The organism is Cupriavidus nantongensis (assembly GCF_041726985.1).
Classification (GTDB): Bacteria; Pseudomonadota; Gammaproteobacteria; order Burkholderiales; family Burkholderiaceae; genus Cupriavidus; species Cupriavidus nantongensis_A.
The window spans coordinates 798878-914220 of sequence record NZ_CP168302.1 but is presented as its reverse complement, the minus strand read 5'-3'; the positions used below and the strand labels follow the sequence as shown (position 1 = coordinate 914220).

Below are 115343 nucleotides of genomic sequence, written 5' to 3'. Positions count from 1 at the left end.
CGCGCCCACCGTGGTGATGGGAGAGACCGCCGCCGCTTCCTCCTCGGTGTCGCCGGCCTCGCGCGCGGTGGAGCGCAGCCGGTAGCGCGAGATCAGGTATTGCGCCACCGGTCCGCCGATGATGCCGCCGACGATCAGGCCGACCGTGGCCACCGTCATCGACAAATCCATCACCGCCTGCAGGTTGTTGACCTCGGCAAAGCGCTCGGCATAGGCGGCGCCGGTGCCGTGCCCGCCCACCAGCGTGATGGAGCCGCTCACCAGGCCGAAGATCGGATGCAGGTCCAGCACCCGCGCCATGGCCACGCCCACCACGTTCTGCACCACGATATAAGGCAGCAGGATGACCAGGAAGATCACCAGCGCCTTGCCGCCGCGCCGGAGCATGCGCAGGTCGGCGCAGAGGCCGACGCCGCCGAAGAACATCAGCAGCAGCACCGGCTTCATGCCGGGATCGATCACCACGCGGAAGTTCACCGCCGCCATCGCCGTCGACGCGACGATTGCGAACAGCAGGCCACCGGTGACGGGATCGGGAATGTTGTAGCGCGACAGCATGCCGACGCTGCGGTTGACCAGCGTACCGATCAGCAGCACCACCACGGCGGTCAGCAATGAGGCCAGCAGGTCAAGGTTCATCGGGGGCGTCCTGACGCGTAGCATGCATCACTACGGGTTGTAGTCGGACACCGGGGAGAAGGCAAGGAATGGATGGGCTGCGCCGGGTGCTGGAGCCGCTGGCAGACGCCCTGGAACTTTCCAACTCCCGATTGCGTGCTCCCTCTCCCGCAAGCGGGAGAGGGGAAAGCAAACCAACGGGCGGCGTAGCATCAACCATCAACGCGCCCGCAACGCCTCCACAATATTCATCCGCGCGGCCCGCACCGCCGGCAGGAATCCCCCCACCAGCCCCATCGCCATCGAGAACGCCAGCGTCTGCAGCGCAATCGCCGGCGTCAGGATAAAGCGGAACGACAGGTCGGCGAAGGTCTGGAAGTTGGTGGTCGAGAACGAGGCGAACTGCATCAGCGCTGCGCACGCCAGGCCCGCGGCGCCGCCGACCAGCCCCAGCAGCGCCGCTTCGGCCAGGAACGCGGCCAGCACGCTGGCGCGCTGGAAGCCGAGCGCGCGCAGCGTGCCGATCTCCGCGACGCGGTTGGCCACCGACGCATACATGGTGATCATGGCGCCGATCATCGCCGCGATCGAGAAAATGGTCGACAGCGTAAAGCCCAGGATATTGATAAAGCCGGACAGGGCCTTGGACTGGTCGCTGTAGAACGCTTGCTCGCGCTTGGCCTCGTCGGCCAGGCGCGGATCGACGTCGAGATCGGCACGGAAGCGCTCGAACAGCGCGGAATCGGCCAGCCTGACCACCATCGACGAATACGCATTGCGCCGGAACGATTGCATCAATTGGTCGACGTCGCCCCAGATCTCGGAGTCAAAGCCGCTGCCGCCGGCGTCGAAGTGTCCCACCACGGTCCAGTCGCGCTGCGCAAAGCGCAGGTGCTCGCCGATCTGCACGCCGGCAAAGCCGCCGGCGATGCTGCTGCCGACGATGATCTCGGACGAGCCCGGCCGGAACATGCGCCCGGCCACCAGCCGCACCTGCGGGCGCAGGTCCATGCCGGGCGGCGAGATGCCGCGGATCACCACGTTGGACGGCTGGCCGGTGCTGGCCTTGGTCAGCGAGATCAGCACCACGGCCTCGCGCGACGCCAGCGGCCGGCCGGCGCCGCTCATGGCCACGGCCGGGTGCATCTCGATGATGCTGGCCTGGTCGCGGTTGACCGCGCTCTGGATCTCGGTCTCGGCGCCCTTGCGGATCACCACCACGTTGTCGTGCTCGCCGGTGGTGACCAGCGTTTTCTTCAGGCCCGCGTCGAGCATCAGCATGGTGGCGAAGACGAACACCACCAGCCCCAGGCCGGCCGCGGTCAGCGCGGTGGTCAGGCGCCGGGCCCAGAGATTGCGCGCGATATACGAAAGCGGGATCGCCATGGCAGTCTCCGTCGCGCTAGCCGATGGCGCGCAGGCCCTCGACGATGCGCACGCGCGCAGCCTGCACCGCGGGCACGATGCCGGCAAAGACCCCGACCGCCAGCGCGCACGCCGCCTGCAGCTGCATGGTCTGCGGCGACACGGTGAACACCGGGAACACGCCGCCCACCGCCTGCTTGAAGGCAGTGGCCACCGGCGGCGTGGCCAGCATGCCGAGCGCGCCGCCGGCCACGCACAGCGCCAGCGATTCGCCGAACACCAGCAGCGCCAGGAAGCCGGGGCCGAAGCCGAGTGCCTTGAGCGTGGCGTATTCCACGGTACGCTCGCGCGCGCTCATCGCCATGGCGTTGGCCATTACCGCCATGATGATCACGATCACCACGTACGACACCACGCGGATCGCCGCGATGATCTGGTTCGACATCGCGACAAAGCCCAGCTGGAAGGCCTGCTCTGTTTCGGTCAGGGTTTCGGCCAGCGAATTGCGGAACACGCCGTCGACCTGGCGCGAGATCGCAGCGGTGTTGTCGGGATTGCCGACGCCCAATATATAGACGCCGACCTGGTCGGCCTGGCGCGGGGTGCGCTTGCGCACGGTCTCGTTCAGGTATTCCCAGTGGAACACCATCTGGCGCGTGATGGTGCTCTCGTCGCGCCCGTCCATGATGCCGCGCACCACGAATTCCCAGGTGCCGGGGTAGATGGTGCCCTTGATGGGGATCACGTCGCCGACCTTGAAGCCGAACTGGTCGGCCAGCTGGCGTCCCACCAGTGCGCCCTTGCGATCGCGCTGGTAGTCGGCGCGCTGCGCGTCGGGCACGATGAATTCGGGGTAGAGGTCGAGGTAGTTGTCGGAGACCGCGAACTGCGCGAAGAAGTTCTTCGGATCGCGATAGACCCCGCCGAACCAGTTGGACCGCGCCACCATGGTCACGCCGTCGATGCCCTTGATGCGGCTTTCATAGCTGAGCGGCAGCGGGAACACCAGCGAGATCGCATTGCGCGTGACCAGCCGCGCGCTGGAGGCGGCCGAGGCGCCGGCATACCAGGCATCGATCACGGTCTGCAGCAGCCCGAACGCCAGCACCGCGATCACCAGCCCGAACACCGTCAGCGTGGTGCGCAGCTTGTGCCGCAGCGCATTGCGGGCGATCAGCTTGAGCGCGTACATGGTGAATGGAGGCTACGCCGGCTCGCCACGGATCAGCTCCCCCTTCTCCAGGTGAACCAGCGACCCGGCCGCGGCGGCAGCGTGCGCGTCGTGCGTGACCATGATGATGGTCTTGCCGGCATCGGCGTTGAGCCGCTGCAGCATCGCCAGGATCTCGGCCGCCGAGGTGCGGTCGAGGTCGCCGGTGGGCTCGTCGGCGACGATCAGCGCGGGGTCGGTGATCAACGCGCGCGCGATCGCCACGCGCTGCTGCTGGCCGCCGGACAGCTCCGACGGATAGTGGCTCATGCGGTCGGCCAGGTTGACCATGTCCAGCACCAGTTCCACGCGCGCGCGCCGCTCCGCGCGCGGCAGGCGCGTCAGCATCAGCGGCAGCTCGACGTTCTCGAACGCGGTCAGCACCGGCATCAGGTTGTAGAACTGGAAGATAAAGCCGACATTGGCGGCGCGCCAGTCGGCCAGCGCTGCTTCCGGCAACTGCGTGATGTCCAGCCCGGCAACGCGCAGCGTGCCGCGGTCGGGCCGGTCGATGCCGGCAATCAGGTTTAGCAGCGTGCTCTTGCCCGAGCCCGAGGGGCCCATCAGCGCGACGAAATCGCCTTCGCCGATCGCGAGCGAGATGTCGGTCAGCACCGGCACGATCTGCACGCCGCGCCGGTACGACTTGGCGACGTGGTCGATCTGCACCAGCGGCGCGGCGCCCATGCGGCCCTCGCTCATGGCTTGGCCGTGGTCACCCGGCTGCCGTCGCCGATCTGGTCGCCGGGCGACAGCACCACCACGTCGCCGGGCTTGACGCCCTGCACGGCCACCAGTTCGCCCAGCTTGTCGCCGGTCTTGACCGTCATCTCGTGCGCCTTGCCGTCCCGGACCACGTAGACCACCTGGCGGCCGTCGCGCGTGGCGATCGCGGCCGGCTGCACCGCGACCACCGGCTGGCGGTCCTGCGCGGTGGCCGCGCGCGACAGGAAGGCGATCTTGGCGCTCATGTCCGGCAGCACGCGTGCATCGCGATCGACAAAGCGCACCTTGACCAGCACCGTGGCCTTGGAGCGGTCCACCGTCGGCACGATGCGCGAGACCTGCCCGGCCAGGCGCAGGCCGGGCAGGGCGTCGAGCAGCAGCTCGCAGGGCTGGTCGACGCGGATCCGGGCGATATTCGATTCGGCGACATCGGCTTCGACCTCCAGCGTCTCCATGTCGGCGATGGTGACGATCGCACCCTTGGTGTCGGCCGCGGCCGAGAAGGGCGTGATGTTGTCGCCCACGTTGGCATGCTTGACCAGCACCACGCCGTCGAACGGCGCGCGCACCACGGTCTGCTCGACCGCCACCTCGGCCGCGCGCGCATTGGCCTGTGCCGACACCACCGACGCGCGCGAGCTGTTCACCGACGCCCGCGCCTTGTCGAAGCGCGCCACGTCGGCGTCGTACTGGGTGCGCGAGATCGCATTCGGCACGATCAGCACCTTGGAGCGGCGCAGGTTTACCTCGGCGTCCTTCAGCTCGGCCTGCTGCAGCGCCAGGTTGGCCTGTGCCACCTGCACCTGCGCCTGCGCCTGCGCGAACGACGCGGCCACGTCCTTGCTTTCCAGCCGCGCGATGACCTCGTCCTTCTTCACGCGCGAGCCTTCGAGCACGCCCAGCCATTCCAGCCGGCCCTGCGCCTTCGACGCGACCGCCGCCTTGCGCTGCGGCACGACGTAGCCGGTGGCGTTCAGCATCGTGAAATTCTGCGTGGGGTAGGCGGAGGTAACGGTGGCGGTCTGCACCGGCCGCGGGCCGGCCAGCCGGATGGCAATGCCGGCCAGCGCCAGCAGCACCACCGCGACGGCCGCGTAGCGCAACCACCGGCGCCGCGGACGGATACGGACGCCGGCCGCGGCGGCTTGCCGGTCAATCTTGAGCCTGGACAGGTCGTGGTCAGCCACTGCGCGCTTCCTCTCGCTGGAATGGGCGGGGCTGTCAGTATAGCGGTGATGGAGAAGGCTTTCGTCGCTTGCGAGGCTAGTAAGCGACCTCTGGTTTGTTCCCTCTCCCGCAAGCGGGCGAGAGGAGCAAACCGGCAGCTCAATCGAGGTACGCAGCTAATGCTCGCCTTCCACCGCCAGCTTCAGCTTGCCCAGCGCAAACTCCCATTGCCGCCCGATCGCTTCCAGCGACCGGCGCGCGGCATCGAGCTGGCCGGGCTCGAACTGCCACAGGCGCTCGCGGCCGGCGCGGCTGTCGTGGACCAGCCCGGCCTGCGCCAGCACCTGCAGGTGCTTGGTCACCGCCTGCCGCGTCATCGCGCTGCCAGCAGTCAGCTGCGCAATCGACATCGCGCCACCCGCGCACAGCGCCGCCACCAGCCGCAGCCGGGTTTCGTCGCCGAGCGCGGCAAACACCGCGGCCGACCGCCGCAGATCCGGCGCGTCCGGCAGTGCCTCAGGCAGCGCCGGCGACATGCTGGCGGATATTGTTGACCTGCTCGTCCCAGCCGCCGCTGTTGATGCGGAAGGCTTCCTGGCGGCGTTCGGGCGGGATCCGGTCAAAGCCGGACTCGACCACGGTCAGCATGGTCCCGCCTTCCACCTCGCGCAGCGTGAATTCCACCAGCGTGGCCGGCTCGTCCGAGTAATCGCGCCCCCGCTCCAGCGGCGCCGGATGCCAGCGCCACGACAGCAGCCGTTGCGGCTCCATGCGTTCGACGTGAACGTCGAACTTCAGATATTCGTAACCCGGATAGGTGATGCTGCCCACCACGCGCTCGCCCGGGGCGAAGGTCGCGCCGTCAAAGCGCACGCCGAACCAGCTGCCGAAGGTATCGGCATCGGTCAGCGCATGCCAGACGCGCGCGATGGGGGCTTCGATCAGGATGCTGCGTTCGATGCGGTCGGTGTCGGAAGGCATGGGCGGTCTCCTGGGGTGGATAGATATGCAACTATATGGTTGCATATTAGGAGACGCGGCAGATTACCGCAACCGATGGCACAGAAATTTGTAGCGGCGCTCCGTCCGCGCGCGAGGTTTCACCGCAACTGGCGATAAACCTCGCGCCCCGCCTGCTATACCCCCCGCCACACCGGCTTGCGCTTCTCCACGAACGCCTTCAGGCCCTCCTTGCGATCCTCGGATTCGATCGCGACGGCGGCAATGGGCATCTGTTTCTCCCAGGCTTCTTCATCCGTCCAGTTGGCGGACTGGAAGATGATTTCCTTGGCCGCCGCGAGACCCGTCGGCCCGTTCGCCATCAGCTTTTGTGCCAGGGCCAGCGCCTCGTCGAGTGCCTGCCCGGGCTCAACCACGCGGTTCACCAGCCCCAGTGGTGCGAAGAAGGAGGGATCCTTCAGCTCGCCCGTCAGCGCGAGCTCCATGGCGATGTGGTACGGGATGCGCCGCGGCAGCCGGAACAGCCCGCCGCCGATCGCGGCAAGGTTGTGGCGCACTTCAGGCAGGCCCATGCGCGCGTTCTTCGCCGCGACGATCAGGTCGCACGACAGGCACAGTTCGAGCCCGCCGCCGACCGCCACGCCTTCGACCGCCGCGATCAATGGCTTGCGTGCGGGCCGCTTGAACACGCCAAAGCCGCCGCGCGGCGGGCGTTCGCGCAGCTCGCCGCGCGCCGCCGCTTTCAGGTCAGCGCCGGCGGAGAAGTCGCCGCCGGCGCCGGTGACGATGCCGAGGAACAGGCTGGGATCGTTGTCCAGCTGGTCCATGGCCGCGTTCATCTGCAGCGCGGTCTGCCCGTCGCAGGCGTTCTTCACCTCCGGGCGATTGATGGTGATGACCAGCACATGGCCATGGCGCTCGGTCAGGACGCGCTGCACAGAGTTGTCCGTACGGGTATCTGACATGGCGTCTCCTTACAGGGCGAACGAGAAGCCGCCATTGACCGGATAGGTCTGGCCGGTGATCCAGCTGCTGGCGTCCGAGGCGAGGAAGGTCACCATGTTGGCGACATCGTTGGGTCGGCCCGGACGGCGGATCACGTATTTCTCCATGATCTTCTTGGTGCGCTCCGGGTCGGCTTGCAGCCGTGCTTCGATGGCCGGGGTTACGGTGGCCGAGATGGCGACGCAGTTGGCGGTGACGTGGTGGCGGCCCATGGCGCGCGCCACGCCGCGCATGAAGCCGGCCGCGCCGGCCTTGGCGCCCGAGTACACCTCGAGATTGGTTTCGCCCATGCGGCCCGCGTCGGAGATGATGGTGATGATGCGGCCCGACTGGCGCGCGATCATGTCCGGGATCGCGGCGGCGGTGCAGTGGATCACGCCGTAGAAGTTGACGCCGATAAAGCTGTTCCATGCATCGGGGCCGGTCTCCCAGAACGGCTTGCGCGCATCGGCGCTGGGCGTGGCGCCGGCATTGCCGGCATTGTTGACCAGCACGTCGACACGGCCATAGGCCTCGCGTGCCGTGGCGAACATCGCCTGCACGCTTTCATGGCTGGTCACGTCCGCCTGCACGGCGATGGCGCGGCCACCGGCGGCGCGCACCTCCTCGGCTACCGCTTCGGCGCGGTCGAGGAAATAGTCGTTGACCACCACGCCTTCGGCATCGTGGGCGGCGGCATGCAGCGCGATCTGGCGGCCCACGCCTTGCCCGGCGCCGGTCACCAGCATCACGCGTTCGCTGAGGCTGAGCAGGTTGTTCATACGTTTTTCTCCTTGTCTTTCCAGAAGGGCGCGCGCAGGTCGCGCTTGAGCAGCTTGCCAACGGTATTGCGCGGCAATTCGTCGACGATGCGGATGTTGCGCGGGCGCTTGTACGAAGCGAGCTGGCCGACGCAGTGTTCGAGCAGTGCGGGTTCGTCCACGCTCAGCCCGGGCTTGATCTCGCAGAACGCCATCACGCTCTCGCCGAACTCTTCGTCGGGGATGCCGATGACGGCGGCATCGGCGACGGCGGGGTGGGTTTGCAGAGCCGCCTCGATTTCCGCCGGATAGATGTTCACGCCGCCGGAAATGATCATGTCCTTGGCGCGGTCGCTGATGTAGAGGAAGCCCTCGTCGTCGAGCTGCCCCACGTCGCCGGTGCGGAAGAAGCCGCGTTCATCACGGGTGTCGGTGCCGAGCGCCGGGGCGTTCAGGTAATTGCGAATCACTACCGGGGTCCACGCCCAGATCTCGCCTGACTGGCCGACCGGCAGCACCTGGCCGTTGGCATCGCGGATCTCGATGCGCACGTGGCGGTAGGGGCGGCCGCTGGAGCCGGGCTTGCGCCGCTGGTCGCCGGCCATCATGCGGCTGACCATGCCGGTCTCGGTCGAGCCATAGCCTTCGTAGAGGCAGTCGCCGAGATGCGTGATGATCCATTGCTTGAGCGCATCCGACACCGGTGCCGCGCCGACCGTGATCGACTGCAGCGATGACAGGTCGTGCTGGGCCACGGTGCCGGGCGGCAGCGCGGCGAGCCGCTTGAACATGGTCGGCACGCCGGTCCAGTGGCTGACGCGGTAGCGCTGGATCGCGTCGAGCACCGCGAGCGGGTCGTAGCGCCGGATCATCACGGTGAGCGCGCCGGCCTTCTGCGCCGCCCAGACCTGCGAGGGACCGGAGCCGTGGTGCACCGGCATGGTCAGCAAAAAGCAGGCATCGGGCGAGGTGGTGCGATGGGCGCCGACATCGGCCAGGTATTCAGTGACGATCGGATCCGACATGTCGGCGCTGCCGCGCATCAGCACGCCCTTGGGGAGGCCGGTGGTGCCGGAGGTGTAGATGATCAGGCCTGGCTGGCCCGCTGAAAACCGCGCCGGGGCAGGGGCGGCGACGAGATCGGCGTAATGGTCGAAGCCGGCCGCGGCCGTGTCCAGCGACACCGCGGCCTTCAGCGGCTGGCCGTCGAAGGCCGGCAGCAGCGCGGCCGGGTCGGCGTCGTCGCAAACGATAGCGTTGGCGAGGCTGTTGTTGAGGACATAGCGCACCTCGGCGGGCGTGAGACGCCAGTTCATGCCCAGCAGCGAACAGCCGAGCTTGCCGCACGCCGCGGCGATGGCCATCCACTCCAGCCGGATCTGGGTGCGGACCACGACGATGTCGCCGCGGCCCAGCCCGCGCGCGGCCAGCGCGTGGGCGAGCCGGTTGGCCTGGTCGTCGAGCGCGGACCAGCTCAGCTCGCGCTCGCCTTCGATGGCGGCGAGCGCGTCGGGCCGCGCACGCGCCCAGTGCTCGACGGTGCCGGGCTGCGGCGCCTGCACGGTCTCTGCAGAAACTTGCATGTTGTCTCCTTGGGTCCTGGCGGGTCAGGACAGCAGGTGGCGGGCCAGCACGCGGTACTTGTGCAGTTCGGTCGGCCCTTCGTAGATGCGCGCCAGGCGCTGGTGGTCGTACCAATGCGCCAGCGGGTTATCGAGCGCGCAGCCGGCGGCGCCGTAGAGCTGGATGGCGCGGTCAATGACGCGATGGACCATCTCGGTGCAGGTCATCTTGACCATGCCGGCTTCGACGCGGGTGTCCTCGCCGGCGTCGTGCCGCTCGGCGCTGCGGTAGACCAGCAGGCGGTTCTGCTGGATTTCGACCCACGAATCGACGATGGCCGACTGCGTCGCCTGCAGCGCGGCCAGCGGTTCGCCGAAGACTTTGCGCTCCTTGCTGTAGGCAATCATCATCTCGAGACAGCGCTGCGCGATGCCGAGCGCGCGCGCGGCCACGTCGAAGCGCGCCGCCGAAAGTGCCTGCTGCGCCTGGCGAAAGCCGCCGCCCTCGCTGCTCACCAGCGCATGCGCCGGCACCCGGCAATCGTCGAAGATCAGCTCGTGCGTGACGAAGCCGCCGAGCATGGGAATCTCGCGCCGGATCATGCCGGGGTTGCCGGTCTCCACCGCGAACATCGAGATGCCGCCGGCGCGCTTTTCCTTGTCGGTGCGCGCCACCACGAAGACCACGTCGGCGTCGGCGACGTTGCTGATAAACACCTTGGTGCCGTTGAGCACCCAGCCGTCACCGTCGCGGCGGGCGAAGGTCTGGATGGCGCCGGCCGGGTCGGCGCCGCCGCCGGGCTCGGTCTGGGCAAAGGCCAGCACCTTGGTGTCGTTGAGGAAGGGCTCCAGGTAGCGTTCGCGCTGTGCGCCCTGCAGGCCGTACAGGTTGGGCAGGGCCCGGCCGCCGAAGCGCAGCGGCGTCAGGCAGCGGAAATTCTCTTCGGTGATGGCCAGCAGCGTGACCAGCGGCAACCCGGCGCCACCCAAGTCTTGCGGCACGCCAAGCCGCCACAGTCCGGCCTCCCGGGCCGCGCGCCGCCCCGGCGCGTAATCGGCGCGCGTGAGTTTTTCGCCCCGGAGGACGCGCGCCTCCAGTGGCATCTGGAAATCATCGACCAGCCGCCGGACCAGCTCCCGGATGGCGCGCGTCTCCTCGCTGAATGCATACATCGTGGTTTGCTCCTTATTGGACGGCGTGCTGATATCCCAGCGCGCTAACTTATTAGATAGTGGACTAAGAAATTATGTAAACATTGGGATAAACCCTAGTTGTCGCTAAAAAGAAGGGCCCTGGGTAGGGAAATACCCGCGAATCGATGTGTTTCCTTGATTGGATACTTGCAACGAATCTAATAAGTTACGAGACTAAGCAGACGCCATCACTTTCCACCACGGATGACCGTTCCATGCCCGACCTGCTGAAACCCCAGCTCTATGCCCTGTCGCCTGACGGCGAGCCCGTGCTGCACGGCGCCCGCTGCCGTTGCGGCCATGTGTTCTTTCCCATGCAGGCCTACGGCTGCGAGGCCTGTGGCGCGACCGGCGCTGCGCTGACCCCCACGCTGCTGTCGGGCCGCGGCCGGCTGGTGGCCTCGGCGCGGGTCATGCTGCATGCGCGCAAGGACCGCGAGCCCCCGTTCACGGTGGTCACCGTCAGGCTCGACGACGGCCCGGTGCTGCGCACCTTGCTCGACGGCAACCCCGACGTGCCGCTGCGCGCGGGGCAGCCGCTGTACGCCACGCTTACCGCGGTTGCCGGCCCCGATGGCGCCGCGCTCGACCTGCGCTTCACCACGCAGCGCTGATTTCCGCCTGGCTGTCCCGATTCCGAGATCCCAAGTATCCGAATGCCAATGCAACGCACCCTCAACGACATGCGCCCGGTCTACGTGATCGGCGCCGGCTGGCACCGTTACCAGCCGCTCAGTGAAGACAGCTACGCCACGCTCGGACTCGCCGCCGTGCGCGGCGCGCTGGCCGACGCCGACATCGAATGGCCGGCGGTGGAATCCGCCTATTTCGCCAAGGCGCTGCTGCCGATGGCGCCCGGCCGGCCGATGCTGCGCCACCTCGGCGCCACCGGCATTCCGGTGATGCACGTCGAAAACGCCTCGGCCTCGGGCTCGGCGGCGTTCCGCCAGGCGTGCATGGAAGTGGCCAGCGGCCTGTGCGAGGTGGCGCTCGCCGTCGGGGTCGACAAGCCCGCGCCGGTGACGCGCGGAGAATCGGCCATGGGCATTCCGCAACTGGCCGAGGACGCCATCGTTCCTTTTACGCACTTCGCCCTGCTGGCCGACCAGTACGCCCAGCGCCACGGCGCGGACCAGCAGGACTTCGCCCGCGTCGCCGTGAAGAACCATGGCAACGGCGCGCGCAATCCCAACGCTCATCGCCAGCAGCCCCGTACGCTGGAAGAGGTGCTGGGCGGCCGCCCGGTATCCGGCAGCCTGACCACGCTGCAGTGCTGCCCGGTGGGCGAGGGCGCGGCGGCGGTGATCGTCGCCTCCGAAGCGGCTATCCGCCGCCTCGGCGTGGACGGCGGCAAGCCGGTGCGGGTGACGGCATCCGCGGCGCGCAGCCAGCGGCTGTATGAGGACGCCACCCGTTTCGACGCCAACCTGACCGAGGAAACCACGCGGCTTGCCCTGCAGCAGGCGGGGCTGCGCCCGGAACAGATCGATGTGCTCGAACTGCACGACGCCTTCACCGTGGAAGAAGTCGAATACGTCGAGGCCATGGGCTTGTGCGGTCCCGGCCGCGCCGTGCCGCTGCTCAGGGAAGGCGCGTGGGACATCGGCGGCCGCTGCGCGGTGAATCCGTCGGGCGGCCTGATCGCCATGGGCCACCCCATCGGCCCGACCGGCATCGGCCAGATCGGTGAGATCGCGCTGCAGCTGCGCGGCGAGGCCGGTGCACGCCAGCATTCCGGCGCGCGCGTGGGCCTGGCGCACATGGTGGGCGTGGGCGCGGTGTGCTACGTGCACACGCTGCAACGCGATTGAACAGGAGCCAGCGACGTAACAGGGCACATCGAGGGACGGCAAGCCGCGCGCCGACGCGGCACCGGGCAACGGCGGGCACAGACCCGCCGGCTTACAACAGAGGAGACGACATGCGTTGGATAAGATGCGCGCGCGGGGCACAGGCGCGTGCCGGCATCGCGCTGATGGCGGCGTTTGCCGGACTGGCAACGGCGCTGGCCGCGGAAAGCCCCGTCCCGCGCCGCGGCGGCACGCTGACCGTCGGGCTGGCGCAGGACCCGGCCGTGGTCGACCCGATCCGTACCGGCACCTTCACCGAGCGGCAGTTGTCGACGCCGGTCTATGAGTCGCTGTTCGACATCGACACCCAGGGCCGGGCCGTGCCGTGGCTGGCAGAGCGCTACACCGTGTCGTCCGACGGCCTGCGCTACCGCATCCACCTGCGCCAGGGCATCCGTTTCCACGACGGCACGCCGTTCGACGCCGACGCGGTGGTGGCGAACCTGCAGCGCACGCGCAATCCCGCCAACCGCTGCCGCTGCCTGAGCAGCATGCGCGAGATCCGCGAGGTGCGCGCGCTCGACCCGTCGACCGTGGAAATCGTGCTGAGCGAGCCCAATGCCGCGCTCCCGACGGTGCTGGCCGATGCCCCGGGCATCATGGTCTCGCCCAAGGCCTTCAGGGCCGACCCGGCCGGCATCGGCACGCGCCCGGTCGGCACCGGCCCGTTCCGCTTTGTCGAATGGGTGCGCAACAGCCGCTTCGTGGTGGCGCGCAATCCGGACTACTGGCGCGCTGGCGAGCCTTATCTCGATCGTGTCGTGTTCCGCGGCATGCAGAACCCCGAGACGCGGGAATCGGCGTTCCTGTCGGGACAGACCGACATGATCCTGCAGCCCACCACGCGCTTCATCTACACCATCCGCGCCGACAAGCGCGTGGCGCTGTACTACCCCGATGGCTTCGGCACCGAGGGCATCTACTTCAACTTCAACCAGGCGCCGCTGGACGACCTGCGCGTGCGCAAGGCCGTGGCCCACGCCATCGACCGCCCGCTGCTGGCGCGCACGCTCGGATTCGGCGTGCCGACCCTGGCCTACAGCCCCTTCGGCAAGGGCGTGCCCGGCATCACCCAGCCCACCGAGGTCTACCCGAAGTACGACCTGGCGCGGGCCCGGGCGCTGCTGGCCGACTACGGCAAGCCGGTGTCGTTCACGCTGCAGTTCAACAACAGTCCCGACACCCGCAATCTGGCGCAGGCGCTGCAGCAGATGTGGGAGGAGGCCGGCATCAAGGTCGAGCTGGTGCCGTTCGACCAGAACCGGCTGGTGCAGAACATGACCTCGCATCAGTTCGAGGCGAGCATCTTCCGCTTCACCGGCCGGGCCGACCCGCATTCCAACGCCTTTATCTTCTTCCACTCGCGCTTCGCGCCGGTCAAGCCCAGCAGCAACTACGGCGGCTATCGCAACGCCCGCGTCGACCGCCTGCTGGAGGACGGCATGCGCACCAGCGACCCGGCGCGCCGCGCCGCGATCTACAGCGACTTTGCGCGCGTGCTGGCCACCGAGGTCATGCCCTATGCCTTTCTTTACAACGTGAGCGACACCATCGCCGCGCGCAAGACCGTGCGCGGCATCACCGTGGTGCCGGACGGCCTGGTGCGCTTCGGCGGCATCTGGCGCGAAGCGGGAGGCCAATCGCGATGAAACTCAAACGCTTGCTGACCGGCGCGCTGACGGTGGCCGCCACCCTGGTTGCCGTCTCCATGGTGAGCTTCCTGCTGGTGGCGCTGCTGCCGGGCGATATCGCCCTGATCATCCTCGGCGACGCCGCCACGCCCGAGCGCGTTGCCGCGCTGCGGCTGGAGCTGGGGCTGGACCGGCCGCTGCCGTTGCGCTACCTGAGCTGGCTGTGGGACGTGCTGCACGGCGACCTCGGCCACGCCATCCATTCCGGCGAGGCCACGCTCGACGTCATCCTGTCGCGCCTGCCGGTGACGATCGAGCTGGTGCTGCTGACGCAGGTGGTCGCGCTCGGGCTGGCGGTGCCGCTGGGCATCCTCAGCGCCTACCGGCGCGGCAGCAAGCTGGACCACGGCGTGCTGGCGGGCTGCCTGGCGCTGTTGTCGACGCCGGCCTTCGTGCTGGCGCTGGGGCTGGTCTACGTGCTGGCGCTGCGGCTGCAATGGCTGCCGGCGACGGGCTACGTGAGCCTGTCGGAAAGCATCACCGGCAACCTCGAGAGCATGGTGATGCCGGTGCTGTCGCTGGCCCTGATCGAAGTGCCGGTCTACCTGCGCCTGCTGCGCAGTGAGATGGTCGGCACGCTGCAGCAGAACTACATCGCGCTGGCGCGCGGCATGGGGCTGCCGACCTGGCGCATCCTGTTTGAGAACGCACTGCGGCCGTCGTCGCTCAACCTGATCACCGTGGTCGGCGTGAACATGGGCCGGCTGATGGGCGGCGCCATCGTCATCGAGACGCTGTTCGCGCTGCCGGGCGTGGGGCAGTTGCTGGTGGAATCGATCTACCAGCAGGAGTACCTGATGACGCAGGGCATCGTGCTCTTCGTCGCGATCCTGTTTATTCTCGTCAACCTGCTGACGGACCTGGCCTACGCGCTGGTCGATCCCCGTCTGCTGCGCGATGCCGAAGGCTGACCATGCGACTATCCTCGAAGTTCTACCTGTTCTCGGTGGCCTGGCTGGTGCTGGTGGCCGGCGCCACGCTGCTGGCCGACTGGCTGCCGCTGCGCGACCCGATGCGCCTGCACCTGTCCGACATGCTGGCCCCGCCCGACGCCACCCGTTGGTTCGGCGCCGACTCGCTCGGCCGCGACGTGCTGGCGCGCACGCTGTACGGCTTCCGCGTCACCGCCGTGGTGAGCCTGGGCTCGGTGACGCTGGCGCTGCTGATCGGCGGCACGCTGGGCGTGTGCGCGGGCTATTTCCGCGGCTGGGTCGAGCGCGCCATCCTGATGCTGTCGAACGTGATGCTGGCGTTTCCGCCGCTGGTGCTGGTAATCGCCATGGTGGCCTATCCCGGGCCGCCGCTGCTGAAGGTGGTGGTGGCGCTTGGCATCGTGTTCGTGCCGGCGGTGATCCGCATCGCCCGCGCCAATACGCTGCGGCTGGGCGAGCAGCAGTTCGTCACCGCCGCGCGCGCGGCCGGCATGGGGCACGCCCGGCTGATCGTGCGAGAGCTGCTGCCCAACCTGGTCCCGGCGCTGCTGGCCTACAGCCTGCTGCTGGTCGCCATCGGCGCGCTGGCCGAGGCCGCGCTCAGCTTTCTCGGGCTGGGCGTGCCGCCGCCGGCGCCGTCGCTGGGCTCGATGATGGCGAGCGAGCAGTCGCGCGTGGTGGAGGGCCCGCATGCGGTCTTCTTCCCGGCCGGCATGCTGTTCCTGACGATTTTCGCGCTCAACCAGGTGGGCGAAGAACTCCAGCGCCGTCTCGACGGCAGGGCGAGGGCCGCATGATGACATCCGCTGCATCTCACTCCCCATCCGCCGGCCAGCCGCTGCTCGCGGTCAGCGACCTCAGGACGGAATTCGTGCTGCCGCAAGGCGTGCTGCGCGCCGTCGATGGGGTCTCGTTCAAGCTGGAGGCCGGCAAGACGCTCGGCGTGGTCGGCGAATCGGGGTCGGGCAAGTCGGTGCTGGCGCGCAGCCTGATCGGCCTGCTGCCCGCGGGCGTGGCCCGCACCCCCGCCGGGCGCATCGATTTCAAGGGGCGCGACCTGCGCCAGCTCGGCGAGCGCGACATGCGCGGCGTGCGCGGCAAGGAGATCGCCATGATCTTCCAGGATCCGCTCACCTCGCTCAATCCGGTGCTGACCATCGGCCGCCAGCTCGAGCAGGTGCTGCGCCAGCACACCGACCTGTCGGCGCGCGCCGCGCGCGAGCGGGCGGTGGAGCTGCTGGCCGACGTCGGCATCGCCGATCCGCGCCAGCGTGTCGGCGAGTACGCGCACCGGCTGTCGGGCGGCATGCGCCAGCGCGTGGTGATCGCGATCGCGCTGGCCTGCACGCCGCGCCTGCTGATCGCGGACGAGCCGACCACGGCGCTCGACGTCACCGTGCAGGCGCAGATCCTGGACCTGCTGCGCCGCCTGCAGGAGCGCCACGCCATGGCGATGCTGCTGATCACGCACAACTTTGGCGTGGTCGCCGAAATGTGCGACGACGTCGCTGTGATGTACGCCGGCCGCATGGTGGAGCAGGGCCGCGTTGCCAATGTGCTGGAGCGCCCGCGAATGCGCTATACGCACGCGCTGCTGCAGTCGGTACCGCGCGCCGACGCCGAACCGCATGCGCGCCTGCCGGCCATCCCGGGCCAGCCGCCCGACCTGACCGCGCCGCCGGCCGGCTGCCGCTTTGCGCCGCGCTGCGCGGCCCGGGCCGGGCAATGCGACAGCGCCGCCCCGGCCGCCATGCCCGCCGGCGGTGACCACTTCTATGCCTGTTGGCATCCTGTGCAGGAGAACCTGACGTGACCGCCCGACTTCCTACCCCGGTGCAGGACACCGCCACGCTGCTGCGCGCCCGCAACCTGGTGCAGACCTACCATGCCAGGGGCGGCCGGCGCGTGCAGGCGCTCTCGGACGTCTCCTTCGACTTGCGCCGCGGCGAAACGCTAGGCGTGGTGGGCGAGTCTGGCTCGGGCAAGTCGACCCTGGCGCGGGCGCTGATGGCATTGCCGGCGCCGCAGTCCGGCTCCGTCGATTTCGACGGCGTGCCGCTGGCCCAGGCACGCGGTGCCGCCTTGCGTGCGCTGCGGCGGCGCATGCAGATGGTGTTCCAGGACCCGATGTCCTCGCTCAACCCCGGCCAGCGCATCCTCGACATCGTGCAGATGCCGCTGGTGGTGGCGGGCGAGGGCGGCGCCGCCGAGCGCCGCGCCCGCGCCGCGCAGGCGCTGGCGGACGTGGGGCTGGACGCCGGCGTGGTCGGCAAGCGCCGGCCGTGGGAGCTGTCGGGCGGCCAGTGCCAGCGCGTCAGCATCGCCCGCGCGCTGGTGCTGCGCCCGCAGCTGCTGGTATGCGACGAACCGGTCTCGGCGCTCGATGTCTCGGTCCAGGCACAGGTGCTGAACCTGCTGGAAGACGCCAAGGCCGCCCATGGCCTGACCCTGCTGTTTATCTCGCATGACCTGGGCGTGGTGCGCAGCGTCAGCGACCGGGTCATGGTGATGTATCTTGGCAAGGTGTGCGAACTGGCGCCGGCGGGCTCGCTTTACCGCGCGCCGCGCCATCCGTACACTGCCACGCTGCTGGCCTCGGTGCCGTCGCCGGACCCTGCCCGGCGCCTGCTGCGGCCGGCGCTGGCCCACGGCGAGACGCCGTCGCCGCTGGACGTGCCGTCCGGCTGTCGCTTCCGCACACGCTGCGCCCGCGCCAGCGAGCGCTGCGCGCGCGAAGCCCCCGCGCTGCAGGCGTGCGCGGACGCGCCCGGGCACGCCGTTGCCTGTCATCACCCGCTGCCGTTGTCATGACCCCGGGCAGCGCCGCAAGTCATTCAGAGAGTCGCCATGAGTTTGCAGTCCGAGTCCGCCGCACCCGCCGCCGATGCCGAAAGCAAGACCAACGCCGAGCTGCGCGAGGCCGCCATCAGCCGGATGATCAACGTCGCGATCCAGCTGATCGCCAGGAATGGCGCGTCGCGGCTGTCGCTGGTCGATGTGGGTCGCGAGGCCGGCTACAGCCACTCGCTGCCCAACTACTACTTCAAGAGCAAGACCCGGCTGCTGCTGCAGGTCTACCAGTTCATCGTCGATCGATTCCGGCGCCGCTTCGCGCAGTGGTCGCGCGAGCACAGTCCGGTCCGCGTGCGGCCGGGGCTGACCAACCTCGAGGCCACCGTGCGCGCCTATGTCGGCATGGCTGGCGCGGACCCGGTGCCTTCGCGCGCGCTGCACATCCTGTGGGGAGAATCGTTCTCGTCGATGCCAGAGCTGCAGCAGATGGCGCGGCCCATCAATGCCGAGAGCGTCGCGGCGTTCGCCGCGCAGGTGCGCATCGGCATCGCCCGCGGCGAGATCGCCAGCGACGTCGATCCGGAGATGTTCGGCCTGATCCTGCTGGGCACGCTGCGCGGCGTGACGGCGCAGTCGCTGATCGACCCCGAACACGTCGACCTGCCCGCGCTGGGCGAAATGCTGATCCGCATCTTCCGGCAGGGCATCGCCGCGCCGGCGGCGCCTGCCGGCGCCGAGGGTGCCGACGCCGCTGCCCCGGCGGCTCCGGATGCTGCCGCACCGGCACCGATGCCACCCGACTGAATCTTCAGGAATCCCTCGCCATGACCTTGCCCGCCTCGCTCTCAGGCCGCCTGCGGCTGCCCCTGATCGCCGCGCCGATGCTGCGCGTTTCCGGTCCCGACCTGGTCTCTGCCGCCTGCCGCAGCGGCGTGATCGGCTCCTTCCCCACCGTCAACGCGCGCTCGGCCGAGGAACTGGATGCATGGCTGACACGGGTCGCCGCGGACTGCGCCGCAGCCGATGGCCCGACCGCCCCGGCCTGCCCCAACCTGATCATGCGGCGCAGGCCGGAGATGCTGGCCGAGGACGTGGCGGTCCTGGTCAGGCACAAGGTCGAGATGGTGATCGCCAGCGTCGGCTCGCCGGCCGCGGTGGTCAGGCCGCTGCATGATGTCGGCTGCATGGTGCTGGCGGATGTAGCCACGCTGCGCCATGCCGAGAAGGCGCTGCAGGCGGGTGCCGACGGGCTGGTGCTGCTGACCGCCGGCGCCGGCGGCCAGACCGGCTGGCTCAATACCTTTGCCTTCGTGCGCGCGGTGCGCCAGATGTTCGACGGCCCGCTGGTGCTGTCCGGCGGCATTTCCGACGGTGCGGCGCTGTGGGCGGCGCGCGTGCTAGGCTGCGACCTTGGCTGCATGGGCACACGCTTTATCGCCACGCCCGAGAGCATGGCCAGCGATGCGTATCGCCAGATGCTGGTCGACAGTTCGCTCGACGACGTCATGCTGACGCAGGCCTTCACCGGCCTGGACACCAACATGCTGCGCCCGTCAGTCGTTGCCGCCGGCCTCGATCCCAAGGCCCTGGCGGGCCCCATCACGCCGCAGCGGGCCGCGGAGCTGTACAGCGAGCACCACAACGGCGGGCGCGCGCCGCGCCGCTGGGTCGATGTCTGGAGCGCGGGCCATTCGGTGTCGGGCGTCGACGCGGTCCGGGACGTGGCCGGGCTGGTGGACCAGTTGTCGGCCCAGTACAAGGCCGCGCAGCACGACACCACCGGCCTGCTGGCCGCGGCCTGACGCCATGGACACCCGCGTAACCGGCCCGGTGCCGGACCCCGTGCTCCAGACCCGGCTGACCAAGCTGCTCGGGATCCGCTATCCCATCCTGCTTGGCGGCATGCATCATCTCGGCACCTCGGGCGTGGTGGCCGCCGTGGTCAATGCCGGCGCCATGGGTTTCATCACGGCGCGTTCGTTCGAATCGCTGGACGACTACCGCGCTGACCTGCGCCGCTGCCGCGCGCTGACCGGCGGGCGCCCGTTCGGCGTCAACCTGACGATCTCCCGGCGCGAGGGCTTCAACCGGCTGGTGCCGGACTGGATCCGCATCGCCTTCGAAGAGGGCGTGCGCCTGTTCGAGAGCGCCGGCAGTTCGCCCGAGGCGCTGGTCGGCCCCATCCATGACCGCGGCGGCATCCTGGTGCACAAGTGCCCGAGCGTGCGCCACGCGGTGACGGCGCAGCGGCTGGGCGTCGACGCGGTGGCGCTGGTCGGGCTGGAGGAGGGCGGCCATCCGGGCGCCAACCAGCTGTCGGCCTTCGTCAATGGCGCCTTTGCGCTGGAGCGGCTGGAGCTGCCGCTGGTGATCGGCGGCGGCATCGGCAGCGGCAGGCAGATCGCGGCCGCGCTGGCCTTGGGGGCCGACGGCGTGGTGATGGGGAGCCGCTTCATGGTCGCCAGCGAAATCGCCGCGCACGATGCGCTGAAGCAGCGCATCGTCGCGTCGGACGAGCATTGCTCGACCACCATCCTCGACAGCCTGGGCGATACCTGGCGCGTGCTCGCCAATGACAGCGCGCGCGCGGTGCAGCGCCTCGAGGCACAAGGGGCGCGCAGCCACGCGGCCTTCGGCGACCTGATCCTGTCGTCGCGCACACGGCAGCGCGTCTATGTGGACGGCGAGGTCGAGGCGGGCATCGTGTCGCTCGGTCCGGCAGGTGGTTTCGCGGATGCGATCGAACCCGCCGGGCGGATCGTGGCCCGGCTGGTTGCGGATGCGCGCGTGGCGTGCGACGCGCTGGCCAGCCGCAGGGCTGCTTTGCCGGCGTGAGCCGCCGGTTGCGTCACAGGTCAAGCACCAGCCGCTGGCCCCTGCAACGCGACACGCACAGCATCATGGTCTTCTGCGCCGCCTTCTCGGCGTCGGACAGGTACTGGTCGCGGTGGTCGGCCTCGCCCTCGACGATGGCGGTCTCGCACGAGCCGCAGATGCCCTCGCGGCACATGCAGTCCACCTTGATCCCGGCTTTCTCGATCGCGCGCAGCAGCGATTCGTCGGCGCCGACCTGCAGCGTCATGCCGCTCTTTTGCAGCACGGCCTCGAAGGCGCCGCCGGTGGCGTCGACTTCGTTGCGGAACTGCTCGAAGTGGATGCGCGCGGCGTCCCAGCCGGCGGCGCGCGCGGCGTTGACCACGGCGTCGTTGAGCGGGGCCGGGCCGCATACGTAGACGTGGGTGCCGGCAGGCTGCGCGGCGATCAGCGCAGCGATGTCGAGCAGGGTGCCGTGGTCGCTCTCGTACAGGTGCAGCTGGCCGGGCCGCAGCATGGCGGGCAGCACATCGAGGAAGGCGGCGGACTGCGTGTTGCGGAAGCAGTAATGCATCTCGAAGGCGGCGCCGCGCGCGGCCAGCGCCTGGATATGCGTCATGAACGGCGTGATGCCGATGCCGCCGGCGATCAGCAGGTGGCGGCCGGCGCCGTGGTCCAGGCTGAACAGGTTGCCGGGCGCGCCGATGTGGAGCTCATCGCCTTCGCGCACCTGTTCGTGCATGTAGCGCGAGCCGCCGCGCGAGGCCTCTTCCAGCCGCACGGCGATCTGGTAGTGGCCGGGCTGGCCTAGCGTGCTGGTCAGCGAGTAGGCGTTGCGCAGGCGGCCGCCGTCCATGTGGACGACGACATGGCTGCCGCTGTCGAAGGCCGGCAGCGCGGCGCCGTCGCAGGGTTGCAGGGTGAAGCGCTTGATGCCGGCGGCCAGCGGCTCAACGCGGCCGACGCGTACGCGGAGCGTGTCAGTCATGGCGGTACCTCGGAATTCAGGGATTGCGGGAAACGCGGGGAATACAGGGAATGCAAGAGGGAAGGTGGACCGGCATGGCGCCGGCCCGCCCGGGGCGTCAGGTAATGACCGTCAGCCTGGCGGCAATCCATACCACCAGCCCGCCGACCACCAGCGCCACATAGGGCAGCACGCCGGCGCGCGCGTTGGGCAGTTCCATGTCGCGGCGCATCGACTCGGGAAAGCGGCCCTTGTCCTGGATGTAATGGCGGTAGATGAACACCGGCACGATCAGCAGCGCGGCGATCAGGCCGTTGCGCAGCGTGTGTTCGCCCTGGAAGTTTGCGCCGGCGCCGACAAAGGCCAGGTCGAAGAAGCCCAGGAACGCGCCGAGCGCCAGCAGCCAGTTCTTGCACTTGTACGGCCGCGGCCAGTCGGGGCGGTCCATGCGGTGGATCCAGCCCGACTGCAGGTTCAGGAACACGAAGATCATGTAGCAGACGTTGCTGATCGACAGCACTGCCATGTAGTTCGACATCAGCAGCAGGAACAGGTTGAACAGCAGATCCGTCCACATCGCGCGCGTGGGCGAGCCGTGCTCGTTCACGTGCGACAGGTAGCGCGGCAGCCAGCCGTCGACCGAGGCCTGGTACAGCGTGCGCGACGAACCCATCATCGAGGTCATCACGATCAGCAGGATCGCCAGCACCAGCATCACCACGATCACGTTGAATACCACCGCACCGCCGCCGACGAACCGGGCCATCGCCGCGCCCACGCCGGAGCCGTCGACGATGTCCGGCGCCAGCATGCCCTGCAGCCCGAGCGAGCCCTGGAAGGCGATCGGCACCGCGATGAACATGAACAGGCACAGCACGCCGGACCAGAAGATGGCCTTGAAGGTGTCCTTCTGCGGGTCCTTGAACTCGCGGGTGTAGCAGACCGCGGTCTCGAAGCCGAAGGTCGACCAGCACGCCAGGAACATCGCGCCCATCGCCGTGCTGATGCCCGCGGCGTTCCAGCCGCCCAGCACCGAGGCGCCGGAGGCGTCGTGCGTCAGCGGCAGCAGCGGGAAGAAGCTGGTCGAGGGCATGTCGCCGGTGAACAGCGGCACCAGCGCGATCACCACCAGCGGCGTCAGCGAGGCGATGCCCAGGATGCGCTGCGTGGTCGCCGCCGCGGAGGCGCCGCTGTGCTGCAGCTTGAAGGTGATCAGCAGGAACGCGGTGGCGAGCAGGAAGGTGGAATTCACCCGCAGCGTCAGGCCCTTGCTGACAAAACCCAGGTCGACCAGCGTCAGCTGCCAGGTGTTGATCACCGAATCGGGCGGGAACAGCGCGCTGAGCATATAGCCGGCCGCCAGGCTGGTGCCGAGCGCCAGCATCGGCGACCACGCCACCCAGTTGCACCAGACCGAGACCGGTGCGACGAACTTGCTGTAGCGGACCCAACCCATCGCGCCGTACACCGACGCGCCGCCTGACTTGTGCGGGTACAGGCCCGAGATCTCGGCATAGACGAAGCACTGGGCGAAGCCGACCAGGATGGCGAGGACCCAGATCACCCAGGCCGGGTTGCCGATCGTGGCGGACACGCCGCCGATGGTGAAGAGCACGCCCGCGGGCACGCCGCTGGTCACCCAGAAGGCGTCCTTCCAGGTCAGCGTGCGCTGCAGTTCATGCGATGGGGCTTGTTGCTGGGTTTGCTGCTGCTGCGCAGGGGCGAGCGGCGCCTGCGCGCCGATCGACAGCACGTCTTTTTGTGAATACACGATGTCTCCTTGCTTCCCGGTTGCCGTGTTGCGTGTTGCCGGAGCGAGGCTCCGTCACGGTCTGCCGTCTGCGGTCTGGGTGGGTACGTTGCGGTACTGCCTGCCGGGTTAAGACGGTCGGGAATGTGTGGCGGGGATTTTGGGGGCCTTGGTCATGGTTGTCTCCTGTTGTCATCCCGGGTTGCCAGACACCCGCTTCCCAGGGTGCGCGGCGTTTCCGGTTCTTTGAATTCACCATAAGTAAATTAGATAACCTATGGTGTTTTAGTGAGTATAGGAACGGCGGCGAGCCAAGGCAACGGGAAGTTTTGTATCGCCGTTGCCAGCCGAACCTGGTCGCTACCTGGCTATTGCTGCACGGGCTGCCCGGGGCGCGGGCCGCCCAGCGTTTCCACCACGGCCCGCCCGCTGTTGCCCCGCCGACGATTGCGCCACCAGCCCAGCAGCGTCAGCGCCAGCCAGAAGCACTGGGTCAGGAACGACGCCAGGTTGAACGCGCCCGCGAGCGAGATCAGGATGCAGCTCGGCCCGATCACGTTGAGGACGACGGCCAGCCTGCCGGTCGGGGATTTGTGCAGGACCTGCACGGCAAAGTGCGCGGCAACGTAGGCGGCAACGCCGACAAGTCCGGTTGCGTCGGTAAGACCCAGGGAGGCCATGGTGGTGTGCTTCGTCAGGCAGTGGTACAGCGGTTGATGAAGGCCGTCAGAACGTCCTGGTCAGCGAGACCAGAAACGTGCTTTTCAGCGGATTGGAAACGGACGGATTGCCGGAGGAATCCAGCGCGCCGGTGGTGTATTTGTCGTAGACGTCGGTGCGGCCCCAGCCGCGCGTGTAGGCACCGGTCACGGTCCAGCCACCCTCGAAGGCCTTGGACAGCGCCACGCGCACGTCGCGGAAGTTGTAGGCGGCAAAGTTGCGCACGCGCTCCTGGCCGTAGTGCAGCAGCAGCGTGACGCCGTGGCCCAGGTCGAAGGTGCCGTTGATGTCCAGGTAGCCGGAGCCGCGGCTGTGCAGGTTGTTGCCGGACAGCAGCGAGGCGCTGTTGTAGCCGAAGTAGTCGGGCGTATAGGTCAGCCAGTACTTGACGTTGAACCACTTGTACGTCAGCGACGCGACCGCTTCGCCATAGTTGTATCTGGTCTGCGCGTATTGCAGCTTCGCGCCGGGGTAGAGGTAGTAGTAGACCTGCCCCGCGTAGACAAAGTCGCCGACGCTGCCGGTATAGCCTGCATACAGATCCCATTCGACCGTGCCGCCCTCGATGAACTTGTCGCTGATGCTCGACATCCAGGTGCCGGCGGAAAAACCGCTCGGGTGGCTGTAGTCGATCCCGCCCTGCACTGCGGGCTTGCCCCAGGTCTGGCGGAAACCGCGCGACACGTACTGGGACGTCAGCGTCATGTTGGCGCTCCAGGGCGAAGTTGCCGCGGTGGTCTCGGCGGGTGGAACGGTGGCGGTGACCTGCGGCACCGGCGCGACCGCCAGCGTGGTGTCGCCGTCGGCCTGCGCCAGCGCCGGCAGCGCCTGGCACAGCAGCAGGGGCAGGGCGCCTGACAGGGCGCAGGACAGCGCTGGTCTGGCGGCAAAGGGTTTGCGCAGCATGGTTGTGTCTCCTCCGTGCAGCCGGTCTGGGTTTGTGTGTGGGCTTGCCGGCTTTGGTGGTGGAGGCGCGACGCGTCCGACCGGGGCGCACGCTGCCCGCCGGGACGCTGGTCCCCAGCACGGGTGCCGCAGTCAGGGTTCGGGCCGAAGGCCCGCGCGCCGCGCCGCTGGGGTCAGGCAGGCATGGGCAGGGGCATGCGCGCGGCAGGCGGTTGCGCGCGTTCCGCCACCGTCTGCATGCGGGCGGGCGCCGCCTTGTAGTAAGGCGCTGTCGAACGCTGCAGTGGCGCGCGGCCACGGATCACGTCGGCGAGCTTCTCGGCCATCATGATGGTGGGCGCGTTCAGGTTGCCGGTGACGATCTTCGGCATGATCGACGCGTCGACCACGCGCAGGCACGACAGCCCGTGCACGCGGCCCTGGTTGTCGACCACCGCCATCGGGTCGGAGGCGTCTCCCATCTTGCAGGTGCAGGACGGGTGCAGCGCGGTCTCGGCATGCTCGCGCACGAAGGCGTCGATCTCGGCATCGCTCTGCACCATCATGCCAGGCTTGATCTCGCGGCCGCGGAACTGGTCCATCGCCTGCTGGCCGATGATCTCGCGCGTCAGCCGCACCGCGGCGCGGAACTCGCGCCAGTCGACGTCGTGCGCCATGTAGTTGAACAGCAGCCGTGGCTTGACGCGCGGATCGCGGCTGGCGAGCTTGACGAAGCCGGTGCTGGGCGAGCGCATCGAGCCGACGTGGCACTGGAAGCCGTGCGACTTGACCGGGTTGCTGCCGTCGTAGTTCATCGCCAGCGGGATGAAGTGGTACTGCAGGTTGGGCCAGGCGAACTCGTCGCTGCTGCGGATAAAGCCGCCGGCCTCGAAGTGGTTGGACGCCGCCGTGCCGGTGCCGCGCAGATACCACTCGATGCCGATCGCCGGCTTGTTCCACCACTGCAGCGCCGGGTACAGCGAGACCGGCTTGGTGCATTCGTACTGCAGGTACATCTCGAGGTGGTCCTGCAGGTTCTCGCCCACGCCTTTCAGGTCGACAACCGTATCGATGCCGAAGGCGCGCAGTTCGTCGGCGTTGCCCACGCCTGAGCGCAGCAGCAGCTGCGGCGACGCGATCGCGCCGTTGCTGACGATCACCTCGCGGCGCGCGCGGGCTTCGCGCACGTGGTCGCCCTGCAGGTACGACACCCCGATGGCGCGCTGCCCGGCGAACAGGATGCGGTCGGCCAGCGCACGCGTATGCACGGTCAGGTTGGGACGTTCGCGGGCCTGGTCGAGGTAGGCCAGCGAGGTGCTGCAGCGGCGCCCGCCCGCGGTGGTGGTGCGGTCCATCGGGCCGAAGCCTTCCTGCCGGAAGCCGTTGAGGTCATCGGTGCGGCCGTAGCCGGCCTGCTCCCCGGCCTTGATAAAGGCGTCGAACAGCGGGCTGATGCCAGCCTTGGGCGTGGTCACGTGCAGCGGGCCGTTGCCGCCGTGGTAGTCGTTGGCGCCCTTGTCGTAGGTCTCGGCCTTGCGGAAGTAGGGCAGGCAGTCGGCGTAGCTCCAGTTCTCCAGCGACTTGGTTTCCGCCCAGCCGTCGTAGTCCATCGCATTGCCGCGGATGTAGCACATGCCGTTGATCAGCGACGACCCGCCCAGGCCTTTGCCGCGACCCTGCGTCATGCGCCGGTTGTTCATATGCGGCTCGGGCTCGGTGACATAGGCCCAGTTGTAGGTGGTGCCCTGCAGCGGATACGCCAGCGCCGCCGGCATCTGCGTGCGCCAGTCCAGGCGCCAGTCGGGGCCGCCTGCCTCCAGCAGCAGCACCGAGACACCGGCGTCCTCGCTCAGCCGCGCCGCCAGCACGCAGCCGGCCGAGCCGGCGCCGACGATGATGTAGTCGTACTCATGGATTGCCTGCATGGTGCAATCTCCTTGTTTGCGTGACGTCGTGCGTGGCGGCCCATGTGGGCGGTGCCGCCGCGCACGCGATTGCGAAGTCGGCTGCGCTCAGGCGCCGAACCAGCCCATCGCCTTCGGGGCGAGGTTGATATAGCTGTGCTTGAGCTCGGTGTACTCGTCCAGGCCGATGCGGGCCAGCTCGCGGCCGATGCCGCTCGACTTGTAGCCGCCCCACGGCGCTTCCGGGAAGTACGGGTGGTAGTCATTGACCCATACCGTGCCGAAGCGCAGCGCGCGCGACATCCGGTTGGCCTTGTCCAGGTCGCGGGTCCAGACCGCGGCGGCCAGGCCGTACGGCGTGTCGTTGGCGGCACGCAGCGCTTCGTCCTCGGAGCGGAAGCGCTCGGCGGTGATCACCGGCCCGAAAATCTCCTCCTTCGCAATCTTCATCCCGGCCGTCACGTCGGCCAGCAGCGTCGGTTCCAGCCAGTAGCCCTTCTTGTACACGTCGCCGGCCGGCCGCTTGCCGCCGTGGACCAGGCGCGCGCCCTCGGCGATGCCGGCCTGCACCATGCCGAGGATCTTGTCGTGCTGTTGCGCCGACTGCACGGGGCCCATCTGGGTTTCGCCATGGAAGCCGTTGCCGATCACGATGCGCGGCAGGCGCTCGGCCAGCCGGCCGATGAATGCATCATAGATGCTGTCTTCGACCATCAGCCGCGAACCGGCGGAGCAGACCTGGCCGGCGTGGAAGAACGCGGCGTTGAGTGCGTAATCGACCGCGGCATCGAGGTCGGCATCGGCGAAGACAATGTTCGGGTTCTTGCCGCCCAGCTCCAGGCCGATGCGCTTGAAGTTGCCGGTGGCGGCCTTCATGATGCTTTCGCCGGCAAAGGCGCCGCCGGTGAAGGACACCAGGTCAACGTCGAGGCTTTCGGCCAGTTCCGCGCCCACTTCGGCGCCGCCGGTCACCAGGTTGAATACGCCCTGCGGCAGGTCCAGCTCGGCGATCAGCTGCGTGAAATGATGCGTGGTCAGCGGCGTCAGGTTGCTGGGCTTGATCACCACGGTGTTGCCGGCGCCCAGCGCGGGCGCGATCTTCCACGCGGCCTGCAGCAGCGGGTAATTCCACGGCGTGATCAGGCCGCACACGCCGACCGGCTCGCGCAGCGTGCGGCTGATCACGTGATGCGGCGCTTCGTTGACGGCGCCCGATTCCGACGCCACCAGCCCGGCAAAGTAGCGGAAGGTGGCGGCGATATCGCCCATGTCGGTGCGGCTTTCGGTCAGGGTCTTGCCGGTGTTGAGCGATTCGAGGTGGGCGAGCTTCTCGGCATCGCGGTCGATCAGTTCGGCGATCTTGTTCAGCAGCCTGGCGCGCTCGCGGATGGTGGTCTGGCGCCACGGGCCGTCAAAGGCGCGGCGCGCGGCGGCGATCGCCAGGCGCGCATCGGCGCGCGTGGCTTCGGCGGCCTGGGCGATCACCGATTCGTCGGCCGGGCTGACGATGGCGCGTGTGCCTTGGTCGATGGGCGACTGCCACTGGCCGTCGATATAGAGCTGGGTCTTGATCATTGCTGCGGTTCCGGTTGATCTGGTGGGTTCAGGCGGCCAGGGCGTCGAGCACCATCTGCTGGAAGTGCTGCACGCCGTGCTCGCCGATGGCGGAGGTCTTGTCGTCGGTGACCAGCAGCGGGCCCTGCCCGTTGCGGTAGCCGCGCGACTTCAGGCCGCGCTGCACCGATTCGACGATGCTCAGGTCTTCGGGCTTGAGCACGTTCTTGTAGTACTCGATCAGCTGTTCCTGCTCGGCCGTGGGCGTGCTGTCGCGGAAGTAGAACTCGAAGTGCTGGATGGTGGTGTCGGCGTCCACCGGGAACATGTAGAACACGCCGTAGTTGCCGTCGCCCGGCAGCACGTTGAGCGTCACGTTGGGCCACAGCCAGTACGCGGCGAAGTCGGTGTTGGGAGCGTCGCTGTCATAGGTGAAGGCATCGCTGCCCGAGCGGGTCTGGCCCACCTGGCTGGTGTAGAGGCCGCGCACTTCGTGCTTGTAGGTTTCCATCCGGATCGACTCCACCAGCGCCGGGTGCGCGGTCTGGCAGTGCAGGCATTCCAGGTAGTTGTCGACCACCACCTTCCAGTTGGCCTTCATCTCGTAGCTGAGCTTGTGCGCCGGCACCAGCTTGTCGACGTCCGGGCAGCGCGCGCGGATCTCGTCGTTCAGCCCGGCGGCCAGTTCGGCCAGCGGCTTCGCGTCCATGTCCAGGTTGACGAACACCAGGCCGCAGAACTCTTCCACCCGCACCGGCGTCAGGCCGGCGTTGTCCTTGCAGAAGCCCGGCACGTTCTCGGCGTTGCGCACGTGGATCAGCTTGCCGTCCAGGCCGAACGACCAGGCGTGGTAGGGGCAGGTGATCACGTTTTTCGCCTTGCCGGCGCCGTCGGCGAACAGCTCATGCGCGCGGTGCGGGCAGACGTTGTAGAACGCGCGCAGCACGCCGTCGCGGCCGCGTACCACGAAGATGTTCTCGCCTGCCACCTGGGCGGTGGCGTACTGGTTGTTCTCGGCCACCTGGCTCTTGTGCATCACGCACACCCAGCTGCGCGCGAAGATGGTCTTCTTTTCGTGCTCGAAGATTTCCTGTGAGGTGTAGTAGTGGGCCGGCAGCGTATAGGCGAGCGGCGGCGTGGTGCAGACGGGGGCGGCGGCTTCTTGCATTAGGGGTTGTCTCCTCGTTAGTCTCGGTGTTTGTGGATTCACCTATAGTAAATTAAATTACCGTAGGTGATGTGAAGGAGAGTCTAGTGAGGCGACCCGGGTCGTTGCAATTCAAAAAAGCAATGAAGTCATCGTATAAATTGATGTTGACTATCAATTCGCGCGAAATCCGGCGATGGTGTAAGGTTCGGGTTACTCAATTCACCACCGGTTGAAAAAAAGCGGAGGAGCGCCCATGACCGAAGACACTTTTGCCACGCGCCTGAAGGGGGTGCTGGAAGGCAAAAGGATCATGCTCAAGCAGGTCGCCGAGGCCCTGTCGGTGTCGCCGTCGGCTGTGCACAAGTGGACGCGCGGCGGCGAGATCGAGTACGAGCGCCTGCTGGCGCTGGCGCGCTTCCTGGGCGTCAACTGGCTGTGGCTGCGCTACGGCGAGCAGGCCATCGCCGACCTCGAGGCCAGCACCGCGTCCGACCCGCATATCAAGGAACTGCGCCAGAAGCACCTCGCCGAGATCATGGAAAGCGAGGCACGGATGAAGTTTGCGCAGGAAGTCTCTGGCATCGTCACCTGGGAATGGAATGTGCTGACCGATGGCCTGACGTATTCGTCCAACGATGTCTCGCTGTTCGGCCGCCATATCCGCAACATGGATGACTTCTGGGCCTGCGTGCATCCCGGCGACGTGGCTCGGCTGAAGGAGGTGCTGGCCCGCACGCTCGGCGCCCAGGAGATGCACGAGTGGGAATTCCGCGTGGTGCATCAAGACAACACGCGCTGGATCTCGTCACGGGCCACGCTGGTGCGCGATTTCGACCAGCGCCCGGTCAAGATGATCGGCGTCAGCCTCGACATCACCGAGCGCCGCCGCGCCGAGGCCGCGCTGCGCCAGAGCGAGGCGCTGCTGGCCAAGGCGCAGCAGATCGCCCACCTGGGCGGCTGGTACTGGAATATCCAGACCGACGACTGCGCCTGGACCGACGAGGCCTATCGCATCTTCGGCTGGGCCCCGCAGGCGTTCAAGGTGACCATGGAGCGCTACCTGGCGTCGATCGTGGAAGAAGACCGCCCACGCGTACAGGCCGCTATCCGCGCCGCCATCGTCGACAAGGCGCCGTATCGCGTCGACTACCGCATCCAGCTGCCCGACGGCAGCCATCGCGACATCCATGAGGAAGGCGAGGTCACGCTGGACGAGCACGGCAACGCGCTGACGATGGTGGGGGCGTCGCAGGACGTTACGCCCGGATAGGGCTCGTAGCACAGGCTGCCCGGGCAGCGGCCGGAGTCATCGAAGGGCGGCGTTGCCGCCCTTTTTTGTTTGGGCGGGACGTTACCGTCACCTTGGTTCCATGAAAATATCGTTTGTTTCAGTGTAAACCATGCTGGAACGTTTGTTTCATGAGCGGCTATGATGGCATCTCCTGGCGCCGGCCGCCGCGCGCCTGTCCACGGAGGAGAAAACCATCATGTCCCTGGCCAAGCCAGCCATGCCCCAGGCGCCCGCCCACGCCGGCGCGCTGCAGGATGCCGCCGATACTGCGTTCGGCAAGGTCACGCGCCGCATCGTGCCGTTTATCGTGCTGTGCTACTTCTTCAGCTACCTCGACCGGGTCAACGTCGGTTTCGCCAAGCTGCAGATGCAGCAGGCGCTCGGGCTCAGCGACGTGGTCTACGGCTTCGGCGCCGGTATCTTCTTCTGGGGCTACATGCTGTGCCAGGTGCCCTGCAGCCTGCTGATCTACCGCTTCGGCATGCGCCGCTGCATGGCGGCCATCATGATCCTGTGGGGGCTGGTCTCGGCCGCCACCATGTTCGTGACCACGCCGGTGGAGTTCTATGCCGCGCGCTTCCTGCTGGGCGTGACCGAGGCCGGCTTCTTCCCGGCCGCGGTGATGTACCTGAACAAGTGGTACCCGGCCGACCGCCAGTCGCGCATCATGTCGATCCTGTTCTTGGCGATGCCGCTGGGCATGGTGCTGGGCGGGCCGATATCCGGCGCGCTGATGTCGGCCACGCATGACCTGCACGGGCTCGACGGCTGGCAATGGATGTTCCTGATCGAGGCGCTGCCGGCCATCCTGCTGGGCCTGCTGCTGTTGCGCATGCTGCCGGAAGCGCCGGAGAGCGCGCCCTGGCTGACGCCGGCCGAAGCCGCCACCATCACCCGCACGCTCAGCACCGAGAACGCGAAGAAGAACACCCGCTTCAGCGCCGCGCTGAAGTCGCCGATCCTGTGGGTGCTGATGGCGATCTGCCTGCTCTTCAATATCGGCAACTACGGGTTGGTGTTCTGGCTGCCCACCATCATCCAGTCGACCGGAATGTCGTCGCCGCTGGAGATCGCCATGCTGACCGCGATCCCGTATGCCGTGGCCTGCGTGGTCATGAACCTCAACGCCGCGCATGCCGAGCGCACCGGCGAGCGCCGCCTGCACGCCGCGCTGCCGCTGCTGGTGGCAGCGGCGGGCATGTGGGCCAGCACGCTGTTCCCGCACAACACGGTGCTGGCGATGGTGTTCCTGACCATCGGCATTTCCGGGCTGATGGCGACGCTGTCGATGTTCTGGGGCCTGCCTGGCCGCGTGCTGGCCGGCACCGCCGCGGCCGGCGGCATCGCCATGATCAACAGCGCCGCCAGCCTGGCCGGCCTGATCGGTCCGGTGCTGATGGGCGGCATCAAGCAGAACACTGGCAGCATCTCGCTGGGCGTGCTGGCGCTGGCCGGGCTGATGCTGGCCGCGGCGGTGCTGCTGCTGGCGATCCCGCGCCAGCTGATGCAATCGCGGAGCTGAACATGGTGCAAGGTCATGGCGATGATCCGGCCCGCCTGGTAGCGCAAGCCGCGGCACCTCTGCAATTACCGGTTGCGCCGCACGATTGCGAGCAGGCCGCCGCGCTGCTGGCTGGCATGGCGGCGATGGTGGCGCGCTTGCGGCAGACGCTGGCGCAAGAGGAGCCGCAGCATGACCGCTGACACCTTGACCGCTGCCGCCATGGCGGCGCAAGTGCGCAGCGGCGCGCGCACCGCCGTCGAACTGGTGCGCGACGCCTTGCAGCGCGCCGAAGCCGCGTCGCCGCTCAATGCCTGCTCGGCGCTGCTGGCGCACGGCGCGCTGGCGCAGGCGGCGGCGCTGGACCGCCGGCGCGCCCACGACCGGCCGCTGCCAGCGCTGGCCGGCGTGCCGGTCGTGGTGAAGAACCTGCTAGACGTGCGCGGCCACGCCACCCTGGCCGGTGCCGCGCCACGCGCGCAGCAGCCGCCGGCGACGCGCGATGCGGATGCGGTCGAGGCGCTGGTGGCCGCGGGCGCGGTGCCGGTGGCGCTGGCGGCCATGGACGAATACGCGTGCGGCGCCACCGGCGAGAACGTGATCGGCGGCCCGGTGCGCAACCCGCTCGACCCGTCGCGCATCACCGGCGGTTCGTCGGCGGGCACGGCGGCGCTGGTGGCGGCCGGGGTGGTGCCGTTCGGGCTGGGCTCGGACACCAATGGCTCGATCCGTGCACCGGCCGCGTTCTGCGGCATCTGGGGGCTGCGCCCGACCACGGGCAGGCTATCGCTGCGGGGATGCGTGCCGTATGCGCAAAGCCTGGATACCGTCGGGCCGATGGCGGGTAGTGCCGGCGATCTTGCGCTGGCCTACGCGGCGATGCTCGGCATGGATGCGCCAGAGAATGCGCAAGATCGCGGCCTCGCGACACTGCGCGTCGGCGTGCTCGGCCGAGGCTTTGCCGATTTTGCCGAGCCCGCGGTGCAGGCGGCCGTGCTGCGCGCGGCATCGGCCTTCGGCGCGGTGCGCACCATCGACCTGCCCGACGCGGACGCCGCGCGCGATGCGGCATCGGTTATCTCCGCCTATGAAGTCGGTCGCAACCACCAGGCCATGGATTTCTCCGCGCGCCATGGCGGCTACAGCGCCTTCGTGCGCCAGCGCATCCTGGCGGGGCTGGCCATGCCGCGGGACTGGTATGACGTCGCGTGCCAGTACCAGTCGGCGTGGCGGCAGCGGCTGCTGGCGCTGTTCGATGACGTCGACTTGCTGCTGGCCCCCTCGACGCCCTATGCGGCAACGCCGATCGGCGCCGAGGCCGTCGAAGGTGCCGGCCGCCTCTACCGGCCGCGTGCCGATGCCGGCCACATGACGCGGCCATTGTCGCTGGCGGGCCTGCCGGTGGTGGCCGCACCTTGTGTGGGCGAAGGCTTGCCGGTTGGCATCCAGATCGTGGCACCGCCGTGGCGGGAAAGCCTGGCGCTGGCGGCAGGGCGTTTTCTCGAGGCGCAAGCCCTGTGCGGCAGCACAGTGCCGCGATCTCTGTAACGACTGTTTCATTGAAAAAACTGGCTTAAGGCCAGCGCTTGAGTCGCGAGCGCGCTCCGGCTTGTTTCATTTCTCATGTCAAGGAAACGTATGTTGCATTGACTGGGGATGTGCCCCTATACTGCAAACGCCTGACCGGGCCGACCTAGCTACTGAACGGGATATCGAGATGCAAAATCAAAAGCAGCAACAAGGACGGCGGTCGCTGGCCACCCTGTTGTGGCTCGGCGCCACCTTGCTGGCTGGCCCGGCGCTGGCGGACAGCTATCCGTCGCGTCCGATCCGCCTGGTGGTGCCATCGGCGGCCGGCGGCAGCCCTGACGTGCTGATGCGTGCGCTGGGCGCAGAAGCCGCCAGGTCGCTGGGCCAGTCCTTGGTGATCGACAACAAGCCCGGCGCCTCGGGCGTGATCGGCATCTCCGAACTGGAGCGCGCCGCGCCCGACGGCTACACGCTGGGCTACGCCAACAACGTCACGCTGTCGATCAACAAGAGCACCTTCCGCAAGCTGCCGTACCGGCCCGATGCCTTCGTGCCGGTGGTGCTGCTGTTCAAGGTGCCGAACGTGATCGCCGTCCGTCCGGACATGCCGGTGAAGACCTTTGCCGAGCTGGTGGCCCATATCAAGGCCAACCCGGACAAGGTCACCTACGCCTCGCCCGGACAGGGCACGTCCGGCCACCTCACCGGGCAGTTACTGGCCGACAAGGCGGGGCTGGCCTGGACCCATGTCGGCTACAAGGGCAGCCCGCAGGCGGCCACCGATGTGATGGGCGGCCAGGTCAACGTGCTGATCGACAACATGCCGACCATCCTGCCGCTGATCAGGGCCGGAAAACTCAAGCCGCTGGCCGTGACCAGCCTGGCGCGTGCGCCGCTGCTGCCGTCGCTGCCGACCATCGCCGAGTCCGGCGTGCCCGGCTTCGAGGGGGTGGCGTGGGGCGGCCTGGTTGCGCCGCAAGGCACCCCCGCCGACGTGGTGGCCAGGCTCAACGGCGTTTTCAACCGCGCTCTGGCGGAGCCGGCGATGCGCCAGAAATTTGCCGCACTGGGCGCCGAGATCGTCGGCGGCACGCCGCAGGCGCTGGCCGGCTATGCCGCGCAGGAAACCGACAAGTGGGCGGCCGTGGTCAGGCAGGCCGGCATCGCGCCGCAGTAGGGCCCGTCGACGAGACAAGGACTGACAATGGCAACGCAATCCCCGGCGCCCCGACGCGCCGACCTGCTCTTTCGCAACGCCACGGTGGTGGACGGCACGGGCGCAGCCAGCCGCAGCGCCGATGTCGCGGTCACGGGTGACCGCATCGTTGCCGTAGGCGGCTGCGCCGGCATCGCCGCGGACCACACCGTCGACTGCAGCGGCCGCGTGCTGGCGCCGGGCTTCATCGACGCGCATACGCATGACGACGGCTACCTGCTGGTGCACCGGGACATGACCCCCAAGGTGTCGCAGGGCATCACCACGGTGGTGACCGGCAACTGCGGCATCAGCGTGGCGCCGCTGCTCAGCGGCGCGCCGCCGCAGCCGCTGGACTTGCTGGGCCCGCCCGCGCTGTTCCGCTTCGATACTTTCGCGCAGTGGCTCGACGCGCTGCGCGCGGCCCCGGCCAATGTCAACGTGGTGCCACTGCTGGGGCATTCCACGCTGCGCGTGCGCGCAATGCCGGAACTGGACCGTCCCGCCAATGATGCGGAGATCGCCGCGATGCGCGCGGAGGTCAGGCTGGCGATGGAGGCGGGTGCCTTCGGGGTGTCGACCGGCACCTTCTATCCGCCGGCAGCCGCAGCCACCGAAGCGGAAATCATCGCCGTATGCGACCCGGTCCGGACCCATGGCGGACTCTACTCCACCCATCTGCGCGACGAGACCGATGCCATCGTGCCGTCGATCGAGGAGGCGCTGCGCATCGGCCGCGCGCTGGACTGCCCCGTGGTGTTCTCACACCACAAGGTCGCGGGCAAGCGCAACCATGGCCGCTCGGCCGAAACGCTGGGCCTGCTGGCCGAGGCCGCGCGCCTGCAACCGTTGTGCCTGGACTGCCATCCCTATCCGGCCACCTCGACCATGCTGAGGCTGGACCGCGTGCGCCAGTCCACGCGCACGCTGATCACGTGGTCCACCGGCTACCCCGCGGCAGGCGGCCGCGATTTCCATGAGTTGATGCAGGAACTCGGCCTGGATGAGGAAGCGCTGCTTGCCAGGCTGCGTCCCGCGGCGGCGATCTATTTCATCATGGACGAGCGCGACGTCGCGCGCATCGCGCAGTTCCCGCTGACCATGTTCGGCTCGGACGGCCTGCCGTTCGACCCACGCCCGCATCCTCGCCAGTGGGGCACGTTCCCACGCATCCTCGCGCGCATGGTGCGCGAAGAGCAGCTGCTGACGCTCGAGGCCGCGATCCACAAGATGTCCGGGCTGGCCGCGCAGCAATACGGCCTGCAAGACCGCGGCCGCATCGCGCCGGGTGCGTTTGCCGACCTGGTGCTGTTCGATGCGCAGCGCGTGCAGGACCGCGCAACCTTTGAAGACCCGCTGCAGCTCAGCACCGGCATCGACGGCGTCTGGGTCAACGGCGCGCAAGTCTGGCAACCATCCGCGCCGGCCGGGGACGCCGCCGGCAGCGCGCTGCCCGCATTTTCCGGCCGCGTGCTGCGCCGCGTTGCCACCGAACACACAGCCACCACCACACCATCATGACCCACGTATTCCATCGCAACCCACGCCAGCAACTGCCCGTTGCCGTGGCCGGGCAGGGCATCGAACTGATCGACAGCACCGGCCGGCGCTACCTGGACGCCTCCGGCGGCGCCGCCGTGTCGTGCCTCGGGCACGGCCATCCGCGCGTGATCGAGGCGATCAAGGCGCAGCTCGACACCATCGCCTATGCGCACACTTCGTTCTTCACCACCGAGGTGTCGGAGGCGCTGGCCCAGACCCTGGCGCAGGCCGCGCCGGGCGATCTCGACCATGTCTATTTCGTCTCGGGCGGCTCGGAGGCGGTGGAATCGGCGCTGAAGCTGGCGCGCCAGTACTTTGTCGAGGTCGGGGAGCCCGCGCGCCGCCACTTCATTGCGCGCCGCCAGAGCTATCACGGCAACACGCTGGGCGCGCTTGCGATCGGCGGCAATGCGTGGCGGCGCGAGCCGTTCCTGCCGCTGCTGGTGCCGGCGCACCACGTGTCGCCTTGCTACGCATACCGCGACCGGCAGGCGGGCGAGAGCGACGCACAATACGCGCAGCGGCTGGCCGACGAACTCGAAGCGAAAATCCTGGACCTGGGGCCCGAAACCGTGGCGGCCTTCGTCGCCGAAACCGTGGTGGGCGCCACCGCCGGCGCGGTGCCGCCGGTGGGCGGCTACCTGAAGCGCATCCGCGCCGTATGCGACAAGTACGGCGTGCTGCTGATCCTCGATGAAGTGATGTCAGGCATGGGCCGCACCGGCTACCTGTTCGCGTGCGAAGAGGACGGCGTGGTGCCTGACATCGTCACCATCGCCAAGGGCCTGGGCGCCGGCTACCAGCCCATCGGCGCGATGCTGTCGACGCGCCGGATCTATGACGCCATCGTCGGCGGCAGCGGCTTCTTCCAGCACGGCCACACTTATATCGGCCACGCCACCGCGTGCGCCGCGGCGCTGGCGGTGCAGCGCGCCATCGTCGAGGACAAACTGCTGGCTAATGTGCTGGCCCGCGGCGAGCAACTGCGCACCCGGCTGCGCGAGGCGCTGGGCGACCACCCCAACCTGGGCGATGTGCGCGGGCGCGGCCTGTTCGTCGGCGTGGAATTCGTCGCCGATCGCGACAGCAAGGCCACGCTCGATCCCGCGCTGAAGACGCACGCGCTGCTGAAATCCGCGGCGATGCAGAACGGGCTGCTGGTTTATCCGATGGGTGGCACCGTCGACGGTGTGCATGGCGACCACGTGCTGTTCGCACCGCCGTTCATTTGCACGCCGCGGGATATCGACAATATCGTCGACCGCTTTGTGGCGGCGGTGCAGGCGGTGCTGCCGGTGGGCGTTACGGCTTGATTCACTGAAAGGCACCGCTGGTTTGCTCCCCTCTCCCGCTTGCGGGAGAGGGGCAGGGGTGAGGGCAGGCGGTGGCATACCGCAGGCCTGACTTCGTAGAGACTCCCACCCTCACCCCGACCCTCTCCCGCAAGCGGGAGAGGGAGTACACAAGCGGGCCGGTTATGCCGGCTCCGCATCCAGCCTGAACTCCCCCACCACCTGCTGCAACTCCGTCGCCCGCCCCGCCAGCGCCTGCGACGCGCTGGCCGCCTGCTCGACCAGCGCCGCGTTCTGCTGCGTGACCGTGTCCATCTGCGCCACGGCCTCGTTGACCTGGGCGATGCCGGCGCTTTGCTGTTCCGACGCCGCGGTGATCTCGCCCAGCAGGCCGGTGACGCTGGCCACTGCCTGGACGATTTCCTGCATGGTGGCGCCGGCCTGGCCGACCAGCGCCGAGCCGCTGTCGACCTGCTGCACCGAATCGTCGATCAGTTGCTTGATCTCGCGCGCCGCGGCGGCGCTGCGCTGGGCCAGCGTGCGCACCTCGCCCGCGACCACGGCGAAGCCGCGGCCCTGCTCGCCCGCACGGGCCGCTTCGACGGCGGCGTTCAGCGCAAGGATATTGGTCTGGAAGGCAATGCCCTCGATCACCTCGATGATGTCGGTGACCTTGCGCGAGCTGGCGCTGATCGCCGACATGGTCTGCACCACGTTGCCGACCACTTCGCCGCCGCGCGCGGCGATGCCCGAGGCGCTGGCCGCCATGCCGTTGGCGGCGCGGGCGCGTTCGGTGTTCTGCTGCACCATTGCGGTCAGCTCGCCCATGCTCGATGCCGTTTGCTGCAGCGCCGCGGCCTGTTCTTCGGTGCGCTGCGACAGGTCGGTATTGCCGGCGGCAATCTGGTGCGAGGCGTCGGTAATGGAGTCGGTGGCGGTGCGGATGCGCGTCACCAGGTCGGTCAGCATGTCTTCCATCTCGCCCAGCCCGCCCAGCAGCCGGCCGAATTCGCCGCCGCGTTCGGTATCGAACTCCTGGCTGAGATCGCCCGCGGCCACGGTTTCGGCGATGTGGACGGCTTCGGACAAAGGCGCCTCGATGCTGCGAGCCAGGCCCCAGACCGCGCCCACCGCCAGGCACAGCGCTGCCGCGGCCAGCCCGATCAGCAGGCGCCGCGCATCGGCGGCGTCCTGCAGGCGCGGCAAGGCCACCGCGAGTCCGATCGCCATCAGCGACCACATGGCGCCAAACGCCGCGCCCAGGCGTATGCGAATGCCCAGATCGTGCATCTCTGTCTCCCGTTTGCGTCCCAATGCGACCCCATTGCTTAACGGTCGGGAAGGGCGAGGGCTTTAGTCTTTTGAGCTGCGGCGCCGCTTACATTTGCAATTGAGTTGCGTTATGATGGCGCCCGTCGATATCGCCAGCGCCTCCTTCAATGCGTCAGCATGCGAACCTCGTGCGTCTCGCCTGGGCCGTGCTCCTGCTCGTTCTCGTGCAGGCGTGGGCTGCGGTGACGCACGTGCATGCGGTGCCGGAAGCGCGGACGCTGGCGGCGAGTACGGCAGTGGCCGTGGCTTCGGACCCGTTCGACGGAGCCGGGGCCATCGAATCCGAGCGCGCTCCGGCCGAAGACGAAGCCGAGTGCGATTGCCTGTGGTGTTCGCCCAGGCTGCATCTGTTCCTGTGCATCGCGTTCGCGGCCCAGCTGCTGGGCGTGATCCGGCGCTTGCTGTCGCGCATGGCGCCGGTCGATGTCACCGCGCCGCCATGGCGTACCCGCTTCCTTTCTCCCCCTACCTTGCGCGCGCCTCCAGCGCTGCCCCGCGCCGCCGGCTGACCGCCGCGGCGCCGCCTTCCGCTTACGTCTGATTCCGCGCCCGCCACGCCATGCCTGGCGGGTGGCTTGCTCACGTCTGGATTTGGTACGGCCCCCGGTGCCCGCAGCGGCTACCGTGCGCGCCGCCGCAAGGGTTCATGAACAACAACGAAAACACGGGTACCGCGCGCGCCCTCGCTTGCGCGCTGCTGCCGCTCGCATCGGGCCTCCTCAGCCAACCCGCCTCGGCCCAAGGCGGTCACGCCATGCTGCCGGAAGTCAGCGTGGTGGCGACGCAGGACGAGCGGCCGCACGACCAGCGCAACGTTGTCACCGCCGACAGCGCGGGCCTGCCGGCAGCGGTGTCGGTGATCACGGCCGACGAGCTGGGCACCATCAATATCGGCCGGGACATCTCCAACATGTTCCGCCGCGTTCCCGGCGTGGTCGCCAACAATATCGACCAGGGCGATACCGGCAATGGCTTTCGCATGCGCGGCTTTGCCACCCAGGGCACGCACGGTGCCGACACCGCGGTCTATGTCGACGGGGTGCCGCAGAACATGCCGTCGAGCCAGGCCGGGGCGGGACATGGGCCGGCGTTCCTGGAATGGCTGACGCCGGACATGATCGGCCAGATCGATGTCATCAAGGGGCCGGTGTCGGCGCTGTACGGCGACCAGAACCGCGCCGGCGCGGTGCCGATGCAGACCCAGTCCGGCGAGGTGCCGTCCAGCTTCGGCATCGGCCTGGACCGCTACGACGGCAAGCGCGCCACCCTGGTGCTGTCAGGTCGCCACTCGCTGCGGCCTGAGGCGGAACCGATCCAGTCACTGTTCGTCGCGGACCTGTACCGCACCCACAGCTACCGCTACGACGGCAGCACCGAGCGCGACAACCTGTTCTGGAAGCTGTCGACCCGGATCGGCGACGGCATGTACAGCCTGCGCCTGAACCACTATCGCTCCGAGTCGACGGCGGCCGGCTACCTGCTGCTCAGCGACCTGCAATCCGGCAAGGTAGACCCGCGCTCGACCCAGTACGGCCTGCCTGGCTTCGGCAGCGGCAAGCGCTCGATGTTCGCGTTGAACCGCGCGCCCGCGCACGGCGAGGAAGGCTGGTACGCGACGCTGTACGGCGAGGCCTTCGAGCGCGAGCGCGGTATCGCCACCAGCAGCGTGCAGCATACCGTCGGCTCCGATGACCGCAGCATCTTCGGCGGGCGGCTGGCCGGCAACGTTACCTTCGGCGAGCGCGCCGCGCTGATGGCCGGCCTCGAAGTGCGCCGCGACCACGGCGACGCGCAGCGCCAGATCTGGCTGCGCGGCGTACCTACCGCCAACTACGTCAACGCCCAGCGGCTCAGCCTGCTGACCTACGGGCTGTTCGTGCAGGGGCAGTTCAAGCCGGTCGATTCGGTCAAGCTGAGTGCCGGCCTGCGGCGCGACTGGTTTGACTACGACATCGTCAACCGCAAGCTGCCGGCGGCGAGCACGGACTATTTCAAGGGAGTCACCACGCCCAAGCTCGGCGCGGCCTGGACCGTGCTGCCCGGGCTCGACCTGTTCGCCAACGTCGCCCAGGGCTTCCGCTCGCCGGCCGCAGAGCAGATCAGCAGCAGCGGCGCGCCCGGGCCGCTGGGCGCGCCCGGCGGGACGGTCTACGACGTATCGCCGTCGAAGGTGAAGTCCTACGACGTGGGCTTCACCGCAACCCCGGCCCGCAACCTGACGGTCACCGCGGCGGCCTATTACACCCTCAACGAGGACGAGATCGTCGGGCAGGCGGACGGTTCGTTCCGCTCGGTGGGCGACACCACCCGCAAGGGCTATGAGGTCGAGGCGCGCTGGCGGCCAGTGCGACCGGTCTCGCTCTATGCCAGCTACGGCCACATCATCCAGGCCGAAGCCAACAACCCGCTGCCCAACACCGGCGCCAGGCTGTCGGTGCCGCGCCACCAGCTCAAGCTCGGGGCGGAGTACCGGCAGCGGCTGCAGGGCGTGCAGCTGACCGTCAACGCCGACGCCTACCTGACCACCGGCATCCCGTACTACATGGGAACGCCGCAGACCCAGCTGCGCTTCATGCCGGCCTACACGCGCTTCGACCTGCGCGGGGTGCTGGACTGGAAGCAATACCAGCTGTCGCTGTTCGCGGTGCTGCAGCCGCACCGGTTCTCGACCGAGGCCGCCTATGGCTCGGCGGCCGGACTGCTGGTGTCGCCGCAGCCGAAATGGCAGTTCGGCATGGCGGCGCGCTACTTCTTCTGACCTGCCCGACGGAGACACACATGCTTGAAATCCGTGACCTGGTGGTCCTGCGCGACGGCCGTCGCGTGGTCGACGGCCTGCAGCTTTGCGTGCCCGCGGGCTGTGTCTATGCCCTGCTGGGCGGCAACGGCGCGGGCAAGACCACTACCATCGACGCCATCCTGGGCTTCGTCCCGGCGGCCGGCGGCATGGTGCGCGTGGACGGCCTGTCGCCCGCAGACGATGCGGTGGCGGTCAGGCGGCGCGTGGCCTACTTGCCGGAAAACGTCGCGCTGTATCCCTACCTGTCCGGCGTGGAGAACCTGGACTACTTCTGCACGATGGCGGGGATTGCGCTGTCGCGCGCCGAGGCCGCCGCGCTGCTGGACCGCGCCGGGCTGGCGCGCGATGCGCAGGGCCGGCGCGTGCGCGGCTACTCGAAGGGCATGCGGCAGAAGGTCGGGCTGGCGATTGCACAGGCCAGGTCGGCGTCGCTGCTGCTGCTCGACGAACCGACCTCGGGGCTCGACCCGGCCGCCGCGGACGACATGGCGCGGCGCGTGCGCGCGGCCGCCGATGCCGGCATGGCGGTGCTGATGGCCACCCATGACCTGTTCAACGCAAGGCAGCTGGCCGACCGCATCGGCATCCTGCGTGCCGGCGTGCTGGTGGCCGAGTTCGACGCCTCAACGCTTGACCACCAGGCGCTTACCGCCGCCTACCTGGCGCATGCGCGCGCAGCGGGAGCCGCATCATGATGGGGGCCGTGCTGCGCAAGGAATTCAAGGCGATGGTCAGGGAAGGGCGGGCCCTGGCGCTGCTGGGCATTGGTGCCGTGGTGCTGGCCATCGCCGTGCTGGTGTCGCTGCAGCGGCATGCCACGGTCGCCGGCGAGATGGCGCAGGCGGCCGCCGCCACGCGCCAGCAGTGGGACGAGCAGGGAGACAAGCATCCGCACCGCGGGGCGCACTTCGGCCTGTATGCGTTCCGGCCGGCTTCGGCGCTGGCGGCGATCGAGCCGGGACTGGGCGATTACTTCGGCCAGGCGCTGTGGCTGGAGCCGCACCGGCGCAATCTCGCGCGCTTCGAGCCGGCGCAGGACGCGCCGCCCTCCGCGCGCTTTGGCGACCTGAGCGCCGGCTTCGTGTTCGCGGCGCTGTTGCCGTTGCTGGTGCTTGGGGTCAGCTTCGATGCCGTCAGCGGCGAGCGCCAGCGCGGCACGCTGCGCATGCTGCATGGTGCCGGCATGGCCCCGGCCAGCCTGCTGGCGAGCAAGTTCCTCGCGCTGGCCGCGGCCTTCGCCAGTTTTGCGATCGCGCTGGCGCTGGCACCTGTGGCGGCCAGCCATGTGCAGGGCTCGCTCGATGCCGGGGTGTGGTGGCGCGCCGCCGGCCTGGGTGTCGGCTACCTGCTGTACATGGCCATCCTGGCCGGCCTGGGGCTGGCGGTGTCGGCGTGGATGGCCGACGGCAGGAGCGCGTTGCTGGCGCTGGCCGGGCTGTGGCTGGCCTTTGTCTTCGTCATCCCCGGCGCCGGCGCCGCGCTGGCACGGCATGCGGTGCCGCTGCCCTCGGCGCAAGCCTTCTGGGCCGCGATCCAGCACGACTACCTGGAAGGGCTGCCGGGCGACGGCAACCTGGCCGCCCGCACCGCGCGCCATGACGCGGCGCTGCTGGCGCGCTACGGCGTGGCGCGCCTGGCGGACCTGCCGGTGGGCGCGGCGCCGCTGCGCAGGCTGCAGCGCGACGCCTATGCCGATCGCGTCCACGCCCTGCACTTCGATGCGCTGTGGCAGCGCTACGCGGCGCAGGAGAACGTTATGCGCGCGGCCGCGCTGCTGAGCCCGACACTGGCGATGCGCAACTTCGCCATGAAGATGGCAGGCACCGACCTGGCGCACCAGCGCCACTACGAGTCGGCCGCCGAGCGCTACCGGCAGACGGTCAATACCGCCATCGATACCTGGGATGCCAGCCATACGCGCGGCCTGACCTCGTTCGACGACAAATATGCGGGCGCATCGCTGTGGCGCGCGATCCAGCCCTTTGCCTACACCATGCCGCGGGCGGGTTTTGCGCTGCGCGCGGCGTGGCCTGAGATTGCCTGCCTGCTGTGGTGGTGTGCGGTGGCCCTGGCCGGGCTTTACGGTTGCCTGCGGAGGATGCGGCCATGAACTTCATCAAAGCGACCGGGCGGGTCCTGTCCGCCCAGTGGCGCGCGCTGTGGGGTGCGCGTGGCGCCCGCTGGGGGCTGCTGCTGTGCGCTGCCGCGCTGTGCGCCTGCGCCGTGGCGTCGGGGCTCGGCGCGCGCGCCTGGCATGGCAAGTTCCAGCAGCTGGAAGCCGGCGCGCAGTCAGCTTTGCGCCAGGCCGGCGCGCAGGCGTTGCCGGCCGCGGGGGACCAGGCCGCCATGGCGGCGTTCCGTTTTGCCCGGGCGCACGCGCCTGCGGCGCTGCTGCCCTCCGCCGGCGGGCGCGCGCTGGCCAGCGGCACGCTCGAGCTGTTGCCGCCAGCCATCCGCGTCACCGTGGAAAGCCGCCATACCGACGCCCGCAACGAGGAGAAGCTGGGCAATCCGCTATTGCAGCGCTATGGCATGGCGGACCTGGCGACGGCGCTCGCGTTGCTGGTGCCGCTGCTGCTGGTGTGCCTGTGCGCGGGCATGGTGCAGGGCGAGCGCGAGCAGGGCACGTGGCGGATGTCGCTGGCGCAGGGCGCGGCTGGCTGGCGCCTGCTGCTGGCCGCGCTGGCGGTGCGGGCGGGCGCGGTGTGGGCGGTGGCGGTGCTGGCTTCGCTGCTGGCGTTCCTGCTGGACCCGGCGGCGACGCCGCGCGCGTTCGGCGCGTGGGTGTTCTGCCTGAGCGCGTTCGTGTTGTTCTGGAGTGCGGCGAGCGCATGGCTGAACCTGCTGCCGGGTTCCGCCGCCACGGCGGTGCTGGCCGGGCTGGGCCTGTGGGCCGTGGTCACCTTCGGCGCACCGGCCGTGATCGCCGCGGCGACCGACCGCATGGCGCCGATGCCGTCGCGCCTGGCTGCGATCGTGCAGATGCGCGCCGCCCAGCAGGACGCCGAAGCCGCCGCGGCGGACCTGGTGCGGGCGTGGTACCGCGCCAATCCGCAATGGGCGCCGGCCGCGCCGCGCCAGCACAGCTGGCCGGTTTCATTCATGCCGCGCTATCTCGACCAGGCCGCGCGGATCGAACCGGTCGCGGCCGCATTCGAGCGCGTGCGCGCGCAGCGCTTCGAGCACGCGGAACGCTGGGCATGGCTGTCGCCGCCGCTGTCATTGCTGCTCGCGGCCGAACGGCTGGCGGGGCACGACGCCCCGCGCTACGCCCGCTACATGACGCAGGTGAACCGCTTCGAAGCCGAGTGGCGCGCCTTCTTCGTGCCGCGCATCATGAGCTATCGCGGCGTGCTGCCGCAGGACTACGCCAACGCGCCGCGCTTCGCCTGGACGGACAGCCCCCCACGGCATGCGGTGTGGCGCGCCGGGCTGCAGCAACTGGCACTGGCCGCGGTGCTGCTGGGCCTGCTGTGGCGATGCCGGGCCCGGCTGGCCCGGCCGTGATGCAGACCTGACGCGGCGTCAGGCCGCTTCCTTCAGCACCGCCAGCGCCTGCCGGCCCGCGACCAACTGCTGTGCGACTTCGGCGACGCGGGCACCCAGGTGCTCGGCGGTGCGGAGGTCGGCCGGCGGCGGTGCCACCTCGGCGCTTACATCCGCATCCGACTGCGCCGCCGCGCCCAGGAAGAAGCCATGGCGGTTCAGCGAGTCCTCGGTCGACTTGGAATTGTTGTGGCCCGGAGGCAGGCCCAGGTTGACCCAGTGCATGCCGTGCTGCGCCGCGAAGATGGCGATCTGCTGCAGCGTGGCCAGCTTGTCGCCGGAGCGCGAGGCCGCGTTGGTGAAGCCGGCCGCGACCTTGTTGGCCCACTTGCCACCCTTGGCAAACACGTTGCGCGAGGTCGCGTCCATGAAGCCCTTGAACTGGGCCGAGGCGCTGCCCATGTACGTCGGCGCGCCGAAGATGATGGCATCGACCTGTTCCAGGGTATCCCAGTGCTGGTCGATGTCCTCGACCGGGATCAGCAGGCTTTCGACGCCCGCGACGCTGCCGGCGCCGCGCGCGACGGCCTGGGCCTGGCGGGCGGTGTGGCCGTAGCCGCTGTGGTAGACGATGGCAACACGGGTGGAGGCGGTGGTCATGATTTCGATCCTTTTGATTTCGAAAATCTGAATATCGTTACGCTGCGTTGCCTGGGTGGAGTTTGTGGGCTGCAGCGGTTGGTGAGGGAAGTGTAGGGGCATGAAGCGGAGCCGGCAGAGGTGGTCCTGCAATAAGTTGTTGAAATTATCTGAACGTTGATGTCGAGGTGCGCCCGGCGCCGGTCCACGGGTTTTCCCGGCGCCGCGGCGCGTAGCCAGCGCGCCACCGCCGGGATAAAGTTGCGCCATATCCACCCACGCCCCGGGCGCGCTGCCCGACTTCGCGCCCCACCCGCAACCGCTCCGATTCCCATGAACCCAGGCGGCAGGCAGATTCCGGCGATGCGGCAGCAGCGCCGCTCCCCTTATCGTTTCCCGGCGCTTTCGGCGCTGGCATGCGCGGCGCTGCTGCTGGCAAGCGCCGCCGCGCGTGCGGCGGATGCGCCCGGCACGGCCGTCGCCGCGGCCACCGGCGAAACCCTGCCGGATGTGGTGGTCAGCGCCACCCGCAGCGAGCAGCGCCGCTTCGACGCGCCCGCCGCCGTCGACAGCGTGCCGGTGGACCCGCTGCGCAGCGCCACGCCGCTGGTGAGCCTGTCGGAGGTGCTGGCCGGCGTGCCGGGCGTGGCGGTGCGCGACCGGCAGAACTTTTCGCAGGACCTGCAACTGGCGGTGCGCGGCTTCGGCACGCGCTCGACCTTCGGCGTGCGCGGCGTGCGGCTGTATGTCGACGGCATTCCGGCCACCATGCCGGACGGGCAGGGGCAGGCGTCGACGGCGGACCTGGCCAATGCCAGCCGGGTCGAGGTGCTGCGCGGCCCGTTCGCGCAGCTGTATGGCAATGCCTCGGGCGGGGTGGTGCAGGTATTCACGCCCGATCCGCCCAAGGATGGGTTCACCGGACGCGTCTCGACCGGCTTCGGCGCCGACGGCCAGTGGCAGGCCGGCGTGGCGCTGGCCGGCGGCAATGAGCGGCTCGGCGGCTCGCTCGATGCGTGGACCTACCAGACCGACGGCTATCGCGAGCACAGCGCGGCGCGCCGCTACCAGCTCAATGCCAGGGTGGTGGCGCAGCCGGCCAGCGGCACGCGCGTGACTGGCCAGTTCAACTACTTCAACCAGCCGCTGGCGCAGGACCCCATCGGCCTGACCCGCGCGCAGGCCGATGCCAACCCGCGCCAGGCGGTGGCCGCGGCCACGCAGTTCGATACCGGCAAGACCGTCGAACAGGCGCAGGCCGGGGTGGTGGTGGACCACCAGGTCAGCGCCACCGACAGCCTGTCGGCACGGCTGTACGGCGGCACGCGCAACCTGTACCAGCGGCTGGGCTTCAGCGGCGCCGCGCCGACGTCGTCCGGCGGCATCGTCGATCTCGACCGCACGTTCGGCGGTGCCGCGCTGTCCTGGAGCCGGCGCACCACCACGGCCGCGGGCCTGCCCTTGCTGTGGAGCGCCGGACTCGAAGCCAACGGCATGCGCGACGGCCGCAACGGCTACGTCAACCAGAACGGCACGCAGGGGGCGCTGCGCCGCGACGAGACCAATACCGCGACCGACCTCGGCGCCTTCGCACAGTTCGACTGGAGCTTCCATCCGGCCTGGCAACTGGTGGGCGGGGCGCGCGCCAGCCGGGTGCGGCTGGGCATCGACGACCATTTCATCACCGCGGCCAGCCCCGACGACAGCGGCCACGCCAGCTACAGCAATGTCAGCCCGGTACTCGGCGTGGTCTGGCATGCGCTGGATTCCCTCAACGTTTATGCCAATCTCGGCCGCGGCTTCGAGACCCCCACGCTGACCGAGGTGGCCTACGGCCCCGGCGGTGTCGGCAGCAACCTGGGTTTGCAGGCATCGACCAGCCGCCAGGGCGAGATCGGCATCAAGTGGCAAGGGTCGGGGCAGCGCCTGGAAGCGGCGCTGTTCGATGCCGACAGCCATGACGAGGTGGTGCCGCAATCGAACAATGCCGGCCGCACCGTGTACCAGAATGTCAGCGGCGTGCGCCGGCGCGGGCTGGAGCTGGGCTGGCGCGGGGGCTATCTGGGCCAGGTCGGGACGCCAGGCCAGGGCGGTGGCAGCCGGGTCGAGGCGGGACTGGCCTACACCTGGCTCGATGCGTACTTCGGCGATGGCTTTATCAATGCGCAGGGGCAGGCGGTGGCGGCCGGCAACCGCCTGCCCGGCACCGCGCGCCACAGCCTGGCCGCCGACCTGTCGTGGCGGCCGCTCGCGCCGCTGACGCTGGGGGCCGAGCTGCGTGTCGACAGCCGCGTCTATGCCGACGACCTGAACACCCAGGCGGCGCCGGGCTATGCCGTGATCAACCTGCGCGCCGGTTATGCCTTCCGCGTCGGCCCGACGCGTTTCTACCTGTTCGGCCGCATCGACAACCTGGCCGACCGGCGCTACATCGGCTCGGTCATCGTCAACGAGGCCAACGGGCGCTATTTCGAGCCGGCACCGGGCCGGCGCTTCTTCATCGGGCTGCGCGCCGCGCTGTAAGGCTGGCGCCGATTGCCTCGGCCGTCGTTGCCCTTTAAGGTGTTGGCTTTGGCCGGCGCGCCAGGTTCACCGCGGCGCCGGCCGGCCCCGGAGCCGCACCATGACCTCGCCCGCGCCCGACGACCGCACCCGCCGCATCATGCTGTGGGTGGTGGCAGTCGGCTTCTTCATGCAGACGCTGGACTCGACCATCGTCAACACCGCGCTGCCGTCGATGGCGCATAGCCTGGGCGAGAGCCCGTTGCGGATGCAGTCGGTGGTGATCGCCTACTCGCTGACGATGGCGGTGATCATCCCGGCCTCGGGCTGGCTGGCCGACCGCTTCGGCACCCGCACCATCTTCCAAACCGCGATCGCGCTGTTTGTGGCCGGCTCGCTGCTGTGCGCCTACGCGCCGACGCTGAACTTCCTGATCGGTGCGCGCGTGGTGCAGGGCGTGGGCGGCGCGATGCTGCTGCCGGTGGGGCGGCTCTCGGTGCTGCGCACCTTCCCGCGCGAGCAGTACCTGCAGGCGCTGAGCTTCGTCGCCATCCCCGGCATGATCGGCCCGCTGATCGGGCCCACGCTGGGCGGCTGGCTGACCCAGGCGCTGTCGTGGCACTGGATCTTCCTGATCAACGTGCCGGTCGGCGTGCTGGGCGCGCTCGCCACCGTGCGCTACATGCCCAATGCGCGGCTGGCCGGCGTCGGCCGCTTCGACATCGCCGGCTACCTGCTGCTGGCCACTGCCATGCTGGCGCTGTCGTTCTCTATCGACGGCCTCGCCGGGCTGGGCTTCCAGCACGCCACCGTGCTGATGCTGCTGATCGCCAGCATGGCCGCGCTGACCGCCTATGGCCTGCATGCCGACCGCCGCAAGCAGCCACTGTTCCCGTTGCGGCTGTTCCGCATCCACAGCTTCAGCGTCGGGCTGCTGGGCAACCTGTTTGCGCGCATCGGCAATGGCTCGATGCCGTTCCTGATCCCGCTGACGCTGCAGGTCAGCCTGGGCTATGCGCCGCTCGACGCCGGCCTGATGATGCTGCCGGTCACCGCCGCCGGCATGGCCTCCAAGCGGCTTGCCACGCGGCTGATCCAGCGCCATGGCTACCGGCGCGTGCTGGTGTCGAACACCTTCGTGGTGGGCGTGGTGATGGCGGCCTTCGCGCTGATCACGCCGCAGCTGCCGCTGTGGCTGCTGGTGCCGTTGCTGGCGTTGTTCGGCATGGTCAATTCCATCCAGTTCACGGCGATGAACACGGTCACGCTGAAGGACCTCAGCGGCGCTGGCGCCAGCAGCGGCAACAGCATGCTGTCGATGGTGCAGATGCTGTCGATGAGCCTGGCCGTGACGGCGGCGGGAGCGTTGCTGGCGACATTCCAGCACCGCTTTGGCGGGGATCCTGCCGCGGTGCTGCCGGCCTTCCATGCCACCTTTATCTGCATGGGGCTGATCACCTGCGCCTCGGCCTGGATCTTCATGCAACTGGGCGTGCGCGAGGCCGCGCCGGCGATCCCGGTGCAGCACGGCGAGAAGGAGGTGTAGCGCGCATCCGGGTTTGTCCCGGCGTGGCACATGCGCCGCTTTGCGGCGCGGCGGCGAACTTACCGTGCGCGCTGCGGCTCCTATTTCTATCCCATTGCAGCCGGCCGCGGCCGGTACAAGGAGGCGTCCATGCGGCCAACCGGCAAGCCCGATCCCGAATCCGCGGTGCCGCCATCGGCCGGCGCCGCCGCAAGCGGCAGCACGGTGCCGCGCAGCGCCCCGGCCACGCCCGACGGGGCCGGCGCCGTGGCCGGCCCCGCCGCGGCGCCCGGCAAGATCCATGCGGCGGCGCAGCCGAAATTGATCACGCACCGCGACTGCCCGCCGCCGCACGCGCTGCCGGGCTGCGCCTGCGCCGACATGCTGTCGCCCGCGGCACGCTATTGCGAGCTGTTCGTCGACGTCCAGCACAGCGGCCTGTTCGCCGACAGCAAGACCTTCCCGGACTGCATTCCCAACTGCGACCCGGACCTGATCGTGGCGCGCTATCGCGAGACCCGCGACACGCCCGGCTTTTCGCTGGCGGATTTCGTGCAGGCGTATTTCACCCGCGCCACCGTACCGGACAGCCACTACGTGTCCGATCCGGCCAGCACCCTGCGCGAGCATATCGATGGCCTGTGGCCGGTGCTGACGCGCGCGCCCGTGGCCCATCCGCCGCTGTCGTCGCTGCTGCCGCTGCCGCACCGCTACGTGGTGCCGGGCGGGCGCTTCGGTGAACTCTATTACTGGGATTCCTACTTCACCATGCAGGGGCTGGCCCGCAGCGGGCACGGCGACCTGATGGTGGAGATGACGCGGAATTTCGCCTACCTGATCGATACCTACGGCCTGGTGCCGAACGGCACCCGCAACTATTACCTGAGCCGCTCGCAGCCGCCGGTGTTCGCGCTGATGGTGGACCTGCTCGAGCGCGAGCAACTGGCCGGCGCGCTCGACTTCCTGCCGCAGCTGCGCCGCGAATACGCCTTCTGGATGGACGGCGCCGACGGCCTTTGTCCCGGCCATGCGCACCGCCGCGTGGTCTGCCTGCCCGACGGCGCGCTGCTCAACCGCTACTGGGACGACCGCCCGTGGCCGCGCGAGGAGGCCTTCCTGGAAGACATGGAGACCGCGCTGCGCAGCGGCCGCCCGCACCATATGGTGTTCCGCGACCTGCGCGCCGCGGCGGAGTCGGGCTGGGACTTCAGCTCGCGCTGGCTCGATGCGCCTGGCCCAGGCGCCGGGCAGCCCGCTGACCTGGCCACCATCCGCACCACGGCGATGCTGCCGGTCGACCTCAATGCGCTGTTGTGGCACCTGGAAACACGGCTTGCCGCGCTGTGCGAGCAAGCCGGGGACGTCGCGGCGGAGACTTACCGCGCCGCGGCGCAGCGGCGCGAAGCAGCCATCCAGCAATACCTGTGGGACGGCGCCGCCGGCGTCTTTACCGACTACGATTGGTGCCGCGGCGAGCCGCGCCGGTACCTGACCGCGGCCACCATGATGCCGCTCTATCTCGGCCTGGCCAGTCCGGCGCAGGCGCAAGCGGTGGCGCAGGCAGCGCAGGACCGGCTGCTGGTCGACGGCGGCCTGGCCACCACCGAATTCACCTCGGGCCAGCAATGGGACCATCCCAATGGCTGGGCCCCTTTGCAGTGGCTGGCGGTATGCGGCCTGGAGCGCTATGGCCACGAGGCCCTAGCACGCGAGATTGCGCGGCGCTGGCTGGCTACCGTGGCCAGCCTGTACACCCACGAATGCAAGCTGGTCGAGAAATACCGCATCCGGCGTATCGAAGGCACCGCCCGGGGCGGGGGCGGCGGCGAGTATCCGCTGCAGGACGGCTTTGGCTGGACCAATGCGGTTGCCGGGGCGCTGATGGCACGCTACGGCGAGGTGCCGGCGACGTGCCGGGCGGACGAGGTAGCCTGAGGCAAGCATGCCGCCCAGCATCGCGCGCACCGATCAGAATTTCACCGCCACGCTCATCCAGTAACGCCGCCCATCCTCGACATAGCCGTAGTCGGTGTAGTTCACCTGCTTGTCGAACAGGTTGTAGATGCCGGCGAACACCGACACATTCTTGGTCAGCGCATAGGTCGCGCCCAGGTCGACGAAGGTGTATGACGGCGCCACCACGGTGCTGGACGACGGCCCGGTAATCGGCTGGCTTTCCTTGCCGCGGTAGTTGAGGCGGGCCCAGGCGTTGAGCTTTTCCGACGGGCGCCAGTTCAGCGTGGCCACCAGCAGGTGCATCGGCAGCTGGTTCAGCGGCTGGCCCTGGTACTGCCCGGTCTTCTGTTCCGAGCGAGTGTAGGTATAGCTGCCGGTCAGCGACCACGCCTGCGCGATGGGCCAGCGCAGGCTGGCTTCCACGCCGCGCGAGTAGGCGCGGTCCACGTTCATGTACGTGGTCGGGGCGGCGCCGAACTGGTTCGGGCCATCCGTGCATTGCGTGAGCGGGCAGGCCACGCGCGTGATCTTGTCCTTGAAGTCATTGTTGAACAGCGTCACGCCGGCCTGCAGGCCGTTGCCCTTGTCGTAGAGCAGGCCCAGCTCCTGCGACACCATGGTCTCGGGCTTCAGGTCCGGGTTGCCGTACATATTGCCGCCGCGGCTGGTCTGGCCCCAGCCGGCCACGGTCTGGCGCAGGTCCGGCGCGCGGAAGCCGGTGGAGACGCCGCCCTTGACGGTCCAGCGCTCGGCCGCGTGCCAGACGCCGTACAGGCGCGGGCTGTAGTGCTGGCCAAAGTTCTGGTCATGGTCCATGCGCACGCCGCCGGTCAGCGCAAAGCTCTGCGCCAGGCGCCATTCGTCCTCGGCAAACAGCGCCCACTGGTAGCGCTCGACCCGGTTCGGGCCGCCGGCGATCTGGTTGCCGGTCTGGTCGTTCAGGCGCTGGTTCAGGTATTCGGCGCCGACCGACAGCATGTGGTTGCCCAGCGGCATGGCCCAGCTGGTGCGCGCATCCAGGTTCCTGATCTTCATCTGGCGGCTGCGGTTGTCGAACTCCTCCTGCTGGATATAACTGTCAGAGACGCCGAAGCCCCAGCGCCCGGTGTGCGACAACGCGTATTTCTCGCTGCGGTAGTCGGTCTCGGACGAGGTGGGGCAGCCGGTGCGCGGGCACGGCGTGCCGGGCGGCAGCGGCGGCACGGTCTTGCCCACCGTCTCGCTGCGCTGCTGGCGCATGCCGGTGGCCTCGAACACGATATCGTGCTGGCGCGTGGGCGTGAGCGCCAGCTTGGCGGTCAGGCTCTCGGCGCGGCGGCCGCGGAAGCCGTGGTCGATCTCGTCCTCGACGCGGTGTGTGCTCTGGCCGTACAGCTGCAGCCCCAGCAGGTCGCTCTTGAGCGGCCCGGCCAGGTAGAAGTTGCCCTGGTACTGGTTGCCCGAGTCGCTGTGCTGCTGCAGCGTGGCATCGCCGCGCAGCTCGCCGGTCCATTGCTTCGGCACCTTGCGCGTGATGATGTTGACCACGCCGCCCATGGCATCGGAGCCATACAGCGACGACATCGGGCCGCGCACCACCTCGATCCGCTCGATCGCGGCCAGCGGCGGGGTCCAGCTGCTCTCGACGCCGGACGAGTCGGAGTTGGTGCGGGTCTCGCGCGAACTCTGGCGCTTGCCGTCGATCAGCACCTGGGTGTACTTGGCGCCCATGCCGCGCAGGCTGATATCGGTGCGGTCGCCGCCGCCGCTGACGATCACGCCCGGCACTTCGACCAGCGCGTCGTTGATGTCGCGGTAAGCCTTGTTTTCCAGTTCCGAACGCGTGACCACGCTGATCGAAGCGGGCGCATCGCGGATATCCTGCGCGCTGCCCGCCGCTGTCACCACCACGGTGGCAAGGGTTGCGTCCGCGCTGGGGTCCTGTGCCTGGGCCCAGGCCCCCGTCATGCCCGAAGCCGCGCAGATCGCGGCCAGCCCTTTCGTCCATTGGCCCCGCGCGTTGCCCCCCGTTGCTGTCGTCCCTACCGCTGTCCGTGCTGCCGCCTTCAATGCCCACCAGCTTCCGGCGGCCTGCCTGTCCTTCATTATTTTCCCCGCTGTATGCAAATAACAATCATTCTCATATTAGAATCGGGGCACAAATTGCTAACCAGTCACTTTGGACAGCTTTTGTTTTCTTGACGTTTCTTGACGGAACCGGAGGCCGGCGGCCCGCTCCTGGCCTGCCAGGCCCCGGCAAGCTGCATGCTGATGTGCTCTCACACGCCGCCCGCGCGCGTGCTGCTGATCGACGACGACCTGGAACTGGCGCAGATGCTGCGCGAATACCTGGAGCCCGATCACTGCACCGTCACGCTGGCGCACACCCGCGAGCAGGGCGAGACCCTGCTCGCTCGCAACGACTACGACGTCGCGCTGCTGGACCTGATGCTGCCCGATGGCAACGGGCTTGAACTGCTGCGCCTGCACCGCGCGCGCTCGCAGCGTCCGGTGATCATGTTTACCGCGCATGGCGACGAGACTGACCGCGTGCTCGGGCTGGAACTCGGTGCCGACGACTACCTGAGCAAGCCCTTCAGCCCGCGCGAGCTGCGCGCGCGCATGCACGCGGTGCTGCGCCGGTTCCAGTGCGCCACGCCGGCCACCGGCGCCAGCCCATGGCTGGAGGCCGGTGCGCTGCGCCTGAACCTGGCCTCCGGCGAAGCCATGCACGGACCGGCGCTGGCCACGCTGACCGGCGCCGAGCAGCGCGTGCTGGAAATCCTGATGCGTTCCGCGGGCCACGTGGTCAGGCGGGAGGAGATCGGGCGCTTCGCGCTGGGACGCGCTCCCGAGCGCTACGACCGCAGCCTCGACACCCACGTCAGCGCGCTGCGCCGCAAGCTGGCGCTCGACGGCACCTCGTCGCCGCTGCGGATCCGCAACCTGCGCGGCCAGGGCTACCTGCTGGTGCAAGCGCCGTGAACGGCTGGCGCCGCATGCGCACGCTGTTTCCGCTGCCGCTGTTCTGGCGCAACTTCCTGGCGTTCTGGCTGGGCATGGCCGCGATCGTCGGCATCGGCATGGCGCTGACGGCGGCGGTGGCCTGGTACCGCTTCGAGGCGCTCGACGGCCTGAGCCCCGCCGCGCTCACCGCAGACGCGGTCGAGGTGGCGCGGACCCAGGGGCGTCCCGGACTGCGGCGCTGGCTGCGGGCAATGGATTCGCATGCGTCGGCGCTGGACGTCTATATCGTCGACCACGCGCTGCAAGACATGCTGGGCCGGCAGCTGCCGGCGCGGCTGCGCAACCATCTGGCCGACCGCATCGTGCCGATGTGGGGCGCGGGCATGATCGGCCAAGCGGTCGCGCATGTGCCGCGGCCCGGCGCGCGCGTGTCATGGTGGGACCCGCAACCGATCGCGCTGCCGGACGGCAGCGAGGTGCTGATGCTGTTCCTGCCGTTCGATTCGTCGCGCTGGGAGGTGCTGCACCTGTCGCCGGTGGCGCTGGCGCTCGGCCTGTTCGCGCTGGCGGTGTCGGCGCCGCTGTGCTGGGCCCTGACGCGGCACGTGACCGGCCCGGTGCGGCGCCTGCGCGAAGCCACGCAGGCGCTCGCCGACGGCGAGCTGGCCACGCGCACGCCGCCGGTGCTGGCCCGCCGCGCCGACGAGCTTGGCCAGCTGGCGCGAGATTTCGACGCCATGGCCGACCAGCTGCAGCGCCTGGTGGACTGGCGCGAGCAGCTGCTGCGCAATATTGCGCATGAGCTGCGCTCGCCGTTGGGGCGGCTGCGCCTGTCGCTGGAGCTGGCGCGCCGCCGCGATGCCACGCTCGCGCTGCAGTTCGATCGCATCGAGCGCGAGACCGAGCGGCTCGATGCCCTGGTCGAGCGCACGTTGCAGCTGGCGCGGCTGCATGCGATGGCGCCGGTGCGCAGCCCCATCGACCTCGCCGGACTGGTCGACGTGATCGTCGCCGATGCCCGCTTCGAGGCCGCGGCCCGTGGCGTGGCGATCCACTGGACCGCGCCGGACGAACTGCTCTTTGACGCGGATGCCGCGGCGCTGGGCAGCGCCATCGAGAACATCCTGCGCAACGCCATCCGCTACACCGACCCGGCTGCACCGGTGAGCGTGACGCTGCAGGCCAATGCGCACGAGATTAGCCTCGATATCGTCGACGGTGGCCCCGGCGTGCCGGCCGAAGCGCTGGCGAGCCTGTTTGAGCCGTTCTTTCGGGTGCGCAGCGGCTCTGGCCATCCGGCCGGCGCCGGGCTCGGGCTCAGCATCGCGCATGCGGGTATCGCCGCGCATGGCGGCACGGTCTCCGCCCGCAACGCGCAGCCGCGCGGGCTGGCGGTATCGGTGACACTGCCGCGCTTCGCCTGACGCGCGCAGCGGCGGCCCTGCAACGGGGCGGCCTGTTCCCGGTGGCGTCAACGCATCATGGCGTGACCCTGGTATGTCAAAGGGAAAATTCCGAACAAGATCTAAGGCTTGCCTGATTGGTGGCATTAAGCCCCATCCCTATATTCCACTTGTCCTCGGGGCGGCCGGCAATTGCACAGCCTTACCGGCAATTGCACGACCGCACGGGGCAGGGCGGGATCCGCCGGATCCGCGAGCCATTGACCCACCAACTTACTTGAATCACCCATCATGACTTATAACAAGCTTCTCGCCGCACTGATCGTTGCCGGTACCGCCATGGGCGCGCAGTTTGCCCATGCCGCCGACGGCACCATCACTTTCAATGGCAACATCACCGCCCAGACCTGCAAGATCAACGGCAACGGCACCAACTCCCACGACTTTAACGTGCAGCTGCCGACGGTTTCTACCTCGACCCTGAAGGCGCCCGGCAATGTTGCCGGACAGACGCCCTTCAACATTGCGTTGACCGACTGCACGCCGGACAGCGGCAACGTGCATACATTCTTCGAAGCTGGCCCGACCACAGACGCCACCACCGGCAACCTGATCCTGGAGACGGGAGGCGCCCAGAACGTGCAGATCCGCCTGCTGAACGGCGGCACCGCCAACACCCCGATCAAGGCCGGCTTCACCGATGCGGCGCAGGGCTCGAACTCTGTTCCCATCACCAATGGCGCCGCTACGCTGTGGTACTACGCGCAGTACTACGCCACCGGCCAGGCCACCGCCGGTGCCGCCAACTCCAGCGTGATGTACTCGATCGCCTACGAGTAAGCCTGGGGCCTCCTGGGTGCGGAGCGTGATACCGGCGCGCTCCGCGCCTTGCAATACCTGACGTCGCGCCGGTAAACCAATTTGGCGGCCGATCCGGCTGCCGGTTCACCCGAGCTGGCGATCGCTGCCAGCAAGAACATGACGATCAAGTCCCTGATTTCCACCGGCGTTGTTGCGCTGGGACTCCTCAGTGCAGTGCAAGCGCAGGCCTCCGTGGTCATCGCCGGTACGCGCGTCATCTATCGCGCGCAGGAGAGCGAGACCACCATCAAGCTGACCAACGAAGGCAAGACGCCCGCATTGACGCAGGCGTGGATCGACAAGGGCGATCCCAAGGCCGCGCCCGCAGCCATCGAGGTGCCGTTCACCGTGACGCCGCCGGTGGCGCGCATCGACCCGGGCAAGGGCCAGACGCTGCGCATCCTCTACACCGGCGAGCCGCTGGCGCAGGACCGCGAATCCGTGTTCTGGCTCAACGTGCTCGAAATTCCGCCCAAGCCGGGCGCGGATCAGGCCGATACCAACAAGCTGCAACTGGCGTTTCGTTCACGCATCAAGCTGTTCTTCCGTCCTGCCGGACTGAAAGGCAAGGCCGAGGAAGCACCGGCCATGATCCGCTGGCGCGTGGTCCAGGCCGGTGGCAAGCCCGCGCTGGAAGGCACCAACCCGAGCGCGTATCACGTTTCCTTCTCCAGGATCGAACTGGTCGGTGGTGGCAAGAGTGCCCGTTTTGAAGACGGCGGCATGGTCGGGCCGGGCGAAACCAAAAGCTTTCCGCTGACCGGCGAGGTGGCGCAGGGCCCCGACGCCAGGGTCCGCTTCAACACCATCAATGACTACGGCGGCTCCGCACGCGGCGAAGCCTCGCTCGACAGCGGCACCGCCCCGGCCCTCTAGCGCTGAACTTCGCGCTGAATTTCGCGCTGACCTAGCGCCGGGCGCCGCCCGGCGATCTTCCAGGCTGAATGCCTTCGATTGACGATGCCGCGCAGGCGGCAGGGGCAAGTCTTGCCCGCGCAGTGCCAGTTATCCGGCATAGACCATGAAAACCCAGAAGATGACCTCGTCGTTCCCGTCGCGGCTGCGTCCGGCCAGTGCGGTGGTGTTGTCCTTGTTTGCCAGTGTGAATGCGTGGGGAGCGGCCGGCGGTGCCGGCGCTTCGACCATGCTCGCCGAAGTCGAGTTCAACGACACCTTCCTGCAACAGCCGGGTGGGGTCCGCATCGACGTCAGCCGCTTCAACAAGGGCAACGTGGCCCTGCCGGGAAGCTATCGCGCCGAGCTCTACGTGAACGACGTCTGGCTGGGCCGGACCGAGGCGACGCTGCGCCAGGTCGGCGACGATACCCGCAATGTGCAGCCCTGCTTCGACCGCGCCGCGGTCGAGCGCATCGGCATCGACCTGGCTAAACTCTCGCCCGAGGCCTCGGCAAGACTGGTGGCAGGCTGCGTGGCGCTGCCCGAGCTGGTGCCAGATGCCACCGCCAGCTTCGACAACGGCGAGCAGCGCTTGGACGTGTCGGTGCCGCAGATCGCCATGTCGCGCACGGCGCGCGGCTATGTCGATCCCAAGTACTGGGACGAGGGCGTCACCGCGGCGCGGCTGCAGTACAACGCCAACGTCTATCACTCGGATGCCGCCGGCTTCTCGACCACGCAGAGCTATGTCGGCCTGAACGCCGGCTTCAACTTCGGCGGCTGGCGCTTCCGTCATGTGGGCAACCTGACCCATGGCGATTTCGAGGGCAGCCGTTACCAGAGCGTGCAGACCAGCCTGCAGCGCTCGCTGGCACCGATCCGCAGCCAACTGGTGATCGGCGAGGCCTATACAGACGGGGCGCTGTTCGACAGCTTCGGCTTCCGCGGCGTGCAGATTGCCAGCGACGACCGCATGTATCCGGAATCGCAACGCGGCTATGCGCCGGTCGTGCGCGGCATTGCCAACAGCAATGCACGGGTGCAAGTGCGCCAGAGCGGCAACATCATCTACGAAACCACGGTCGCGCCCGGCGCATTCGAGATCACCGACCTGTATCCGACCGGATACGGGGGCGACCTGGAACTGGTGATCACCGAAGCCGACGGCAGCGTGCGCACCTCGCGCCTGCCCTTTGCCGCGGCTGTCAATGCGCTGCGCCCGGGCATCACGCGCTACAGCATTACCGTGGGGCAGTACCGCAATGTGTCGCTCCACAGCCGGCCGATGATGATGCAGGGCACGGTCCAGCACGGCATCAGCAATATGGTGACGGGCTACGGGGGCTTTATCGTGGCGCAGGACTACACCGCGGTGATGGGCGGCGGGGCGCTGAACACGGACCTGGGCGCCTTCGGTGCCGACATCACGCAAGCATGGACCACGCTGCAGGAAGCGGGCGGCCGCGACGGCCAGAGCGTGCGGCTGTCGTACAGCAAGCTGGTGGCGCCGACCAACACCAACCTGACGCTGGCGGCCTACCGCTACTCCAGCAGCGGCTACCTCAGCATGGCCGATGCCATGGCGCTGCGCGACCTGGAACAGCGCGGCATGGCCGCGGGCATGTTCATGGGCGGGATCCAGCGCGGCCGGCTGCAGGTGACCATCAACCAGATGCTGCCGCAGGGCTACGGCTCGTTCTACCTGACCGGCTCCACGCAGAACTACTGGAATCGCAGCGGTAGCGACACCCAGTTCCAGGCGGGCTACAACAACAGCTACAAGCGCATCAACTACGGGATCTCGGCATCGCGCCAGTTCAACGTCAACGCCGGCAAATGGGATAACCGGGTGATGCTGACGGTGGGGATCCCGCTCGGGACCGGCCAGCATGCACCGCACTCGATGACCAGCCTGTCGCACGACTCCAGCGGCGGCACCTCGCTCCAGGAATCGGTGACGGGCACGCTCGGCGACGACAACGCCTTCACCTACGGCATCAATGCCGGCTACAGCGGCGGCGGCAACAGCACCGACACCGCCACCGTCGGCGCCAACGTCGGCTATGTGTCGCCCTTTGCCACCGTCACCGCCAGCGCCAGCAAGGGCCGCAATTACTCGCAGGCCGGTTTCGGCATCAGCGGCGGCATCGTCGCCTATGCCGGCGGCGTGGCGTTCACGCCGATGCCGGGCGATACCATGGCCATCGTCGAGGCCGCGGACGCATCCGGCGCGCGCGTGACCAATGGCAGCGGCCTGCGCGTGGACCCGTGGGGCCACGCCATCGTGCCGAGCCTGACGCCGTTCTCGTCCAACCAGATCGAGATCGACCCCAAGGGGCTGCCGATCAGCGTGGCGCTGAAGACCACGCAGCAGAACACGGCCCCCACCGCGGGCGCCATCGTCAAGATGAAGTTCGAGACCGACAACCCGGGGCGCGCCGCGATCCTGCGGGTCATGGGCCCGGATGGGGCGCCGCTGCCGTTCGGGGCGGAGGTCACCGATGCGCAGGGCCAGGCGGCCGGCATTGTGGGGCAGGGCGGACGCATCATCGTGCGCGGGCTGAAGCAGGACAACGGCGAACTGCTGGTGAAATGGGGCAGCGATGCGAAATCCTCTTGCGCGCTGCGCTATGCGCTGCCGCCGGAAAGGGCGCGCCCGGCCAACCCGTTAGCGGTGCTTGACGCCACCTGCGTGGGATCGGCGGCGCGCTAGGCCGGGGCATGGCCTCGTCCATGGCCAGCCAGCCGTGGCGACACGGCGGCCTGTCGGGAAGGGCAGGGAAGGGCAGGGATGTTGATGCATAATCCGTAGGCAAATTCCCCAGCCATCGGGCGCGGGTGATGTCCGGTCCCCGAGCGACGTCAGGCAGGTTGCTGAGAAGGAGCTTCGCCAATGCCCAATTGGCTGTCTCGCGCAAACAGGCAGTTTCCCGGTCGCCTTCTCGCCGTCGTTGCCGCCCTGCTGATCGTGGTCATCAGCGGGTGCCTCGCCTTGTTTCTGCATAGCCGGTTCCAGCGCGTCGTATGGGAGCAGGCGTGGGCCGCGCGCCAGCACTTTGGCGCCGTGCTGGCGGCCAAGGCTACCCACGAGTACTTTATCCGCCGCATGGCCGAAATCACCGGGCCCGAGTACCGGCTGGTGCGCAGCGACCGTCCCGCGACCCAGCTGGAAGCCACGCTGATGGCCGTTCCCGCGGGCAGTGCGCGCGCCGTCGACTTGCCCGGGCTGATCAATCCCGCAACCCTGATGCGCGGCGCGCCGGTGCCGGGCGTGGACCGGTCCGCGGCGGTGTCGCAAATCATCCGCTTTGCCATCTTCGAGCGCGCGTACTGGGGCACGGCGCCGCAGGGCGTGCGCTCGGTGTTTCTGATGGCGGACGGCAGCGAGGCGCTGGTGACCCCCGCGCTGCCGGCGGCGCTGCCGCTGAGCGGGCCGCTGGTTGCCGATGCCGTCAGCAACTGGGCCAAGGCGCTGGCGCGCCGGTCCCGTGAGGCGCGCGCCTCGACGCCGGCAGGCACGCCGCTGTGGGCCGGCCCCTATCCGGGCCTCGTCGGCCAGGAGGCGATGCTGAGCTGCTTCCTCCCGGTTCGCAGCGCCACGGGAACGCTGCTCGGCTATACCGCGACCGCGATTCCCATCCGTGCCTTGATGGGCGATGTCAGCCTGCCGGGGGCCACGCAAGCGGCGCAGCGGGTTTCGGGCAAGCGCGCCGTGTTCTTCGATGAGCGCGGCAAGCTGCTGTTCCAGGGCCGAGATGCCGGCTGGTTGCGCACACAGGCCCTGAGCGAGCGGGTCGCGCGCGAGTTTGCCGCCGGCGAGCGCGGCGTGGCCTACTGGTTCGAGCAAGGCAGCCTGATGGTCGGCAGCATGGCGAACGACCAGGGCTGGCGCGCGGCCTATGCGTATCCGCTGTCGCAAGGACTGGCCGACCACGGACTGGTGCTCGTGGCGGCGCTGCTTCTGTACGGGTTCGGCATCGCCGCCGTGCTGCAGAGTGCGCGCCTGGTCCGGCGCCGGATCGTGGTGCCAATGCAGCGCAACGCCGAACGCATCGAGGACAGTGAGCGCTTCAACCGGACCGTGATGCAGGCCGCTCCGGTGGGTCTGCGGGTGGTGCGTATCGCCGATGCGCATGTGCGGGTCGAGAACGCTTTGGCCGCGCAATGGCTGCCGCTGGATGCACGCACGCAAGGCCGGCCATGGCTCGACGCCATCCTGGCGCAGCGTGGCGAAGCTCCCGTGCGCCTGGAGGTGCGGGTGCCGGCGGGCGCCGGTGCCGCGCGCGACGTGCTGGTAGTCGGCCGCCGCACCCGCTATGAAGGCGAGGACGTGTTGCTGTGCGCAATCCATGACGTCACGGACGAACGCGAGGCGCACCGCGAACTGGCACGCGCACGCCAGCTCGCGGACGAGGCCAGCGCCGCCAAATTGGGATTCCTTGCCACCATGAGCCATGAGATCCGGACGCCGTTGTACGGCATGCTGGGCACGCTCGAACTGCTGTCGCTGACCAGCCTGGCACCCAGCCAGCGCGAAATGCTGTCGACCATCCAGTCCTCATCGCAGGTCCTGTTGCAGATCCTGGACGACCTGCTGGATTACTCGCGCGCGGAAGCGGGCCAGATGCATCTGGACAGCGTGCCGTTCGACCCGGTCGACCTGCTCGAGTCGACGGTGCGGACGCAGGCGCCGATCGCGCTGCAAAAGGGCATTACGCTGTCGTGCTATCCGGAGCCCGGCCTGCCCTGTCTGGCCGGCGATCCGGTAAGGGTGCGCCAGATCATCGGCAACCTGCTCGGCAATGCGCTGAAGTTCACTGCCAAAGGCCACGTCATGGTGCGCCTGCGGCGCGCGCCGCCGGGCCATGTGGCGGATGTGGCTGATGTGCCGGAGATTGCCGACGCGGCAGGCAGGATCGCGGTCCTGCTGGAAGTGGCCGACACCGGGCCGGGCATCGCGCCCGAAGTCCAGGAAAAACTGTTCGAACCGTTCGTGCAAGCCGACCCTTCCACCGCCAGGCGGTATGGTGGGACGGGCCTCGGCTTGTCGATCTGCCGGCAGCTGGCCGCACTGATGGATGGCAGTGTTTCCGTGCACAGCGAGCCCGGCAAGGGCAGCGTGTTCCGGGTCTTGCTGAGGCTGCCGCAGGCGGGGCCGCGCCGCCCGCTTGAGCCGGTGCTGCCGCCGGTCGCCGTGCTGTCCGAGGACGACGAGATCCGCAACCATGCCATCGACGCGCTGCGTGTGATGGGAGGCAGGGCGATCGCCTGCAGCGGGCCAGCGCCCGAAGCCGGCATGGTGCTGTTCGTCGCCACCCGCCGTATCGCGGCGATTCCGGAAGGCTATGCCGGCGTGGTGTTCGCGCGTGCCGATGGCCCGGCCGAGCCACAGGCAGTCGGCGCCAGCTGGGTGGTCAACGCCTATCACCAGGCCGGCATCCTGCGCGCGCTGTGCCTGGCCGCCGGCATGACGCCCGCCAGCGCGCCGCCAGTGGCGAGCGCAGCCGATCCCGTCCCGCAACTGGGCCTGGAAATCCTGGTGGTCGACGACCATCCCTACAACCGGCTGCTGATGCAGCAGCAGCTCGACCGCCTTGGCTGCCGCGCCACGCTGGCGAGCGGCGGCGAGGAAGCGCTGGCGTTGTGGCGGCAGCGCCGGTTCGACCTGGTCCTGACCGACGTCCACATGCCCGGCATGGATGGCAACGAACTTTGCCGCAGGCTGCGTGCGCAAGGCGTGACCGTGCCGATCGTCGGGCTGACCGCCAGCATCGCGCAGGGCGAGGCGGAGCGCTGCCTGGAAGCCGGCATGAACCGTTACCTGTCCAAGCCCGTCTTGCTCGGTCCTCTGGCCGAGTGCCTGCGGGCGATGCTGCCCGACCATGCGGCCGGGCCGATGCCACCAGCCGACGACGAAGCCGGGTTGCCGCGGATCCCCGAGAGCGCCGCCAGCCAGGCGCTGCTGGCGCATGCCATGCGCGAAGATTTCGCGGCGCTGTCCGCCGCCGCACGCAGCGGGGAATGGAAGGCGCTCCGTCACCACGCCCATCGCATGCGCGGCGCCATGGCACTGGCACAAGACGGCGAAGAAATCGTCGCGTTGTGCCGGGAACTGGAGCTGGATGTGGCCCAGGCGCAGGAGGCCGTGCAGGCTCATCTCGACAACCTGGCCTTGTATCTTGAAGCGTACTTCGACGAGCCCGCCGATTCGGCAAGCGAACAGAAAGGCAGCCAGAACGGCAGCAAAAGCGGCAGCCGGAATGGCCATCCTGGTGATTGGCGGAGTACTATTTAAGGAATACCTTAATTCGGGTTTTTCGGAAGACTCCTAATATTCAAGTCAGCGAAGATGACCGGTATCGAATACCGGCTCAGTTCCGCGGCGCACCGGTGCGTGGCCACGGAACCGAAAAATCAGGGGGTAAGAATGATCAAGATAATCATCGCCGATGACCACCCCGTCGTCCTGGACGGAATGAGTCGTGTGCTGGCCCTCGAAGTGGGCATGCAGGTCGTGGGCAGCGCCACCAATTCGACGCAACTGGTGGCGTTGCTCGAAAGCACCGACTGCGATGTCATCGTCACCGATTACTCCATGCCGGGCGGACAGTTTGGCGATGGCCTGCCGATGCTGCAGATGCTGCGGCGCCGGTATCCCACCACGCGCATCGTGGTCATGACCATGCTCGATAATCCGGCGCTGATCCGCAATATCCAGAAAGTCGGCATTTCGGTGATTCTCAACAAGACCGATCCGGTGCAGGAACTGATTCCCGCGGTGCGCGCCGCGTTCAGTGGCCTGAGCTACCAGCCGGCCTCGGTGCGCGCCATCCTCGCCTCGGGCGGGCTCGATGAACTGTCGCGCCGCCCGATCCTGACGCGCCGGGAGCTCGAAGTGATCCGCCAATGCGCAGCCGGCGTCCCGGTCATCGAGATTGCGCGCCAGGCCAATCGCAGCAGCAAGACCATCAGCGCGCAAAAAAGCATCGCCATGAAAAAGCTGGGTCTGGCAAACGATTATGAGCTTTACGAATATGCCCGCACCAACGGCCTGCTTGGCGGCGCGTGTTAATCGCGGCCGCAAGTAACCACAAAGTAGCCCCATAGTGGCTGCGGCTGCGTGAGCGCCCGGGTTTCAGCTTCCCCTCCTTCTCCTTCCCTTTTTTACGGCCGATTTCCGCGCGGGCGCTGACCCGCGACGTTATTGCCGGCCTGCGCTTGACCGCGCATCCCCGCGGCAACTGCTGATCAGAAAATACCGCAGACATTTCAGGCTTGGCTGATTTCGAAAGCCAGCCGCATGGCCCATCCTGAAAACCGGGACAACGCTGGAGCGTAAAGCGGTCATGGAAAAAATCCGGGTGATCGTCGCGGACTCGCAACCCGTGATGCGGCGGCTGTTGGGCCGGCGGCTCGCGGCCAGCGCCTGCATCGAACTGGCAGGCCTGGTTGACGACGAGCGCGGCCTGGTGCAGGCGCTGGGGCAAGACGTGTGCGATGTGGTGGCGCTGCGGTTCCCGCTCGGCAACGGCAACGATGCGCGTTCCGGAAGCTACGCGCGCCTGGGTACGCGGCTGGCCGCGCTGGGGCGGCAACGCGTGGTCGCCATCGCCAATATCGCGGACCGCGCTGGCGTGCTGCAACTGATCAAGGACGGCTGCCGCAATGTCGTGACCGCCCGCGACCACGCCGACGAGGTCGTGAAGGCGGTGCGGATGGCACACCTGGATCTCGCCTCGGTGTCGGAAATCGCGTGTGACCTGATCTGGGGCCGGCGCTGCCGCGGCCTGGGCGACTTCGACGACTGGGCCGAACTGCTCACCACCCGCGAAAGCGAAGTGCTGCGGCTCTATCTGTCCGGCTTGTCCGTGACCGAAATCGCGGTGCGCACCGGGCGCACCGTCAAGACCATCAGCACCCAGAAGCAGAGCGTCATGCGCAAGGTCGGCGCCGACAACGACGTCGAGCTTGCCGCCTTCGCCATCCAGCGCGGCATGTTGTGAGTAGTCCCAGCGCAACGCGCGCCCCCAGGCGGTTCGACGTGAATACGAGGTAATCCATGAAAAGGCTGATGCCGGCCGACAGCAGCGCCGCATTGCCGTTGAGCATTCGCCAGATCCGCTATCTGGTTTATCTGTTCTCGGCCTGCGTGGTGGGCCTGACCGTGCTGTCCTGGGGCGTGCTGCTCCATTACCGCCTGCGCGAGGCGATCGACCGGCAGGGCATGGTGCTGCGCGCGCAGTCTGAAGAACTGCAGTCGACGCTGCACCGGGCAGAGGCGCTGACCGTGCGCGCGCAGGGATCGCTGGCGCGGCTGTCCGATATCGGCCTTGCCAACGATGTCGCGGCGGTCCGCGACACGCAATGGATCGATCGCCTGCAACGCCGCGGCGATCGGCCCTACATCGCGCTGCTGGTGCCGCCACCGAACGCCGGCCTGCCGCGCAAGGGGCTGAAGGACCTGGCCGACGTGATGACGTTCACCTTCCGCGTCAACAACCTGCAATACCGCGAGGTGCAGAACGCCTACCTGATCGACCTGCAGGCGGACCAGCTGTACGTCATTCCGCGCCGGCTGAATCCGGCGCGCATGCTGTTGCAGCGCGACGACGCGCGCCAGATCTTCCTGCGCGACACCCTGCAGCGGCTGCGCAACGATGCGCTGCTGGCACGACTGCGCGCCCATCCGGGCCAGGCGGTGATGCTGGCGCCGGCGCAGGACTGGATCAGCGGCATTCGCACGGTCACCTTTGCCACGCTGGTGCAGGACGGAGGCGAGCCGGCCGCGGTGCTGGCGATGGAGTTCCCGCTGTCACCGATGCTGCCCGACGGCCAGGCCGTGGATGGCGACTTCATGCTGCTGACCGACGCCGGCATGGTGCTGGGCGCCGACGGCATGCCGGCCGGCCCGCTCGAAGCGCCCGTCGCCGCGGCGCTCGCCGCCGACGGCGCGCGGCCAGGCACGGTGCGATCATCGCTGGTGCGGCACGGGCTGCTGCAGCATGAGGTCGTGCTGGAATACCCGCTCGACGCCTGGGGCTGGCGCACCGTGGCGGTGGTCGAGGTCGGCCGCGTGTGGCGGCAGTTCCGCAACAACACCTTGTGGATGCTTGGGCTGACCGGTTCGCTGTCGCTGCTGATCTTCGCGTGGATCTGGCTGATCGACCGGCGCATCATGCGCCCGGCGCAGCGCCAGTCCCAGCGCCTGCAGGAGAGCGATGCGCTGGGGCGCTTCGTGATCGAGGTGGCGGGAGTGGGCCTGATGATCGTCGAGCGCAGCACGCGCCAGGTGCTGCTGTCCAACGCCGCGGCCCAGTCGCTGATCGACCAGGCCACGCCTGCCGGGCTGGCGCAGCTGCAGGACGCCTGCGAAGCGCGCCTGGCCAGCAGCGGTGCCAGCACCGAAGGGCCGCCACAGGTGCTGCCTTGCTTCGACGTCGACATGGCCTGCAGCAACGGCGAGACGCGCTACCTGGAAGTGCGCCTGGTGCAGATCACCTACGAAGTCCGCGCAGCACTGCTGTGCGCGCTCAATGACGTCACCGAGGCGCGGCGTGGCGAGGCGCGCCTGCGCGAGGCGATCCGCGCGGCGGATGCCGCCAACCGGGCCAAGTCTGCATTCCTGGCCACCATGAGCCATGAAATCCGCACGCCCCTCAACGGCATGCTGGGCAGCATCGAACTGCTGAGCATGACCCGGCTCGAGCCGCGCCAGCGCGACCAGCTGGCCGTGATGCAGCATGCCTCGCAATCGCTGATCGACATCATCAACGACGTACTCGACTTCAGCAAGATCGAGGCCGGGCAAATGTCGCTGCAGCCGCGGCCGTGCCGCCTCGACGAGGTGGTCGAGGAAGTGACCCGGGGCTTTGCCGCCGAAGCCGCGCGCAAGCACCTGCGCCTGCTGTGCATCAACGATCCGTCGCTGTCAGAACCGGTGATGGCCGATGCGGTCAAGCTGGAGCAGATCCTGAACAACCTGGTCAGCAACGCGGTCAAGTTCACCGAACAGGGCAAGGTGATCGTCACGGCCAGGCGCATGCGGTCACCGCGGGGCGGCGGCGCCGAAGGCGTCGAGGTCCGCGTGGTCGATACCGGCATCGGCATTGCGGCGCATGACCAGCGCCGCCTGTTCGAGCCGTTCGTGCAGGCCGAGCAGCCCGATACGCGCCACTATGGCGGCACCGGGCTGGGTTTGTCGATCTGCAGGCGGCTGGTCGAGCTGATGCGCGGCGAGATCCGCGTGGTCAGCGAGCCGGGCCTGGGCAGCTGCTTTATCGTCAGCCTGCCGCTGGCCAGCGCCGGCATTCCGGCGTCCGCGGAGCCCTGGCCGCAGGCCGGGCTGCGCGGCTTGACCGTCGGCCTGAACGTCACCTTGCAGGAGCTGTATCAGGGCATCGAGCAGCTGCTGCGGTACTACGGCGCGCGCGCGGTCAGGTACGATCCCGGCTCGCCGCCGGTGACGCCGGTCGACGTGCTGGTCTGCGACGAAGAGGCATTGTCCCAATGCCCCGATGCCGATGTGGTGATTTCCGCGCTGGCACCGATCGCGCCGGACCTGACCCAGACCCCCGTGGTGGCCTCTCCTTATGCCTGGCAGGGCCTGGTCGCGGCCATCGCGGCAGCGGCGGGCGCCGAGGTAGAGGCGGTGCCCGCCGCCGCGCCGGCGCGCGCCGAGGCGCCTGCCGCGCAACTGGCGTTGCTGCTGGTGGAAGACCATCCCATCAACCAGGTGGTCATGCGCGAGCAGCTGGAAAGCCTGGGGCAATCGGTCGACCTGGCCTGCGATGGCCCCGAGGCGCTGTCGCTGGCCTCGGGTCGGCACTACGACCTGATCCTGACCGACCTGCAAATGCCGGGCATGGACGGCTTCACGCTGGCGCGCCGCCTGCGCGACGCGGGACATGCCATGCCCATCGTCGCCATCACGGCGAGCGTGGGACCCGATGTGGCCGAGCGCTGCCGGCACGCCGGCATCGACCGCTGCCTGACCAAGCCGGTCGGCCTGGCGACGCTGCGCGAGCTGCTCGAGGACTTCTCCGGCGCCCGCGTCGCCGCACGCACGGCGCCCGACCGGCATGCCGGCGGCGGCGCCGTGCTGCATGCCGATGCGCTGCGCAGCGACCAGCGCGCGCTGGCCGAAGCGCTGCGCGCTGGCGATGCCGACACCTTCGCCCAGCGCCTGCATGGGCTGGCCGGCGCGCTGTCGGTGATGGGCCATCCGGTGCAAAGCCAGGCCTGCCGCTGGCTGGAACAGACCGTGCGACGCGCCGGACTGGGCGCCGTCGGCGCCGACTGGCAAGCCATCCACGCCGAACTGGAGCAACTGGCGGAGCGGCTGGAAGCGCAGTGCGGCAGCCACGCCGCCTGACAAAGGCGCAGCGGCAGTGCGTGCATCACTGCAGATCGGCCAGGCGCTGGCGGCACAGGCTGACGAACTGCTGTGCCGCGGTGGATTGTCCCAGGCTTGGATGGAAGGCCAGGATGGCGCGGAATCGGATCGGCGCGGTCAGGGGTACGCTACGCAGCCCGAGCGCCACATAAGCGCGGGCGACCAGGGGATTGGTGATCGCCAGGCCGGCACCGGCCAGCGCCAGCGAGCATTGCGTATGGCTGTACGGAGTCGTCGCCACGAAGCGCGGGGCGATGCCGAGTTCGGCAAAGCATGCTTGCAGCCGGCGTTGCGCCGGATCCGCGGCGTCCAGGCCGATCAGCGGCACGTCGACCAGGTCTTCGATTCCTACTTTCGCGCGTGCCGCGAACGGATGCGTTGCCGGCGCGACGCACACGGCCTGCACCGCGTAGAACTCGGAAGCGGTCAGGCCGCTGGTGTCCGCTTCGTCGCCCATGAACGCGATATCGAGTTCGCGCTGCAGCAAGCGCTCGCGCAGGCCGCGGGAGCTGTCGACCTCCAGCTGGCAACGAACGCGCGGATAGCTGTGGACGAAGTCAGCCACCGCCGCCGGCATCACGCTGGACGCCATGGCGTGCAACACCCCCACGCGCAGCACCGTGTCCTCATGCGTGCGCAATTGATCGATCCGCCGTTGCACGGCGTCGAGTCCGACATAGACGCGTTCGACTTCGTCCATCAAGGACGCCGCCTCGGGCGTCGGCACCATGCGCCCCTTGCTGCGGTCGAACAGCCTCAGCCGCGCCGCCTTTTCAAGCTGCAGCACGATCTGTGTCACGGCGGGCTGGCTGATATGCAGCGCTTCGGCGGCGCGGCGCGCCGATCCCAGGCGCATGACCATGCGGAACACCTCGACCTGCCGGGCGCTGATGCCTGAATCGGCGGCTGTCTCCATCTCTACCCTATAAGTTTTACTTAAGTCGATCATCGGCGCGCCTGCGCAACGGGATCATGGCCTGGCATAGACTCGAGCCACTTTCACTCCGGCCATCAGCCTTTACCATGCGCGCCAGCGGCAATCCGACTCCGACCCAACCGCTCATCAATCCGGCGATGCAGGGGCTGCGATGCATCACCTGCCACGCCCGTTATCCGCTCCACGACATGCCGGAAGGCTGCCCGGCCTGCGCGGCCGCCGGTCATCCAAGCAGCCTTGAAGCGGTCTACGACGCCCAGGCACTGGATTTTGCACCGAAAAGCGGAAGTTATACATGGGGCCACTGGCAGCCCTACCTGGACGGCGTGTCACTGGGGGAGGGGGCCACACCATGCATTCCGGTGCCGGCGCTGGCGTCGCTAGCCGACGTGGCGTCGGTCTGGATCAAGCACGAAGGCGCGAACCCGACCGGCTCGCACAAGGACCGCATGTCGGCGCAGGCCGTCAGCCGGGCCCTCGATATCGGCGCGCGCGAGGTGGTGCTGGCATCCAGCGGCAACGCCGCGGTTTCGGCCGCGGCCTATTGCGCCGCCGCCGGGCTGGACTGCGAGGTCGCGACCTACCAGGCGCTGCCCGCCGTGTTCGACGCGGCGTTACGCCATTACGGCGCACGGCGCGTCGTCTGCGATAGCGGTCATGCGCGCTGGGCGCATGTGCGCCGGCGCGTCCGGGAGGAGGGCGCCTTCGCGCTGACCAACTACAGCGTGCCGGCGGTGGGGAGCCCCGTTTTCGGCGTGGAAGGCTACCGGGCCGTTGCGCTGGAGTGGGTGGCGCAAGGATGCCGCCCAGACCATGTCATCGTGCCAACCGCTCGCGGGGACCTGCTGTGGGGCATTTACAGCGCCCTGCGGGACCTGGTCGCGTTGGGACACTTGCCGAAGCTGCCGCGCCTGTGGGCGGTCGAGCCGTTCCCACGGCTGTCGCGGGTACTGGCTGGCGCGTCGCAGCAGTCCGACTTCGCCGGCACGACGCTTCAGTTTTCCACGGCCGGCTCTACCGTGACCGCCCAGCAGGTCCTTGCCGTCAGGCGCTCGGGCGGCGGCGCGGTGGTGGTCGACGACGCGGCGGCACGCGACGGCACCGGTCATCTCGCCGCCGCGGGATTCTGGGTCGAACTGTGCGCCGGCGCGGGCCTTGCCGCGGCGCAGGCGCTACGCGGCGACGGGCGCATCGACCGGACCGAAACCGTGATGCTGATGCTGACCGCGCGCGGCGACCGCGATCCGGGCCAGGCATGATTTCAAACACCTTGGGGAGACACTCATGAAGCTGCGTTACCTGCTGACCGCCATCACCTGCTGCCTCGCGGCCCATATGCCGGCGGCGCTGGCTGCCTATCCGGAAAAGTCGATCCGGCTGATCGTGCCCTGGGCCGCCGGCGGCAGTACCGATGCGCTGGCGCGTGCGGTCGCGCAGCGCATGAGCGAATCGATGGGCCAGCCCGTGGTGGTCGACAACCGCGCCGGTGCCTCCGGCCGCATCGGTGCCGACACGCTGGCCAAGTCCGCGCCGGACGGCTATACGCTGGGCGTCATCGAGCTGGCGCACACCGTTGCGCCGTCCGTGTTCCGCCAGATGCCCTACGACGTGTTGCGCGACTTCACGCCGGTCTCGCTGCTGGGCGAGGCGCCGCTGGTGCTGTTCGCGGACAGCACGCAGTACCGCGCCGGAGAGATCCAGCGCTTCCTGGCGGACTCGCGCAAGGCGGGAACGCCGCTGCAACTGGCCACCAGCGGCAACGGCTCGATCAGCCACCTGGCCGCCAAGATGCTGGAAAGCCAGGCGGGGATCCCGGTCGACTCCGTGCCGTACCGCGGCTCGGCGCCGGCGCTGACCGATGTCTCCGCGCAACTGGTCAAGGGCCATTTCGCGACGCTGGCAAGCGGCAGCAGTCTGCTTGGCGGCAACAAGATCTCGGCGTTGATGGTGACCGGCCCGGTGCGTGTGGCCGCGCTTCCCGGCGTGCCGACCACCGCGGAAGCGAAACTGCCCGGCATGCAGGTCAGCCAGTGGTGGGCGCTGGTCGCGCCGGCGCGGACACCGACGGCGGTGGTGAACCGGCTTGCGGACGAAGTGCGCGCGGCGCTGGCGAGTCCGCAGACCAGGGCCAGGCTCGACAGCCAGGGCATCGAACTGAAGGCGTCCACCCCAGCCCAACTGGGAGACCGGCTTCGCACAGAGGTGGACCGCTGGGGGAATCTGGTGAAGCAAGCGGGTATTCAGCCCGAATAGTGTAAGTGTCTCTACGCCCAACCTGTCCGGCTCAGGCGATAGATGCGCACGCTGTGAATCGCCAGCGCAAGCGGGAACAACATCAGCGCCGCCGAGGCGACGAACCACACGAAATCGGCGACGATGGTGGGCCGGATCTGTTCCAGGTACGCCGCCGAAGCGCCGCCCGCCAACGCGGCGGCAACGAAGAGGCCGGCCACCAGCAGCCCCGGCGCACCGACCAGCCAGGCGCAAACGCACAGCAATACCAGGACCCAGCACAACTTGTACCACCACAGGCACTTCCGCATCTCTGCAGGCATGGCGACCTCCGTTTCCGGCGATGGTACCTCACCAGGCTGTGGGTAGCCCAACGCACATGCTGGCGCAGATCCCGTCTTGACTTCCCCTTGCTGCACACTAGATTCAAGCCAGACTGCCCATCGTGCGGGGACGATAAGCAGGCGCTCAAGACGTCAAGCGCAAGGAGGACTGCCATGACCCCCTGGGAAATCCAAGGCACCGAGCTGATCAACTGCAATTGCTCGTACGGATGCCCGTGCCAATTCAACGCGCTGCCAACCAAGGGCTTCTGCGAAGCAATGGGCGCGATCTCGATCAGCGACGGCTATTACGGCGACGTGCGACTCGACGGCCTCAACATCGCGGTGGTGTTCCAGTGGCCCGGCCCGATCCACGAAGGGAGAGGAAAGTGTCAGCCCATCGTGGACGAACGGGCCACCCCGGAACAGCGCGAAGCGGTCCTGAAGATCATGACCGGGCAGGACACCGAGCCGTTCGCGACCATGTTCGCGGTATTCGCGTCGACGCTCGAGCAAGCCTTCGATCCGATCTTCACGAAGATTGACTTCGACGTCGATGTCGACGCCCGCCGCGGCCGGATCCATGTTGAAGGTGTGTTCGATACCGTCGGCGAACCGATCCGCAACCCGGTAACGGGCGCCGAGCATCGCGCCCGGATCGATCTGCCGCACGGCTTCGAGTACGAGCTTGCCGAGATCGGCTCCGGCACCAGCCGCTCGCAAGGCAATATCGCTCTGGATCTCAAGGGCACCTACGCGCAGTTCGCGCGATTGCACATGAACAACAAGGGACTGATCCGGCATCGCCCTGCCGCATGAGCAGTCTCGAGAACGTCCTCGGACGCGAGCGCGCCATCACGTCGCTCGGCGTCGTCGTCATTGTCGCGTTGTCGTGGGGCTATCTGTGGACGGGGGCGGGCACCGGCATGTCCGCGCTCGACATGACGGCAGTCACGCTTTTCCCGCATCGGCTGCCGGGTGGCATGGGTGGCATGGATACGCCGTTGTCCACCGTCATCCTTATGTGGTGGGTGATGATGATCGCAATGATGACGCCGAGTTCGGCGCCGCTCGTCTTACTGTATCGGCGGGTATTGCGGCATCACGACACCTCCGGTGGCGCGTCTGCTGCCACGTCGGTGTTTCTCCTGGCCGGCTACCTTACCGCATGGCTCGCGTTTGCCATCGGCGCGTCATGGCTGCAACTGGCGCTGCAGCCGACCGGCCTCATTTCGGCAATGATGCTGTGGTCGAAGAGCGCCCTGCTGTCCGCGACCGTGCTGCTCGCGGCCGGCGTCTATCAGTTTTCGCCGCTCAAGCGCGCCTGCCTGGCACAGTGCCGCTCGCCGGCAGCATTCCTGGTCGCGCACTGGCGTCCCGGCGTCGCCGGCAGCTTCCTGCTTGGCATGCGCCACGGCGTCTATTGCGTGGGTTGCTGCTGGATGCTGATGGCGTTGCTGTTCGTCGGCGGCATCATGAACATCGTATGGATCGCCGCGCTGTCCCTGGTGGTCTTCGTTGAAAAAGTCCTGCCCGGCGGCGAACTTGCCGGCCGCGTGCTGGGTGTCCTGTTAATCGTCTGGGCGGGCGCCACGCTGTTGGTGTAGGGGCTTCCGCCAGCTCACGACGGGGCGCGCTGGCTTCACTATCGTGGCCAAATGCGACAGGGCAAGGCAGCGGAAGTTGCCCTATAATTCTTGACAATGCAACGATTGATCGAGCAATAAAATGAACCCCGAGCCACATAGCCCCCAGCCCGCCGGCCAGATCCTGCCGTTTCGCGAATCGCTGCTGGCCATGCTGGGCGTGGCATTCGTGGTGATGCTGGTGGCGCTGGACCAGACCGTGGTCGGCACGGCACTGCCCACGGTGGTGGCGGAACTGCAGGGGTTCGAGTACTACGCATGGGTGGCCACGGCCTATCTACTGACCTCGGTGATCACCGTGCCGCTATTCGGACGCCTGGGGGACTACTACGGGCGCAAGCCTTTCGTGCTGGCATCGATCGTGGTGTTCTCGGTGGCCTCTGCGCTGTGCGGCATGGCGCCGAACATGCCGTTCCTCGTGGCGGCGCGTGCGCTGCAGGGCATCGGCGGCGGCATGCTGGTCGGTACGGCCTTTGCCTGCATCGCTGACCTGTTTCCGGACTCGCACGTACGGCTGCGCTGGCAGGTGATGCTGAGCGCGGCGTTCGGCATTGCCAATGCGGTCGGACCGTCGCTGGGCGGCCTGCTGACGGAGTGGTATGGCTGGCGCGCCGTGTTCTACGTCAACCTGCCGGTGGGGGTGCTGGGACTGTGGTTTGCCTGGCGCTACCTGCCGCATCTGCGCCAGCAGGCGCATCGCGGACCGATCCGCGTCGACTGGCTGGGGGCGCTGCTGATCGCGTTGGGACTCGGCAGCTTGCAGATGAGCGTGGAATTGTTGCCGGCGCGTGGCCTCGATCCTTATACCGCGGGCTTGCTCGTGCTGGCGGCGGTAGCGCTGGTGGCGCTGTGGCAGTGGGAGCGGCGCTGCGCCAATCCGATCTTGCCCGTGGAAATGTTCCGCGATCCGGGGCTGGCGCCGTTGTTCAAGCTCTCGGTGTTCGCTGGTTTCACCATGTTTGCGCTGCTGCTGTATGCGCCGCTGCTGTTCCAGGGCGGCTTCGGCTACTCGCCGAAGGAGGCGGGGGTATTGATCACGCCGCTGGTGGTCTGCATTACCGTGGGCAGCATCCTGAACGGCCGCATTGTGACGCGCATTCGCCGGCCGAACACCATGCTCTATGCCGGCTTCGGCATGCTGGCGCTGTCGTGCCTGGGACTGTCGCAGGCCACCCGCGGCATGCCGCATGGCGTGCTGATGGTCATCATGCTGGTCGGCGGCCTGGGCCTGGGCTTTATCATGCCGAACCTGACAGTGTTCGCGCAGCAGACCGCGGGCCGCGAGCACCTTGGTATCGCCACCGCCATGCTCCAGTCGCTGCGCATGGTGGGCGGCATGGTCGGCACGGCGATCGTGGGCACGCTGGTCACGCGCAACTACACCGGCGGCGTCGAGCAGGCGCTGTCCGGCGCCAATGCCGTCCAGTGGGCATCGCGCATGGCGGACCCGCAGGTGTTGATCGACAAGGCGTCGCAGCTGGCGCTGCTCAGCCAGCTGCAGCAGGCCGGGCACAATGGCGCATTGCTGCTGGAGCAGGCGCGCGTGTCGCTGGTGGGGTCCATCCATCTCGGCCTGCTGGTGGCGGGTGCGGCGGCGGCGCTGGGCGTGTGGTGCGCGCGCCAGGTGCCGTCGATCAAGCTGACCCGCAGCCCCGCTCCGGCGATGGCGGCAGAGTGAAATCCGGCGGCAACTTACCCTGAGGAGAATGGATGGAACTGGAGCGACAGAGCGTGGCCGTATTGCAGCAGTTCGGCCGAACCTACCGCGCCTATGCGGGGGCGTTCGAGCAGCGCATGGGACTGCCCTTGCCGCGCTGGCGCATCCTGCATGCGCTGCATCACCAGGAGGGCGCCATCGGCCAGAAGGCGCTGGCCGACCTCGTCGTCATGGACCCCGGTGCGCTGACGCGCCAGCTCAAGGCCATGCAGGAACTGGGCTGGGTCGAGCGCACCACGTCCGAGCGCGACAACCGCGTGACCCATGTCACGCTGTCGCCGGCCGGACGCGAGGTGGTGGCGCGCGCCATGCCGCTGCGCTCGGCGTTTCTCGAGGACGTGCTGTCCGAAGTCTCGCCCACGACCATGCGCGAACTGTCGCGCGGCCTGGCGCGCCTGGAGGCGGGCATTGCTCACGCACAGGCCCGTGCGGCCGAGCAGGCCGACGCGGCCTGACGCCGCGGCACTGCATGCTGCGCGGCCGCGTTGCGCTCAGCCGCTCAGCAGCAAGCCGTTGAGCGCGGCAAACTCGAACAACTCGCGGTCGTTGGTGACGCCGAGCTTCTGCATGGCGCAGTTCTTCTGCCGGCTGATGGTCTTGACGCTGCGGCACAGCTGGATCGCGATCTCGCTGACCGAGCGCCCGGTCAGGTATAGCCGCAGTACTTCCATTTCACGGCGCGACAGGCGTTCCGCGCCGGCCCGGCCCGCGCCCACCAGGCTGCCCGGGTCAGCCTGCGACAGGACTTCCATGGCCGACTTGCCGATGTAATGAAAGCCGCGCTGGATGCGGTACACCACCGTGACCAGTTCGGTCAGTGGAGCGTCCTTCAGCACCAGCCCGTGCACCTGGGTGTCGAGGATGGAGCGCAGCACCAGCGGGTTGGTGATCATGGTCAGCACGATCACCGCCATCGTTGGATGCCGCCGCCGCAGGCTTGCCAGCAGCCGCAGTCCGTCGCTGTTGCGTTCGCCCTGCGCGGGCATGTGGTAGTCCGTGATGACGACATCGGGGCGCAGGCTGTCGATGCTGTTGAGCAGCGCCGTCGCGCTGGTCACGCTGCCGCAGACTTCCCAGCCGGTCTGGGTGTGCAAGCGGTCGGCGACGGCCGCCGCGACCAGCGGGTGGTCGTCGGCAAGCAGGATCCTCAATGCCATCGGGTTGCTCCTCGATTCTTGTTCACACGGCGCAGCCTTCGGCAAACGTCAAGAAAACGCCGCACGCCTGGGCGACGTGCGGCGCAAAAATGACGCCAGATATGGAGGCGCCGGACAACTGCTCGCATTACCACCGGTCCGGGCCAAACGGGAGACGGCCGGACTGCGGCAATGCCATGGCAGCATAGCGGCGAGTCAGTCCGGCGGAACTAGGAGGATTCGTAAATCATGGCCCGAAAAGATCCTTGTGCTAACCAGCGCGCGCGAGCCGGCAGTTCGGAAATCCATCTCGGCAATGGGATAAACGGCGTGAGTGTCGCCGATCCGTGACAACGATCGGTGACGAGAAGGGGCGCTGCCGCCTTGCGGCGGACAGCGCCCCTTTTGCATGTTGGTTATCGCGCCTGGCGTCAGGTCGTTGCGACCTCGGCCGGGGCTGCGGAACGCCCGTTGCGGCGCCCGTCGATGGCCTTGAGCGGGTCGCGCAGCACCGCGCTGCCGACTTCCATGACATCGCGCAGCACGCCCTGGTCGCGGCTGCGCTCCGGCCCCCAGAAATGCAGCGCGGCCCATTCGGGGAAGCTGCTCGGCGGTGCCAGCAGCCGGGTCTTGCGCTCGCGCGTGATCAGCGGCACGTTGAAATCCAGCACCGGGCAAATGCCGCCGGCGGAATGCAGCAGCGTGATCTGCGTATGCCACGAGGGCACCACCGTCTCGCGATGCCCGGGCGTGCTGGCCTGCCGGCTCAGGAAGGCGCGCAGCGGGCTGCCGGCCTCGCTGTCTTCCTGCAGCAGGATCCAGGCACTCTCGCTCTCATCATGCGTGCCGCCGCGCGTGGCGCTGACCAGCCGGCGCGGCGTGGCCATGATGTTGTGCTGGCGCACGCGTTCGGGATCATGGCCGCTATCGACGACGAAGGCGCAGTCGAGTTCGCCGTCGCTCAGCTGGCCGGCAAGGGCGGCGTCGGCAATCACCGGGCGCGTGACAAAGCTGTCTTGCGGAAACTGCTCGCACAACGCCGTCAGGATCTCGGTGATGACGGGATCGCCGATCGATGACGAAAAACCGATCGAGACGCGCCTGCCGCCTTCGCGGCGCTTGCTCGGGCCCGGTTCGCCGGGCCGCACCAGGTGGTTCCATTTCGCCAGGATCTGGCGCGCCGTCTGTTCCAGGCGCAACGCATGCGGAGTGGGCTCGAGCATGCCGTTGCGCTTGACGAACAGCGGGTCGCCGGTGATCTCGCGCAATCGCGCCAGGCTGTAGGCCACCGTGGGCACGCGTCCCTGAGTGCAAGCCGCAACGGCGCTCAGGTCACGATACTCCATGACCAGAACAAAGACATGCAACAACTTCGTGCTGACATGACGCATTCCGACTTCTCCCGATACATGACTTCGCCTTCTTCTTTTTTTTCGGTCTGATGCAAACAGCGATGCGCCAGTGATGGCACGCAGGAAACCAGGGCGCACCGCGGCGCGTTGGCCACGCCGCGAGAGCCATGTAGGTCAAGCTTGGAGTCCCGCACGCAAGGCTTCGGCAGGATGTTTCACTACACGCGTGACACGCTAGTGTCCACGTAGCTCAGACCCACAACTTAGCGATTCTTTGATCCATCAAAATCCGGCGCATGCCGACGGCCGGGATGGGTACCGGCATGCGGGGCGACTTATGGGTGGTGCGCTGCCGGGTCGCGCTTCTGCCGGCGCCGCTGGGGCGCCGTGCGAAGGCTTGTGAAATTTAGTTATGCCGAGGAATCTTAATACATGCTTAGAAAAAGTCATAGAAACTTGAATTGATGACAGACCTGTCAATTCTTTTTTGACGCCTTTGTATTGCACCGCAGACATGGCTTGCCATCAGCGTTTGCGGGCCGGTCTGGCGTGAAATACCGGTTCTGGCGGAGATATTTCATCCCCCGCTTGGGTGATCATTGCATGCAATCATTCCATGTAATTTCCAAATTGGAATAACGAAATTTGGTGACGCATGCCAATGGCTGCCACTGGCGCGCCGCGATAATTTTCTTAACTCGCACTGCGAAGACACTGAATTGCCTTTTGCGGCGGCACTGGGCTAACTTACGGCGAGAGTCGGCACGGTTGGCGTCGCGGCTGTGCGACGCCTGGGCCCCCGCCGTTGCGAAGCGGAGAGATTCGTGAACAGACGGTATTCGGAAGAACAGATCCGCGGTTATCTCGCCGAGGCGGCCAGCGGCGTACCGGTGCGCGAGCTGTGCGCGCGCTATGGCTTCAGCGATGCATCGTTCTACGGATGGCGCAGCCGCTACGGCCAGCCCGGCAACGGCGAGGCTCGCGACGGGCGCAAGCTGCGGGAACTGCAGGAAGAGAATGCCAGGCTGAAGAGTATGCTTGCGGACGCGCTGCTCAAGCTTGAGTTGATGCGCAACCGCACCGGCCGCCGCAGCAACGGCAAGGACCGCTAGCGACGGACGGTTCCCGCAACACGCCCACGGCTCAGGACTCGCCGTGGATGGCTCTGGAGTAATAGGTTTGACGAAGTTTCTGATCAAGGCTGGCATGCTGGCATGCGCCGCCATGGTGGCTGCCCCGTTGTGGGCGGCTGGTAATGCCAGCGCGGCAGCGGCCGCTGCAACGCCGATGGTGGCGCCGCCACCGCCCCGGATGCTGGACGAGGCCACCGCGGTGGTGGAGGGGCCTGGCGGCACGCTGTCGACATCGCAGCGGCAGCATTGCCAGGGCTTGCTCGACCAGATCAACGCACTGCCCGGCGGACCGCAGTGGTCTGCCGGCAAAGGTTCGGTCTCCACGGCTGACGGGCGCACCTACCCGACACTGGAACGCCAGGCGGATCGCAAGCGCCTGGAAGAAGCGTATCGCCAGCAGTGCGCGCAGGAGCGCCGCTGAGCGGAGCCCTGGCGGCGGCCGGCTGTCACTTGCGAACTTGTGGAGCGTCAACATGCATCGTCTTCAACAGCTTTTCGCATGGTGCCTGGCACTGTTGCTGATGGCGCCCCTGCAGCCCGCGCTGGCGCAAACCACGCTGAGCCAGGCGCAACTGGACCAGCTGACCGCGCCAGTGGCGCTGTATCCCGATGCGCTGCTGTCCCAGGTGCTGATGGCTGCGACCTATCCGGCAGACGTGGCTGCGGCGGCGCAATGGTCCAAGGCCAATCCCAACCTGTCGGGTGACGCCGCGACCAAGGCGGTGGCCAGCCAGAACTGGGACCCCAGCGTGCAATCGCTGGCCGCCTTCCCGTCGGTGCTCGACATGATGGGACGCCAGCCGCAGTGGGTGCAGTCGATCGGCGATGCGTTCCTGGCGCAGCCCAATGACGTGATGGACTCGGTGCAGCGCTTGCGCTTGCAGGCGCAGAAGGCAGGCACGCTCAAGACCACCGAACAGCAGAAAGTGGTGACCCAGAGCACTGGCGGCACCACCATCGTGCAGATCGAGCCGGCCAATCCGCAAGTGGTCTACGTGCCGACTTATAACCCGACCACGGTCTACGGCACCTGGCCGTATCCGGCCTATCCGCCGGCGTATTACCCGCCGCCGCCGGGCTCGGTGTTCGCCACGGCGCTGGTGTCGGGGATCGGCTTCGGGCTGGGTGTGGCGGCGGTCGATGCGATGTGGGGCGGATTCAACTGGCACGACCACGATGTCAACATCAACGTGAACCGCTACAACAACATCAATGTCAACCAGCGCCTGGACGTGAACCGCGCCAACGTGAACTGGCAGCACGACCCGGCCCGGCGCGGCAACGTGCCCTACAACAACGCGGCGGTGCGCGGCCGCTATGACCAGCAGCGCCAGGCCGGCCTGGCCAATCGCCAGGCGGGGGCGCAGCCGGGCCAACGCGTCGGCGGCGCCGGGGCCGTACAGCGTGAGCCGTCGGCGCGCGACCAGGCACGCGATCGCGCCGCCCGCTCGTTCGAAGGCCGTACCGGCCAGGCGATTCCCGGCCATGCCGGCGGCGTGGCCGGCCGCACCGAGGGCACGCGGCCCGGCGCAGGCGGTGCCGGCACGCGCGATCCGCGTCCCGCCGGTGCCGAGCACCAGCGCGCGGACCAGGCCGCGGCGCGCGACCGAGCGCGCAATGCCAATCGTGACAACGCACTGCGCGACGCCGGCAACGGCGATCGCATGCGCCAGCAGACGCAGCGCGCCGGGTTGTCCCAGCACCAGGCGGCACCGGTGCGTCCGGCCGGATTCAACCAGGGCGGCATGCGCCACGGCGGCGGGCCCGGGGGCGGTGGCCGGGTCGGTGGCGGCGAACATTTTGGCCATGGCCGGAGGTAATGCATGATGCGCAAGACCGGTAACCTGATTTCTGCCGTCCCCTTCGTCCGCGGTGCGCGCGTGCTGTCCGTGGCGGCAGCGGCCCTGGCCCTGTCGCTGGCCATCCCGGCCGCGGCCCAGCAGGTCTACCCGAGCCCCGAAGCGGCGGCCAATGCGCTCGGCGATGCCATCGCGCGCAGCGATGGCGACGCGCTGCGGCGCGTGCTCGGCCGACAATACCAGTTACTGGTGCCGCAGGGCTCGATCGACCAGGATGACGTCTACGACTTCCTGGGCGCATGGGCGCGCCACCATGCCGTGCAGCCCGAAGGCGATAACCGCGCGCGCATTGCGGTGGGCGAGAGCGGATGGACCTTCCCGGTGCCGCTGGCCCGGCAGCAGGGCGGCTGGCAGTTCGACCTGCCCGCCGGCAAGCAGGAAGTGCGCCGCCGCCGCCTCGGACGCAACGAACTGGTCACCATGGAGACCCTGCTGCAGCTGGCGGATGCCCAGCAGCGCTATGCCGAGCAGGTGGGGCAGGGACGCTACGCCAGGCGGCTGATCAGCACGCCGGGCAAGACCGACGGACTCTACTGGCCCGCCGCCAGCGAGCAGGACGCCAGCCCGCTCGGTCCCGACGCCCTGGCGATGGGCCCGGAAACGCCCGCCGTCGACGCGTTCTACGGCTATCACTACCGCATCCTGCCCGCCGGCAAAGGCAGCGACGCCGCGTACGGCCTGATCGCGTGGCCGGCCCGTTACGGCGATACCGGCGTCAATACTTTCCTGCTCGGCAGCGACCGTGTGTTCTACGAACGGGACCTCGGCCCCGGCACGGCATCACGCGCCAGGGCCATGCGCAGCTTCTCCCCCGAAGGCTGGAAACGGGTGGCCGATCGCTGACTTTCTCAGGTCTTGCGGCGGCGGGCCAGGCGCGTCTCGCCGCGGCCGCCGCATGCGCCGGCATCAGGTTCGTCCCCAGCGCACATCCCCCCACCGGCCGTGGGGGGTAGACTTCTCTTGGCTGTGGTATGCTGCAACGCAACAATAAGGCATAGGAGGAGATTCCGTCATACAGGAGTCCTCATGACCAAGAGCCTTGCTGCAGACTGGCAGGCCCGCATGCGGCGTTTGAGCCGCGTGCAGAGCCGCACCGAAGCCCAGGTGAAATCCTGGCTCCAGCGCATGGATTCGCTGAATCCGCTCACGCCGACGCGCCTGCCCGACCCGCCCCGACGCGCACGGCCCCCACGCCCGGTCGCCGATCCCGGCATCTTGCCCGGCACCTGGCAAGCGCACCGGCTGCGCCTGGCACCCATGCCGGGCGAACTGGTGCCGCAACTGTCTTATCACCTCTACATCCCGTCGAAGGCCCATCGCGGCCCGTTGCCGGTGGTGGTGGTGCTGCACGGCTGTCGCCAGACGCCGGATGACCTGGCCGCGGGCACGCGCCTGAATGCACTGGCCGAACGCGAAGGCTTTATCGTCGCCTACCCGCAACAGCCGCTGCGCCGCCAGGTGCAGCGCTGCTGGCAGTGGTTCGACCTCGGTGCGGCCGACGGCGGACGCGAGGCGCAGGCGGTCGCTGCGCTGATCGATGCCCTTGCGGCGCGCCATGATGTGCGCGAGCGCGAGATCTACCTGGCCGGCATGTCCGCCGGCGCCGCCATGGCCGCGGTAGTGGCCCTGCGCTACCCGGATAAGGTGGCGGCCGTGGCGCTCCATTCCGGCGTGGTCATCGGCGCGGCCGACAACCCGCGCGCCGGCTTGCGCGCCATGCAGGAAGGCTCCGAGGCCGAGCCCGCCTGGCTACTCGATGCCGCCGGCGTAACACCGGGCGGCCCCGAGATGCCCGCACTGGTGATCCATGGCTTGGCCGATGACGCGGTACATCCCGTCAACGGGCGCCTGCTGGCGCGTCAATTCCTGGCCTACAACGGCCTGGAAGACCGCCTCGCCGGCCGTCCCGCGCGCTTCGATGCGGAAGGCGACATGCCGGGCCGCTCGCATGAATACCGCTTCGGCCGCTGGCACCGCGACCTGGTGACGCTGGTCGAGGTGGAAGGCCTGGGTCATGCGTGGAGCGGCGGTGATGACCGATTCAGTTACCACAGCGAGATCGGGCCGGATGCGAGCGGGATGATGTGGGAGTTTTTTCGGCAGTATCGGCGGTGAGGGAGGGGTGGAGCGCCTGCGCATAAACAAAAAGGGAGGGCACCAGCCCTCCCTTTTGCCGTTTGCTTGCCGCGGAGGCGGCATTAGTACGCGACCGCTTCGTGACGGACAGCGCCAAGTGGTTTGGCGGCTTACCGTCCGGCATGTGCGCATTTACTAAATGCTGTAAGAGCGCACGCTGCGGTCTAAGAAATCGGAGCGTCCTTCTTTCTAGAGCTGGAAGTTGGCTCTACTTTCGTCGCTGCCCCAACGCATCCAATTGGGCGGGCATGAGTTTTTCCATGATGATTCTTTGAAGACCGGAGGCTGCGGTCCTTGGTGGCGATGAAACTGAAAATCGTCGGCGTTCAGGCTCGCATACAACGGATCGAATCTTGCCGCTTCTGTGCTTGGATACCAATCAGGGCGCGGAAAGTTAAGTTGCTCTTGTGATATTTGTCTGCAAAGTCATTGAGCTTGTTGTTCTTTAAAATTAAAAGATTTTGTGATTTGTATTTAGTATTTTCATTTGGTTGCAGTGATAATATGGTTAATGTTTAAACATAAGCGGATTTATGTCTAAAGTGTGGCGCATGTTGTTTGATAACAAACGTATTACGTAGTAATATTTATCTATCAAATGACACTTTTCCACCGATGGCCACCGCCGATCCCGAGTTGACCGACGCCGCGTTGCAGGCTGCCATGGCCGACGACATTGCCGCGCTGCGCGGCCGCTTCCCCGAAACCCGCGCGCTGTACCGCGAGGTCTGCGGCCTGCTGTTCTTCCGCTACGGCATCACGCCCACCGCCAACAAGCTCTATCAGCTGGTGCGCAAGGGCAGCATGGGCACGCCCGCCGAGGTGCTGCAGGCGTTCTGGCAGGAGCTGCGCGGGCGCACCCGCGTCACCATCGACCATCCCGACCTGCCGGACGCGTTGAAGGACATCGCGGCCGGGGCAGTGCAGACCATCTGGCAGGCGGCCAACGAGGTCGCCACCGGCGAGCTGGCCACGCTGCGCGCCGAGGCGCGCGCGGCCGCCAGCGCGGCCGCGGCCGAGCGCGATGCCGCCCACGCCGAGACCGGGCTCGCGCGCGAGGAAGCCGCGGCGCTGGTCGCGCAGCTCGACACCGCGCGCGAAGCTATCGCGGCGGGCGACACGGCGTTGGCCACCGAGCGCCAGGCCCACGCCGCGACCCAGGCACGGCTGGAGGCGGGCCGGGCGGAACTCGAGGCGGCGAGGCGGCAATTAGAAGAATTGCGGACCCAGTTCTCGACCGAGCTGGAACGCGCCCGCGAGCAGGTCGTCATTGCCCAGGAACGGGCCGAAGCCAGCGAGCGCCGCGCCTTGCGCGAACTGGACGCGGAGCGCACCGCGCGCCAGAAGGGCGAGCGGTTGGCCGAGGACCTGCGCGGCGAACTGGCGGCGGCGCGCCACGAGGCCCGCGACGCGGCGGTGGCGCAGGCCGAAGCCCGGGCCCGGCTCGAGACCCAGGTCGCGGCACTCACCGAGCAACTCGCCACGCGGCTTGCGGCCGCCGACGCCGCGGCGCGCAAAGCGGCCGATGACCTGGCCAGCGTGCAGGCCGAGCTGGCTGTGGCGCAGCGCCGGGCCGAGCGCGCCGAGGCCGAGGCGGCGCTCGCGCGACAGCTGCTGGCAGAATTACGGCTGGCGCCGCGCGAGCGGGACGGCGCAGACTGACGGCGGCGCAAGGCCAGTGGCCCGGCCGCGACCGAGAAGGAAGCACAGGAGGAAGAGCGGGGCGCGCCTGCCGTCGCCCTCAACCCGCATGACCGTAATGACAGCAGCAACGGCAACGATGACAGCAAAAACTGAGCGGGCGGCGGCGATCCGCTGGATCCAGGCAGAAATGGCCGACTACGGGCTGACCATGGAGTAGCTGGACGCGGCGGGGTGCTTCGATCCGCCGCCGCCTCCGCCCCCACCCGAGCCGACGCCTCCGCCCCCACCCGCGCCGCCGGTGGTCTGCTACCGCAACGCCGCGGGGCAGAGCTGGGCCGGGCAGGGCGATATGCCGGACTGGCTGCGGCGGGCGGTCAATGCGGGGCAGAGTAAGGAATTTTTCCGGGCTGGATAACGCAATGAGGGTGGGAAGTGGCATCCAGCTGCTGGTATGAAGGTGTTGTCTTCCGTTTGGGAGACATCCTAGGTCTTCGCACGTCCCCTACCTAGTCCTCAGCCACTCATTAAACCCTTCCCGCACCAACTCCCTGGCATCCTCAATGGGCACAGGTGAGGGCGGCGGCTCCTGGTTACTCGCGCCGTGTCGGGCAGTGGGTCCTGTAGTCGGATGACCAGCCGTGCGTGTGAACCTAGTCTGAGCGGCGTCGGAAGGGAACGTCTTATGACCATGCGCACGTAGGAACTCAAAAATTCGGTAAAGCCCTGTCCACTCTAAGAATCTAAAGTCGCCCAGTTGGATCCAGGCGGAGATGGCCAATTACGAGCTGACCATGGAGGAGCTGGAAGCGGCGGGGTGCTTCGAGCAGCCGCCCCGTCCGGACTTGTTTGATGTGCTTGTAAGCGTGTTTGTCGCACGAAGCCGTCGCATTCAAGTTGGATGGCCGATGACCCTATTTGGCCGGGGGAAAAGCCAATACTTGCGCGCTAGCGCGGCCCTGCACATTCGTTGGGGTATCTCTCTTAAGACGCACCGCATCCAAAGAGGAAACCGTTGATTGCTGGGTGAAGAAGCCCGCTGGCAAACTGCACAGCGGTTCGGTTGCAGCCGCACCAAAGCCGATAGCGTCCAACAGACCGCCTTTGGTCAGCCCCCCGTCCGATAGAAGCAAATTGACGGTCCGGGGTAGCAGGCGAACCTGTTCGAAGGGCACACGCTCATCCAGTGGCTCGCCTTTGCGCCAGCCGCGAGCACTATAGTTCTTCCACAGACGCACCGCGTAGTCTTCGTCAATGATGTCGAGTTGCTTGCATCGCATAATCATGGCGCCGATAGACACTTTCCATCGAGCCTTCAGCGCGACGAAGGTATCCAAGCTAGGGCGGATCAGCTCGGACGCAAACGTTTCTGCGGGTAGGAGGAACGCCGCAGCAAACAAATGCGCCTGGCGTTCAATTTCCGCGTATCGAGTTCGGAACTCGATGTTGTCGATGTCCCGGTGCAAGACAAGGTGGCCTAGTTCGTGCGCAGCATCGAATCGATTCCTCACGCCATTGGCCTTGTCGGCGGCAAGGAAAACGTATGGCCGCCCATCTGTGTCGAACCACTGAGAAGCACCGTCCATGCGCGTGAAGCCGAGTTCCTCACGTACGCAGATTACCCCAGCGTTCTCCAACGCCAGCACGACATCCGAGATGGGGCCTAGACCCAAATTCCAGGTGCGGCGGCACCCCGCCGCTGCCTGTTCAATGTCGGCGTCGGTGATCTTCAGGTGGTCGTTCGCGCCTAGGCGAGGCACATTCACGACGGGCCAATCCACCCATTCTTGCAGGACCAGACTGATTTCGTTTAGCCACTTTAGTCGTATGTCTGCGATCGTTTGAGCTTCCTTGGTTACGGCGGCGGTACTCCTGTAAAAACAGACTTTGTCGCCGTACTCCGGCACCTTGGCAATGAACCAAGAGCTAGGCATGCCCAAGTGCTCGGCTAAACGTTCCAAGGCGTCTGCCTCGGGAACCTGATCTCCTTTCTCCCATTTCGAAACAGTGCCCGACGACCGGCCAACCTTAGCGGCTAACGCAGTTTGCGTTAGTCCTTTGCAAAGGCGAGCCTGTGTCAGGCGTTCAGGCTGGAAGCCTGTCACCCCAGTACGCATTTTTAGCCTTCAGAGCCGCGGATGCGGCGTTTCAGCGTTGCGAACGCCAAGTCCGGCACCTCGATCTGTTCGGCAGGATGGTACGCAGCCATGACCTCCGAAACAGAGACGAAAAGATGCCAGTCCTTCAGATTGGTATAGGGCACCCCCACCATGACGCTAAAGGGGACCGACTGAGACTCGCCCTTGTGCTTACGGACGGCCACGATGAGGCAGCCCAGGCCGTCGGGGATCGGCTTGGTCGGGCCCGCGAACAGATCGGCATTGACAGGCTCAAGCGGCTCATTCACGGCTGCGATAGCCTCGCGGTGCTTCGCTTGTCGGGGAGTGCGGTTGTTAAAGGGGACGCAAATTTGTCCGAAACGAATCTCGCCGCACGCGACCAAGCTAAACCGCTCGCCCTTAGGTTCAGTATGAGGCGCGGCGACTTCCATCCCGGCCGCCAATGCAGCTTTGCGCAGCGCCTCGCTGGAGCGATAATGCTGCAGCTGCGGTTGAACGCGGTACCGCTCCGGATCTTCGAAAGTGCTCGCGTGCTGGTGTGCCACAAAGTGGGCACCTTCGATTTCTTCCACCACGCGCTGAAAGAAGATGGCCGGCGTCCGCGACACGATGTACTGGATAAGCTGGTCCTTCATCGGACGCTGAACAACTTGCAGATTCAAGTGACGCTCCTTCTTCTTGGTAGACTCGGATTTACCCATCATTATTCTTCGTTTTGCGTCGAAGTGATGAATAGTATAGCCGTTATTGCGGTGCGGGCCGAAAATTTGCTCGACATTTTCGCCGGGCCACACGGCCCGCGCGAGGCCCGTTTCTCCCGTATCGTTGAGCGGCACCCGATTTACCGGAGGCCTTAACGGACATCGCGGCCGACTCGGCCCCCAACGAGGCAGCCACCGGCGAACTGGCCACGCTGCGCGCCGAGGCCAGCGCTCGTCAGGCAATAGAGGGAAATCAGGCGGACTTGGCCGCCAAGCGGGAGGCGCAAGCCGCGAACAAAGCCCGGCTGGAAGCAGGCAGGGCGGAACTTTGGTGGGCTGACGTACCCGTCTCTTAGAGACGATGTCTCAAATTCGGGTGATGACGGGCTTACCTCTGGTTCGGGGAACGAGGGAGTGCTCCTAAAACCTCATTACGAGGCGCGGAGACCTTCCGTGCGATTCGTTGCCTCGTGGCGTGCGTGTGGCGTATAATCCAGGCATGCCAGCGACTAGGAGTATCCTCCAGTCCCATGTCTGGCCTCTAGCGGGTCTGCATCCAGTTGCGTGTGGGCGATTCCTTAGTCCTAAGGAGTCGCCCATTTCGTATGCGCTCCATTCGCGAGCGACATTATGCGACATCACCATCGCTTCGCCATTTACACGAGCGATTCGAAGGACCGAAATCATGCTATGTTCCAATGCGTTCAGCCCTGTGGCCATACGGTCCTGCGCCAGATTTCGCTGTCCGAATATCTAAGATCGAACGCTGTAGTAAGCGGAAATCGATTTTTTGGTGATATTCCATTTAAAATGAACAAAAAACCATTGCAAATATTGTTTAACGCGATGTACCACAATAAGCAGGATTTCGTGGACTTCGCGACGGGAGACATTAATTGTCGCCTATCAAGCAAGATGGTTACGAGTGACTACGGCAAGAAGCGTCTGGTGTACGTTCCGGATAAGGTGTTAAAAAAATATCATTCTTTTTTAAACCTCTTCATCTTCAATCGTCTTCCGGTAAATGAAGATGTCGTCTTTTCTTATCGAAAAGGCACAAACGTCGCGGCGGCCGTTCGAGAACACTGCAACAGCAAACATTTCTTTCAGACAGATATTTCGAATTTTTTCGAAAGCATTACTGCTGATATTGTGAGGCGCTGTATTCTGCAAGGAGTGGATCAAATTCCAGTTGAGGATATCGGCGAATATATCGATAGAATAATCGATTTGGTTACGATTGACGGGCGGCTACCGCTTGGGTTTTCGACCTCTCCCGCCATAAGCAATGTGGCACTTCTTCCTTTCGATGATGCACTTGCAAATTATTGTGCACGTAATAATCTAATTTATACTCGTTATTCGGACGATATCACGATTTCATCCGTCGACAAGGAGCCGCTTTGCGAATTGGATGGTGCGATAAGAGATATATTGTCAGCTCACGAGTTTCCGGAAATGAAGCTGAATGAGCGAAAGACAAAAATAAGTAGTACGGGCAGAAAAATCAAAATCCTAGGGATGGTGATTTTGCCGAATGGCCAAGTATCGCTTGATGCAAAAATCAAAAACCGTACTGAGACATTGCTTCATTTGTACGTGCACAACCAATCGCTTTTGTCTGAGATAACGAACTCTGATTTGCAGGGCAGTTATGAAACATTGTCGGGTCTTTTAAATTATGCAAATACGATCGATAAATCGTATCTTGATAAGCTCAGGCGAAAATACGGCATAACCGTCATCGACACATTGATCCATCAACCAAAAAAATCAGAATCGAAAAAGGGGTAGCGGTGGAGCTATTTCTTCAAATCGAAAATGTGCAACACATCGCAAGTGCTTGCCTGGCGATCCCTTTTGACGGCAATCAGCTCTTTTGCATAGTAGGTAGAAACGGAGTTGGAAAGACCTCAATTGTTAAAGCCCTGCGGAATCTTCGGGTCTCCGACACCTACAAGATAACGTCAGACGAGAGTATTTTTTCCGAAAATAGCCGGATTGCGTATAGATACGATAATCATACTTTTGTCTTCAAGTACGATTCAAATATCCGCAGTCTCAATAGTAAATCGGTTATACCCTCTACAATTAGAGATGAAATTGAAGTCGAATTGCCGATGCCTCACGGCGAGCGATTCAATTATTTTCAGGCAATAAGTAACAATGATGCTGAAATACGGCAAAATATTGTTCTGGAGAACTACAAAAAGCCGGATGAACTGATTGAATTTTTGTCGGACATTTATGGTAGCCGACGATTTGATGATCTGCGTGAAATCGAAATAAAGGGTCGATTCTATTTTTGCCTGATTAGAGAGGGCAGTCGATACATTCGGGAGGACTACTTTAGCTCTGGCGAATATTTCGTCATCAGTCTCTATCGAAAGATCCGAAACAGAAAGAAACTGATTGTAATCGATGAGATCGATATATCTTTGGATGCTGCAGCACAAGTCCATCTTGTGCATAATCTGAGGGTCTTCTGTGAAAAATATAAGGTTAATATAGTATTCACAACGCATTCGCTGGCAATGATGCGAATGCTAGAGCCGCCTGAGCTTTTGTATGTTGAAAATACAGAAGGCAATGTATATCATCGCAACGTTTCATACAACTATATAAGAAGCGTCTTGTTCGGTTTTTCAGGCTGGGACCGCTATATATTAACTGAGGATTTGACGTTAAAGAGTTTTTTGGAATACGTCATAAAAAAACATATTCCGGATGCTTTCTTTACTCACAAGATAATTCACATTGGCGGAGGGTCGAATACCGTTAATTTGATGATTCGAAACGAGAGAGAGCGGTTCTTTCCCGAGGCTGAAAAGGTGATTAGTGTTCTTGATGGCGATCAGATAAACGAGCGATACGCAAAGAATATAAAGGAAATATTATTTATCCCTTTCCCTAGCGTCGAGAAGGAGATTTACGTCGAGTACAATCACGGCAAACTTTCGAAGCTGCCGGAGAGTTGGAAGGGGGATGTCAGCAAACCAGATGGGAAAGGATTGTTTCACGCACTAAAGCAAGCAAAGCTCTACTCGCAAAGCCAGCTATTTGAACATGTTACCCAGAAATATGAGACTGAGATGAAAGACTTCATCGGCAATCTCGATAAATTTCTGAATGCTAATTAACCATTTGTAGATGAGCGCGTCATCGGCGCGCCTTCTCCCCATCGTCGAAGCTAATAGGTGTGTAGTGCAACCGCATATTAGAATAGGATGATTCGGGAGAGCGCACCAAAACGGGGGGGCAAGCGCACGACGCCGTGCAGGCCTGGCCGCGGAGCGCCAGGCCACGGCGCTCCAAGCTAGGCTTGAGGCGGGGCGGGCGGAACTGGACGCCGCCGGGCGGCAGCTGGGGGAGCTGCGAACTCAATTCTCGATCGAGCTTGGAGCGCGCCCGCGAGCAGGTGACACACGCCCAGGAACGGGCCGAGGCCAGTGAGCGACGTAGCCTGCGCGAACTGGACGCGGAGCGTACCGTGAACTACAAGAGCGATCGCACGGCAGACAAGCGGGTCGGCAAGCCGGGCGAAAATCAACGAAGTGACGCTCGGCTTCCGGATTGTGAAAGATTAGAGGCATACGAGCTGCGCCAGGCGAGACGTTGCCGCGTGCGCCGAGTACTTCAGCAGCCTGCTAAGCGGATTTCTGGGAATGATCGAAGTTCAGATGCAGGCTCGCACGATCCCTGTCGATTGCGTCTAGCATTTGCTGTTGTCTAATTTGGACAGCCTCACGCCGAGGTAGCCGTTCGATGGCATTAGCCCTCCATTCCGCTTCCCGCTCCGGAAACCGCGCTGCAAGCCGCCTTCTCAGCGAGTCGAAGATAGTCATATCGTAGCGCTCAAAGAACTTACGCATACGCTCGTTGACGCAGGTTGCGTCAAGGAGGAAAAGGCTGTCGCTTTTCGGCTGTCATCTCGGTCAGCACCGAAGGCGAGATATATCATTCGTTGTCGCAGGCCAGAAGTGATTCGATTAGGTCGACCGTTCCGCCATCGGACTCCAAACTACCGCCGATACCCTAGATCACGATTTCTGGCGTGGCCACTGGCATAACCACCAGAACCAGCGTCGAGGAAGAATAGGGAACTACATGAAGAAGAGATCCAGCAAACTTCCGCTTCGGGACGGTCAAAACGCTGTTCATCGCTACAGGTACTGAAAAGGCAGGCGCCTATGCACGATAACGTCATTTTCGGTCGTTGAGATACCCGGATTAGGAAGTGGTGTTCGGAGCCCGGATTCGTACTTGTGTAGTAACTCCGCTGGCAATTGCATCAAGCGATCTGACCGAACCCTGTGGGCTTGGCGTCGCTTGACATACTCGCTTTCCAGAAGCCTGCGACGCTGGACATCGTGGGCGGCGACTCCTTCGGACATCGCAGCATCAACATGCTGTTTGATGTATCGCGGGCTATATAGACGTTCGTTGATCGGATTTAGGCGAGACTCGATCGTCGCACGAGCGACCACCGATCTGTGGGCTTGTCGCATGAGCTGGCCAGTATCCGCGATATCCCCTGGTCGAGGGATGAGAAAAACGAATCATGCTCAAGACAGAATCCGTTGAATGCCGTCGCTCGGCTTAGACCCGTGCTGCCAAATTGCAAAGTTTTAATGCCACCGCTGCGACGCGATTTGGCCAATGTCTCACTCAGCGATCTCCCTCTATTGAGGTCGGCATCTCGCGCTCCCTTTCAAGTTGCTACGTTTAGGCCGCCAGGCGTCTTGGCCGCGCGGCGATGGTGCTCACGCTGAATCTGGATGATGTCGTGTCACAAGGGAGCTCTTTATCTTGAGGCTGCGATAGCAGCGGGGTGTTCCGCCGTTCAATGCTATATTGCTCTCTGCGTCAACAGAATCCAGCTACCGGCATGAACGCGACGGTCCGGACTCCGCTGAGACTATTGAGTTGCAACAGGACCTTTTTTCGACAGTGTCTGGGACCATATCACCCATCGCAAGCGAACATAGAATAAATTATGGCTTCCAAAGCGCCCACAAAAGAATCGCCCAAGTCGACTGCAGCCTCAAGTAGTTTTATCTCAACTGAGGGCCGTTCAATCCTCGACGTCGTGGAAGATCTGATGCCAGACGGTAGCCATCTGGCTCCGTATGAGAGCGAGCAGACCGGCGACCCGCATATTGATCGCTTACTGCGCTATGCAGGTTGCCCACAATGGCCGGCTGACGTGTTCGCTGTTGCTGCCACGCTGATGGAACTATCTGGCTGCTACACTGAGGCATCGCTCTTCGGTAACCACCATAGTTCGCATCATCAGTACATTGAGGAAGTGTCACAGCAGGCGGAAGAATGGAGTAAATCCGGCGAATGTCCAGAGCTCGTTCAAAAGTGGTGGACGGACCTGGTTGGCCTGTTCGGAGCCACGACTCTAACTGAGATCAGAAACTTGTCGACAGCACCTTTCCCATGGGTCGTCTCGACTTTGATGAAGCTCTTAATGGTGTCTGATGAGGCGTCCGTCAGCGTTGGGTGGGTACCTCGGAAGGATGAAAGCTGGACGCCTCTAGCGGAACGCGCAGCGGCGTCGCTCCTATCTGGCGTGAAGGCGGTGCCGACCACGAAGACATTGCCGCACGTGCCGATTTCACTTTGCGAAAGGGTTCCCCCTGACAAGGCAACCGTCTTGCCGAAAGCGCTTACGCCGACTGTGGGGTGTACTCTTCGTTCTATGAGCCATCACCTTGCTTTGTTGCCCCCAAGCACAGTCGTGGCATCAGAGTGGGTCCTTCCCGATAACGGTCTCGCGACGAACACAATGCGACTGCTTATCATTCCGTTCCCATTTCGGGTCGATGATGAGAGCTTTATCCCGTCGGGAGATGAGCGCCTGCTGACACGTGGGGCAAGGATGGCGCCATATTTCACGCTCGCGCCGACTTGGCTTGAAAGGCGGGGCGGCGGAACCGTTACGGCCGAAATGCTAAGGGAAGAACTCATCGTTCCGTTGGTGAAAAAGGCAAACGCAAAATTCGGTAATGATTGTATTGATGGTGTCCTTTTTCCGGAGTGTGCAATGACCGAGGCCTTGGGCGAGGACCTCCAAGCCTTGCTCGCGAAAAAACCAATCGCCGGTTTGAAGTTCCTTATTACCGGAACGATGGTAGCTGGTGAGCCGGGCAATGAACACTCGGATGGACAACCTGGCCGGAATCTGGCGAAAACCATGGTCTTCGCGCCTAAGGCACGTACCGCGAAAGGCCGAGTTTTATACGACAAGGCTCACTCGAAGCACCATCGCTGGGCTCTCGATAAGGGCCAAATTAATAGATACGGTCTCACTGGCGTCAAAGCCACGCAAGGAAAGATTTGGGAGCATATTGCCGTTAAAGAAAGGAGGCTGCCGTTTCTTGCGCTACGTGACGATCTCTGTATGACGGTCTTGATTTGTGAAGACTTGGCGCGTGCCGACCCCGCGATGCCCGTAGTTCGATCAGTTGGTCCAAATCTCGTCATTGCCTTGTTGATGGACGGCCCGCAGTTGGCGGTTCGGTGGCCGGGGCGATATGCCACGGTCCTTGCGGAAGACCCGGGTTCATCAGTTCTGTCAATCACATCCGCCGGGATGGTCGATCGCTCGAATCTTGGTGAAAGGAATCCCGCAAGAGCCGTGGGCTTGTGGCGACACGACCAGGGAAGCAATACCGAGCTGTACCTTCCACATGACCATCATGGACTCGTTCTGACGGTGGAGGCGGAGGACGAGGAACAGTACACGTTCGACCATCGTAGTGACCACAACACGACAAAGCGCTGGAAGCTGGAAACGGTAACGCCGCTTGCCGTGGATTCCGATTGGTTCTAGGCTAGGAGGCCTATCCGGAGTATCTATATGACAACTGCTCGAAAGGCGAAAACCGCGAAAGCCGTGTATGGACGTCAAGCCACTTCGGCCGAGCAAGCCCGCTTCAAAAAGTTTGCTACGGAGGATATCAAGCGCGACGAAAATCGCTTGGCCGCCGATGTAAAAGCGCTCAAGAATTTCGTCACAATACTGAAGAGCGGAAAGGGATTCGGCGCTGATGTAGCTATGGTAACGGGGACTGGCGGGCTAGGAAGCAGCATGAAAAAGTCCACGCCTACAACGAAGACGAAGACGAAAACGAAAACGACGGTTGTTCGCTCCGGAAAAGCTTCCGCGGCCGGAGCCAAGAGATAACCGACTGCATCAATATGGGTGCAGACGATCAGATCCAGTTGGCCGCCCGCATGTGCCAACCGCCTCAAATCGGGGGTGCGATGTGGTCGTTGAAGGTGCTCGCAAAGCCCGCGTCGATGAGGACGTGGGAGCCTGAAGCATCGACAAGAAAGGCATCGCCATTTCTAGCCGGGTACATTTTCAGTCTGAGCATGCACGTTATTCGCTATCTCGTGAACCCCCCGGATCGGCGGCTTCCGTGCTACTTGTCTTAAGAGCAGGCAAAATTTCCGCGTTGACAGGGAACTCTTCGGGTTGCGCTTCTTTGCTGGCAGCGAGATGTGTGGATGGCGACGCATTGAATTGTGGACAGCGGCGAGGCCCCCGACGCGGCTGTGGCGCAGGCCGAAGTCCGCGCCCGCCTCGATGCTCAGGCCCCGGCGCTCGCCGATCGGCTCGCCAGAGTCGAGCAGGCGCAGCGCAAATCGGCGCACGAGCTGGTCGCGGCGCAGGCAGGTGGGAGCGGCGCAGCGCCGGGCCGAACGGGCCGAGGCCGAAGCGGCCATGGGGCGCCAGCTGCTGGCAGAATTGCGAGCGGCGCCACCCGGGCGAAGGGAGAATGGTGGCGGCGGCGGCGCAGGGCCGGCGGCCCGGCGCCGACCCCACAGGAGGCGCCAGGCGAAAAATCTGGACGAACAGCAGAGCGCACCGACGGCCGCCTTGAACCGGGACGACGGCAGCGACAGTAATGACGACAGCCATGACAGCACAAAAACTCAGCGTGCGGCGTCGATTCGCTGGATTCACGCGGCGATGGCCGACTACGGGCTGACCATGGAGCAACCTGAAGCGGCGGGGGCTTCGATCTGCCACCGCACCCGCCCCGGCGCCCCCCGCCAGTGGTCTGCTACCGCAACGCCGCGGGGCAGACCTGGGACGGGCAGGGCGAGATGCTTGACTGGCTGCGGCGGGCGGTCAAAGCGGTGCAATTGGAGGAGTTTTCCCGAGGGGCGAGAGCGCCAAGGATCCCTGCTTCCACGGTGGATCGCTCTGTGGCCCGTCTTCTCTTGTGATAGCGGATTAGCCTTTTCATGGCTTGCTCTGGGTGCCCCCCCGATGGGGGGCAACTTTTGGCGCCGCATGCCGATAAGACAAACATCTCCTTCATAAGGCATGTACGTGAAAAACTTCAAGGTAACTGTTCTGACCGACAAAACCAACGATCGGTCAAAAATGGTTGTGAATATTTTGGCTAACAGTGCAAGCGAAGCTCGGCAGAAGGCCCTGGCGATGTATGGCGTAAAGGGTCGAGTAGTCGCGGTTGTTTGAGCGGGTTGCTCCTTGGTGGGGATGCGATCAGGTCTGCCACAAGTAGGCGTAGACCTTCTTCTGGGATCCGCCTATCTTTGACCGGGATCCAACGCATGCCGGGCATCATCGCCTTGCAGATCGCTGGCGTTTGCTACCTCGTTCTTGCCGCGTTTTGCCTAACCGCATGCGGGCGAACGTGACCTGCCGTTTCGGGGTCCGTGACCGAGCGAATCGGAAGGCAGTGTTGCCAGCGGTGATCTGGAATGGATGAAAAAAAAGAGCAGTGACTATCAAATCGAACGATCGCTTGCAACAAGCCGGAACCGTCGTCGCAATTGCCTTAGGCCTTTGGGGGGCTGGCCTAAGTACCTATCAGGCCCTGCATTCCCTCCAGAAAGAACGTCCAAAGCTGTATACTCACCTGACGCTATCGCGTGCCGACTATATAGAGAATGCTAAGTCGAGACCTGCGACGTTTTCCGTAACGGTACACAACTCTGGCCATACCCCAGTCACACTGCTTCCGTCGGTGACTTTCCTCGTGACCAATCCAGCGTCTGGTTTCACCAGAACTTACGACGGTCAATTCGCGTCTGACTCGGACTCAGCATACTCTCTTCCCAAGACGCTTAATCCGGGCGAGCAAATTAGTGCGACAGCACGGACGCCTGATTCTGATTCGGTGTTTGGCATCAATATGCGGTATGCAGTTGCACTTCAATCTGCCGATGGAAAAAGCTACTATACGTCATATGTCGCGGGCCCTATGCAGACTCCCGAAGCATACGACGTACTACAGCAGCATATCAAATACCAGGCAAAGGTGGAGTTCGGCAGTAAGTCCGCGATTTTAGCCCCCCGCTAGCTAGCCGGTCCTCGTTTGGTGTTCGAGTGAAACTTCACAGCTTCCGGCGACGCGTGGTAGCACGCAGAAATCTTACTTCCTTTGCCACTGAATGAGGAGAAATTGACCAGCTGAAGCATTACGAGCTTGGGAGCGGATGTCGGCAGGCCGTTGCTAAGCGCGACCGCAAAAGAGCCGCGACCCGGAGATGCACCAGACCAAGAAGGGCAACGAGTGGAGCTTTGGTATGAAAGTCCATCTCGGCGTTGATGCGGCTTCGGGCCTGGTACACAGCGTGGTTGGCACCGCGGCCAACGAGTCGGATGTGTCGCAGGCGCATGCCTTGCTGCATGGCCACGAAGACCATGCGTTTGGCGATGCTGGCTACACGGGCGTAGAGAAGCGCGACGAGATGCAAGGCAAGTCCGTGAAATGGCAGGTAGCCATCAAGCGCGGCAAGATCAAGGCGATGCGTGATGGTGCGCTCAAGGACTTGATGATCGCGGTCGAGCGGACCAAGGCCCAGATCCGGGCGCGGGTCGAGCATCCGTTTCCATGTCATCAAGAATCTGTTCGGGCATCGCAAGGTGCGGTACAAAGGCCTGGCCAAAAACACGGCGCAGTTGTTCAGCCTGTTTGGTCTGGCGAATCTGGCGCTCGCTAGGAAACGGCTGTTAGCTACCCAGGGGAGCAATCCGTCCTGAGCGCACAAAGTGCGCACGAAAGGTGCGAAGCGAGGCAAATACTGGCCTGAATTGGTCTTCTTCTCTCAAATTATGGTCGGGCTTACCTACATCGCTACTCCCCGACCTCATTGATCAGCGTTTCCCTAGAGCGTTTGGGCAAGCTGTTCCATGACACCAGCCAGGCCGCTGGAATTTTTCGCTACGAGGCGGCGACGATCACCCCAAGTCCGATTCAGCAAGCGTCCCTAGCTCTTCGTTGGAGAGCCGCTCTCCGTTACCCTTTTCCTGAATGCGGTTTGTGAGCCGCTGTACCACAGTCTTGCCCAGCTGTAGGTGAGAATCACAATCGAAGAATCTCCAGCCGCTAGTGGGGCGGCTCCATTTGGTGACGCTATGAACTTTTCCATGGCAGTTCCGCTCATGGCCAAGTACGTTGGTCCCCAATCAGAATCGGATGCCAGCTTTGATAGCTTGATAAGCGGCTGCTGAGGAGAGAATGCCGTGGTCATCAGTTTGGCACCATCCAACTCTTTGCCGTGCGCTTCACGGACGATCCGCTTTACCGCATCGTTGACTTCTTTGAAACAAGATTCAACGGCATCACCATAGATCCCGGCTTCGAAGCGTGGTTTGGCAAGTGCTTTAATTCTTGGGTGAACAAAGTCCCAGAACCATTGAGTACGGCTTTGTTGCGGCTCGATATCCGTACCATGACATAATCGACGGGCCTCCGGTACGATAACACTTTGGACCAACTCCAATGCTTGAACGGCATTGCCCCGTAAGGGTGTCAGCCCCTCAAGATGAGATACGAGCTCGAACCATCCCAGGAGCTGCAAGAAAGCGCGTAAGCTATTAATCTTTCCCGAGAGGATGTCATCGATGACCCCTTGAGGCTCCGGATCATCGTAGTATGGATTCAGGGGAATCTCGAACCCTGCCAAATCATCAAGAATAGTGTTGAGGGCTCCGGACCGATTTGCCATGCTCGTCCTAGCTAGATGTATGAGAGATTTGACGAAGTTGCAATCCTAACGCAGCACGACCGCTCAGGGATACAGTTGGTCGAAAGCAAAGAGAGAGTTTCGTGTGAGCCCTGCGTCAGGCAACGGTTCAGATGCATGCCTGGATTGATGTTCCGGAGCGAGGCGAATCCTTGACACCAATCGCTGGGACGCACGAGGTGCAGCCGGCGCGGCGGCCGTTGATATGGTAGACCAGTTGGCGCAGCGGTCACCTCCTCCCGCAGCCACGCCGACAAGCGTCCTCGCCACGCATCGGCCGTAAGCAGTGGTATCGGGCCAGCCGGCCGCGGCAGCAGTAGTTGTCAACTACCCGGAGGCACGTGTATGTCAGGCTGGAGCTTCGGAGACTTTGGGCATAACGTCCCAAATCGCTGTGCATTTGTCCATGAACTCCGATAGATCGTGTTCACAGGCCGCAATACCATCCCAGTCTATGCCAGGTATGTGAGAGAGCGCCAAGATTCGATCGATGAACCATGCCGGCGCATCCAGGTTGATTGAGATGCTTATTTGTCCACTATTTTCGTGGTCATTTTCAAAGCGGCCACTCACGGAAGACAGAAAGCGAGACCCGAAATGGGGGCCAATTAGACCCAGATCAACTTCAAATGCCGTATTTGCAAGACTCCGAAGCTTAGCATAATCAATCCGTGACAAGTTTTGATAGCACAAAGCGACGTAGTCGTTGTCGTGGCGAGCCACGCCGTCTGCCTGCGTTAAAAGTGGCATGAAGTGCGACAAAAACTCCGGAAGCCGTTGGCGTACCCCGCTGCAGGCTTGGCTCACAGCATCGGCTATCCTCACAAACTTCCTCCGCCGCCTCTCTTCCGAGGTCGGTTTCACAACAGCATCTGATGGGCTCGAACGTGTGAGCGTGGCGAAATCAACCCTGCTAAATCGCTCACCGTGATCCAGCAGAGCTAGGAAATGAGCGCGGGCCGTATCAACACATTCTCGGGAGAACCATTCGCTGAATCCGTCCTGCCTATGCTCGAGTGGTGCATGCCACGGTGTCAAAAAGAAGTGCAGGGCTTTCTCTGCTCGAACAACATCCGAGCGTTTACCGGCGAGAACGATGGAGACTTCCTCGTCCAAGTCACGCAGGCCAAGGGCGTCCCACCGGTCGCGCGGGTGAAGCGCTAAACCAACTTTGAACTTGTCTGTGGCGTTGGGGGCAGCTAAATAGAGATGCCAATTCTCCATGGGCGGTGCGTCCTAGTGCAGAGAGTCAGGTTCGGCTTCGTTTTGCAGAATTTTGTCCTGCTGGACGCCCACGGGCTACCCGTTTCCAAGGCGCCGGGAACAATTTTACATCAGCAAATTTTGCAGATAATTGTTCTTCCGCTGACGGTTGAGGGAATTTTGTTCCTTTTCCAAACGGATCGGTCAGTCGCTGCCCGGCCCGCTGCGGCTTGCGAAGCCGAGGGCGGCGGTCGTGAGAGGCGCGCCGTTTGCGCGTCGAACAATCACGGTGCACGCCGGCGAGGCTCGTGGCCGCCGCCACGGGTCTGGCCTGGCGCTCCTTGGTGTGGACCATGGGGCCACGAACAAAATTCTGCAAAAGGGGGAACATTAGGGATGGCCTCGTCCGGAGACCATTGAACGATGCCTATTTGACATAACACCCGTAAGCCGCAATTTGCCTGGACATGGCTCACCGCGGCCTTCGGCTTTCCCTTTCTCAGGCCGCCATGACGGCTCGCCAAAGCACCATAGCGCCAACGTTCACGACGACAGTGCCCCAGAAAATCGCCTGAAACGCCCGCTTGCGATTCTTGTGTCGTAGCAGGTGCTGGGCGGCGAGCGCGCCCGGCCAACCGCCGCAGAGCGCCAGCAGGTGCAGGGTCGTCTCAGGCGTGCGCCACGTATGCCGGCTGGCCCGCGTCTTGTCGTCGCCATAGGCGAAGAACGTGATGAGGCTCGCCACGAGGCTGACCAAGCCGGCTTGGTGTGGAAAATAGCCCATCAGGGCGCCGCCGGCGATGAGCCCCAACGCCGCGAGACCCGCGAACACCGGCCAAAAGCTTGCGTCCGGCCGCGCCTTCGGTGCACCGACGATGGCAACGTTCAGGGCTTGTAGTCGGCCGTCCCGGCCTTTGCCGAGCTCGAAGCTCACGCGGTCGCCAGGCGTTGGTGTCACGGCACGCGTTTGTAGGGCGGTGATGTGAAAAAACACATCCTTCGTGTCCGCGTGGACGTTGATAAAACCAAAGCCCTTGTCTGCATGCCACGTCTTGACCCGACCTGCTTTTCTCATGGTTTTTGTCTGGTGTTGCGCGAAGGATGCAGTTTAAGGGATGCCGTCAAGCGAAACTATGGCGGCATCTGTGAAGTTAACGGGTATGAGCGGGCGGCACTGTCACCCGTAGTCGGTGGGGTGTTGGCTCGTTGCAACCCGTTGTGTGTGTCAGATCGGGTAGATTTGCCGATGGCGGGATGCCGCGGGCTGCAATGTATAACAATAACAGGTAGAGAAATGGGTCGCAGAAGGAAGGAGCCGTCGCTTAGTGAGATATTGATCGATGCGCCGTGGTGGGTATCTGCAGCGCTGGCCGTGGGTGCCTACATCGTGTTGCGCGGGATCGTCCCAGCGATATTCGGATCGAGCCCATTGTTGACGGGCATTGCGATGCTAAGCCAGTCGTTAGCGTGGGTTCCCGCCGCCATGTTCGGCTTCATGGGTGTGCTGTCATATATCCGTGCGCGGCGGAGGGAAGGGGCGAGGCAGCAAGAAATTCCCGTGAGAGCGCGGAGTTCCCGCACGAGTCGATCGTCGTCGCGGTGGAAGTCATCCTCATCCTCCGGTGAATCCGCCAGGTCAAGGGAGGACGTTGGCCCGCCGTCGCGGACAGCCCCCGTAGCGGAAAAGCCGGAAATCCATAGCTGGACGCTCGATGCCCTCCAGCAGCTGGAGTGGAAGCGATTTGAGCTGCTTTGTGTTGGGTACTACGAGGCGATGGGATTCACCGTGAAGACCGTGCCCCATGGTCCCGATGGCGGCATCGATGCAACCTTGTACAAGGCTGGCCTGGATGTTCCCGTGGCCGTGGTCCAATGCAAGGCATGGAGCAAGCCGGTGAAGGTGGAACAGGTCCGCGCGCTTGCCGGTGTCATGCACGAACACAAGGTGCGTCGAGGCGTTTTTTGGTCGTTGTCTGGCTATGTCGGGCGACCGGTGCAGGAGTCGGCGGAGCGAGCCGGCATTCAATTGCTTGATGGTGCGGGTATTGTCGAACGGATTCGCGCACTCGATCAGTACAAGCAAGCGACGTTGCTGAAGCAGGCGTTTCGGGGCGACTACCGCACGCCGACATGTGCCGCCTGCGGAATCAAGATGGTGGAGCGGAAAGGGCCGGCTGGCGCATTCTGGGGGTGCCTGAACTATCCCGGTTGCAGGGTCACGCTGACCCGCAACGTCTAAGAACCAGCTCGATAGATCATCGCGCTTTCAGGCAATGGGTCCCTCTCAGTTAAGGCTGGCTGTTCGGCAGGCTGGAGCGCCGATTTTCTGCCTCGATACTAACACTCCCCTTTAAGCGAGTCATGCCTCGTGAATCGCCCAGAGCGCGGCAAGAACCTGGCACCTTCTATCCGGTGGGCTCTTTCCGACCCAACTCGGTCGTAAGTGGCTAGCCGTGTGAGCGGCTGGAACGCGGCCTTGTGGGCTCATCAGGTTCCAACAGTCTCCCCCAGGGAAGAGGTATATTCCGGAGATGTGCGCACCCGAATCAGATTACTCAGCTTGCGATCATGGCATTTCACCTGACTCACCGATGTGGCGCAATGGAACCCGGAGGGTCCGACTCAGAATTTTTCGCGTTGCTACGCGAGCTGGATGACCGGCCAGAAGACACCGAGCACGGCTCCGTCGCTGTTACGCACGAATCCGAGTGGTGTTTGTCTGTATCGCGTGGGGGCTACGTCGTATTCGAGAACCTCGAAACGGGAGGGGAGCGGCATATGGAAGGTGTCCCCGTGAGCAAGATTATCGAGTTGTGGCGTCATTTAGCTCAAGGCGATCTCGCGCAGATTCACATGGAGCAATGGCTACCTGGCAATTGAGCTGCTGGGAGTCAATAACAGTTCACCGCTCAGCGACGGTTTCTCCCTGCACAGCAGACGCTTGCCGAATAGATCGGCAACGACTGCTTCTGGCCGGCAAGCGCCGGTCAGCCAACGCTCGTACAACAAAGGAAGGTGGCTTCCGTGCAGTGGGCGTCGCGCAGAGCAGGGTCGGTTGTACGGCAGGCGTTCCGGCACCCGCCACGGTGGGATAGACACGAGAGCCGATGATCGCCTAGAGTAGGCGCCCGCAATTTTCCATTGTACTCCCCATGCCATTGGGCGATTTCGACTATCTGGTGCTGAAGGTGCTTCGCGCGCACGCTGGAAGGTGGCAGCGGTCGGGCGACCTGATTCGTGAGGTCGCCGCGCGAGATGCTTCCGTCTACCCGAAGAAGGTCACGCGGTCCTTCCTGAAACTGGAAAACCACCAACTAGCGCAGCGCCGTGGCGAAGATGCCAATCGCGAATGGCGCGCTATGTCAGCCGTCGCAGTCAACAAGGATGCACTGCGGCCACCGGTGGACCTAGCCGTTGCCTTACTGAAGCTGCGGCAGTTGGCCAATTCGCATTTGCCTGCCACGGTTACCGATGGCCTCGCGGATTACTTCGGCGGTGCCGTGCGCGTGCTGGAAGAAAACGTGGCAGCCGCGCGGCTGGCAACGGCCCGGGCATGGATGGGCAAGACGACCCGGCTCGACGGACGTTATCCTCTGATCGCGCCTCAGGTTCGCGAAGGTGTACTGGATGCGGTACTCGACGCGCTCTATCAGGATGGCTGCGTCGAGATTCACTATCAGAATGGACGGACTTCCACCGTGGAGCCCCGGCGATTCACCATATTGCCACTTGCGCTGGTGGAGAAAGGCCCGGTCCTGTACCTAGTGGCCGATCGCCCGCGTACCGAGGGTGGCACCAAGCGGCACCTGTTGCGCATGGACCGGATTCACGCTGCCGCCACATGCGATGCCGTGCTGGCGCGGGATGCGGCATTCTCGCTCGAGGCATACGTACGGGACGAGCGGACTTTCGAGTTCTTCTCCGAACCGCCCGTGCAAATGGTGCTGCGCGTGCGCGAGTTGGGTGGTTTCCTCAGCCCGTTCCGCGAGCTGAAGTTTGCGGAGGACCAAGTGATCACAGAGATGGAAGGCGGGTTCATGCTGACCGCCACCGTCACGCCCTCGATCGCACTGAGTAACCTGCTGCTGGAACGCGCGGATGCAGTCGAGGTGGTCTCGCCAGCGGCCCTGCGCGCCGATATTGCGGGGCGGTTGCGGCGCGCGCTGGACGCCTACGGCGGGGCGAATTTGCCGGCTGACGACGAGAGGTCTGGCCACGGGTAGGCTAGTAACAAATCCGCTTCGGTGTTGGCAAGTTGCGAACACAATACCTGCGTTGGCGTACTACTGGGCGGAACTTCCAGATCAACGTCCGACGCGACTCCGATGCTGGCATACGACATGGCCGCGCAACCATCACGCTGGGCGCTGTTGATCAACGTCCGGACGCTTGATGCCAAGGTCGCGGGAGACGCAGCAACAACGCGATGCACGCGCGCCAGCACGTTCCGCGATGCAAGCGTGGCAAGCCGCTCGCACCGGGCATTTGCATCTACTTCGCTCGCATCGATGATGGCCGCACCTGCAAGGATGCGGACGGCGGTCACGAGACTGCAGGAACTCGACGTGATCCAGCATCCCGTGCGGACCATTGGCAGATGTCGCGCTTCGCCTTCGGCCAGCACGACGGCCGCAACGCCTTGCTCGCGTGCCGCGCGCAGCGCCTCAACGGGACCTAAGAGATTCCACGGGGCCTGCAGGGACGGTCCGGCAAGGCCCTCGAGGTCGACCATATGCACGATTAGGTCAGTGGGCCCGCCATCGTTGTGGTCCGACCAGACGATACGCCGATCAGCGGCATTCAACGTATCTACCATGGCGCGAAGTGTGTCACGGGCAATGCCCCAGCGCTGCACCGACAACCGGATTGGCGGGATGTGGCCGACCTCGTCGGCATTACGGGGACCGGTGCGGTGGTCCGAGGGACTGGCATGGTCGTCACGATGCGAAAGCTTTAGCATGGGTTCGATCTGGTCTGTTGCGATGTTCCAAGTCTTAACCCCCAGGTGGACGATGGCTGTCCAGGATAGCTTGCACCCGAACTGGACGCTGGTTGTCCGGTTCGCCGGCTAGGCGGCGGCTCCGATCGCCATGGACCGTGGCGACTTACCCCACAAAAGGGCGCTACAGAGTGGCGCCGCGATGTCCATGTTGAAGAGGTGGGGGGCCGACGTCCGTCGAGGCTCCAGGGCAATACATCTGGAGAAGCCCATGGGTTGGTGGAACAACACGTCCCGCGCGCTGAGGAAGGGCGCGAGCTTCGTAGTGGGGGGCTACCAGCACCCAAGTAGGGTGGAGAAGATCATCAACGCACCGTAATCGTTCCACGAATCCTCGGAGAGACGACGATTGTGGGCAACTTTTACCCTGCTGCTTGAGACCGCGATGGCGGCCTTTAGCGCTTGGCTTGCAACGACACTTTTCGGAGCGGTCGTAGTGGCGGCCTTTACCTGTGCGCTTTCGGTTGCGTACAAGGCGACTCCGAAGCGCCCGCTGGAGCGTGTCCTTTAACCCTTGCTCGGCTGGCGCAAGCATAAGACGGCCAAAGGTGCCACGTCGCGAAACCGGCACCCTTCGGGCGACAGTCGCGGGCCAGCACATTATCCGGCGATGTCTGCGTGCGAATCCAAGCAAATGCGGCAAGCCACCCCACCGAAGTGGGCTTCAGTGCGGGGACAGCTGGCCGATAGAAATGATCACGTTCGTTGCGGCGGCTGGTCAGCCCCGATGGCGAGTAGCAAGACTGCCACTCTCATTGCACTACAGAATCTCCAGGACAGGCCTACGATGACCAATATTAATCAATTTCTGCGCGACAACCTCGGCAAGGTTTCGAAGAACATGCTGGTCGCACCGGACATTCCGGAAAAGAAGCTCAACAACGCCGTGAAGGCGTTCTCGCACGGCGACAGCATCTCCTACGTCCCGTCCCACGTCGTGGCCCTGTTCGACAACACGTTGTTCGGTAGCGCCAAAGAGGGTCTGCTGTTCACGGGCGAACGCGTGATATATCGGGAGACGTTCGGAGATCCGATCGGGATTCCCTACGCGACGGTGGACGCCGTGCGTCCGCTGCCCACGGCCAAGGACGACACGAAGATGGAAGGGATCGCGGTCTCGCTCAAGGGCGGTGGGAGCGTCCAGTTCAAGAACCTGCTGGAGTGCGACTATGTGCTGCTGGCCAAGATCCTGAATTCTGCCACGCAGTCGTTCGAGGAATACAAGGAAGAAAAGCAGTTCGTGCCGATCAGCGAGATGAGTGAGGCGCTGAAGGTCGCCTATCTGAAGCTCATCGTCAACATGGCGGTAGCCGACGACGCCACGATCGACCGGCGCGAGTTCGCCGAGATCCTGATGCTGATGACACGCCTGGATCTGGCCACGGAGTCGCGCTTTGCGCTGCGCGGGTACATGGCCTCGCCCGAGGCGCTCGCGCCGGTGGAGGCATTGGTTGGCGAGCTGGACGCTGCCTGCCCTGATGGCCAAGAGCGCTCAGTCCATGTCTCATTGGTCAAGGACCTGATTAACGTCTACCTGAGCACGGGCGGCAAGGACGTCAAGGAGTTCGCATTTCTCAATATGCACCGGAGCCTCTGGAAGGTGACGAACGACGAGATCGACCTGGCGCAGCGCGTGATCCGCAACGATCACAACATGATCAACGAGGACTTCTCGGATGACCAGATCGTCGCGGCGCTCAAGGACATCTCGGCCCGAGCCGCCGCGGTCGGGACGCCCCTGGCTGCCGTCTACCTGTCGGGATCGGTGATCGGTCTGTCGGCGGCGGGAATGACCTCCGGGCTCGCCGCGCTCGGCATGGGCGGATTTCTTGGCCTCTCGAGCATGGCCACCGGCATTGGCGTTGCAGTTCTCATCGGCGTGGGTACCTACGCGGGCATCAAGAAGCTGACGGGCGCGAACGAACTTACACGCGCGCGACGCCGGGAGCTAATGCTGCAGGAAGTCATCAAGCAGACGCAAAGTACTATCTCGCTGCTGATCGGCGATATCAACTATATGACCACGCGTCTGAACGAAGCGGTCCAGGCGCACGGTACACAGGACGCCAAGGTCAGGGAGTTGCTGAACGTCATTACCCAGATGACGGCCGCAGGTACGGTGTTGAGGAACCGTGCAGAAGACGTTCAGAGCAGCGCGACGCGGCTGCGGTGCGCCGCCAACCTGGATCTGGACAAGCTACGCATGCTCACCCGCGAGCCGACCAAGGCAGATCTCTGCGACTTTATTTCGGGCTTCTACGAGGAGCGGGAGATGACGGTCGAGACTAACGGGCAAAAGTCGAAGGTCAAGCGCATGGTCATCCGGCGCACGCACGCATCGCGTGAGCTGGAAACACTCGCAAGGGCGTTCGAAGCCATCGGCTACTTTAACGTTGGTGACGTGCTCATGGGATCCGCCATGGATGCGGCCGGCAAGGCGAAAGACAAGATCGCAGGGCTCTTCTCGTGAGTCGTTCCGGCAAGTTTGACGACGAGGCGCGTGCGCTCCTCATCCAGACGCATCAGCTCGAGCAGGCCGACAGGAAGCTCGGCGAGCTCGACCTGGCGCTGGATGCGATGCAGGCGACGCAACGCCAGAACGCAGTGTTGCTGGACGAGGCGATCGCCGTGGCCACCCTCTCGATGCAGGCAAGAGAGCACGTAACGATCGTCTTTGATGAGGCCGACCTCTGGTTCGACGCGCCCGAAGACACTGCCGAGGACGGCCGTCCTGCCACGCCAGTGATCACGCTGCTCGACACACTCGCGGCGCCAGACGCGGGCGCATCCGGATGGGCGCAATACCTGGCAAACGTGGAGTCGTACCGGTCACGCCACCAGTTGGCCCCGCTGGAAAGCCCATTCAACCAGTTGATGACGCCCGCGCAGCGCGTAGCCCTGGAGCAGAGAATCAAGGCGGAGTTCTCGATTCAGGGGCCCAACTGCGACAAGTACGACTACATGATTGCGGGAACGGTGGGCCTGATCGGGGGCATCATCGATATTCTCTTTGTCGGTCTGCCGGGACAAGGCGTACTCACGAAGGTCACGGACGAATGGGTCAACAGTGCGGTGCGCAAGTTCGCTTCCCTGGTGGGCTGGAAGGGGGCGCGCGATGGCAAGGATCCAACCGCCAGCGCGATCGGCTACCTGGAGCGGCTGTATCGCGTGAACTATGACCACCGGCATGGTGGCGATGTGAATGGCGCGTTCAGGATGAGCACGATGAACCATCACATCAAAAGCTTGGGTCACTCCCCAGACCTGGTGGGGCTGTTCTTTTCCATCCTCGGACAATTCACCAACACGGCGCACTTCGTGTCGGGTGGGAAGCTGATCACCATCGATACCGAGAACTTCGAATTGCAGGGCGGCACGCTGGCCGCGAAGCTTTTCGCGGGCTTTGCCAACTGGCTGGGACACCTGTTCTCCGATGTGGCGGGCTCTTCCGGCGCGTCCGGACGGGGCTCCGGTATTCCGATTCCGTTCTATTCGCTGCTGCAGTTCATCGACGCGGGCGAATTCGGCCAGCACCGCCAGACCTTCGCCACCATTGCGGTCCAGGTGTTCGAGGAGGGCTACGACCTGCGTCATGGCTTGGCGATGGCCATTCCGGTCTTGATAACCGAAATGCTGACGCGCCTGCTATGGGTGACCAAGCAGCGCTTCTATCACAAGCGCCCGTGGCGGGATTGCATCCCCTCGGCGAGCGTCCCGGAGCTTCGCCGGATGTTGCTGGTCGCGCATGGTGCACTGTGCCTAGTGGACGTCGCGGATGCCACTCTGCGCTCGGGCGGTGACCTGGTCCAGTTCATGCTGCGCAGCAATCTGATCGCCTGGGTCCGGCTTGGTTCCCTCGCCTTGAAGGAGTTGACTGCCTTGGTGCGGCAAGGCAGTCTCGATGTCGAGCGTGTCGATGCGCACCTGGAAGCGGAGTATCGCCGAATGCTAGCGGTGTGAGCGTGGCAGCCTTTCCCCGCCGATGGAAGGAACGAACGAGGCGCCGCCTTTCGGGGGCATCGAGCGCGGTCCCCAAGTGACTCGTGTTCTGCATGCCGATCTGTGAGAGCCCAGCCAAGCTGCTGCAAATGGCCGGTCTCGGTCGGATGCCCGCTGCGGAACTGCGACCGTCGCTGACCGACCCTTCTAAGCCATTCGTCTGCGCAGCGCCGAAGGGCCGAAGGCGACGGTGTCCGCCGCTCTCTGAATGTCCGATTGCTCACCACACCCTCCGTGTCGCGGCACACGCAAAAACGCTAGGGAACTTCGCCAGGCCTTCTGTCGTTTGCCTATCCGCTATTGCATGAGGGCGACTCGGGGCTGCTCTAAGCCCGTTCGGATCTCGCATTAGTACTACGCTAAGCTCGTATGGAGTTTTGCCGGGCTTGTGAGGCCGCGAAGCCGCACATCCGGGGGGGCATGCAAAGCTTCTCGTTTATTTGCGCGCCGAAGCCGACGTCGCAGGCACTGGCGGTAGTGGTGGTGGTGGCGGCCCGCAGGGGCAGGCTGCACGTTACCAATGTATTTTCCTAGAAAGAATGTAGCGCCGAGGCTAATGGTGAGCTGCCGCGTAGGCGACGATCTCGATGCGCATGCCGGGCACGACCAGTGCCTTGACCACGACAGTGGAGCGGTTCGGATACGGGGGCGCGAAGTAGGTTCGGTAGACGTCGTCGACGGAGCGCACATCGTCCGCCTCGGTCAGATAGATAAGAACCTGCGCGACGTCGGCGGTGCCTAGCCCAGCTGCTGCCAGCGCGAGGCGAAGGTTCTCGAAGGTGAGACGTGCCTGCGTTTCGATGCTGCCGGTTTCGATGGAGCCGTTCTGCCGCACCGGGCCGTGCGCCGTGAACACCATGCCGCCCGCTTCGGTGGCCCAGGAGAACGGCTGGCCGAGGCTTGGCAGGCTAACGGGAATGACGTGCGCCATGGCTCAACGCCCTCCGGCCGGGTCGTGCGGCGCGGTGTTTACGACGAAATGCGCGACAGAATCGACCCGCGAATATTGCGCGAGCGTCAGGCGCCCGATCGGTCCGGCCACCGTTATCAACGTTTTCATGCAGCTCCTCTGTCTCTATTCCTTGGGTAGTGGATGTCACGCCATGATCCCAGGCGTCCACAAGGTCGAAGTTAAGTAAATAAAAAGTCAATGTCAACACAAACATATGTTGCATTTATAAATTGTATGATCGAGTATACGGTCACTGTGCGGCAGTGCCGGAGGTTGCCGCGTCCGCTAAGAGTCTTTCCCGGTTGAACGATGAAATCGCTTTTGAATCCGCAGATGCCGCTGCCAAGCGCCGCGGCGCAGGCTTATGAAGAACGCGTGCTGGCCCTGGCGCAGCAGGCTGGTGTCGGACTACGCGTGGCGAAAGATCTGCCGTATGGCCCCGACCCGCTCCAGCGCTTCGATGTGTACGCAGCACAGCGCGTCGCGCCCGATGCGCCCCTGGTAGTGTTCTTCCATGGGGGAGGGTGGACCAACGGTTACAAGGAGTACGCGGCGTTCATGGCGCCGCACGTGATCTCGGCCGGTTGTGTGCTGGTGACGCCGGGCTACCGGCTGGCGCCGGCGGCGCCATTGCCGGCCGCGGTCGACGACGGCATGGCGCTGTTATCGAGGCTGGCGGGGTTGCTGCCCGCGTGGGCGGGGCCGGCACGCCGCGTGGTGCTCGCCGGCCATTCGGCCGGTGGGCATCTCGCCGCGCTGCTGGCGCTGCGTCCCGACGATCTGGCGCGCGCAGGTGTCGCGGTCGATGCGCTCTTGGGCTGCATGCCGATCAGCGGCATATTCGACCTGCACCACCCCGAGCCCGCGCCGGCGTCGCTGGAAGCGCGCGTCTATGACATGGTGCTCGGGCCTGACACGGATGATGCGCAAATGAGTCCGCTGTGCTGGGTACGCGGCAACCGCATCCCCTTCGTCCTGAGCTGGGGTGGGCATGACAGCCTTCGCGTCAAGATGTCGAACCGCCGCCTTGCCAGTGTGCTGGCACTTCAGCCTGGACCGGTCGCCTCGTTTGTCGATCCGGATGCGGATCATTTCCAGACGCATACCGATCTCGCGGACCCTCACCATCCGTGGTACAGGCGGCTGGCCAGCCTCGCGCAATCTGGCATCGTACCGCTCGAGTGAATGGAGGCGCCACGCTGGGCACGTCCTTCGGGCGTTGATGTCGTGATCGTCGCCTAGTCCGCGAAACGCTTGCTCAGCACCTCGGCGGTACGCATGAGATGCTGCCGCATCAGATTTGACGCCTTGTCAGTGTCACGGGCCAGCACCGCCTCCATGATATCCAGGTGCTCCTTCATCACGTCGTCGGCCAATTCCTTGCTCGAGCGGGGATATGCGAGACGAATGCGGCGGTACCGCTCCGAGTGATCGACCAATTGTTCATCGATACGCAGCAGCCATTGCGAGCGGGCGGCCGCGATCAGCGCGAAGTGGAATCGGCGATGGGCCGTTTCCCACAGCTCTACGGCTACCATGTCGGACGCATCGGTCGGCAGGCGAGCCTTGGTCAGCTTGTAGTACGCGGCCATGATGTTGGCTCCCCAGTCGTCGTCGCCATGCTCGATGGCGTCTGCCAACAGCAGCAGCTCGATCGATGTCCGGGTCTGCATGAGATCGAGGAGGTCGCTCTTCGACAGCTTCGAAACACTGAAACCCCGTTGCCCCTCGTTGCTTACCAGCCCATCGCCGCAGAGCAGCATCAGCGCCTCCCGGATCGGGCTCAGGCCGAGGTCGTACCGCTCCTGCAAAGACTGCAGGCGTAGCTTTTCCCCCGGTGCGAGACGGCCCGCGATGATGTCCGCTCGCAGCAACTGATATGCCTTTTCGGAGATGGTCTGGCTTGGCGCCTGGGTGTGCTGATGCTTGGCCGGCAGGTCGGAAGTCCGCATGGTGGTCCGTCAGGTGGTCGCGTGGCGAGAGCGCGCGGCTCCGGCCTGTGGTCTACGTTGCAATTTGTCGCGTGTCCGAGGATTCATAAATTTAGCCTCAACCACGAAATTATGCACTACCCGATGCACACAGCAGCTGTCGGTGGGCTCGCCTCAGGGTAAACATCATCTTTTATTAGCGTTGCATAAATTTATAATTTTCTCGCGTTATAACATGAAACGTCGTTCCATATGTGAAACGACATGACCCAAACTCTGAGGAGATCGGCATGTATTTATCCACAAGGCGCCGTGCCCTGCTTGCGCTTACGGCCATTGCCGCCACATTGGCGGCAGGCAGCGCGACGGCCCAGGGCGGCTACCCAAACAAGCCGGTCACGCTCGTCGTGGCTTATCCAGCCGGCGGTGACACAGATGTCCTGGCCCGCCTGTTTGCGGAGAAGCTGACTGCACGCCTTGGCCAGCCGGTCGTGGTCGAGAACCGGACAGGCGCCGGAGGTACCATCGGCAGCGCCTACGTGGCCAAGGCACCAGCCGACGGCTATACGCTTCTGTTTGCGCCGAACACCCTTGTCATCTCGCCGCTGGTGCTGAAGCCTGGTAGCGGCGCTGCCTACGATCCGCAAAAGGACTTCACGCCCATCATCGAACTCGGTACACAGTCGCTCTTTGTCATTGTGAACAAAGGGGCCGCAGCCTCCACGATGTCCGAGTTCATGGCGCGCGCCCGGACCGGCGACATCCAAACCTATGCGAGCCCGGGCAATGGCTCGCCCATGCATATCCTGGGCGAATTGTTCAACAAGGCCGCAGGCGTCAAGATCTCTCAGATACCCTATCGTGGCAGCGCGCCAGCCATCGTCGACCTGCTGGGCGGGCAGGTGCCGATGATGTATTCGACGCTGGGGCCGGTGGCCCAGTATTTTCCGTCCGGCAAGCTGGCGCCCCTTGCAGTGGCCGACGCCAAGCGTTCGCCGTTTGCGCCCAAAGTCCCGACCCTGCGGGAACTCGGCTACAAGGATGTCGAAGTCGGTGCGTGGCAAGCCGTTCTCGGTCCCAAGGCCATGGCTCCGGGCCTGGTCGCCACACTGAACAAGCATTTCAACGAAATTCTGAAGATGCCTGAGGTGGTGTCCCGCATGGCCACCATTGCGGTCACGCCGCTCGGCGGCGAGCCGGCCACGCTTGGAACACTGATCGCCGAGGACTATGCGCGATACAGCAAGCTAGTAAAGGAGTTCGGCATCCAGGCCGATTGAGCAGGGCGGCCGCCACAGGTCGACCGGCAACTGGCTGATACGTAATCCCATTGCCGCACGGGAGGATGTCGCTCGCTCGTGCATGGAATTTATACGGCAGAAATTAATTTGTAAATTAAGACTATAACCAGAAAAGAGCGAGGAACGGCGAATGAAAAAATTGGCAATGCTGGCGGCAGCACTGACGACGTCGACGGCATATGGTGGAGCATGGGCGCAGGCGTCTTCGGTCATCCTGTATGGTGTGGCTGACATCGGCATCGTCCACGAAAACGGTGCCGTCGCGGGCTCTGTCACAAAAGTCACCAGCGGCATGATGTCCGGATCGCGATTCGGCATGCGCGGACGCGAGGACCTTGGCGGCGGTACGGCAGCGTTCTTCACCCTCGAGGGCGGTGTGCTGATGGACACCGGGGCATCCGGGCAAGGTGGGTTGCTTTTTGGGCGCCAGGCATACCTCGGGCTGGATAGCAGGGCTGGGCGCCTCACGCTCGGTCGCCAATACACCACGCTGGCGCTGGCCCAGGCAGAGTACGACCCATTTGTCACCGGTCTGGCTGGCACGTCAGCCAACCTGATTTCAGCAGGCGGGCGTGGCGGCTCCAACCGGATGGATAACGGGATCAAGTACAACCTGCCAACCGGCATGAACGGGCTAGAAGGCGAGTTGTCGTACGCCTTGGGCGAAGTGGCTGGGAGTTCTGCAGCAAATGTCCAGTATGGCGCCTCGCTGGGGTACTCGAACCAACGGTTCTCGGCCCGCATTGCCTACGCAGATGCTCAGGATGCGAACGGCCCCGGCAAGAATGCGCGCGAAGTCTTCACGGGTGCCAAATTCGATTTCGGTTCGTTTGTCGGCTATGCAAACTTCGTGATCAACCGGGGAGCGATCGTACCTGGCACGCCGAACTACAAGTCGGAAGACTACCTGATCGGTGCGCAGATCCCTGTTGGCGCCGCGGGACGCATCATTACCTCGTACATCTACAAGGACGACCGGACTGCCGCCAACAATGACGCACAGCAATTCGGCATCGGATACGTTCACAAGGTGTCAAAGCGCACTAGCCTGTACACCTCCTTTGCGCACATCTGGAATCATGCTCCAAACACCGCGACCTCAGGTTTCTACCGCGTATGGAACGCAAACGACGTTGGCAACGCCGCAGCGGGCAACTCCGCGTTTAGCCTGGGCATGAATCATATTTTCTGACTACCGTGTCTGCGGGTCGTGCAGCTCGCAGGCGTTTGGCCCGGCATGTGTCAATGCGGCGTACACCGGGCCCCTTTTATTCTGAAGTGCGCCGGCCGCTGAAGCGGGCTTGGCGAATTCATCCCGGGAATTCCGAATGATTGTACGTTGTGCCTACCTTGAGGGCT

The 115343-nt window shown here is 65.7% G+C and carries 93 protein-coding genes and 5 pseudogenes (2 of these 98 running past the window's edge); 63 read left to right on the top strand and 35 right to left on the bottom strand.

What is annotated here, in order from left to right; translation table 11 throughout:
- From gltS to ACEI37_RS03800, 11 genes are all read right to left on the bottom strand, one after another.
- Positions 1-639 carry the 5' portion of a sodium/glutamate symporter gene (gene gltS, locus ACEI37_RS03850; RefSeq protein WP_373377414.1) on the bottom strand. 552 nt of this gene lie to the left of the window's left edge, so the window shows 639 of its 1191 coding nt (coding positions 1-639); it begins with the start codon at positions 637-639; its stop codon lies beyond the left edge, outside the window.
- A gap of 198 nt (positions 640-837) precedes the next feature.
- Complete coding sequence (locus ACEI37_RS03845) at positions 838-2004, bottom strand: ABC transporter permease (protein ID WP_373377413.1); 1167 nt, start codon at positions 2002-2004, stop codon at positions 838-840.
- Positions 2005-2020: 16 nt separating this feature from the next.
- Positions 2021-3175, bottom strand: a complete 1155-nt coding sequence (locus ACEI37_RS03840) for an ABC transporter permease (RefSeq protein ID WP_373377412.1) — start codon at positions 3173-3175, stop codon at positions 2021-2023.
- Positions 3176-3187: 12 nt separating this feature from the next.
- Positions 3188-3880, bottom strand: a complete 693-nt coding sequence (locus ACEI37_RS03835; protein ID WP_373377710.1) for an ABC transporter ATP-binding protein — start codon at positions 3878-3880, stop codon at positions 3188-3190.
- Between the two features lie 11 nt (positions 3881-3891).
- Positions 3892-5106, bottom strand: coding sequence for an efflux RND transporter periplasmic adaptor subunit (locus ACEI37_RS03830; protein ID WP_373377411.1), 1215 nt, complete (start codon positions 5104-5106; stop codon positions 3892-3894).
- A 156-nt stretch (positions 5107-5262) separates the two neighbouring features.
- Entirely contained in the window at positions 5263-5622 is a 360-nt protein-coding gene (locus tag ACEI37_RS03825) for an ArsR/SmtB family transcription factor (protein WP_373377410.1), read from the bottom strand.
- Positions 5603-6067, bottom strand: coding sequence for an SRPBCC family protein (locus tag ACEI37_RS03820; protein ID WP_373377409.1), 465 nt, complete (start codon positions 6065-6067; stop codon positions 5603-5605). Before ACEI37_RS03820 ends, ACEI37_RS03825 begins: the two co-directional genes overlap by 20 nt.
- A 155-nt stretch (positions 6068-6222) precedes the next feature.
- A complete protein-coding gene (locus ACEI37_RS03815) occupies positions 6223-7011 on the bottom strand; it encodes a crotonase/enoyl-CoA hydratase family protein (RefSeq protein ID WP_373377408.1) in 789 nt (262 codons plus the stop codon).
- A 9-nt stretch (positions 7012-7020) separates the two neighbouring features.
- Positions 7021-7812 carry an SDR family NAD(P)-dependent oxidoreductase gene (locus ACEI37_RS03810; protein WP_373377407.1) on the bottom strand — a complete coding sequence of 264 codons (792 nt, stop codon included), beginning with the start codon at positions 7810-7812 and terminating at the stop codon, positions 7021-7023.
- Entirely contained in the window at positions 7809-9374 is a 1566-nt protein-coding gene (locus ACEI37_RS03805) for a class I adenylate-forming enzyme family protein (protein ID WP_373377406.1), read from the bottom strand. The genes ACEI37_RS03810 and ACEI37_RS03805 overlap by 4 nt, the downstream gene beginning before the upstream one ends.
- 24 nt (positions 9375-9398) lie before the next feature.
- The gene (locus ACEI37_RS03800; protein WP_373377405.1) at positions 9399-10526 is read right to left on the bottom strand and encodes an acyl-CoA dehydrogenase family protein; all 1128 of its coding nucleotides are present in this window, start codon (positions 10524-10526) and stop codon (positions 9399-9401) included.
- 236 nt (positions 10527-10762) lie between these two features.
- Between ACEI37_RS03800 and ACEI37_RS03795 the strand changes: the two genes are divergently transcribed.
- The 10 genes from ACEI37_RS03795 (at position 10763) to ACEI37_RS03750 (ending at position 20648) form a co-directional block, all read left to right on the top strand.
- Positions 10763-11161: a Zn-ribbon domain-containing OB-fold protein gene (locus ACEI37_RS03795; RefSeq protein WP_373377403.1), complete on the top strand. Its 399-nt coding sequence runs from the start codon at positions 10763-10765 to the stop codon at positions 11159-11161.
- Positions 11162-11209: 48 nt separating this feature from the next.
- Complete coding sequence (locus ACEI37_RS03790) at positions 11210-12358, top strand: thiolase family protein (protein ID WP_373377401.1); 1149 nt, start codon at positions 11210-11212, stop codon at positions 12356-12358.
- A 110-nt stretch (positions 12359-12468) separates the two neighbouring features.
- Positions 12469-14046, top strand: coding sequence for an ABC transporter substrate-binding protein (locus tag ACEI37_RS03785; protein ID WP_373377400.1), 1578 nt, complete (start codon positions 12469-12471; stop codon positions 14044-14046).
- Complete coding sequence (locus tag ACEI37_RS03780) at positions 14043-14999, top strand: ABC transporter permease (RefSeq protein ID WP_115683507.1); 957 nt, start codon at positions 14043-14045, stop codon at positions 14997-14999. The genes ACEI37_RS03785 and ACEI37_RS03780 overlap by 4 nt, the downstream gene beginning before the upstream one ends.
- Positions 15000-15001: 2 nt before the next feature.
- Positions 15002-15817 carry an ABC transporter permease gene (locus tag ACEI37_RS03775; RefSeq protein ID WP_373377399.1) on the top strand — a complete coding sequence of 272 codons (816 nt, stop codon included), beginning with the start codon at positions 15002-15004 and terminating at the stop codon, positions 15815-15817.
- On the top strand, positions 15814-16833 hold the full coding sequence (locus ACEI37_RS03770) for an ABC transporter ATP-binding protein (RefSeq protein ID WP_373377398.1): 1020 nt from the start codon (positions 15814-15816) through the stop codon (positions 16831-16833). The genes ACEI37_RS03775 and ACEI37_RS03770 overlap by 4 nt, the downstream gene beginning before the upstream one ends.
- Complete coding sequence (locus ACEI37_RS03765) at positions 16830-17831, top strand: ABC transporter ATP-binding protein (protein WP_373377397.1); 1002 nt, start codon at positions 16830-16832, stop codon at positions 17829-17831. The genes ACEI37_RS03770 and ACEI37_RS03765 overlap by 4 nt, the downstream gene beginning before the upstream one ends.
- A gap of 36 nt (positions 17832-17867) precedes the next feature.
- On the top strand, positions 17868-18617 hold the full coding sequence (locus tag ACEI37_RS03760; protein ID WP_373377396.1) for a TetR/AcrR family transcriptional regulator: 750 nt from the start codon (positions 17868-17870) through the stop codon (positions 18615-18617).
- Positions 18618-18637: 20 nt separating this feature from the next.
- Positions 18638-19615: an NAD(P)H-dependent flavin oxidoreductase gene (locus tag ACEI37_RS03755; RefSeq protein ID WP_373377395.1), complete on the top strand. Its 978-nt coding sequence runs from the start codon at positions 18638-18640 to the stop codon at positions 19613-19615.
- Positions 19616-19619: 4 nt separating this feature from the next.
- Positions 19620-20648: an NAD(P)H-dependent flavin oxidoreductase gene (locus ACEI37_RS03750; RefSeq protein WP_373377394.1), complete on the top strand. Its 1029-nt coding sequence runs from the start codon at positions 19620-19622 to the stop codon at positions 20646-20648.
- A gap of 13 nt (positions 20649-20661) precedes the next feature.
- On the opposite strand, the gene ACEI37_RS03745 is transcribed toward ACEI37_RS03750, so the two are convergent.
- From ACEI37_RS03745 to ACEI37_RS03715, 7 genes are all read right to left on the bottom strand, one after another.
- On the bottom strand, positions 20662-21615 hold the full coding sequence (locus ACEI37_RS03745; RefSeq protein ID WP_373377393.1) for a 2Fe-2S iron-sulfur cluster-binding protein: 954 nt from the start codon (positions 21613-21615) through the stop codon (positions 20662-20664).
- A gap of 97 nt (positions 21616-21712) precedes the next feature.
- Entirely contained in the window at positions 21713-23347 is a 1635-nt protein-coding gene (locus tag ACEI37_RS03740) for an APC family permease (protein ID WP_373377709.1), read from the bottom strand.
- Positions 23348-23712: 365 nt separating this feature from the next.
- Positions 23713-24024, bottom strand: coding sequence for a hypothetical protein (locus ACEI37_RS03735; protein WP_373377392.1), 312 nt, complete (start codon positions 24022-24024; stop codon positions 23713-23715).
- A 46-nt stretch (positions 24025-24070) separates the two neighbouring features.
- Positions 24071-24970, bottom strand: coding sequence for a TorF family putative porin (locus ACEI37_RS03730; RefSeq protein WP_373377390.1), 900 nt, complete (start codon positions 24968-24970; stop codon positions 24071-24073).
- Positions 24971-25143: 173 nt separating this feature from the next.
- Positions 25144-26874 carry a choline dehydrogenase gene (betA, locus tag ACEI37_RS03725; protein ID WP_373377389.1) on the bottom strand — a complete coding sequence of 577 codons (1731 nt, stop codon included), beginning with the start codon at positions 26872-26874 and terminating at the stop codon, positions 25144-25146.
- An 87-nt stretch (positions 26875-26961) separates the two neighbouring features.
- Positions 26962-28428 (bottom strand): aldehyde dehydrogenase family protein, encoded by a 1467-nt coding sequence (locus tag ACEI37_RS03720; protein WP_373377387.1) that lies wholly within the window; start codon positions 28426-28428, stop codon positions 26962-26964.
- A 28-nt stretch (positions 28429-28456) separates the two neighbouring features.
- Positions 28457-29575, bottom strand: coding sequence for an SRPBCC family protein (locus ACEI37_RS03715; RefSeq protein ID WP_373377386.1), 1119 nt, complete (start codon positions 29573-29575; stop codon positions 28457-28459).
- 235 nt (positions 29576-29810) lie between these two features.
- Here ACEI37_RS03715 and ACEI37_RS03710 point away from each other — a divergent pair, with 235 nt between their 5' ends.
- The 7 genes from ACEI37_RS03710 to ACEI37_RS03680 all read left to right on the top strand — a co-directional run bounded on the left by ACEI37_RS03710 (position 29811) and on the right by ACEI37_RS03680 (position 37929).
- Positions 29811-30827, top strand: a complete 1017-nt coding sequence (locus ACEI37_RS03710) for a helix-turn-helix transcriptional regulator (protein ID WP_062803522.1) — start codon at positions 29811-29813, stop codon at positions 30825-30827.
- 217 nt (positions 30828-31044) lie between these two features.
- Positions 31045-32370, top strand: a complete 1326-nt coding sequence (locus ACEI37_RS03705) for an MFS transporter (protein WP_373377384.1) — start codon at positions 31045-31047, stop codon at positions 32368-32370.
- Between the two features lie 2 nt (positions 32371-32372).
- The gene (locus tag ACEI37_RS03700) at positions 32373-32552 is read left to right on the top strand and encodes a hypothetical protein (protein WP_373377383.1); all 180 of its coding nucleotides are present in this window, start codon (positions 32373-32375) and stop codon (positions 32550-32552) included.
- Positions 32542-33897: an AtzE family amidohydrolase gene (locus tag ACEI37_RS03695; RefSeq protein WP_373377382.1), complete on the top strand. Its 1356-nt coding sequence runs from the start codon at positions 32542-32544 to the stop codon at positions 33895-33897. Before ACEI37_RS03700 ends, ACEI37_RS03695 begins: the two co-directional genes overlap by 11 nt.
- 169 nt (positions 33898-34066) lie before the next feature.
- Positions 34067-35056 carry a Bug family tripartite tricarboxylate transporter substrate binding protein gene (locus ACEI37_RS03690; protein WP_373377381.1) on the top strand — a complete coding sequence of 330 codons (990 nt, stop codon included), beginning with the start codon at positions 34067-34069 and terminating at the stop codon, positions 35054-35056.
- A 27-nt stretch (positions 35057-35083) separates the two neighbouring features.
- Positions 35084-36595, top strand: a complete 1512-nt coding sequence (locus tag ACEI37_RS03685) for an amidohydrolase family protein (protein ID WP_373377380.1) — start codon at positions 35084-35086, stop codon at positions 36593-36595.
- Positions 36592-37929: an aspartate aminotransferase family protein gene (locus ACEI37_RS03680; protein ID WP_373377379.1), complete on the top strand. Its 1338-nt coding sequence runs from the start codon at positions 36592-36594 to the stop codon at positions 37927-37929. The genes ACEI37_RS03685 and ACEI37_RS03680 overlap by 4 nt, the downstream gene beginning before the upstream one ends.
- Before the next feature lie 162 nt (positions 37930-38091).
- Here ACEI37_RS03680 and ACEI37_RS03675 read toward each other — a convergent pair whose 3' ends face one another.
- The gene (locus ACEI37_RS03675; protein WP_373377378.1) at positions 38092-39198 is read right to left on the bottom strand and encodes a methyl-accepting chemotaxis protein; all 1107 of its coding nucleotides are present in this window, start codon (positions 39196-39198) and stop codon (positions 38092-38094) included.
- Between the two features lie 188 nt (positions 39199-39386).
- On the opposite strand from ACEI37_RS03675, the gene ACEI37_RS03670 reads away from it, so the two are divergent.
- The 5 genes from ACEI37_RS03670 to ACEI37_RS03650 all read left to right on the top strand — a co-directional run bounded on the left by ACEI37_RS03670 (position 39387) and on the right by ACEI37_RS03650 (position 45547).
- Complete coding sequence (locus ACEI37_RS03670) at positions 39387-39749, top strand: hypothetical protein (RefSeq protein WP_373377377.1); 363 nt, start codon at positions 39387-39389, stop codon at positions 39747-39749.
- A 137-nt stretch (positions 39750-39886) separates the two neighbouring features.
- Positions 39887-41998 (top strand): TonB-dependent receptor, encoded by a 2112-nt coding sequence (locus ACEI37_RS03665; protein WP_373377376.1) that lies wholly within the window; start codon positions 39887-39889, stop codon positions 41996-41998.
- A 20-nt stretch (positions 41999-42018) separates the two neighbouring features.
- The gene (locus ACEI37_RS03660) at positions 42019-42735 is read left to right on the top strand and encodes an ABC transporter ATP-binding protein (protein WP_373377375.1); all 717 of its coding nucleotides are present in this window, start codon (positions 42019-42021) and stop codon (positions 42733-42735) included.
- Positions 42732-44150 carry an ABC transporter permease gene (locus ACEI37_RS03655; RefSeq protein ID WP_373377374.1) on the top strand — a complete coding sequence of 473 codons (1419 nt, stop codon included), beginning with the start codon at positions 42732-42734 and terminating at the stop codon, positions 44148-44150. Before ACEI37_RS03660 ends, ACEI37_RS03655 begins: the two co-directional genes overlap by 4 nt.
- Positions 44147-45547, top strand: a complete 1401-nt coding sequence (locus ACEI37_RS03650; RefSeq protein WP_373377373.1) for a DUF3526 domain-containing protein — start codon at positions 44147-44149, stop codon at positions 45545-45547. Before ACEI37_RS03655 ends, ACEI37_RS03650 begins: the two co-directional genes overlap by 4 nt.
- Before the next feature lie 18 nt (positions 45548-45565).
- On the opposite strand, the gene ACEI37_RS03645 is transcribed toward ACEI37_RS03650, so the two are convergent.
- Complete coding sequence (locus ACEI37_RS03645; RefSeq protein WP_373377372.1) at positions 45566-46186, bottom strand: flavodoxin family protein; 621 nt, start codon at positions 46184-46186, stop codon at positions 45566-45568.
- Positions 46187-46498: 312 nt separating this feature from the next.
- Between ACEI37_RS03645 and ACEI37_RS03640 the strand changes: the two genes are divergently transcribed.
- The 3 genes from ACEI37_RS03640 to treF all read left to right on the top strand — a co-directional run bounded on the left by ACEI37_RS03640 (position 46499) and on the right by treF (position 52127).
- Entirely contained in the window at positions 46499-48688 is a 2190-nt protein-coding gene (locus ACEI37_RS03640; RefSeq protein WP_373377371.1) for a TonB-dependent receptor family protein, read from the top strand.
- A gap of 100 nt (positions 48689-48788) precedes the next feature.
- Positions 48789-50213 carry a multidrug transporter subunit MdtD gene (gene mdtD / locus ACEI37_RS03635; protein ID WP_373377370.1) on the top strand — a complete coding sequence of 475 codons (1425 nt, stop codon included), beginning with the start codon at positions 48789-48791 and terminating at the stop codon, positions 50211-50213.
- A 129-nt stretch (positions 50214-50342) separates the two neighbouring features.
- Positions 50343-52127, top strand: a complete 1785-nt coding sequence (treF, locus tag ACEI37_RS03630; protein WP_373377369.1) for an alpha,alpha-trehalase TreF — start codon at positions 50343-50345, stop codon at positions 52125-52127.
- A 33-nt stretch (positions 52128-52160) separates the two neighbouring features.
- Here the strand turns inward: treF and ACEI37_RS03625 are convergent, their stop codons facing one another.
- Positions 52161-54095: a ligand-gated channel protein gene (locus ACEI37_RS03625; RefSeq protein WP_373377368.1), complete on the bottom strand. Its 1935-nt coding sequence runs from the start codon at positions 54093-54095 to the stop codon at positions 52161-52163.
- Between the two features lie 297 nt (positions 54096-54392).
- On the opposite strand from ACEI37_RS03625, the gene ACEI37_RS03620 reads away from it, so the two are divergent.
- From ACEI37_RS03620 to ACEI37_RS03580, 9 genes are all read left to right on the top strand, one after another.
- Positions 54393-55112 carry a response regulator transcription factor gene (locus ACEI37_RS03620; RefSeq protein ID WP_373377367.1) on the top strand — a complete coding sequence of 240 codons (720 nt, stop codon included), beginning with the start codon at positions 54393-54395 and terminating at the stop codon, positions 55110-55112.
- Positions 55109-56518 carry an ATP-binding protein gene (locus ACEI37_RS03615; protein WP_373377366.1) on the top strand — a complete coding sequence of 470 codons (1410 nt, stop codon included), beginning with the start codon at positions 55109-55111 and terminating at the stop codon, positions 56516-56518. Before ACEI37_RS03620 ends, ACEI37_RS03615 begins: the two co-directional genes overlap by 4 nt.
- Before the next feature lie 270 nt (positions 56519-56788).
- Positions 56789-57337, top strand: coding sequence for a fimbrial protein (locus tag ACEI37_RS03610; protein ID WP_373377365.1), 549 nt, complete (start codon positions 56789-56791; stop codon positions 57335-57337).
- A gap of 138 nt (positions 57338-57475) precedes the next feature.
- Positions 57476-58234 carry a fimbria/pilus periplasmic chaperone gene (locus ACEI37_RS03605; RefSeq protein WP_373377708.1) on the top strand — a complete coding sequence of 253 codons (759 nt, stop codon included), beginning with the start codon at positions 57476-57478 and terminating at the stop codon, positions 58232-58234.
- A gap of 145 nt (positions 58235-58379) precedes the next feature.
- Entirely contained in the window at positions 58380-60968 is a 2589-nt protein-coding gene (locus tag ACEI37_RS03600; RefSeq protein ID WP_373377364.1) for a fimbria/pilus outer membrane usher protein, read from the top strand.
- Positions 60969-61247: 279 nt separating this feature from the next.
- Positions 61248-64550: an ATP-binding protein gene (locus ACEI37_RS03595; RefSeq protein ID WP_373377363.1), complete on the top strand. Its 3303-nt coding sequence runs from the start codon at positions 61248-61250 to the stop codon at positions 64548-64550.
- Positions 64551-64682: 132 nt separating this feature from the next.
- Complete coding sequence (locus ACEI37_RS03590; RefSeq protein ID WP_373377707.1) at positions 64683-65327, top strand: response regulator; 645 nt, start codon at positions 64683-64685, stop codon at positions 65325-65327.
- A 274-nt stretch (positions 65328-65601) separates the two neighbouring features.
- Positions 65602-66258, top strand: coding sequence for a response regulator transcription factor (locus tag ACEI37_RS03585; RefSeq protein ID WP_373377362.1), 657 nt, complete (start codon positions 65602-65604; stop codon positions 66256-66258).
- A 56-nt stretch (positions 66259-66314) separates the two neighbouring features.
- Positions 66315-69626, top strand: a complete 3312-nt coding sequence (locus ACEI37_RS03580; protein WP_373377361.1) for an ATP-binding protein — start codon at positions 66315-66317, stop codon at positions 69624-69626.
- A 25-nt stretch (positions 69627-69651) separates the two neighbouring features.
- Here the strand turns inward: ACEI37_RS03580 and ACEI37_RS03575 are convergent, their stop codons facing one another.
- Positions 69652-70596, bottom strand: coding sequence for a LysR family transcriptional regulator (locus ACEI37_RS03575; protein WP_373377360.1), 945 nt, complete (start codon positions 70594-70596; stop codon positions 69652-69654).
- Positions 70597-70670: 74 nt separating this feature from the next.
- Between ACEI37_RS03575 and ACEI37_RS03570 the strand changes: the two genes are divergently transcribed.
- Positions 70671-71843: a pyridoxal-phosphate dependent enzyme gene (locus tag ACEI37_RS03570; RefSeq protein ID WP_373377359.1), complete on the top strand. Its 1173-nt coding sequence runs from the start codon at positions 70671-70673 to the stop codon at positions 71841-71843.
- A 25-nt stretch (positions 71844-71868) separates the two neighbouring features.
- A complete protein-coding gene (locus tag ACEI37_RS03565) occupies positions 71869-72837 on the top strand; it encodes a tripartite tricarboxylate transporter substrate binding protein (protein ID WP_373377358.1) in 969 nt (322 codons plus the stop codon).
- 11 nt (positions 72838-72848) lie between these two features.
- Here the strand turns inward: ACEI37_RS03565 and ACEI37_RS03560 are convergent, their stop codons facing one another.
- The gene (locus ACEI37_RS03560) at positions 72849-73139 is read right to left on the bottom strand and encodes a hypothetical protein (RefSeq protein ID WP_373377357.1); all 291 of its coding nucleotides are present in this window, start codon (positions 73137-73139) and stop codon (positions 72849-72851) included.
- A 174-nt stretch (positions 73140-73313) separates the two neighbouring features.
- Between ACEI37_RS03560 and ACEI37_RS03555 the strand changes: the two genes are divergently transcribed.
- From ACEI37_RS03555 to ACEI37_RS03540, 4 genes are all read left to right on the top strand, one after another.
- On the top strand, positions 73314-73958 hold the full coding sequence (locus ACEI37_RS03555; RefSeq protein ID WP_373377356.1) for a DUF1326 domain-containing protein: 645 nt from the start codon (positions 73314-73316) through the stop codon (positions 73956-73958).
- Positions 73955-74746: a DUF2182 domain-containing protein gene (locus tag ACEI37_RS03550; protein ID WP_373377355.1), complete on the top strand. Its 792-nt coding sequence runs from the start codon at positions 73955-73957 to the stop codon at positions 74744-74746. Before ACEI37_RS03555 ends, ACEI37_RS03550 begins: the two co-directional genes overlap by 4 nt.
- Positions 74747-74867: 121 nt before the next feature.
- Positions 74868-76463, top strand: coding sequence for an MDR family MFS transporter (locus ACEI37_RS03545; RefSeq protein WP_373377354.1), 1596 nt, complete (start codon positions 74868-74870; stop codon positions 76461-76463).
- A gap of 32 nt (positions 76464-76495) precedes the next feature.
- Positions 76496-76957 (top strand): MarR family winged helix-turn-helix transcriptional regulator, encoded by a 462-nt coding sequence (locus ACEI37_RS03540; protein ID WP_062803497.1) that lies wholly within the window; start codon positions 76496-76498, stop codon positions 76955-76957.
- A gap of 36 nt (positions 76958-76993) precedes the next feature.
- On the opposite strand, the gene ACEI37_RS03535 is transcribed toward ACEI37_RS03540, so the two are convergent.
- Together ACEI37_RS03535 and ACEI37_RS03530 are read right to left on the bottom strand one after the other, a co-directional pair.
- Positions 76994-77659, bottom strand: coding sequence for a response regulator (locus tag ACEI37_RS03535; protein WP_373377353.1), 666 nt, complete (start codon positions 77657-77659; stop codon positions 76994-76996).
- Positions 77660-78069: 410 nt separating this feature from the next.
- Entirely contained in the window at positions 78070-79029 is a 960-nt protein-coding gene (locus ACEI37_RS03530) for a LysR substrate-binding domain-containing protein (protein ID WP_373377352.1), read from the bottom strand.
- Positions 79030-79814: 785 nt separating this feature from the next.
- Between ACEI37_RS03530 and ACEI37_RS03525 the strand changes: the two genes are divergently transcribed.
- The 7 genes and pseudogenes from ACEI37_RS03525 (at position 79815) to ACEI37_RS03495 (ending at position 86177) form a co-directional block, all read left to right on the top strand.
- A complete protein-coding gene (locus ACEI37_RS03525; protein ID WP_373377351.1) occupies positions 79815-80102 on the top strand; it encodes a transposase in 288 nt (95 codons plus the stop codon).
- Between the two features lie 67 nt (positions 80103-80169).
- Positions 80170-80544, top strand: coding sequence for a hypothetical protein (locus tag ACEI37_RS03520; RefSeq protein ID WP_373377350.1), 375 nt, complete (start codon positions 80170-80172; stop codon positions 80542-80544).
- Positions 80545-80596: 52 nt separating this feature from the next.
- On the top strand, positions 80597-81943 hold the full coding sequence (locus ACEI37_RS03515) for a DUF3300 domain-containing protein (protein WP_373377349.1): 1347 nt from the start codon (positions 80597-80599) through the stop codon (positions 81941-81943).
- A gap of 3 nt (positions 81944-81946) precedes the next feature.
- Entirely contained in the window at positions 81947-82825 is an 879-nt protein-coding gene (locus tag ACEI37_RS03510) for a DUF2950 domain-containing protein (protein WP_373377348.1), read from the top strand.
- Positions 82826-83008: 183 nt separating this feature from the next.
- Positions 83009-84097 (top strand): PHB depolymerase family esterase, encoded by a 1089-nt coding sequence (locus tag ACEI37_RS03505; RefSeq protein ID WP_373377347.1) that lies wholly within the window; start codon positions 83009-83011, stop codon positions 84095-84097.
- Between the two features lie 636 nt (positions 84098-84733).
- Positions 84734-85915 (top strand): annotated as a pseudogene (locus tag ACEI37_RS03500) (DNA-binding protein).
- Positions 85899-86177: pseudogene (locus tag ACEI37_RS03495) on the top strand (H-NS family nucleoid-associated regulatory protein). Before ACEI37_RS03500 ends, ACEI37_RS03495 begins: the two co-directional pseudogenes overlap by 17 nt.
- A gap of 496 nt (positions 86178-86673) precedes the next feature.
- On the opposite strand, the gene ACEI37_RS03490 reads toward ACEI37_RS03495, so the two are convergent.
- Both ACEI37_RS03490 and ACEI37_RS03485 read right to left on the bottom strand, forming a co-directional pair.
- Entirely contained in the window at positions 86674-87876 is a 1203-nt protein-coding gene (locus ACEI37_RS03490; RefSeq protein WP_373377346.1) for a helix-turn-helix domain-containing protein, read from the bottom strand.
- A 2-nt stretch (positions 87877-87878) separates the two neighbouring features.
- Entirely contained in the window at positions 87879-88715 is an 837-nt protein-coding gene (locus ACEI37_RS03485; RefSeq protein ID WP_373377345.1) for a hypothetical protein, read from the bottom strand.
- A gap of 555 nt (positions 88716-89270) precedes the next feature.
- On the opposite strand from ACEI37_RS03485, the gene ACEI37_RS03480 reads away from it, so the two are divergent.
- The 5 genes and pseudogenes from ACEI37_RS03480 to ACEI37_RS03460 all read left to right on the top strand — a co-directional run bounded on the left by ACEI37_RS03480 (position 89271) and on the right by ACEI37_RS03460 (position 95775).
- Complete coding sequence (locus tag ACEI37_RS03480) at positions 89271-90374, top strand: reverse transcriptase domain-containing protein (RefSeq protein ID WP_373377344.1); 1104 nt, start codon at positions 89271-89273, stop codon at positions 90372-90374.
- A gap of 2 nt (positions 90375-90376) precedes the next feature.
- Positions 90377-91720 (top strand): AAA family ATPase, encoded by a 1344-nt coding sequence (locus ACEI37_RS03475; protein WP_373377343.1) that lies wholly within the window; start codon positions 90377-90379, stop codon positions 91718-91720.
- Positions 91721-91853: 133 nt separating this feature from the next.
- Positions 91854-92101 (top strand): annotated as a pseudogene (locus ACEI37_RS03470) (KfrA protein); the annotation flags it as partial.
- A 1475-nt stretch (positions 92102-93576) separates the two neighbouring features.
- Positions 93577-95421, top strand: a complete 1845-nt coding sequence (locus ACEI37_RS03465) for a hypothetical protein (RefSeq protein WP_373377342.1) — start codon at positions 93577-93579, stop codon at positions 95419-95421.
- Between the two features lie 27 nt (positions 95422-95448).
- Positions 95449-95775, top strand: coding sequence for a hypothetical protein (locus tag ACEI37_RS03460; protein WP_373377341.1), 327 nt, complete (start codon positions 95449-95451; stop codon positions 95773-95775).
- 164 nt (positions 95776-95939) lie between these two features.
- On the opposite strand, the gene ACEI37_RS03455 is transcribed toward ACEI37_RS03460, so the two are convergent.
- Positions 95940-96320, bottom strand: coding sequence for a hypothetical protein (locus ACEI37_RS03455; protein WP_373377340.1), 381 nt, complete (start codon positions 96318-96320; stop codon positions 95940-95942).
- A gap of 247 nt (positions 96321-96567) precedes the next feature.
- Here ACEI37_RS03455 and ACEI37_RS03450 point away from each other — a divergent pair.
- The 3 genes and pseudogenes from ACEI37_RS03450 to ACEI37_RS03440 form a co-directional block, all read left to right on the top strand.
- Positions 96568-96827, top strand: a pseudogene (locus tag ACEI37_RS03450) (H-NS histone family protein).
- 106 nt (positions 96828-96933) lie between these two features.
- Positions 96934-97083: a hypothetical protein gene (locus tag ACEI37_RS03445; RefSeq protein WP_373377339.1), complete on the top strand. Its 150-nt coding sequence runs from the start codon at positions 96934-96936 to the stop codon at positions 97081-97083.
- Between the two features lie 1016 nt (positions 97084-98099).
- Positions 98100-98613, top strand: a pseudogene (locus ACEI37_RS03440) (IS5 family transposase); the annotation flags it as partial.
- Between the two features lie 227 nt (positions 98614-98840).
- On the opposite strand, the gene ACEI37_RS03435 reads toward ACEI37_RS03440, so the two are convergent.
- From ACEI37_RS03435 to ACEI37_RS03425, 3 genes are all read right to left on the bottom strand, one after another.
- Positions 98841-99581, bottom strand: a complete 741-nt coding sequence (locus tag ACEI37_RS03435) for a TIGR02391 family protein (RefSeq protein ID WP_373377338.1) — start codon at positions 99579-99581, stop codon at positions 98841-98843.
- Positions 99582-99947: 366 nt separating this feature from the next.
- Complete coding sequence (locus ACEI37_RS03430) at positions 99948-100823, bottom strand: hypothetical protein (protein ID WP_373377337.1); 876 nt, start codon at positions 100821-100823, stop codon at positions 99948-99950.
- Between the two features lie 478 nt (positions 100824-101301).
- Positions 101302-101877, bottom strand: a complete 576-nt coding sequence (locus ACEI37_RS03425) for a DUF1294 domain-containing protein (protein ID WP_373377336.1) — start codon at positions 101875-101877, stop codon at positions 101302-101304.
- On the opposite strand from ACEI37_RS03425, the gene ACEI37_RS03420 reads away from it, so the two are divergent.
- Positions 101845-103041 (top strand): restriction endonuclease, encoded by a 1197-nt coding sequence (locus ACEI37_RS03420; protein WP_373377335.1) that lies wholly within the window; start codon positions 101845-101847, stop codon positions 103039-103041. The genes ACEI37_RS03425 and ACEI37_RS03420 overlap by 33 nt on opposite strands.
- Positions 103042-103954: 913 nt before the next feature.
- Positions 103955-105025, top strand: coding sequence for a helix-turn-helix transcriptional regulator (locus tag ACEI37_RS03415; protein ID WP_373377334.1), 1071 nt, complete (start codon positions 103955-103957; stop codon positions 105023-105025).
- On the opposite strand, the gene ACEI37_RS03410 is transcribed toward ACEI37_RS03415, so the two are convergent.
- A complete protein-coding gene (locus tag ACEI37_RS03410; protein ID WP_373377333.1) occupies positions 104974-105762 on the bottom strand; it encodes a hypothetical protein in 789 nt (262 codons plus the stop codon). The two genes, ACEI37_RS03415 and ACEI37_RS03410, sit on opposite strands and share 52 nt — an antisense overlap.
- Before the next feature lie 826 nt (positions 105763-106588).
- On the opposite strand from ACEI37_RS03410, the gene ACEI37_RS03405 reads away from it, so the two are divergent.
- Positions 106589-108271 (top strand): hypothetical protein, encoded by a 1683-nt coding sequence (locus tag ACEI37_RS03405; RefSeq protein ID WP_373377332.1) that lies wholly within the window; start codon positions 106589-106591, stop codon positions 108269-108271.
- A complete protein-coding gene (locus ACEI37_RS03400) occupies positions 108268-109761 on the top strand; it encodes a hypothetical protein (protein WP_373377331.1) in 1494 nt (497 codons plus the stop codon). Before ACEI37_RS03405 ends, ACEI37_RS03400 begins: the two co-directional genes overlap by 4 nt.
- A 592-nt stretch (positions 109762-110353) precedes the next feature.
- On the opposite strand, the gene ACEI37_RS03395 is transcribed toward ACEI37_RS03400, so the two are convergent.
- Positions 110354-110731, bottom strand: a complete 378-nt coding sequence (locus ACEI37_RS03395) for a RidA family protein (protein ID WP_373377330.1) — start codon at positions 110729-110731, stop codon at positions 110354-110356.
- A gap of 3 nt (positions 110732-110734) precedes the next feature.
- The gene (locus ACEI37_RS03390; protein ID WP_373377329.1) at positions 110735-110860 is read right to left on the bottom strand and encodes a hypothetical protein; all 126 of its coding nucleotides are present in this window, start codon (positions 110858-110860) and stop codon (positions 110735-110737) included.
- 201 nt (positions 110861-111061) lie between these two features.
- Between ACEI37_RS03390 and ACEI37_RS03385 the strand changes: the two genes are divergently transcribed.
- Positions 111062-111937, top strand: a complete 876-nt coding sequence (locus tag ACEI37_RS03385; RefSeq protein WP_373377328.1) for an alpha/beta hydrolase — start codon at positions 111062-111064, stop codon at positions 111935-111937.
- Between the two features lie 53 nt (positions 111938-111990).
- Here ACEI37_RS03385 and ACEI37_RS03380 read toward each other — a convergent pair whose 3' ends face one another.
- A complete protein-coding gene (locus tag ACEI37_RS03380) occupies positions 111991-112704 on the bottom strand; it encodes an FCD domain-containing protein (RefSeq protein WP_373377327.1) in 714 nt (237 codons plus the stop codon).
- 269 nt (positions 112705-112973) lie between these two features.
- Here ACEI37_RS03380 and ACEI37_RS03375 point away from each other — a divergent pair, with 269 nt between their 5' ends.
- The 3 genes from ACEI37_RS03375 to ACEI37_RS03365 form a co-directional block, all read left to right on the top strand.
- Complete coding sequence (locus tag ACEI37_RS03375) at positions 112974-113963, top strand: Bug family tripartite tricarboxylate transporter substrate binding protein (RefSeq protein ID WP_373377326.1); 990 nt, start codon at positions 112974-112976, stop codon at positions 113961-113963.
- 151 nt (positions 113964-114114) lie between these two features.
- Positions 114115-115176: a porin gene (locus ACEI37_RS03370; protein WP_373377325.1), complete on the top strand. Its 1062-nt coding sequence runs from the start codon at positions 114115-114117 to the stop codon at positions 115174-115176.
- Positions 115177-115312: 136 nt separating this feature from the next.
- Positions 115313-115343, top strand: the beginning of a protein-coding gene (locus tag ACEI37_RS03365) for a hypothetical protein (protein ID WP_373377324.1). The gene runs 311 nt beyond the window's last position; 31 of the gene's 342 nt are visible here — the first part of the coding sequence; it begins with the start codon at positions 115313-115315; its stop codon lies beyond the right edge, outside the window.

Excerpts from the sequence above, each read along its gene's own strand:
- ACEI37_RS03845 (WP_373377413.1), bottom strand. The coding sequence starts at position 2,004 with ATGGCGATCCCGCTTTCGTATATCGCGCGCAATCTCTGGGCCCGGCGC.
- ACEI37_RS03840 (WP_373377412.1), bottom strand. The coding sequence starts at position 3,175 with ATGTACGCGCTCAAGCTGATCGCCCGCAATGCGCTGCGGCACAAGCTG.
- ACEI37_RS03835 (WP_373377710.1), bottom strand. The coding sequence starts at position 3,880 with ATGGGCGCCGCGCCGCTGGTGCAGATCGACCACGTCGCCAAGTCGTAC.
- ACEI37_RS03825 (WP_373377410.1), bottom strand. The coding sequence starts at position 5,622 with ATGTCGCCGGCGCTGCCTGAGGCACTGCCGGACGCGCCGGATCTGCGG.
- ACEI37_RS03820 (WP_373377409.1), bottom strand. The coding sequence starts at position 6,067 with ATGCCTTCCGACACCGACCGCATCGAACGCAGCATCCTGATCGAAGCC.
- ACEI37_RS03815 (WP_373377408.1), bottom strand. The coding sequence starts at position 7,011 with ATGTCAGATACCCGTACGGACAACTCTGTGCAGCGCGTCCTGACCGAG.
- ACEI37_RS03810 (WP_373377407.1), bottom strand. The coding sequence starts at position 7,812 with ATGAACAACCTGCTCAGCCTCAGCGAACGCGTGATGCTGGTGACCGGC.
- ACEI37_RS03805 (WP_373377406.1), bottom strand. The coding sequence starts at position 9,374 with ATGCAAGTTTCTGCAGAGACCGTGCAGGCGCCGCAGCCCGGCACCGTC.
- ACEI37_RS03800 (WP_373377405.1), bottom strand. The coding sequence starts at position 10,526 with ATGTATGCATTCAGCGAGGAGACGCGCGCCATCCGGGAGCTGGTCCGG.
- ACEI37_RS03795 (WP_373377403.1), top strand. The coding sequence starts at position 10,763 with ATGCCCGACCTGCTGAAACCCCAGCTCTATGCCCTGTCGCCTGACGGC.
- ACEI37_RS03790 (WP_373377401.1), top strand. The coding sequence starts at position 11,210 with ATGCAACGCACCCTCAACGACATGCGCCCGGTCTACGTGATCGGCGCC.
- ACEI37_RS03785 (WP_373377400.1), top strand. The coding sequence starts at position 12,469 with ATGCGTTGGATAAGATGCGCGCGCGGGGCACAGGCGCGTGCCGGCATC.
- ACEI37_RS03780 (WP_115683507.1), top strand. The coding sequence starts at position 14,043 with ATGAAACTCAAACGCTTGCTGACCGGCGCGCTGACGGTGGCCGCCACC.
- ACEI37_RS03775 (WP_373377399.1), top strand. The coding sequence starts at position 15,002 with ATGCGACTATCCTCGAAGTTCTACCTGTTCTCGGTGGCCTGGCTGGTG.
- ACEI37_RS03770 (WP_373377398.1), top strand. The coding sequence starts at position 15,814 with ATGATGACATCCGCTGCATCTCACTCCCCATCCGCCGGCCAGCCGCTG.
- ACEI37_RS03760 (WP_373377396.1), top strand. The coding sequence starts at position 17,868 with ATGAGTTTGCAGTCCGAGTCCGCCGCACCCGCCGCCGATGCCGAAAGC.
- ACEI37_RS03755 (WP_373377395.1), top strand. The coding sequence starts at position 18,638 with ATGACCTTGCCCGCCTCGCTCTCAGGCCGCCTGCGGCTGCCCCTGATC.
- ACEI37_RS03750 (WP_373377394.1), top strand. The coding sequence starts at position 19,620 with ATGGACACCCGCGTAACCGGCCCGGTGCCGGACCCCGTGCTCCAGACC.
- ACEI37_RS03745 (WP_373377393.1), bottom strand. The coding sequence starts at position 21,615 with ATGACTGACACGCTCCGCGTACGCGTCGGCCGCGTTGAGCCGCTGGCC.
- ACEI37_RS03735 (WP_373377392.1), bottom strand. The coding sequence starts at position 24,024 with ATGGCCTCCCTGGGTCTTACCGACGCAACCGGACTTGTCGGCGTTGCC.
- ACEI37_RS03730 (WP_373377390.1), bottom strand. The coding sequence starts at position 24,970 with ATGCTGCGCAAACCCTTTGCCGCCAGACCAGCGCTGTCCTGCGCCCTG.
- betA (WP_373377389.1), bottom strand. The coding sequence starts at position 26,874 with ATGCAGGCAATCCATGAGTACGACTACATCATCGTCGGCGCCGGCTCG.
- ACEI37_RS03720 (WP_373377387.1), bottom strand. The coding sequence starts at position 28,428 with ATGATCAAGACCCAGCTCTATATCGACGGCCAGTGGCAGTCGCCCATC.
- ACEI37_RS03715 (WP_373377386.1), bottom strand. The coding sequence starts at position 29,575 with ATGCAAGAAGCCGCCGCCCCCGTCTGCACCACGCCGCCGCTCGCCTAT.
- ACEI37_RS03710 (WP_062803522.1), top strand. The coding sequence starts at position 29,811 with ATGACCGAAGACACTTTTGCCACGCGCCTGAAGGGGGTGCTGGAAGGC.
- ACEI37_RS03705 (WP_373377384.1), top strand. The coding sequence starts at position 31,045 with ATGTCCCTGGCCAAGCCAGCCATGCCCCAGGCGCCCGCCCACGCCGGC.
- ACEI37_RS03700 (WP_373377383.1), top strand. The coding sequence starts at position 32,373 with ATGGTGCAAGGTCATGGCGATGATCCGGCCCGCCTGGTAGCGCAAGCC.
- ACEI37_RS03695 (WP_373377382.1), top strand. The coding sequence starts at position 32,542 with ATGACCGCTGACACCTTGACCGCTGCCGCCATGGCGGCGCAAGTGCGC.
- ACEI37_RS03690 (WP_373377381.1), top strand. The coding sequence starts at position 34,067 with ATGCAAAATCAAAAGCAGCAACAAGGACGGCGGTCGCTGGCCACCCTG.
- ACEI37_RS03685 (WP_373377380.1), top strand. The coding sequence starts at position 35,084 with ATGGCAACGCAATCCCCGGCGCCCCGACGCGCCGACCTGCTCTTTCGC.
- ACEI37_RS03680 (WP_373377379.1), top strand. The coding sequence starts at position 36,592 with ATGACCCACGTATTCCATCGCAACCCACGCCAGCAACTGCCCGTTGCC.
- ACEI37_RS03675 (WP_373377378.1), bottom strand. The coding sequence starts at position 39,198 with ATGCACGATCTGGGCATTCGCATACGCCTGGGCGCGGCGTTTGGCGCC.
- ACEI37_RS03665 (WP_373377376.1), top strand. The coding sequence starts at position 39,887 with ATGAACAACAACGAAAACACGGGTACCGCGCGCGCCCTCGCTTGCGCG.
- ACEI37_RS03660 (WP_373377375.1), top strand. The coding sequence starts at position 42,019 with ATGCTTGAAATCCGTGACCTGGTGGTCCTGCGCGACGGCCGTCGCGTG.
- ACEI37_RS03655 (WP_373377374.1), top strand. The coding sequence starts at position 42,732 with ATGATGGGGGCCGTGCTGCGCAAGGAATTCAAGGCGATGGTCAGGGAA.
- ACEI37_RS03650 (WP_373377373.1), top strand. The coding sequence starts at position 44,147 with ATGAACTTCATCAAAGCGACCGGGCGGGTCCTGTCCGCCCAGTGGCGC.
- ACEI37_RS03645 (WP_373377372.1), bottom strand. The coding sequence starts at position 46,186 with ATGACCACCGCCTCCACCCGTGTTGCCATCGTCTACCACAGCGGCTAC.
- ACEI37_RS03640 (WP_373377371.1), top strand. The coding sequence starts at position 46,499 with ATGAACCCAGGCGGCAGGCAGATTCCGGCGATGCGGCAGCAGCGCCGC.
- mdtD (WP_373377370.1), top strand. The coding sequence starts at position 48,789 with ATGACCTCGCCCGCGCCCGACGACCGCACCCGCCGCATCATGCTGTGG.
- treF (WP_373377369.1), top strand. The coding sequence starts at position 50,343 with ATGCGGCCAACCGGCAAGCCCGATCCCGAATCCGCGGTGCCGCCATCG.
- ACEI37_RS03625 (WP_373377368.1), bottom strand. The coding sequence starts at position 54,095 with ATGACGGGGGCCTGGGCCCAGGCACAGGACCCCAGCGCGGACGCAACC.
- ACEI37_RS03620 (WP_373377367.1), top strand. The coding sequence starts at position 54,393 with ATGCTGATGTGCTCTCACACGCCGCCCGCGCGCGTGCTGCTGATCGAC.
- ACEI37_RS03610 (WP_373377365.1), top strand. The coding sequence starts at position 56,789 with ATGACTTATAACAAGCTTCTCGCCGCACTGATCGTTGCCGGTACCGCC.
- ACEI37_RS03605 (WP_373377708.1), top strand. The coding sequence starts at position 57,476 with ATGACGATCAAGTCCCTGATTTCCACCGGCGTTGTTGCGCTGGGACTC.
- ACEI37_RS03600 (WP_373377364.1), top strand. The coding sequence starts at position 58,380 with ATGAAAACCCAGAAGATGACCTCGTCGTTCCCGTCGCGGCTGCGTCCG.
- ACEI37_RS03590 (WP_373377707.1), top strand. The coding sequence starts at position 64,683 with ATGATCAAGATAATCATCGCCGATGACCACCCCGTCGTCCTGGACGGA.
- ACEI37_RS03585 (WP_373377362.1), top strand. The coding sequence starts at position 65,602 with ATGGAAAAAATCCGGGTGATCGTCGCGGACTCGCAACCCGTGATGCGG.
- ACEI37_RS03580 (WP_373377361.1), top strand. The coding sequence starts at position 66,315 with ATGAAAAGGCTGATGCCGGCCGACAGCAGCGCCGCATTGCCGTTGAGC.
- ACEI37_RS03575 (WP_373377360.1), bottom strand. The coding sequence starts at position 70,596 with ATGATCGACTTAAGTAAAACTTATAGGGTAGAGATGGAGACAGCCGCC.
- ACEI37_RS03570 (WP_373377359.1), top strand. The coding sequence starts at position 70,671 with ATGCGCGCCAGCGGCAATCCGACTCCGACCCAACCGCTCATCAATCCG.
- ACEI37_RS03565 (WP_373377358.1), top strand. The coding sequence starts at position 71,869 with ATGAAGCTGCGTTACCTGCTGACCGCCATCACCTGCTGCCTCGCGGCC.
- ACEI37_RS03560 (WP_373377357.1), bottom strand. The coding sequence starts at position 73,139 with ATGCCTGCAGAGATGCGGAAGTGCCTGTGGTGGTACAAGTTGTGCTGG.
- ACEI37_RS03555 (WP_373377356.1), top strand. The coding sequence starts at position 73,314 with ATGACCCCCTGGGAAATCCAAGGCACCGAGCTGATCAACTGCAATTGC.
- ACEI37_RS03550 (WP_373377355.1), top strand. The coding sequence starts at position 73,955 with ATGAGCAGTCTCGAGAACGTCCTCGGACGCGAGCGCGCCATCACGTCG.
- ACEI37_RS03545 (WP_373377354.1), top strand. The coding sequence starts at position 74,868 with ATGAACCCCGAGCCACATAGCCCCCAGCCCGCCGGCCAGATCCTGCCG.
- ACEI37_RS03540 (WP_062803497.1), top strand. The coding sequence starts at position 76,496 with ATGGAACTGGAGCGACAGAGCGTGGCCGTATTGCAGCAGTTCGGCCGA.
- ACEI37_RS03535 (WP_373377353.1), bottom strand. The coding sequence starts at position 77,659 with ATGGCATTGAGGATCCTGCTTGCCGACGACCACCCGCTGGTCGCGGCG.
- ACEI37_RS03530 (WP_373377352.1), bottom strand. The coding sequence starts at position 79,029 with ATGCGTCATGTCAGCACGAAGTTGTTGCATGTCTTTGTTCTGGTCATG.
- ACEI37_RS03515 (WP_373377349.1), top strand. The coding sequence starts at position 80,597 with ATGCATCGTCTTCAACAGCTTTTCGCATGGTGCCTGGCACTGTTGCTG.
- ACEI37_RS03510 (WP_373377348.1), top strand. The coding sequence starts at position 81,947 with ATGATGCGCAAGACCGGTAACCTGATTTCTGCCGTCCCCTTCGTCCGC.
- ACEI37_RS03505 (WP_373377347.1), top strand. The coding sequence starts at position 83,009 with ATGACCAAGAGCCTTGCTGCAGACTGGCAGGCCCGCATGCGGCGTTTG.
- ACEI37_RS03490 (WP_373377346.1), bottom strand. The coding sequence starts at position 87,876 with ATGCGTACTGGGGTGACAGGCTTCCAGCCTGAACGCCTGACACAGGCT.
- ACEI37_RS03480 (WP_373377344.1), top strand. The coding sequence starts at position 89,271 with ATGTTCCAATGCGTTCAGCCCTGTGGCCATACGGTCCTGCGCCAGATT.
- ACEI37_RS03465 (WP_373377342.1), top strand. The coding sequence starts at position 93,577 with ATGGCTTCCAAAGCGCCCACAAAAGAATCGCCCAAGTCGACTGCAGCC.
- ACEI37_RS03460 (WP_373377341.1), top strand. The coding sequence starts at position 95,449 with ATGACAACTGCTCGAAAGGCGAAAACCGCGAAAGCCGTGTATGGACGT.
- ACEI37_RS03455 (WP_373377340.1), bottom strand. The coding sequence starts at position 96,320 with ATGGCCGCTTCGGCCTCGGCCCGTTCGGCCCGGCGCTGCGCCGCTCCC.
- ACEI37_RS03435 (WP_373377338.1), bottom strand. The coding sequence starts at position 99,581 with ATGGCAAATCGGTCCGGAGCCCTCAACACTATTCTTGATGATTTGGCA.
- ACEI37_RS03430 (WP_373377337.1), bottom strand. The coding sequence starts at position 100,823 with ATGGAGAATTGGCATCTCTATTTAGCTGCCCCCAACGCCACAGACAAG.
- ACEI37_RS03420 (WP_373377335.1), top strand. The coding sequence starts at position 101,845 with ATGCCACGTCTTGACCCGACCTGCTTTTCTCATGGTTTTTGTCTGGTG.
- ACEI37_RS03425 (WP_373377336.1), bottom strand. The coding sequence starts at position 101,877 with ATGAGAAAAGCAGGTCGGGTCAAGACGTGGCATGCAGACAAGGGCTTT.
- ACEI37_RS03415 (WP_373377334.1), top strand. The coding sequence starts at position 103,955 with ATGCCATTGGGCGATTTCGACTATCTGGTGCTGAAGGTGCTTCGCGCG.
- ACEI37_RS03410 (WP_373377333.1), bottom strand. The coding sequence starts at position 105,762 with ATGCTAAAGCTTTCGCATCGTGACGACCATGCCAGTCCCTCGGACCAC.
- ACEI37_RS03405 (WP_373377332.1), top strand. The coding sequence starts at position 106,589 with ATGACCAATATTAATCAATTTCTGCGCGACAACCTCGGCAAGGTTTCG.
- ACEI37_RS03395 (WP_373377330.1), bottom strand. The coding sequence starts at position 110,731 with ATGGCGCACGTCATTCCCGTTAGCCTGCCAAGCCTCGGCCAGCCGTTC.
- ACEI37_RS03390 (WP_373377329.1), bottom strand. The coding sequence starts at position 110,860 with ATGAAAACGTTGATAACGGTGGCCGGACCGATCGGGCGCCTGACGCTC.
- ACEI37_RS03385 (WP_373377328.1), top strand. The coding sequence starts at position 111,062 with ATGAAATCGCTTTTGAATCCGCAGATGCCGCTGCCAAGCGCCGCGGCG.
- ACEI37_RS03380 (WP_373377327.1), bottom strand. The coding sequence starts at position 112,704 with ATGCGGACTTCCGACCTGCCGGCCAAGCATCAGCACACCCAGGCGCCA.
- ACEI37_RS03375 (WP_373377326.1), top strand. The coding sequence starts at position 112,974 with ATGTATTTATCCACAAGGCGCCGTGCCCTGCTTGCGCTTACGGCCATT.
- ACEI37_RS03370 (WP_373377325.1), top strand. The coding sequence starts at position 114,115 with ATGAAAAAATTGGCAATGCTGGCGGCAGCACTGACGACGTCGACGGCA.